The sequence below is a fragment of the Serratia sp. CY43202 genome (assembly GCF_052168755.1).
Classification (GTDB): domain Bacteria; phylum Pseudomonadota; class Gammaproteobacteria; order Enterobacterales; family Enterobacteriaceae; genus Serratia; species Serratia bockelmannii.
This window is the reverse complement of the sequence record NZ_JBJNMB010000003.1, coordinates 458,103-571,340: the sequence shown is the minus strand read 5'-3', so window position 1 is coordinate 571,340 and position 113,238 is coordinate 458,103. Positions and strand designations below refer to the sequence as shown.

Sequence of the window (113,238 nt, the reverse complement as noted above, 5' to 3'; positions counted from 1 at the left end):
TGGCAGCCGCGTTGGGACTTCGAGCTGTTCGGTAACGTTGGCCTGCTGAAAACCAAGATCAAAAAGTTCTCGGGCAGCGGCGTGGAAGGGCATGAATTGGGACGCGCGCCGGCTTACACCGCCAACATGGGCGCCAAATATCAGTTCCTGAAAGGGTGGGAAGTGAGTACTAACGTGGCGTTCTCGGACTCCTATTACTCGGCGTATGACAACGATTCGCGCGGGCGTATAGGTTCTTACTGGTCGGCTAACGCCCAGCTGGCCTACACCTTCGCCTATGGGCGCGCCACGCTGTTTGCGCAAAACCTGTTCGACTCCGAGCGTCGCATCATGGTTGGCGGCAACGATATCTACACCGCGACGCAGCAGCGCCCGCGCATGGTCGGCGCGGCGGTTGAGCTGAATTTCTAACGCTATCGCGATGATGGGGGGACGAATGTCCCCCGTTTTATGCGCTATCCCGGCACGGCCGGGCAAAGGAGATAACGCAGTGATCGGTGATTTTGACAGCATTCTGAGCGATGAAGAGGCCCAGCGGCTGGAGAGCGCGTTTCAGGCGCTGGGCGCGGCGTCGGCGAACGGCGATCGGCCGGTGAGCGAAGCCGAAGAGCGGGCATGGTTTGCCCATCTGCAGCAGGGTGACGCACGCGGGCAGCGGGCGATGGCCTGGCGCCTGACGGGAGAGGTGGATATCGCCCAACTGACGGCGGCGCTGCAAGCGCTGGTGCGGGAAACGCCGGGCGTGAACGTGCGTTACGTTTTTGATGACGAAAACGGTTTGGTTAAACGCGCTGCCGATTCGGCGCCGTTGCCGGTGAGCCTGCGTCAGGTGGCTGATGAACAACACGCCATTTGTCGTCTGCTGCAAGTGCAGGCGGCGCCATTTGAACTGGAAAGCGAAGCGCCGCTGCGCTGCCTGCTGTTGCTCACGCCTGCCGATGACGTGATTTTGGGCGTGGTATTGCATGACATCCTGGCGGAAGCGCTGCCGTGGCGCCATCTGCCGGCGATGCTGTCCGCCCGCTATAACGGAGATGCGATGCCTCTGCCTTTCGCGGCGGCGCCGGTCGAGCTGCCGGAAATCCCTGCGCCACAGCTGCCCTGGGCGCGCCAGGCGGTCTCGCTGCAGGATTACCGCAGCCCGGCGCAGCGTACTGAAGCCTTGCCGCCGGTGGGCGCGCGCGTGGTCACACGCATTGATCGCTCGCTGTTGCCCGCCAACGACACGCCGCGGGCCTTGCTGGCGGCGGTGGCGGCACGGTTTGCCGAGTTCGTCGCCGCGCAGGCCGGCGGCCAAGCGGTGCAGCTGTGCGTGCCGGCCGCAGAAACGGCAGAGTGCGTCGGTCTGGAGCTGGGCCTGACGGCGGCGCCGCTGATGCGCCTGACCGTGCAGCATGGCGAGGGCGACGTCGGGCAGCGGCTGCTGGCGCAGGCCGTGGCTGAACAGCCGGATCCGCAGCGGGCGCAGTTGCTGGTGGCCTGGCGTGACGATCTGGCCGCAGAGTGGCGGCTGGAAGGCGTTCACGCCGAACGCCTGTTGCTGCCGCCGCTGCATACGCCGTTTGAACTGGCGCTGCTATTGGGCTTGCCCGAAGCGGAAGCGTTAACGCTGGAGCTGGTCACCGACCCGCGCCTGTCTCCGCACGCGGCGCCTTTCCTGCTGGAGCAGTTCAGCGCGTTCCTGGCCGGGCAGCGAATTGCCGTCGCATTGCCGGTGGCTGAGGCCGTTTCCCCGGCGATGGCCGCGCCGGCGGCGAACGGCGACGCCGACGAAAGCGTTGCGCCGCTGATTTTGCAGGAGTTCCGTGAGGCGCTGGTGGCGCCGGAAATGACCCTGGATGAAGACTTCTTCGATCGCGGCGGCCATTCGCTGGTCGCTACCCGGGTGATCGGCCGCTTGCTGAGCCTGCATCAGATCGAAATCAACATTAACGATCTGTTCAGTCATCCGACGGCGCGCGGGTTGGCGGGCTACGCCAAACGCCTGAACGTTGCGCAGCCGAATGCCGCGCTAGCGATCGCCGACGATCATGAGGGGGCGCAGGCGCCGCTGTCGCTGGCGCAGGAATCGCTGTGGAAGGTGTATGAAGCCTTCGGCCATGACGAGATTTTCAACCTGCCGTTCTCTCTTCGCTTCTTCGATGCGGTAGACGAAACGGCGCTGCACCAGGCGTTTATCGACGTCATGACTCGCCATACCGTGCTGCGTTCACGCTTCGTCGAGCAGCAGGGGGAGGTGGTGCAGGTGGTGGTGCCGGCCGCAGAATTGCCGGATTATCAGTGGTTCCGCTTCTCTCACGAGACGCCGGCGGGTAATGCCGCCGCCCTGTTGGCCGACGCCGGCCAGCACCGGTTCGATCTGGCCACCGAGCTGCCGCTGCGCGCCACGCTGCTGCGCGATGCGGACAACGGCCAACAGCTGCTGTCGTTGCTGTTCCACCATGTGGTGCTGGATGAATGGTCGCTCAACCTGATGATGGACGAGCTGGGCGTCGCCTATCGCCATCGCGTCGTCGGCCAGGCGCCGCAGTGGAGCGGGCAGCCGCCGCAGTTCCACACTTTCGCCCGGCAGCAGCGGGCCTCCGGGGTGCAGCAGCAACATCTGGACTACTGGCTCGATGCGCTGCGCGGCGCGCCGGTCGGCCAGCCGATCTTCCGGCAAGAAGCATCCACCCATCCGGCGGTGCCGGCACCGGCGGACGTCAACGGCGGCTGGCTGGAGTTCGAGGTCGATCCTGCCGTGGCGGAAGGCCTGTATCAGCTTGCCCGCCGCAACAACGCGTCGCTGTTCAACGTGGTGTATGCCGGGATTACCTCGGCGCTGCGTCTGCTGGGCGGCCCGGCGGATCTGCTGGTGGGCACCTCGACTTCCGGCCGTAACGACGCCGAGTTCTTCGATACCGTCGGCTATTTCACCACCGTGGTGGTGCACCGCGTGCGCTTTGATGAAGGGCTGACGGTGGCCGGGTTGGTCAGCCAGGTGAAAAACACCATCAATGGCTCGCTGCCGTACACCGACATTCCGATCGATCTGGTGGAAGAAGGGCTGTTCGGCGTGGACGCCGACCGCAAGAACCACATGTTCGAAGTGTTCATCCAGATCCACAGCCGCATCAAGCTGAACGGCGAGTTCCGGCTGCAGGACGGCAGCACGATCGCCTACCGTCAGGTGGAGCCGGAGAAAGCCGAATCGTTGCTCGGCCTGCAGTTTGAGGTGATGGAAGACGATCTGGCCGGGAAGAAATCCCTGCGGGTGATGATGACCTACCGTCAGGACCACTACAGCCGGGAGCAGGCCAATCTGATCGCCGATGGCGTTCAGCACGTCTTTACCCAGTTTGCGCAGCACATCGCTGGCGATATCGCTCTGGCGGCGCTGCCGCCCGGGCCGCAGGCATGACGTTGTTTCACTCTAACCGAAAGCATGATTTTCAAGGAGATAAAAGGATGTCTGGAACCCTAGCAACCCCGCGCGCGCTACTGTCGCTGCTGGTGGCGGCCTCTCTGGTGGTCGCCGGCGCCGCGCAGGCGGACGATGTCGGCATCAAACCGCAGGACATCAAGCGCGAGGCGCTATCGTCGACGGTGGTGGAGATGGCCTACAGCACCTCGCAACAGGCGCTGTTCGTCAGCGCGCCGGACTGGAAGGAAGAGGCGCGCTCCCGCGTGCTGCGGCTGGATCCCAACACCCTGGCGATCAAGGCAGAGATCCCACTGCAGGTGAAAGGCTTCGGCGTGGCGCTGAACGACGCGGGCAATCGCCTGTACCTGACGCAGGCCTTCAACGGCGAAGTCGGGGTGGTGGACACCACTACCAACCACGCGCTGGGCAGCATCAAGCTGCTGGACAAAGCGGTGCTGGAGCAGGCTTACAAGCAGGCGGGCATCAGCGGCAAGCGCCTGGACTTCCTGTTGGCGGAGCTGAAGAAATTCAAAATCACCGAGGACTACCTGTACCGCCTCCGCGAGCTCAAGTATGACGCGCAAAGCGGCCGTCTGTTCCTGCCGGGCCTGGGCTTTGGCGTCGACAGCGTGCTGTACGTGGTCGATACCAAAGCCGGCAAGCTGGAGAAAGTGATCCCGGGCTTCGGCTACAACGCGGTGGGCATCACGCTGGATGAGAAGGGCCGTCGGGTATTCGTCTCCAACATGCAGGGGCAGGTGATCACCCTGAACGCCGACACGCTGGCGATCACCGCCACGCACGAAGTGCAGGCCGATCAGCTGCTGAACCTGGTGTATGACCCGGCGAGCAATCGCCTGCTGGGCGTCGATCAGGGTATCGATCGCGACGACTACCGCAACCATCATCTGGGGCACGACTACGTGAAGCGCAGCAGCGGCCACCGGGTGTTTGCGCTGGATGCGGACAGCGGCAAGGTGCTGGCCAGCGAGCTGACGGATGAGGTGCCGATCGGCCTGCTGCTCGACGAACGCAGCCAGCGGCTGTATGTCGCCAACCGCAAAGGCGTGCGCGTGGATCATGGCGCCGGGACGCTGACGGTGTTCGACGCCAAGACGCTCAAGCGCCTGCAAACCGTAGACCTGCCGCCGCACCCTAACAGCCTGGCGTTGGATCCGAAAGGTGACGCGCTGTTTGTGACGGTGAAAAACGACGGCGCTTCCACCAAGGCCGGCAAGCCGGAAAGCGTGGTGCGCATTCAGCTGCACACCAGGTAACGAGAGAGCGAAAGTAAAAAGGGGCGCCGCGGCGCCCCTTTTTCGTTGGGTCATGTCATCAGAAGTGGGTGTTGATGCTCATGTAGTAGGTACGGCCCGGTTCGTTGTAGGTGGCCGCGCCCGCACCGGCGATGTTGATCGCGCCGGTGTTCGGATTGCCCACGTTCTGCGCGTTGCCGGCGCGGAACTGGCGCTTGTCGAACAGGTTATCGATGCCGGCGGTGAGGCTGACGTTTTTGGTCAGATCATAGGTCGCGCTGGCGCCGACAACGGCGTAAGGGCTGACCTCATGGGTTTCGCCGCCGGTGGCCGGTTTACCCTGGTAGTTGTACTTCTTCGGCTTCTGACGGCCGTACCAGGTCAGGGTGGACTGCATCGACAGATCCTGCGTGGCCTGCCAGCTGAGGGTCGAGTTGACGGTGAACTTCGGGATCACCGACAGGTAATCGCCGGTGGTCTTGTTCTTGTTCTCGATCATGTAGGTGGCGTTGTTGCTCCAGGTGACGGTCTCGCTGACCGGCACGTTCAGCGAGCCTTCCAGCCCTTGCACCACCGCTTTCGGTACGTTCTCCCATTGGTAGACGGCTGTACCTTTACTGCTGGTGGCGATGCGAGAAGTGCCCGCTTCAATCTTGTTGTGGTAATCGTTACGGAAGTAGGTCACGCCGGCCAGCCAGCCTTCGTTATGGAACTCCAGCCCGATCTCTTTATTGACGCTGGTCTCCGCCTTCAGATCGTCGTTGCCGAGCAGGTAGCAGCCGTCGAAGGTATCACCGGTCGTACAACCTTGACCCGCGCTGTATAACACGTAGTTGCTGTTGGTCTGGAATAGATTAGGCGCTTTGTACGAACGCGCGATGCCCATCTTCAGCGTGAAGTAATCGCCCAGTTCTTGTGACAGGTTCAGCGCCGGGCTCCAGTTGCTGCCGGACTCTGAATGCAGATCGTAACGCAGGCCCGGCGTCAGCATGGTGGTGTCGGTCAGTTCAATGTTGTCTTCGGCAAACAGCGAGAAGATATGTGCGGAGGAATAAGGGTTGCGATTGCTGCTGGATACGCCTTCAATGGCTCCCCCGGTTTTAGCGCCTTCAAGCGATTGTGCGATAGAAGAGCCGTCCTTCATCCGCTGCTGGCTCCACTCGGTGCCCAGCGTGGCGGTCTGCGAAACGCCCAGCTCAAACGGCACGCTGACTTCGCTGTGCGCCAGGAAGTCGTCCAGCTTGGTGGTGCCGAACCCGGTATTGTTGACATCGAAGATGCCTTCGGTACCGCCGGCTAGCCCTTCGTTTATACGGGTGTTCCGGGTGCGTTCAAACTGAACGTAGTTGTTGGTGCTCACGCCGTTGTCCCAGGCGCCGCGGTGGGTCAGGCCGAAGATCTCTCGGTAGATACGGTTGGTTTCTTTGCCGTAGTTGCTCTGCACCAGGGCATTGGTGTTGGTGTTCTGGGTATCGCCGGCGTACAGGTTGCCCTGACGGCCATAGGCGTACTCGAACTCCAGCGACTGCAGATGGGCGAAGTCCCAGTGCAGCAAGGCGTCGATGTTTTTATCGACTACCCCTTCGCGCCCGGCCGGGACGCTGTTGGCGTAGGTACCCACGCGTTCGGACTTGTGTGATTCGTTAAGGTCCCAGGCGTCGGCCTGCGTTTTGCTGTAGCCGCCGAACAGGCGGAAGCTCAGGGAGTCGCTCAGCGGGCCGGACAGGCTGAAGTCGGTGCGCTTGGTGGCGCCTTCCTGCTTGTGCTGCGGTACGTTGAAATAGCCGTTCAGCGAGCCGTGCAGCGCATCGCCGGCCTTCTTGGTGATGATGTTGACCACGCCGCCCGCGGCGCCGTTGCCGTAGCGCGCGGCGGCAGGGCCGCGCAGCACTTCGATGCGTTCGATCATTTCCGGCGGCACCCAGGCGGTATCGCCGCGCGAGTCGCGCTCACCGCGCCAGCCCTGACGCACCGAGTTACGGCTGGAGGCCGGCTTGCCGTCGATCAGAATCAGGGTGTTTTCCGGGCCCATGCCGCGGATATCGATCTGGCGGTTGTTGCCGCGCTGGCCGCTGGTGGAGTTGCCGGTCAGGTTAACTCCGGGCATGGTGCGGATCAGTTCGCTGATGTCGCGCGCCGGCGGGCGCTTTTTGATCTCGTCGGCGGTGATGGTGGACACCCCCGGCGCCTGCAGGTTCTGCCGGGCGGCGGTCACGACGATGGTGTCTTCGCCGCGCGGCTTTTTATCCGCTGCGCCGCTGTTTTCTTCCGTGGTGGGGGTGTCGGTCTGCTGCGCGGCGTTGGCGAACGCGGACGCGCCCAATCCCAAGCCGATAAGAGTGGCTAAAGAATAACGTGATAGCTTGCTTTTCATTTGAGTGTCCTACCTTGCTGCCATCCCTCGCCGAACGGGGGGAAGGGCGGTTGTAGTTTTTGTGTAGTCGGAAATAGAAAATCGGCTGCGGCAAGGGATGCCATTGATGTATCCCCGATCCCTGTCCGTTGCGCGCAATACCAGCACGATCTCCAAGCCTTACACACTATTGCAAATGCAAATTATTATCAATAGTATTTGGCGTACAGTGCGTTCGGGCGGTGGCCGGCGATAGGGAAAAGTCGACGTTCCCGGTGCCGCCAACTACAAAATGGGTAGGCGTTGTGAATACAGAACTACAGTCAGAAAGCAGCAGATTATTGGCCAGCAGCAATGCGGGCAGTCCAGGGTGGTGGTTGACGGTGGCACGGCGCGGTACGCCATGGGTAGAACCGGCGGGTAACGGCCGCTGGCGAACCACCTTTTTCTGGCGCGATCCTCAGGGATGCGAATTGACCTCCGCCTACCGTCGCGTGTGGATTAACATTAACTGCTTGACCGACCATCACCAGCCGAATCCGCCGCAAAGCCTGCAGCGTTTGGCCGGTACCGACGTGTGGTACTGGCAGACCGAGCTGAGCGGCGCCTGGCGCGGCAGCTACTGCTTTATCCCCTGTTTTGACGAGCGGCCGCCGGCGTTCAGCGGCGACGATGCGCACGCCAACATGCACAACCTGCGCCACTGGTGGCATCAGGTGTTCGCCAGCGCCACCCCCGATCTGCTCAACCCTTATCGCTCCTGGCAAAGCGCCAGCGGCCACAGCGTCTCCGGCCTGCACATGCCGGATGCGCCGCCGCAGCCGGTATGGCGCTCGTTCGACGAGTATGAGATCGCCAGCGGGCGCTGCACGCCGCCGCTGCCGGCGCGTTTGCAGCGCCATACCTGGCGGAGCGAGCGCCTGGGCAACAGCCGCGATGTCTGGATCTACACGACCGGCGACAGTAAGCCGGCCGAGCGCCCGCTCGCGATCCTGCTCGACGGCCAGTTCTGGGCGAAGCAGATGCCGGTTTGGGAGCCGCTGATGCAGCTGACCCGCGAGGGGGCGTTGCCGGAAGCGGTGTATGTGCTGATCGACATCATTGATCTGCCGCACCGGGCGCGAGAATTAACCTGCAAGGACGATTTCTGGCTGGCGGTGCAGGAAGAATTGATGCCGCAGCTGGCCGACTGGGCGCCGCACAGCGACAAACCGGCCGACACGGTGGTGGCGGGGCAAAGCTTTGGCGGCCTGGCTTCCCTGTATGCCGGGCTGCGCTGGCCGCAGCGCTTCGGCGCGGTGATCACCCAGTCCGGTTCCTACTGGTGGCCGCGGCGCGACATGCTGCAGCTGCCGAGCATTCCCGACGATGCCTGCTGGCTGATGCAGCAGGTGGAACGGCACGGTTTGGGCAACCACGGCGCGCTGAAGGTATTTATGGAAGCCGGTTCGCAGGAAAAGCTGGTGCACCGGGTCAGCGGCGAAATGGCGGTGCGCCTGAGTGACGCCGGCCATCGGGTGCACTACCGGGTGGTGGAAGGCGGGCACGACGCGCTGTGTTGGCGCAGTGGCCTGACCGATGGGCTGCAGGCGGTCTGGGCTTCCGCTTTCGCCACCGCTTACCCGGCATCGGCGACGGCACGAGGAACACATGATGGAAAGCCTGAATCCGTTCGATGATCAACAGCAGCGCAGCCTGGTGCTGCGCAACGTACAACAACAATACAGTTTGTGGCCGGATTTCCGCGCCATTCCGTCCGAGTGGACGATCGTCTTTGGCCCGGCGGCGCGCACCGCGTGCGCCGAATGGCTGGAACAGCATTGGCAAGACATTCTGCCGGTCGCAGCACGCGAGGCGTGACCGGCGCCAGGTAATCACGGGAGCAATAAGCAGTGTCACACACCCCTAACTCTCTCAGCGGCCCGGCGCTTGCGGGCGAATGGCCGCTGGTCGCGGCGCAACCCGGCATCTGGGTCGCCGATCAAATCTCCCCGCATCGCAATGCCTACGCGGTCGCTCATGCCATCGAACTCAACGGCCCTGTCGCCGTGGAGCCTCTGCTGCGGGCCATCATCCAGGGCCTGGGCGAGGTGGACATGCTACGCCTGCGTTTTGCGGAACGCGACGGCGTGCCGGTGCAATGGCTGGACGACGCGCTGGCGGTGCACGAGCCGGAACTTGTCGATCTGACGACGTCGCCGGATCCCGACGCCGCCGCGCGCGCGCTGATGGACATCGATCTGGCAAGCGATCTGCGCGCCGGCAGCGGCGCACCGCTGTATCGCCATGTGGTGATGCGTTTGGCGGACGATCGCTGGTTCTGGTATCAGCGTTATCACCATTTGCTGGTGGACGGTTTCAGCTTCACCGCCATCGCTCGCCGCGTGGCGGCGATTTACTCCCATCTCTGCCGCGGCGACGCGCTGGAACCGACGCCTTTCACGGCGTTCAGCGACGTGGTGGCGGAATACCAGGCTTACCGGCAGGCGCCGGCCTGGCAACGCGACGCCGATTTCTGGGGCGAAAAAGCGCGGCAGCTGCCACCGCCGGCCACGCTCTGCCCGCAGCCGCTGGCCGGGCAAACGCCCACGCCGCGTATCCATCGATTGGAACAGCGCTGCGATCCGCAGGCCTTCGCCGAATTGGTGCAGCGTGGCGCGCAGCAGAAGCTGAACGCCGCCGATATGGCGGTGGCGCTGGTGGCGCTGTGGGTATCGCGCCTGAGCGGCCAACCGAGCTTCAGCGCCGGTTTTATCTTCATGCGCCGCACCGGATCGGCCGCCCTGTGCGCCGCCGGCCCGGTGATCAACGTGTTGCCGATGGAGATGCACCTCGAGCCGCAGGCCACGTTGTATGAGGCCGCCACCCGCATCAGCCGCGAGCTGAAAACGGTGCGCCGTCATCAGCGCTACGACGCCGAACAGGTGCAGCGCGATCTGGGACGCATCGGCGACGGCGAACCGCTGTACGGCACGGTCTTCAACTTCAAAATGTTCGATTACCAGCTGGATTTCGCCGGTATCGAAGGCATTACCCACGATCTGGCCTCCGGGCCGGTGCGCGATCTGGAGATTGCGCTGTTTATTGACGAACACCATCAGCTGAAGGTGGAACTGCTGGCCAACGCCGAGCGTTACAGCCGCCAGGAACTGCAGGCGCACCTGCAACGATTGCCGCTGCTGCTGGCGCAGTTCGCCGCGCAGGCAACGTTGCCGATCGGCGAAGCCGATATGCTGACCGCCGACGATCACGCGCTGCTGGCGCGGGTCAACGACACGGCGCACCCGGTGCCGGCGACCACGCTGAGCCAGCTGCTGGCGCAGCAGGCGCAAAACACGCCGGACGCACCGGCGCTGGCGGATGCGCATTTCAATTTCACCTACCGCGAAACGCGGGAGCAGGTTATGGCGCTGACGCGCGAGCTGGTGGCGCAGGGCGTGCGGCCGGGCGACATCGTGGCGGTGGCGCTGCCGCGTTCGGTGTTCCTGTCGCTGGCGTTGATGGCGATCGTGGAAGCGGGCGCCGCCTATCTGCCGCTGGACACCGGTTATCCGGACGAGCGGCTGGCGATGATGCTGGAAGACGCTGCGCCCCGGCTGGTCATCACTAACCCGGCGCAGCAGGCGCGTTTCGCCGACAAGGGCGAAATCTTGCTGTATGACGCGCCGCTGGCGGCCGATCACGCCGCCGGGGTGGCGATCGCGGGCCCGACGCCGGACCATGCGGCCTATATCATCTTTACCTCCGGCTCCACCGGGCGCCCGAAAGGCGTGCTGGTCGGCCATCAGGCGATCGTCAACCGCCTACTGTGGATGCAACACCAGTATCCGCTGGGGGCGGACGACGCGGTGCTGCAGAAAACGCCGTGCAGTTTCGACGTCTCGGTGTGGGAATTCTTCTGGCCGCTGATGGTCGGCGCCCGGCTGGTGATGGCGCCGCCGGAGGCGCATCGCGATCCGCAGCAGCTGCAACAGCTGATCGCACAACACCGCATTACCACGATGCACTTCGTGCCGTCGATGCTGGCGGCTTTCGTGGCCGCACTGGACGACGACGCGGCGGTGGCGAACTGCGCCGCGCTGCGCCAGGTGTTCTGCAGCGGCGAAGCGCTGCCGGCGGAGCTGTGCCGCCTGTGGCAAAGCCGCACGGCGGTGCCGTTGCATAACCTCTACGGCCCGACCGAAGCGGCGGTGGACGTGACCTGGCATCCGGCTTACGGCGACACACTGGCGAAAGTGACCGGCGCCAACGTGCCGATCGGTCTGCCGGTATGGAACACCGGGCTGCGTATTCTTGACGCGCGCCTGCGGCCGGTGCCGCCGGGCGTGGCGGGCGATCTGTATCTGACCGGCGTGCAGCTGGCGCACGGCTACCTTGGCCGGCCGGATCTGACCGCCAGCCGCTTTGTCGCCGATCCGTTCGGCGAGGGCGGGCGCATGTACCGCACCGGCGACGTGGCGCGCTGGCTGCCGGACGGCACGGTGGAATATTTGGGCCGCAGTGATGACCAGCTGAAGATCCGCGGGCAGCGTATCGAGCTGAGCGAAATCGACCACGCCTTGCTGTCGCTGCCGGGCGTGCGCCAGGCGGTGACGCACGCGCTGGTGCTGCAGGGCACGCCGGTGGATGCCGGCGGCGATGCGCGCCAACTGGTGGGTTATCTGGTGATGCAGCCCGGCGCGAGCTGGGATGCGGAAGCCCTGCGTGCGGCGCTGGCCGACCGTCTGCCACCGCACATGGTGCCGGTGGCGCTGGTGGAAATGAGTGATTTGCCGCTGAGTGCCAACGGCAAGCTGGATCGCAAGGCCTTGCCGCAGCCGCAGGGCGGTGAGCGCAAGGCAGGACGGCCGCCGCAGGCCGGGCTGGAAAGCGAGATCGCGGCGGTGTTCGCCCGTTTGCTGCAGCGCGAGCAGGTGTTCGCCGATGACGACTTCTTCGCGCTCGGTGGCCATTCGCTGCTGGCGATGCGGCTGGCGGCGGAGTTGCGCCGCGATCTGGGCAAGGCGGTGTCCGTCGGCCAGGTGATGGTGGCGTCGCGCGTCGAGCAACTGGCTGCCTTGCTGGCGGAAGATCGCACGCAGGAAGAGGCCGATCGCAGCGGCTTCGACAGCGTATTGCCGCTGCGCGTCACCGAGGGGCCGACGCTGTTCTGTCTGCACCCGGCGTCCGGTTTCTCCTGGCAGTTCAGCGTATTGCCACGCTATCTCGATCAGCACTGGTCGCTGGTCGGTATTCAGTCACCGCGGCCGGACGGCCCGCTGGCGCTGAGCGAAGATATGGATCAGGTGGTGGATGCCCACCTGCAGACGGTGTTGCAGGTCCAGCCGCACGGGCCGTACCACTTCATCGGCTACTCGCTGGGCGGCACGCTGGCCCAGGGCATCGCCGCCCGGCTGCAGGCGCGCGGTGAGCAGGTGGCGTTCCTCGGTCTGCTGGATACCTATCCGCCGGAGACCCAAAACTGGGACGTGATGCTGGACGACAACGTGTTGAAGGAAGTGCAGCGCGAGCGCGAGCAGTTCCTGGCGGTGTCGCAGGATACGCTCGATCCGGCGCTGGGCGAGACGCGCACGGCGATGTTCGACAACATCGAAGCCAACTACGCCGATTCGGTGCGGTTGCTGTCGCACACGCGTACCGCCCGTTTCCATGGCCAGGCGACGCTGTTCGTCGCCAAACGTACGCTGCAGGAAGGGATGGACGTGCAGCAGACCTGGTCGCAGTACGTCGATGCGCTGCAGGCGCACGAGCTGGACTGCGCGCATGTCGATATCGTTTCGCCGGCGTCGTTCAAAGTGCTGGGGCCGCTGCTGAACCGGATCTTGCGCACGCTGTAATCGCGCTCGTCATCTCGCCGCCAGGCTCGGGGATTACCCCGCGTGTGGCGGCGTTTCTTGCGGTTGCTCACAATTGAATATCAATGATTTTTATTATCATTATTGATTTTGTCATCTGTGCTAGCATAGCGCCCCGCAACTGCAGAATCCCCGTTTAAAGATGTGGTGAACAACCGATGAGTAGCAAACCCTCCATCCTGCTTGATTTTAGCCTGCTGAAAACCAACCGGGCTTTCCGCGCGGTATTCTGCGCGCGCTTTATCTCCATTGTGGCGCTGGGGCTGATGGCGATCGCCATCCCGGTGCAAATCCAGGCGCTGACCGGTTCCACCCTGCAGGTCGGGCTGGCGGTGACGCTGGCCGGCGGCGGCATGTTCGCCGGGCTGCTGATGGGGGGCGTATTGGCCGATCGCTATGAGCGGCGCCGGCTGATCCTGTTCGCGCGCTCCACCTGCGGCATCGGCTTCGTCGGCCTGTGTCTCAATGCCCTGTTGCCATCGCCTTCGCTGGCGGCCATTTATCTGTTGGCGGTGTGGGACGGTTTCTTCGGTGCGGTGGGGGTGACGGCGCTGCTGGCGGCCACGCCGGCGCTGGTGGGCCGCGAAAACATCGTGCAGGCGGGCGCCATCAGCATGCTGACGGTGCGCTTCGGCTCGATTCTTTCCCCGGCGATTGGCGGCCTGGTGATCGCCCACATGGGCATTGCCTGGAACTACGGCCTGGCGGCGTTTGGCACCCTGCTGACGCTGCTGCCGCTGCTGAGCCTGCCGCAGCTGATGCCGCCGCCGCAGCCGCGTGAACACCCGCTGCGCGCGTTGGCGGGCGGCTTCGCCTTCCTGTTCCAGAACAAGGTGATCGGCATGGTGGCGCTGATCGGCGCGCTGCTGACCATGGCCAGCGCGGTGCGCGTGCTGTACCCGGCGATGGCGGAGAGCTGGCACATCGACGCTGCCCACCTCGGCTATATGTACGCCGCCGTGCCGCTCGGCGCGGCCATCGGTGCGTTCACCAGCGGGCGCGTGGCGCACGTGGCGCGCCCCGGCTGGGTGATGCTGCTGACGGCGATCGCGGCGTTCGCCGCCATTGGCCTGTTCGGCCTGATGCCGTGGTACAGCCTGGCGTTGCTGTGCCTGGTGGCGTTCGGCTACCTGAGCGCGCTGAACTCGCTGCTGCAATACGGCCTGATCCAGAGCCTGACGCCGGACAACTTCCTCGGCCGCATCAACGGCCTGTGGACGGCGCAAAACGTGGTGGGCGATGCGCTGGGCGCGTTGCTGTTGGGGGCGATGGGCGCCTTCATGCTGCCGGCGATGAGCGCCAGCGGTTTCGGCTTCGGCGCCGCGCTGCTCGGCATCCTGTTGCTGTTCGCCATGACCGGTTTGCGCCAGGTGACGTTGCACAAACCGGAGCCGCAGCCCGCCACAGAAAAGTAGTCGAACGCGTTAAGACAACGCTGTGGGATCAAATAGCAATGCTTATCATCGGCATGCGTAAAACCCACAGCGTTTATGTCATGATTTCGAAATGAAAGAAGTGCTTACGTTTATTGACATAGCAAATATCGGCGAGTAATTTAGCGCGGAATTAACTCAAATGATAATCATTATTATATTGGTTATCACTTCAAATCCTTGAGGGCGAAGCGATGGATACTGCCGTGAACGACATCAATCGAAAGGAAATGCAGGAGTGCGAAGAACACCGGTTCGCCGCTGATTTTTCTCCGGCGTCGGGCTTCTTCTTTACCTCTCCTTTCCGCAGCTTGACCACTACCGGTTGTTTCAGCCGCATTCGCCTGCCGGCCGCAGACGGCGCCGACCTGAACGGCGAGTTCCAGCGCAGCGTGCGGCAGGCGTTTGCCGAGGCCCGTCAGGCCGGTATCAAAAAACCGCTGCTGTGCGGTGCCATCCCGTTCGATACCCGGCAGCCTTCGGCGCTGTTTATTCCGCAGCAGAGCCGCTGGTTCGATCGCGCCGCCTTTATGGCCGGCGTTCGGCCGCCGGCGAACGGCCCTGAACTGGCCGGCGTGACGGAGCTGCCGCCGCAGCAGCCGTTTATGAACATGGTCAGCGACGCCGTCGACGCGATGAAGGCCGGTGAGCTGGATAAAGTGGTCTTGTCGCGCCTGCTGGAGATCGAAACGCGCCAGCCGGTGGATCGCCATGCGCTGATGGCGCGCGTGATTGCCCAGAACCCGCACGGTTTCCATTTCCATGTGCCGCTGGAGCAGGGTGCGCTGTTGGGCGCCAGCCCGGAGCTGCTGCTGCGCCAGGACAACGGCCGTTTCTATTCTAACCCGCTGGCCGGTTCCGCCCGGCGCGAGGCCGACCCGCAGCGCGATCGCGAAGTGGGGGAGCGGCTGATGGCCTCGGCGAAAGATCGCTATGAGCATCGCATCGTCACCGAAAGCATGCGTGACGTGCTGGCCGGCCGCTGCCGCTACCTGAACGTGCCGCAAACCCCTGAACTGCTGACCACCACGACGCTGTGGCATCTCTCCACGCCGATCGACGGCGAGGCGGCGTCTCCAGACGAAAATGCCCTGTCGCTGGCCTGCCTGCTGCACCCGACGCCGGCGCTGTGCGGCATGCCGACGGCCGAGGCGCACGCCCTGATCGGCAAGCTGGAGCCGTTCGATCGCGGCCTGTTCGGCGGCATCGTCGGCTGGTGCGACGACGAAGGCAACGGCGAGTGGGTTGTGACTATCCGCTGCGGCACCGTTGACGGCAACCGGGTACGGCTGTTCGCCGGCGCCGGCATCGTGGAAGACTCTTCACCCGAATCTGAATGGCATGAAACAGGCACCAAACTCAGCACTATTCTGCGTGCCTTTGGTATGAATCAAGGATAACGACAAGATGAGCATTGCCTTTACCCCCTGGCCGGCGGAGTTCGCCAGCCGCTATCGCGAACGCGGCTACTGGACTGACAAGCCGCTGACCGAGATCCTCGACCGCCAGGCCAACAACGACGCCCCGGCGATTATCGACGCCCAGGGCAGCCTGACCTACCGCGAGCTGCAGCTGCGTTCCGATCGCCTGGCGGCCGCTCTGCTGCGCCGCGGCGTGAAATCCGGCGACACCGCGTTGGTCCAACTGGGCAACGTGGCGGAGTTCTATATCGTGTTCTTCGCGCTGCTGAAAATTGGCGTGGCGCCGGTCAACGCGCTGTTCAGCCATCAGCGCAGCGAGCTGAATGCCTATGCCGAGCAGATCAAACCGGCGCTGCTGATCGCCGATCGCCAGCACGGGCTGTTTGCCGACGATCAATTCCTGAACGCCTTCCGCGATGCGCATCCTTCGTTGCGGGTTGTGGCACTGCGCAGCCAGCCTGAGGGTGAGCTGGCGCTGGCCGCCTGGCTGGACGAAGCCAGCGACGGTTTCGTCGCGCAGCCTTCTGCGGCCGATCAGGTGGCGTTCTTCCAGCTTTCCGGCGGCAGCACCGGTACGCCGAAGCTGATCCCGCGTACCCACAATGACTACTACTACAGCATTCGCCGCAGCGTGGAGATCTGCCGTTTCGACGCGCAGACCCGCTATCTGTGCGCGCTGCCGGTGGCGCACAACTACCCGATGAGCTCGCCAGGCGTGTTGGGCGTGTTTTATGGCGCGGGGCTGGTGGTGTTCGCCGCCGATCCGGACGCCGGGCAGTGCTTCCGCCTGATCGAACAGCACCAAATCAACGTGACGGCGCTGGTGCCGCCGGCGGTCACGCTGTGGCTGCAGGCGATCGAAGAGTGGGGCGGCAATGCCCAGCTCGCCAGCCTGAAACTGCTGCAGGTGGGCGGCGCCAAGCTGGGCGAAACGCTGGCGGCGCGTATTCAGAACGAAATCGGCTGCCAACTGCAGCAGGTGTTCGGCATGGCGGAAGGGCTGGTGAACTACACCCGGCTGGACGACGACGAGCGCCACATCCTGACGACGCAAGGGCGGCCGATGTCGCCGGATGACGAAGTGTGGGTGGCGGACGACGACGGCAATTCATTGCCGGCGGGCGAGGTCGGTCGGTTGATGACGCGCGGGCCTTATACCTTCCGCGGTTACTACCAGAGCCCGGCGCACAACGCCGATGCCTTCGACGCCGACGGTTTCTACTGCTCCGGCGATCTGATCAGCATCAGCGAAGACGGCTACATCACCGTGCAGGGGCGGCAGAAAGACCAGATCAACCGCGGCGGGGAGAAGATCGCCGCCGAGGAAATCGAGAACCTGCTGCTGCGTCATCCGGACGTGATCAACGCTGCGCTGGTGTCGATGCCGGACGCGCTGATGGGGGAGAAGAGCTGCGCTTATATCATCGCCAACGCGCCGCTGAAGCCGGTGGTGCTGCGCCGCCACCTGCGCGAACAGGGCGTGGCGGACTTCAAACTGCCGGATCGCTTTATTCAGGTGGACAGCCTGCCGCTGACTCCGGTCGGCAAAGTGGACAAAAAACGGCTGCGTCAGCAGCTCGACGAGCAACTACAGACTCAGGCTCAGGGAGATTAATCGATGGCCATTCCAAAACTTAATGACTACGCGCTGCCGACGGCGGACGAACTGCCGCAAAATAAAGTCACCTGGCAGGTAGAACCGCAGCGCGCCGCGCTGCTGATCCACGATATGCAGCAGTATTTCCTCAATTTCTGGGGCGAAGACAGCGCGCTGATCAAACAGGTGGTGGAGAACATCGCCAACCTGCGCCGCTACTGCAAACAGCAGGGCATTCCGGTGTTCTATACCGCGCAGCCGAACCAGCAGAGCGATGAAGACCGTGCGCTGTTGAACGACATGTGGGGGCCGGGCCTGAACAAACACCCCGAGCAGCAGGCGGTGACCGCCGCGCTGGCGCCGGACGAAGACGACACGGTGCTGGTGAAATGGCGCTACAGCGCCTTCCACCGCTCGCCGCTGCAGGAGATCCTGCAGGAGTCCGGCCGCGATCAGCTGATCATCTGCGGCGTGTATGCGCACATCGGCTGCCTGACCACCGCCATCGACGCCTTCATGCGCAACATCCAGCCGTTCATGGTGGCCGACGGCCTGGCGGACTTCTCGCGCGACGAACACCTGATGGCGCTGCGCTATACCGCCGGCCGCTGCGGCCGGGTGGTGACCACCGCGTCTCTGCTGCCGGCGGCCGGCATCGCCAGCATCGACGCGCTGCGTCAGCAGATCCTGCCGCTGCTGGACGAAGACAGCGAAGACATGGGCAACGATGAGAACCTGATCGATTACGGTCTGGATTCGGTGCGCATCATGGAGCTGGCGACCCGCTGGCGCAAGATCCGCGGCGACATCGACTTTATCGCGCTGGCGCGCAACCCGACCATCGACAGCTGGTGGGCGCTGCTTTCCGAAGAGAAAGCCTGATTTTAATAACGATGAGAGGGCGGCCGCTCGGCTGCCCCGTTGGTTCTATAAGGAGATTTCGATGAATGCTTTGATCACCAAGGGAAAACGTGCGGCATTTCCGCTGATGCTGCTGTCCACACTGCTGTTCTCCAACTCGTTGCTGGCGCAGACCGCGCCGGAAGTGCTGCGCAAACCGGTCGGCAAGGGCGCCTATGAAATGGCCTACAGCCCGAGCGAGAACGCGCTCTACCTGGCGACGTCGCAGAGCCGCAAGCTGGACAAGGGTGGCATCGTTTACCGCCTGGACCCGACCACGCTGGACGTGACCCAGATTATTCATAACGACATCAAGCCGTTTGGCGCCGCCGTCAACGCTAAAACCGGCACGCTGTTCTTCGGCAACACGGTCAATAACTCGGTGACCGCCATCGACGCCAAGACCGGCGACGTGAAAGGCCGCCTGGTGCTGGACGCGCGCCAGCGTTCCGAGACCGTCAAGCCGCTGGCGCCGCGCGAGCTGGTGGCGGATGCCGACAGCGATACCCTGTACATTACCGGGCTGGGTGAATCCAGCGTGGTGTGGGTGGTGGACGGCAAGGATCTGACCCTGCGTGCCACCGTGACCGACACCGGCAAATACGGCACCGGCCTGGCGCTGGACGCCGCCGCCAAGCGCCTGTACGTCACTAACGCCGACGGCGAGCTGGTGACCATCGATACCCAGAGCAACAAGGTGCTGTCGCGCAAGAAGCTGGATGAGTCCAAAGAGCACTTCTTCCTGAACATCAGCCTGGATACCGCCACCCATCGCGCGTTCATCACCGATTCCAAGCAGCCACAGGTGCTGGTGGTGGATACCCGCAGCGGCAACATCCTGAGCAAGATCGACGTGCCGGAATCGCTGGCGGTGCTGTTCAACCCGGCGCGCAATGAAGTTTACGTGACCCATCGCCAGGCGGGTGAAGTGAGCGTGATCGACGCCAAGAGCTACAAGGTGCTGAACACCATCAAGACGCCGACCCACCCGAACAGCCTGGCGCTGTCGCCGGACGGCCAGACGCTGTACGTTAGCGTCAAGCAGGCTTCCAGCCGCGAGAAAGAAGCGACCGCGCCGGACGACGTGATCCGCGTAGCGCTGAAATAATCCCGCGCAGGGTAAACCCCCTCGAACAGGCGAAGCGGCGACGCTCCGCCTGTTTTTTTTTTCGCCGTGCGATCTGCGGTATAAAGTGTGGATTGCCTTATTGATCCGAAGGAACGTGGGTTATGCCTGCCTCACGCACACCGTTGTTGTTGTCCGTTATTACCCTGCTGCTGCTGGCCGCGCTGATCCACAGCGGCATCAGCCCCTACGATCGCACCACCTGGTTGATGGAGGTGGCGCCGGTATTGATTGTTTTGCCGTTGCTGTGGCTGACCCATCGCCGTTATCCGCTGACGCCGCTGCTCTACACGCTGATTTTCTTCCATGCGCTGATCCTGATTTTCGGCGGCATGTACAGCTATGCTCGCGTGCCGCTGGGCTTTGAGGTGCAGCAGTGGCTGGATCTTGGCCGCAACCCGTACGACAAACTGGGGCATTTCTTCCAGGGATTGGTGCCGGCGCTGGCGGCGCGCGAGATCCTGCTGCGCGGCGGTTATGTGCAGGGCCGCAAGATGCTGGGCTTCGTGGTGTGCTGCATCGCGCTGGCGATCAGCGCGGTGTATGAGTTGATCGAGTGGTGGGCGGCACTGGCGCTGGGCCAGGGCGCCGACGAGTTTCTCGGCACCCAGGGCGACCCGTGGGACACGCAGTCCGATATGTTCTGCGCGTTGCTCGGCGCGATAGCCGGCCAGTGGCTGTTCGGTGGCTGGCAGGGTAGGCAACTGCGGCGTTTAAAAGAGTAAGCCTTGTTGCGTTAAGCCTAGTGAAAATAGCGACTTCTCGTGCCGCCCAGTATTTTCCGGGCGGCATTTTAATGTCGACATGATAAGAAATAGATAATCATCAGTTAAATGTTTGGCACCCTGTGAGACAGCACAATGTTATTTCTTATATTTATGATTATTTAGCTTTTTATGCGTTTCTCTAGGAATTTTCTTAACTCGCGCCGTGTGCTACTATTCTCATGTTTAACAAGGGCTAATTATTATTAATTAGTTTTTTGAGCGGGGAATAATGAGATACATAATTAATAATAAGATTAAATATCATGAAGATAGATCAGAGTTGGTGGATATCAATGCTGAGCTACCGCCTCAACCGCTCACCGCCACCCTGAACCGCCTGCTGTCCACATTGGTCAGAAACAATAACCTGGTGCTCTCCCGCGATACCCTGCTGACGCAGGTATGGGAAGCGCACGGCCAGGTGGCCTCCGGCAATAACCTCAATAACACCATTTCCATCCTGCGCAAGATGTTCGCCGCCCTGGGCGAGGACGAGATTATCGTCACGCTGCCGCGCCAGGGATTTATGTTTACCGCCACTTCGTTGAAGACGACGGACAGCCTGTCGGAGAGTTCGTCGGAGATGCCGATCCCGGCGGCTGCAGAAAGCGCCTTGCCGACCAAGCCGCTGCGAGCGCAGCGATTTAAGCGCCTCGGGTTGGCCGCGTTGCTGCTGTTGGCGGCGGGGAGCGGTCTGTGGGCCTGGCAGGACGCCGGCTATGCGCCGATCAGCACGGTAAGCGTAGGCAACATCGGCAGCTGTGAGGTGAAGTTCATCGCTTCTTATCATAAGACCGGTTCCGGCAAGGCGGATTTGGCGCACTTGCAAACGTTGCTGGATAAACGAAATCATATTCACTGTAGTGAACCGGCGACGCTGCTTTATTACGACAGCCAGTCGGTGGTACCAGGCAGCGCAGAACGCGTGCGATCTTCTTACTTCTTTTATTGTCCGCAGACGGCGATGGCGGCGGGCAAAGCGCAATGCGAGAACTACTATGAAAGTCTGGAAAAATAACCGGATATGGCATTACCGTTACGCGCTGTTAGTCTTTGCGGCGCTGGCCTGCTGTTGCGTCGCCGCTTATGTGCTGTTCGCTATGCCGCAGGTGCCGGAATGCCGGGCGTCGATGCGGGTGCATAATCAGGATAAAGATGCGGCGATGGAGCGTGTGCTGCTGGTGAGCATCGTGCCTGAGGGCGCGCGACAGCTCACTATGTTGATGAGCGGCAGTTTTTTTGATGGTGATACACGTTATGTGGTCGATCGCTCCGTGGAAATGAGTTACCAGCGTCGCGGCAGCAACTACACCATGTGGGTAACGAAAAATACCCGCAAGCCGCAGGACTCTGTCGTTCGCGAGGATATGAATCGCCGGTTGCCTATCGCCGGGCAGCAGTTGCATATGCGCATCGAGCGTATCGATCGGCATCACTATCTGTTTACTGATAACCATTCGCCGCTTTTTGTCTGCGTGACTGGCGCATAACGGTCCCCCCCAGAATTACCGGGGGGCCGATGTTGTCTCTGACCCTGGGTATCAAGAGCGAAAAGATTAAGGTTGATTGCCGGCTATATAATTATTGATGCAAGGGCTGTTACCGGTACGCGGGCAGTAGGTGACCTGCTGTTCATCCTGGTTAGTGCTCTCATTAAGAATGTTAGCGTAATAATAGACGTCGGCCCGCGTACGGCAATTGAAGCCCGCCTGTTGTATCACCTGCTTGATGTTCTCCAGGCTTCCTCCACCTAAAGTCATACTGTACACCTGGCAGCTTTGGTAATTCCCAAGTGGATAAACGCTGATACGCGTGCTGTTTTGATACAGCACAATGATGGCAAAAGGCACCAGACAGGCAGCGGCAATCATTATTAAGCGTTGTAATGCTCGTCGGATGCTGGGGGGAGAAGTCCCGGGGGGCGGCGTAGACGCTATTTCCGTTTCACGGTGCTTTTCTTCTCTATATATTTCCACCTTATTTTCATTCGCTTCATGAATGTTTCGAGCAATAAATTTAAACCCCTGACGTGGATAGGTGACGATAATCTCCTCGGCGCCAAACTGCGCCAGTGATTTACGTAACCCGGAAACGTAATTGTTTAAGTTATTGTTGGAGGCTTTCAGCCCATAATCGACCCAAACATCATTAAGCAACCTCTCTCGCAACAACAGCTTATTATTATTCTTGATGAACAACGAAAGCAGTCTGCTGGTCGGCTTCAGTAAAGCTATTTTATTGCTGGCATTATCGACATGCATCAATGTGCCTTCCTCCTCGTTATAGAGGATGCTCTCATTTATAATGAAAATCATTTTATTTACCCGTCAACTTTCCTGTCGAGAGATTATTCTGAGACCTCTGTGTACTTTTTTCAATCCCTTGAGTTGCAGGGCAATGGGATTTTTCTCTTTATTCGTGTAATTGAAATGAAATGTTTATCTGCTTACAAGTTTTTTAATATAAATACTGATAATTAAATCCTATTTATCGTGATTTTAATCTATTTAATTATTATTTTATCGATAATAATCCTGTGTTTTTGTATTTTTGCGACATAACGTTTCAAATGGAAGGCGCTAAGTGTAAATTTGTTTCCACTGATACGGGGCGCGGAAACGCAGCGTATTAGCCACGGAGACAATGCTCAGAAATCTCAGGAATAAAACTGCTGCATTGCATGCGTGACTTAAGGATTTAATTCTTCTCCACTACTTACTAAGGAATGTAAGGAATCTCTATGAAACTGAACAAAATTATGATTGCAGCGGTATTGGCCTTCGGCGCTTCTTCTATGATGGCCCAGGCTGCGAATCAGGGTAGCGGTACCGTCACTTTCAACGGTGAAATCATCGATGCACCATGCTCTATCGCTCCGGGCGATATCGATCAAACTGTTGAAATGGGGCAAATCTCCAACCTGAGCCTGAAGGACGGCCGTGAGTCTCAATTAAAACAGCCGGTTACCATTAAGCTGCAAGACTGCACCAGCGCCACACAGAAGACAGTGCAGACCACCTTCACCGGTCAGCCTGGTGGCGCGGCCGGTAACGATAATAAAATGATCGGGTTTGGCAGCGGCAGCACTGCTAAAGGGGCGAGTATCGTTATGACCGATGACGAAAACGGTAATGCCGTGATTGAGTTGGGCAAGGCGACCGCAGGTCAGGGTATTAAAGCGGGCCAGGAAACAGCAGATCTGAAATTCACCGCCTTCCTGAAAGGTAATGGTGGCGCTTTGGATACTATCGTTCCGGGTGCATTCACCAGCGTGGTTAACTTCGCGCTGAACTATCAATAAGCGCTTTATCTGAATAATGCCAGCATGCGGGGTAGCCCGCATGCTTTTCCCCAGAATGGATTCCTGTTTGCAAGGGATAATCTCTATGGCCCTGATTGGCAAAAATGTAGTGGCGCCTTCCCTATTGGTCGCGATTTTTACGGCCCAGGCGATGCCGGCAACGGCTTCGGTTATTGGCTGGGGAAGAGTCAATATGGAAGGCGCTATTGTCAACGCGGCCTGCGCCATTGAGTCGGCCAGCCGTGATCAAACCATCGACATGAAAACTTTGCCGGTGGAACAAATTACCCGCGATGGGCACGGGCTAACCCGTTCCTTTACGCTGAAATTAGTGAACTGTGGGTTGTCGGGTGATAATTCCGCTAATTCTGGGCGCCAGCATTTCCGGATGATATTTGACGGTAATGCGGAAGGAAAAAACTTCGGCGTCATCGGCGATGCCCGTGGCGTGGCGTTACGCATTGCCGACAGTATCGGCACAGATATTTACCCTGGGGTGCCGATGTCAATAGAAAATACCCTGACAAAAGATTATCGCTTGAATTATTCAATGCAGCTGGTAGCTAACAGCCAGGTATTGCGCGCAGGGGATTACCGCTCCGCCATTCGTTTTAAATTGGATTACTACTGATTATAAATAAGTTAAAGGTTGGCGGGATCATGGATGCGAGAAAATTTAAATCGGGGGCACTCCCGTTAAGTTTATTAGGGATATGTATTTCTCTGGCTCTCTGCAGCCTGGCCTTTCAGGGGCGGGCGGATGATGCAATTCAGTTCAACACCGACATCCTGGATATCAACGATCGTAAAAATATCGATCTCGGCCGCTTTTCCAAAGGCGCCTACATTATGCCGGGCAAGTACAGCATGACGGTATTGGTGAACAAGCAGTCATTGGATGAGCAGCCGGTGGCTTTTTATCCGCCGGAAAACGATCCCGATGGCAGTGCGGCCTGCGTCTCGCCGCAGCTGGTTGAAAAACTGGGCCTTAAAACCGAGTTTCTCAAGCAGCTGCGCTGGTGGCATAACGAGCAGTGCCTGGATCTGACCAGCCTCAAGGGCATTGAGGCCAGGGGCGATCTGGCGGTGTCGGCGTTGTATCTGAACATTCCCCAGGCCTATTTAGAGTACTCCACACCGGATTGGGATCCGCCGGCGCGCTGGGATAACGGCATTCCCGGCCTGCTGCTGGACTATAACCTGAACGGCCAGGTGCAGAAGAACCGCAACGGTGGCGGCCAGACGCAGCGCCTGGGCGGCAACGGTGCAGTGGGTGCCAACCTGGGCGCCTGGCGGCTGCGGGCCGACTGGCAGACCAGCCTCAATCACCAGACCGGCTCAGGGGAATCGAGCCAGAGAACGTTTGACTGGAGCCGCTATTACGCTTTCCGCGCGTTGCCGCAGTGGGGCGCGCGCCTGGCGCTGGGGGAGGATTCGCTGCAGAGCAACCTGTTCGACAGCTTCCGCTTTACCGGCTTCAGCCTGATGTCGGACGACAACATGCTGCCGCCTAACCTGCGCGGCTATGCGCCAGAGGTGACCGGCATCGCCAAAACCAACGCCAAAGTCACCATCAGTCAGCAGGGCCGCGTGCTGTATGAGGCGCAGGTCGCCGCCGGGCCGTTCCGCATCCAGGATCTGAGCGATTCGGTGATGGGCAAGCTGGACGTCAAGGTTGAGGAACAAGACGGCAGCGTGCAGCAGTTTCAGGTGGACACCGCCAGCATTCCTTACCTGACGCGCCCCGGCATGGTGCGCTTCAAGTTTGCCGGCGGCCGACCGTCGAACTGGGAGCACCAGGTGCAAGGGCCAACCTTCGCCGCTAGTGAATTCTCCTGGGGGATCAGCAATGGTTGGTCGCTGTTCGGCGGGGCCATCGCCGGTGGCGATTATAACGCGCTGTCGCTGGGGCTGGGGCGCGATCTGTTGGTGCTCGGCGCGCTGTCGTTTGATACCACGTATTCGCGGGCCAGATTGCCGATCGACGACGGCACCAAAAAAGGCGGCTCGTACCGCTTGAGCTATTCGAAAAGCTTTGATGAATACGACAGCCAAATCACCTTCGCCGGTTATCGCTTCTCGGAAGAAAATTTTATGACCATGAGCGAATACCTGGACGCGCGCTATCACGGCCTGCGGAACGGCAAAAGCCGGGAAATGTACACCATTACGTTCAACAAACAGTTCCGCGATCTGGGGATCAGTACCTATCTCAACTACGACCACCAGACTTACTGGGATAAGCCGACCGACGAACGCTACAGCCTGGCGCTGTCGCGCTATTTCAACCTGGGAGCGTGGAAAAATCTGAGCGCCTCACTCTCGGCCTATCGCAATAAGTCCAGAGGGACCAACGACGACGGTATGTATCTGAGCCTGACGGTGCCGTGGGGAGGGGATGCCAACCTCAGCTACAGCAGCTCGTGGAACCGTAACAATAACAACCAGCGGGTGGGTTACTACCAACGGCTGGATGAACACAACAACTACCAGTTGACCGCCGGCACCTCGCGCAGCGGTGAATCCGCCAGCGCGTTTTACAGCCACGACGGCGACGCGGCGCGTATCGATACCAACGTGAGTTATCAGAGCGGCCAGTATTCCTCGTTAGGCATGAGTCTGCAAGGGGGCGCCACGCTGACCGCCCAGGGGGCGGCGCTGCACCGCAGTGGGAACTTTGGTGGCACCCGTCTGCTGTTGGACACCGATGGCGTGGCCGGGGTACCGGTACGCGGCTATGGCGCCACGAGCCGCACCAACATGTTTGGCAAAGCGGTGGTGACGGACGTCGGCAACTTTTACCGCAGCCGGGCGAGCATCGATCTGACCAACTTATCGGACGAGGCTGAAGCGACGCAGTCGGTGGTGCAGGCGACGCTCACCGAAGGGGCGATTGGCTACCGGCGCTTCAACGTGATTTCCGGCCAGAAAGCCATGGCGGTGATCCGCCTGGCGGACGGCAGCACACCGCCGTTTGGCGCCGAGGTGTTCAACCGCCGCAGGCAGCAAACCGGGATTGTGAATGACGGCGGCAGCGTTTACCTCAGCGGTATCCGCGCCGGTGAACAAATGACGGTGCATTGGGAAGGGAAGGCGCAATGTGAAATCGATCTGCCGGCGTTGCGCACGGATGTCGCTCTGAGCGATCTGCTGCTGCCGTGCCGGCGCGTGGCCGCAGGCAGTGAAGGCCAGGCAGATGCCCCGGAAAACCCGTAAATGCAATTTTTGACCAAATGGAAGCTTATTATGCGAAACAACACTGTAAAAACGCTGTCGGTAGCCGGCCTGCTGACCACCACCTTGCTGAGCGGCCAGGCGCAGGCCGCCATCGCGCTGGATCGCACCCGCGTGATTTTAAACGGCGGCGATAACTCGGCCAGCATGAACATCACCAATAAAAACACCCAGCTGCCTTATCTGGCCCAGGGCTGGCTGGAGAATGAGCAGGGTGAAAAAATCAACAGCCCGCTGATCGTGTTGCCGCCGGTGCAGCGGGTGGAGCCGGGCGCACAAAGCCAGGTCAAGGTGCAGGCGCTGCCGGCCACCAAGGCACTGCCGCAGGATCGCGAGAGCCTGTTCTACTTCAACCTGCGCGAGATCCCGCCGAAGAGCACCAAGGCCAACACGCTGCAGATCGCGCTGCAGACCCGCATCAAGCTGTTTTACCGCCCGGCGGCGATCGTGCCGAACAAAAACGCCGCGTACAGCCCGTGGCAAGAACAGCTGACGCTGACCCGCCAGGGTGCGGGCTTTAAGGCCAATAACCCGACCCCGTATTACATCACGCTGGTTGATGCCCGCAGCAGCAAGAGCGGTAAAACCGCCGCCGGTTTTGAACCGCTGATGGTGCCGCCGAAAGGTAGCGTCATGTTAGGCGCCACTGGCCTGGGCAATGCACCGGTGCTGACTTATATCAATGACTACGGCGGCCGCCCGGATCTGACCTTCAAATGTGGCACCGGTGATTGTCAGGTGGTGCCTGAGAAGCAAGGATAATCGGCGCCGGCAGCGGCGCTCCATCAGTTGAAGCGGCAGGGAAACTAATGCAAATAATCGATAGCGGCTGCAACAGCCAGGAGAGAGGCGCTTTAACCCGACGGGCAGGCCAGGCGGCGTTATTGGCGCTGGTTTTGCTGACGAGCCAGGGGAGCCGGGCAGAGCCTGGTAACCACGGCATGTTGTTTGTGCATGGCGCGCTGACTGAAGGTGCCTGCCGGCTGGAGATGTCTTCGGCCCACCAGGATATCTGGCTGGGTGAAACCACCACGAGCAGCCTGGCAGTGCCCGGCAACCGCACGCAGCCGGTGGCCTTCCAACTGCGGTTGCGTGACTGCACGCGCATGGGGGCGGCCATCAGAGACACTCGCCTCGGTTACCGGCTGTGGGATGCCTACCAGCCGGCGGTCACGGTGAGCTTCACCGCCCCGGCCGATGCGGATAACCCGCAGCTGGTGCAGGTGCAGGGCGCCGAAGGCCTGGGGCTGCGGCTGTTGGATGCGGATAACCGCGATGTGCGGCTGGGCAGCCGCAGCCGGCCGCAGCTGCTGGCGCTGGGCGATAACGGGCTGCAGTTTTATGTGATGGCGGAGCGCACGCGTGCGCCGCTGTTGGCGGGCGCCTACCGCGCGGCGATCGATTTCCGGCTGAACTATGACTGAGGTGGACGGTATGGGCGATACAGGGCGACGTACGCTGGCCATTGGCGGTGAATATCTCCTTCTGGGCTGCGCGCTGGCGGCCAGCACCGCTGCCGCTTCGGCGCTCACGCTGCTGGCGGTGCTGAGTTTTGGCCAGCTGGCGCAGGCTGCGACGGTGAATGTCACGGTGAAAGGCGAAGTGCTCGCGAAACCAAAGTGTGAAATCAACGGCGGCAATGACATCGATGTGCCCTTCGGCGAACTGAATATCGCAGACATTGACGGCGTTAACTACGGCAAGAAAAAGATCCCCTATAGCGTGAGCTGCAGCGGCGATACCTCCGGCTCGAACGGAAATATGAAAGTGTCATTGCAGGGCGAGAACTCAAATTTTGGCGTCGGTTTGCTGCGCACCCGCGAGAAGGAAGATTTGGCGATCAAGCTGCTGTTCGAAAATGGCCAGCAGCTGAAGCTGAACGAGTGGCATAACTTTTTTTATCCCAATTATCCACTGCTCTATGCCGTACCGGTCAAGCGCGGCGGCGCCAGGTTGAGTGGCGGGGACTTTTCCAGTTCTGCCACATTATTAGTCGAGGTTCAATAAGGAGATGAAGATGAAATATATTCCAGGGTTGGCCGCCTTGGCCTGCATGGGGTTGCTGGCCAGCGGCGCGGCGCAGGCGATAAATGTGAACTTTACCGGTAAGCTGGTGACGGCGCCAGACTGCGTCCTCAACACGGGTAAAGATATCAGCGTTGATTTTCAGGAAGTAGTGAGCAATAAAGTGGATGGCGTCGGCTACAAAAAAATGGAGATCCCCTACACCATTTCCTGCTCCGGCGGTTCACCAAATAGTGGTCAGCTTAAGGTAATGCTGGAATATACGACCGTACCATGGGGCGACTACAACGCGATCCAGGCCCAACCTACCCCACAATTTAATAATTTCGGGTTACGCATTGTTCAGGGCACCGGAGATACCACCTATGTGCCCAAGACTAAGCTGGTGATCGCCGATATAAATAACCCGACCAAGCTTTATGCCGTGCCGATTGGTAGACCGAGCGCAGGTTTACCTGAGGGGGCTTTCTCCGCGTCGGCTACCATGACCGCTATGTATGAGTAAAGCATTATCCCAGCACCGAAGCTGCACTGCTTCGGTGCTGGGTTGCGGCATCAATTAAAGCCACTGCATTATAAGCGCGGTGGAAAGAGGCGCACCGACGGCACTTAACCGGCGGAATATTTTCGCCATTGGCGAGGTCGGATAATCTATTTTGCCGGCAGGGTAACCAGATGAAAAAGATTTTTTTAGTGTTAATCGTATTTTTCGGCGGCACGAATGTGGCCAGCTCCGCTAATTTTGAGGCTATTCCTCGTATAGAGTATATAACCCCTTACAATGCTTTCCTCTCTTTTACGTTTCTCCGTATTTTACCGGATTCGCAGGAACCCAACCCCTGTTATGGGCAAAGAGACTGCAATTTATCTGTGGTGATGACCTTATCGAGCTCCCCACGTGTAGGTGTGGCATTGGTTGAGACCAACAGCAGCTGCAACACGGCGGATTGCAAGACCAGCACGAAAACGGCCAAAACCATGGGGGAGCTCGCGCCGTTAGTCAGGTATTTAGGGCGCAATGGAACGAACTCGACCAGAGATATAAATCAGATTAACAACTGGCCTCTTAGACTCTGCTTCGGTGTGTCAATTAACGGTAAATGGAGTGGCCCTTTCGGCTGCTCCCCAGAGATACCCAGGACAAACAGCTGCGATATTCTTGACACGAACGCCATCGTTGACTTTGGCTCATTCAGCAGCGACGTTACGGCCCGGCAGGCCACGGGAAGCATCAAGATAAATTGTGCCAGCGAGGCTTACTTACGCGTTAAGTTTAATTCCAATGTCACCAACATGTCGTTAAGCCAGGACGGGCGGATGACCGCCAGCCTGAAGTTTAGAGACCTGATCACCGGCGTGGGCGAGGATTATATAAAAGTGCCAGGCGGCAATAGAGAAATCTTTATCGACGGTGATCTCAGGAATAATAATACGTCACATACCGGCCCGTTTTCTGTGCCTGTGGTAGCGATAATAGAAATCATATAACAGTGACTAAACGGCCCGCCCCCTCTTTTTAATGGGGTGCTGGCGTTATGAATGTGTTACCCCGTTAGGAATGTGATTATCAGCGATACGTTTCATTAGGCGCTGTTACTCTTGGCCCTTCCACTGAAAGTATTTTAAGCGGAAGGCTGCGTAAAATGAATAACGGTGGAGGCAGAATCTACCGGGCTGTTTCTCAGGAATAGTTTCTCGTTTGGCAAACAAGGGAAAATAGGCCTACAGGAGGCTCAGACAATGAAACCAATCAATATTGTGATTGATGACGAAAACCGCTATTTTGCCGCCGGCTTGCGGTTAAGCATTGCGAAATATGCGCAGCAGTATAACAAAGTCGCGCATTTCCTGCCGCCAGGCAGCGATGAGCGGCCTGACATCGTGTTGACTTCGCAGATCCGACGTACCCGATGCTGGGCTGCCTATTCAAGGGCACACGTCGTCACCATTAAAGAAAGGCAGACCCTTGTCGCCAGGCGTACAAGCCGGGTGTTGTACCGCACTGACGATCAGCAATACCTGTTTACGCTGCTGACCGATGCCCTGGCCAATCCCGGCCCGGTATGCCATTTTTCCGGTCAGGCGCTGACCCGCCGTGAGCGGCAGGTTATCGGCTATATGCGGCGTGGGTTGGATCAATCGCAAACCGCCAGAATAATGGGTGTGAGCGTTAAAACGGTGCACAGCCATAAACGTTCGGTAATGGGTAAGCTGATGTTAAACCGCAGCCATGACTTTATGTATTGGTTACTATCTCCAGAGGCAGAGTATTCCTAACCGTGATGGGGAATGATTTTAATTATTCCCATCTGTTATCTTTATATCGCTAAAGGATAGCTTATTTTGATTAACATTTACCGGGAGAATGTTAATTCTTGTTTTATTCATTTGTTAGATAGCAAAAGGGAAAGTTATGAAAAAGACAGCGGCTTTACTTATTGGCGCTTGCATCATGATGGCATCTTATGCACATGCCGGTTTTAACGGCAATCATAACGTGCAGGGCAATAATGGCAACGCCAGCGGCGCCGGCAATAGCGATTTTGGTCAATGCATCAATGGTCAAGGGAAAAATGGTGGGCAATGTGCGGGCAATACCAACACAGGCGTCAAGCCTAAAGAAAAAGATAAAGGCGAAGTCATGAATGCGATTTGTGAATCGCCGTTTATGAAAAAATACTCGCCGCTATGCCAGTAATATTGATTTTTAAATGACAAGCAGGGTTATCCTCCCTGCTTTTTTTGTGGCTATTGATTAAATATCCTGTTGTTCCGACTAAAAATATAAGTTCGGTGAATTATTATCGTTGGCAGTGATGGTAGCTGTACGTAATTTACGTGGGGTATTATCTACACCAAGGGAAAGGTTAAGTGGATTTGTTTTATTTCGCGATATTCTTGTTGTGTTTAAGCATCTATTCATTCTACAAACATGCGCAGCGGATGAAGAAAAGGCAGCTATCTATTCAAGAACTCGGCCATTCTTCCCGTTGGTTGGCATTGCGACGTCATCATTGACGCTGCTACGCATTGTATGACGTAGCGTTTTTTACCAGAGAGTAGTATCCGCCTCAACGAAAGAGGGTGCCCGGACTCGGACAACCGGCGCTGGCGCCGCGTTGAACAGCGCTTCAGCGCTGGCCCGCAGGGTGAGGCCTTTGGCCGAATAATCGAACGCAGTTCGATGGAGAGTCCGTACCCCAGAAAGCGAAAAACCCGCCATAGGCGGGTTCTTCTAAATAGGGCGACCGGACTCGGACAACCGGCGCTGGTGCCGTGTTGAATAGCGCTTTAGCGCTGGCCCGCAGGGTGAGGCCCTTGGCCGAATAATCGAACGCAGTTCGATGGAGAGTCCTGTTCCTGAAAAGCAAAAACCCAGCCATAGGCGGGTTCTTCTGAATAGGGCGACCGGACTCGGACAACCGGCGCTGGCGCCGCGTTGAACAGCGCTTCAGCGCTGGCCCGCAGGGTGAGGTCTTTAGACCGAATAATCGAACGCAGTTCGATGGAGAGTCCGTACCCCAGAAAGCGAAAAACCCGCCATAGGCGGGTTCTTCTGAATATGGTGCCCGGACTCGGAATCGAACCAAGGACACGGGGATTTTCAATCCCCTGCTCTACCGACTGAGCTATCCGGGCAACGCGCAGCATTAAACCGTATTGGCCGAAAGCCGTCAATGGCTTTATGCGTGAAAGACGTTAAAATGCCTCCGGTTGCTGGCTTTTCAGGCAAAGGGCGCAAAAAATGCGCCTGTTCTGGCTATCACCTTGGGTTGGCTGTGCCGCCAACCCTGCCGATTCAGCTTAACGCCCCGTTGCGGCGGCACTGCGCCACCTGCAAGATGTCTTCCGCCAGCCGTTTGGCGACCGATACGTCCTGGAGCTGGCGTTTTACCAGCAGTTTGCTCAGGCAGCCTTCCTGAATCAATTCCATTTGCTGCGCCACCATGTCGGCGTCGTCGGCATCCATGTCGCGCAGCAGTTCGCGGGTCAGCTCCAGCGAGGTCAGCTTTTGCTGCTCCGCCAGTTGGTGGATCGGATGATCCGTTTCCGGGAAGAAGCTGCAGGCGGCGATAAACAGGCAGCCGGGATAGCGGTCTTGCTGCACGTATTCCGCCAGTACGTCATAGCGCGCCAGCAGCTTTTGCTGCGGGCTCAGGTTTTCATCCAGCAGCAGCTGGCGGCGCCAGGTGTCGATCTGCTGGCCGTGGTAGCGCAGGCAGTCGTACAGCAGCGCTTCGCGATCCGGCCAGAACCGTTTGAGATCGCCGGGCTGAACGTCGAGTTTTTCCGCCAGCATCTCTAATGTGGCGGTCGCCAGGCCCTGTTGTTCCAACAGACCCAGCGCAGTATCAAGGACGTGTTCACGTTGCACTTGTGCTTCCTCCCATTCACTTCCGATCTTCAGTGTCAGTTATCGCATCACTTTCTGCAAATGCGCGTTGAAGGCTTCCGCCTTCATAAAACCGGTGACCCGCTCGGCCGTCAGCTCGCGGCCTGCCGGATCGAAGAACAGGATCGTCGGCAGCCCCAGCACCTGCAGGTGCTTCAGCAGCGCCGCTTGTTCCGTGCTGTTAGCGGTGACGTCCGCCTGCAGCAGCACCGCGTTGGCCAGGCTCGCCTGCACCGCTGCATCGCTGAAGGTGTATTTCTCGAACTCTTTGCAGGCTACGCACCAGTCGGCGTACAGGTCCAACATCACCGGTTTGCCCCGCGCCTGTTGCAGCGCGAGATCGAGCTGTTCGACGTTGTTGATGCGGGTAAAGGCCAGATGCGGTTGAGCCGCCTGCTGCGCCTGGTCGGTGCCGAAAGCCCAGTCCTGCAGCGGCCGCGCGGCGATCACCGCCGCCGCCAGCAGCAGCAGTTGCAGAGCGCGCGTCCAGCCACGTGAGCTTCTCAGGCTCAGGGCGAAGGCCCAGCCGAAGAACGCCAGGCCGAGCAGGCTCCACAGGCGCAGGCCCCACAGGTCGCCGATCACCCGCTCCAGCAGGAACACCGGCAGCGCCAGAATGACGAAGCCGAAGGCTTCTTTCACGTACTGCATCCACGGGCCGCTGCGCGGCAGCAGGCGGTTGCCGAACAGGGTGACGATCACCAGCGGAATGCCCATGCCCAGCGCGTACAGGTACAGCGTGCCGCCGCCGGCCCACAGATTACCGCTCTGGGCGATATACAGCAGGATGGCGCTGAGCGGCGCGGTGGTGCAGGGGGAACAGATCAGCCCGGCCAGAGCACCCATCAGGAACACGCCGGTCAGTGAGCCGCCGCGCTGGGTGTTGCTCCAGTTCGCCAGCCGGGTTTGCAGCGCCGAGGGCAGCTGCAGGGAATAGAGGCCGAACATCGACAGCGCCAACGCGATGAACAGCACCGACAGGCCAATCAGGACGTAAGGATGCTGCAGCGCCGCCTGAAACTGCAATCCGGCGGCGGCCACCACCAAGCCCAGCAAGGTGTAGGTGAGCGCCATGCCCTGCACGTAAACCACCGCCAGCGCCAGAATGCGGCCGCTGTTTTGCGGCCGGTCGCGGCCGAGGATGATGCCGGAGATCAGCGGATACATCGGCAGTACGCACGGGGTGAAGGCGATGCCGATGCCGATCAGCAATGCCCACAGCGGCGAGAACGGCAGGCTGGCCGGTGTGGCGGGGGCTTCAACTGGTGCAGCGGCCGAGAGCGGCGCGGCTGCGGTGGCGCTGACCGCATCCAGCGGGATGGTTCGGGTTTCCGGCGGATAGCAGAAGCCGGCCTCGGCACAGCCCTGATAGGTGACGCTGAGGCTGGCGTTGGCCGCCGCCTGTTGCAGCGGCACCTGCAGATTCAGCTGCTGTTTGAAAATCGCCACTTCGCCGAAGAACTCGTCCTTGTGGCTCACCCCTTCGGGCAGGGTAAAGGCGCCGAGCGTCGCCTGCTGCGGCACCAGTTTGATCTGCTGGCGATACAGGTAGTAGCCGGGGCGGATCTGCCAGTTCAGCGTTACCTGGCTGCCCTGCTGTTTGAAATCGAAGGCGAAGGCCTGATCGACAGGCACGAACTGGCTGCCGCCTTTCGGCGCGAACAGCGAAGCCTGCGCCGCCTGTGGCAGGAAGAACAGGCTGCACAGCAGCAAAATCAGTTTAAGGAAGCGTTGATCCATAACAGGTAGTCTTTATCTCCGGCCATCACCGGCAGCACCAGCAACTCGGGCGTCTGGTAGGGGTGATGTTGTTTCAGGGTGTCGAGCAGGGCCTGCTGACGGCGGCGATCGCTTTTGAACAGCATCTGCACTTCGTATTCCTGTTCCAGTTTCCCTTCCCAGTAATACAGCGAGGTGGCGCCGGGCAGCAGTGTGGCGCAGGCCGCCAGCTTATCGCCCAAGACCCGCGCCGCCAGTTCCTGGGCGCTGGCTTCATCGGGTGCGGTACAGAGTATGACGACAGCTTCGCAATCAGACATCTTCAGCCCTCTCATCGATTCGAATGGGCACTATACCCTGAAGGCGGATTGGCTAGAAGGCGAGTTTATCGCCAAAAGGAAAACCGGGGCCGCAGCCCCGGTCGAAGCCTTACAGCATGACGCTGCCGAGCAGGAAGCCGAATACCACCGCGAAGATCACGCCCATGGTGCCGGGAATGAAGAACGGATGGTTGAACACGAAGCGGCCGATGCGCGTGGTGCCGGTGTCGTCCATCTGCACCGCGGCGACCAGCGTCGGGTAGGTCGGCAGGATGAACAGGCCGGAAACGGCGGCGAAGGAGGCGACGGCGGTCAGCGGCGACACGTTCAGCGCCAGCGCCATCGGCATCAGCGCCTTGGCGGTGGCGGCCTGCGAGTACAGCAGCGCCGAGCAGAAGAAGAAGATCACCGCCAGTAGCCACGGGTGCGCCTGAATGACGCTGCCGGCCGTCTCTTTGATCCAGTCGATGTTGGCCTGCACGAAGGTATCGCCCAGCCAGGCGACGCCGAGGATACAGATACAGGCGCTCATGCCGGCCTTGAAGGTGCTGGAGTTCAGCACCATGTCGGTATCGACGCGGCACAGCAGGGTGGTCAGCGTGGCGACGCTCAGCATGATGATCAGGATGGCGTTGGTGGTGTTCATCAGCGGCTTGGCCACCAGGCCCAGGCCCGGGCTGTTGATGATGGCGTAAGCCACTACGCACAGCACGCCCAGCAGGAACAGCAGCACCGAGGTTTTGGCGCGCGGTTTGATCGCCAGCGCGTTGTTGCCGCGCAGGGTGATCAGACCCTCTTCCAGGCGTTTCAGGTACACCGGGTCGTTAGACAGCTTGGAGTCGAACAGCCAGGTCACCAGCAGCGACATCACCAGCACGGCGCAGAAGGTGGACGGGATCACCACCATCAGCAGGTGCAGGTAGCTGACGCCGTGGCCTTCCATCACCGAAGACATGTACACCACCGCGGCGGAGATCGGCGAGGCGGTGATGGCGATCTGGGCGGACACCACGGCGGTCGACAGCGGGCGGCAAGGCTTGATGCCCTGTTCTTTCGCCACTTCGGCGATCACCGGCAGCGCCGAGAGCGAGATGTTGCCGGTGCCGGCGAAGATGGTCAGGAAGTAGGTGACGATAGGGGCGAGAATGGTGATGTGCTTGGGGTTCTTGCGCAGCAGCTTTTCGGTCTGCTGCACCAGATAATCCATCCCCCCGGCGACCTGCATCGCGGAGATCGCTGCGATCACCGCCATAATGATGGAAATCACGTCGAAGGGAATGCTGCCCGGCTTGACGCCGATCAGCGCCAGGACCAGAACGCCCAACCCCCCCGCGAACCCGATACCGATACCGCCCAACCTGGCCCCTAAAAAGATGGCCAGCAGAACGATAACCAATTCTACGGCTAGCATAGTGTTTACTCCTTAAAATGAGAGAAATTGAAAATCAAACGTTAAAATTTTGTGGGCGCCGGAAAGTAAAAAGGCACGCTATCCAGAGGATTTAGCGTGCCTTTCAGGGCTACCGGGTAGGTCTGTTATTGTTCATTTTCATCCGTATAGCGTTTAGCTTTATAAGCCGGGTGCATCAGGTTCTCCACGGAGAAGATGTCATCCAGCTCGGCTTCGGTCAGCAGGCCGCGTTCCAGCACCACTTCGCGCACGCTCTTGCCGGTTTCGGCGCAGATCTTCCCGACGATGTCACCGTTGTGGTGGCCAATGAACGGGTTCAGATAGGTGACGATACCGATCGAGTTGAAGACGTAGTGTTCGCAGACTTCTTTATTCGCGGTGATGCCGTTAATGCATTTTTCCAGCAGGTTGTAGCAGGCGTTGGTCAGGATGTGGATCGACTCGAACATCGCCTGGCCGATCACCGGCTCCATCACGTTCAGCTGCAGCTGGCCCGCTTCGGCCGCCATGGTAACGCAAGTGTCGTTGCCAATCACCTTGAAACACACCTGATTGACCACTTCCGGCACCACCGGGTTCACTTTGGCCGGCATGATGGACGACCCCGCCTGCAGCTCCGGCAGGTTGATTTCGTTCAGGCCGGCGCGCGGGCCGGAGGAGAGCAGGCGCAGGTCGTTACAGATTTTGGACAGTTTCACCGCCAGGCGTTTGAGTGCGCTGTGCACCATCACGTAGGCGCCGCAGTCGGAGGTGGCTTCGATCAGGTCTTCCGCCGGTACCACCGGCAGGCCGCTGACTTCCGCCAGTTTTTGCACCGCCAGCGGCTGATAGCCTTCCGGGGTGTTGAGCGCGGTGCCGATGGCGGTGGCGCCCAGGTTAACTTCCAGCAGCAGCTCCGCGGTGCGGTGCAGGTTGCGGGTCTCTTCGTTCAGCAGCACGCTGAAGGCGTGGAATTCCTGGCCGAGGGTCATCGGCACTGCGTCCTGCAGCTGGGTGCGGCCCATTTTCAGGATGGTTTCGAACTCTTTCGCCTTGCGATCGAAGCCTTCACGCAGCTGGTTGATGGCGTCGATCAGTTTCTGGTTGGAGGCGTACACCGCGATGCGGAACCCGGTCGGGTAGGCGTCGTTGGTGGACTGGCACTTATTGAGGTGATCGTTCGGGTTCAGGTACTGGTATTCGCCTTTTTGATGGCCCATCAGCTCCAGGCCGATGTTCGCCAGCACTTCGTTGGTGTTCATGTTCAGCGAGGTGCCTGCGCCGCCCTGGAACACGTCCACCGGGAACTGATCCATGCACTTGCCTTTATCCAACACCTCGTCGCAGGCCTGGATGATCACGTCGGCGATTTTGCGTGGGATGGTTTTGAGTTCTTTGTTGGCCATCGCCGCGGCCTTTTTCACCATCACCATGCCGCGAACGAACTCGGGGACATCGCTGATTTTGCTGTTGCTGATGTAGAAGTTTTCAATCGCACGCAGAGTGTGAACTCCGTAGTAAGCGTCTGCGGGGACTTCACGTGTTCCTAACAGGTCTTCTTCGATACGAATGTTGTTTGACATGAGAACCTTCTCTATGTGTTGCTGCCGAATTAATAATTTGTCAGGTCAAGGCTAGTAAGGGCACAGCCTAAATTAATGTTGCCGAAGGCTTGGGGCGTGAAACGATTAACCAAATCGCCCGTTGCTGCCCAGATCATATGCTGGTTGGTAAGAAATGACTGAACCCAGATCACCTTATGGTGTTTAAGGATATGCCCTTTTCCGGTTCTGTGACTTCTTTCACGTTTGTGAACTTTAGCAATAAAAACCGGCTCTCGGTTGAAATGGTGGGGGGATGCCCTCATTGTAATGGTGTCGGCCGTTTACGGCCTCTTTTTTCGCGCTGTCGCCCCCATGGCGGCCGTGCTTTACCTACCGATAGGAGAACCAGGTGCGCTGGTTACCGCTACTGCTGATATTTCTGCTGGCTTACATAGAAATATCCATCTTTATCAAAGTCGCCGCCGTGCTCGGCGTGGCTGTCACCCTGCTGCTGGTGGTGTTCAGCTCCTGCGTCGGCATTTCGCTGGTGCGCAATCAGGGCATGAAAACCTTCGTGCAGATGCAGCAAAAACTGGCGGCCGGCGAAAGCCCGGCGGCGGAAATGGTGAAAAGCGTTTCGCTGGTGCTGGCGGGCTTCCTGCTGCTGATACCGGGCTTCTTCACCGACTTCCTCGGCCTGTTGCTGCTGCTGCCGCCGGTGCAAAAATCGCTGACGCTGAAGCTGATGCCGCACCTGTCGGTGTATCGCCCCGGCGGTTGGACGGGCGGCGACGCCGCCAACGGCAATACCTTCGACGGCGAATTCCAGCGCAAGGACGACGAACGCCCGGTGCTGGAACACCGCCCGGACGAGGATCGCAAACCTCACGATCGTTAAGCAAACGCGGCTCAGGCCGCGTTTTTCATCTCTGCGGCACTCGCCGAACCGAAAATGCGAAATTTTTTTTGTTCGCCCCCTTGAAGGGGGCTGGAACGCCCCCATCTCAAATGCCACGAGGCCGGTAATAACAACCATCCGGTGTACAACCCTAAATCTGATAGAGACCTTCTTACAGGAGAGCGTTCAATGAGTATTCGTCCATTGCATGACCGCGTTATCGTCAAGCGCAAAGAAGTTGAATCAAAATCTGCTGGCGGCATCGTCCTGACTGGCTCTGCTGCGGGTAAATCCACTCGCGGTGAAGTGGTTGCAGTGGGTAAAGGGCGTGTGCTGGAAAACGGCAACATCCAACCGCTGGATGTGAAAGTTGGCGATATCGTGATTTTCAACGACGGCTACGGCGTGAAAGCAGAGAAGATCGACAATGAAGAAGTGTTGATCATGTCCGAAAGCGACATTCTGGCAATTGTTGAAGCGTAATTGCGCTTTATCTTCTGAACTGAACGAGTTGAAGGGAAATACCAATGGCAGCTAAAGACGTAAAATTCGGCAATGACGCTCGCGTGAAAATGCTCCGCGGCGTGAATGTTCTCGCTGATGCAGTAAAAGTGACCCTGGGCCCGAAAGGCCGCAACGTAGTGCTGGATAAATCTTTCGGCGCACCGACCATCACCAAAGACGGCGTTTCCGTTGCGCGTGAAATCGAACTGGAAGACAAGTTCGAGAACATGGGCGCACAGATGGTGAAAGAAGTGGCCTCCAAAGCGAACGACGCGGCGGGCGACGGCACCACCACTGCAACCGTACTGGCTCAATCCATCATCACCGAAGGCCTGAAAGCGGTTGCTGCAGGCATGAACCCGATGGATCTGAAGCGCGGCATCGACAAAGCGGTTGTCGCTGCGGTTGAAGAACTGAAAAAACTGTCCGTACCTTGCTCCGATTCCAAAGCTATCGCTCAGGTCGGCACCATCTCCGCCAACTCCGACGAAACCGTGGGTAAACTGATCGCGGAAGCGATGGAGAAAGTGGGCAAAGAAGGCGTTATCACCGTTGAAGAAGGCACCGGCCTGCAAGACGAGCTGGACGTGGTTGAAGGTATGCAGTTCGACCGCGGTTACCTGTCCCCATACTTCATCAACAAGCCGGAAACCGGTTCTGTTGAGCTGGAAAGCCCGTTCATCCTGCTGGCTGACAAGAAGATCTCCAACATCCGCGAAATGCTGCCGGTGCTGGAAGCCGTTGCCAAAGCAGGCAAACCGCTGCTGATCATCGCTGAAGACGTAGAAGGCGAAGCGCTGGCGACTCTGGTGGTCAACACCATGCGCGGCATCGTGAAAGTGGCTGCCGTTAAGGCGCCTGGCTTCGGCGACCGTCGTAAAGCCATGCTGCAGGACATCGCTACCCTGACTGCCGGTACCGTTATCTCTGAAGAGATCGGTCTGGAACTGGAAAAAGCCACCCTGGAAGATCTGGGTCAGGCGAAACGCGTTGTCATCAACAAAGACACCACCATCATCATCGATGGCGTGGGCGACGAAGCGACCATCCAGGGCCGCGTTGCTCAAATTCGTCAGCAGATCGAAGAAGCGACCTCTGACTACGATCGTGAAAAACTGCAGGAGCGCGTAGCGAAACTGGCCGGCGGCGTTGCCGTTATCAAGGTTGGCGCAGCCACTGAAGTTGAAATGAAAGAGAAGAAAGCCCGCGTTGAAGACGCCCTGCACGCAACCCGCGCCGCAGTGGAAGAAGGCGTGGTTGCCGGCGGCGGCGTCGCGCTGATCCGCGTTGCAGGCAAAATCGCCTCGCTGAAAGGCGACAACGAAGACCAGAACGTGGGTATCAAAGTTGCGCTGCGCGCAATGGAAGCCCCTCTGCGTCAGATCGTGGTCAACGCCGGTGAAGAAGCTTCCGTTATCGCCAACCAGGTGAAAGCGGGCGAAGGCAGCTACGGCTACAACGCTTACTCTGAAGAATACGGCGACATGATCGCGATGGGTATCCTGGATCCAACCAAAGTGACCCGTTCTGCTCTGCAGTACGCGGCTTCCGTGGCTGGCCTGATGATCACCACCGAATGCATGGTCACCGACCTGCCGAAGGCTGACGCACCGGATCTGGGCGCAGCAGGCGGCATGGGTGGCATGGGCGGCATGGGCGGCATGATGTAATCATCCCCCACACGCTTGTGTGCTGAGAACCCCGGTCAACTGACCGGGGTTTTTTTTAGCTTAAAAATCAATTAAAAGGATGTTTTGTTAGCTTGTTATTAGTTTGGTGAATGAATAATTGCATTATTTTGTTTTTACCCTAAACCGTTGTCGTTTCGTACCGATATAGCCCCTACCAGGCGGGGAATTTCCCCTCGCCGGTGTGACTGTCAACGGAGACGACTTATGCTGAAAAATATGAAAATAGCCACCTGGCTGATGATGATGCTGTTGCTGCTGGGCTTGATGCCCATGGGAACCGGCGCCATTGCCTTCTATTTCATGCAGCAAAACGGCCACAGTATCGACAGGATGAGCACCTTCTCCGACGAGGAAGCGGCGCTGAACCGCAGTTGGCGTGCTTTGCTGCAAACGCAGACGCTGATCGACAACATGGCGTTCGAGCGCTGGGCGCAGACCAGCAGAGCCGATATTCAGCAGGGTATCGATGAGGCGCGAGGTGAGCTGCGCAGCGCCGACGTCGCGTTCAACCTGTTTTGGGAGACGCCGGGCCTGACGGTATCGCGCCCGGATCTGGGCGAGGCGATGAAAAAGGTTTACCTGGCGCAGCAGGCGGTGCTGAAGCAAGAACTGACGCTGTTGGCCGACACGCCACAGACGGCGCTGATCGAGCGGCTGCACGCCATGGCGGCAGAGAAGCGCCAGGTGCGCCAGCGGTTGGATAACCAGTTTGCCGACTACATGCGGGCCACGGTGGCCGCCCACCGTCTGGCAGTGGAAGAGGCGGAGCAGACCCAAAAAGTCTTCGCCCGCCTGCTGAGTGGCACCCTGGCGGCGATCCTGCTGCTGCTGGTCGCCGTGCAGCGTGATTTCCGCCGGCGCTTGATTCTGCCGCTGCGCCAGATCGCCGAACACTTGCAAAAGGTTGGGCGCGGCGATCTACGCAGCGAGATCGCGGTACGCAACAACGATGAGATCGGCATGTTGTTCGCCAGCCTACGGACGATGCAGCAGGAGCTGAGTGCGACCGTGCAGCAGGTGCGTGACGGCGTGGAGTCGATCAACCACGGTACGCACGAGATCGCCGTCGGCAACGCCGATCTCTCCAGCCGCACCGAAGAACAAGCCAGCGCGCTGACGGAAACCGCCGCCAGCATGGAGCAGATTACCGCCACGGTGCGGCAAAACGCCGATAACGCCACTCAGGCCGCCGGCATGGTCAATCAGACCGCTGCCATTGCCCGCAACGGCGAAACGCTGATGGCCAGCGCGGTCGACAAGATGCGGGCGATCAACGACAGTGCGCGTCAGGTGGGGGATATTACCAGCGTGATCGACGGCATCGCCTTCCAGACCAACATTCTGGCGCTGAACGCCGCCGTCGAGGCCGCACGTGCCGGGGAGCAGGGGCGGGGTTTTGCGGTGGTAGCCGGCGAAGTGCGCAATCTGGCGCAGCGCTGCGCGACTTCGGCCAAGGAGATCAGCGGTCTGGTCGACGGCGTAACCGGCGATATCGCCGCCGGCGTGCGGCTGGTGGAACAGGCGGGCGAGACGATGAATGCCATCGTCGGCTCGGTGAACCAGGTGACGTCGCTGATGGATAACATCTCCTATGCGTCGGAAGAGCAAAGCAAAGGCGTCGAGCAGGTCGGGGTGGCGGTGACCCAGATGGATCAGGTGACCCAGCAGAACGCCGCGCTGGTGGAGGAGGTGGCGACCACCGCCGTCGGCGTGGAGGAACAGGCGGCCCTGCTGGCGCAGGCGGTGGCGGTATTCAAACTGGCGGAGGGGGAATCGCGCCAGGGCGACGTGGAGGCGCAGGCATCGGCGACCGTTGCCGGTTGGGTATAACGCCGCCGCACTGTATTTGATGATATTTTTGCCGCCCGGGGCGATTTAGCTGGTAAACTGGTAAGTCATCAGCTGTCGCTCAAGACGTTGGCCCGCTCGCGCGGCAACGGATGCTTAAGAGATGGCATCGCTTTCTGATATACCCTATGAATTTCAAGTTGTAGCTAGGCGGCCAGCTCGTGAGTCCCCAGGCGCTTACTTGAGTAAGTAACTGGGGTGAGCGAGTGCAGTCAACAACGCTACAGCTTGAAAGGCGACGGGTAGAAGATTTTGCGTAATTCTCAACATCGAATGGGGAACAAGATGCGGATTAAAGCCTTACTGGGTCTTTCGGCAGCGATGCTGCTGGCGGGTTGCAGCACCACTCATGAACTGACCGCTGCGGGTCAGCAGATCAAGTTCACCGACAGCAAGCCGGCGGCGGAATGCCAGCTGCTGGGGGAAGTGACCGGCACCCAGAGCAACTGGCTGTCCGGCAACGGCGGTGAAGGCAGCTCCATGCGCGGTGCGGCCAACGATCTGCGCAACAAGGCGGCGGCGATGGGCGGCAACGTCATTTACGGCGCCAACAGCCCAAGCCAGAACCTGCTCTCCAGCTTCGCGCCGCTGGACAGCAAAATGGTCGGCCAGGTTTACAAGTGCCCGTAAGGCGCTGAGGCCAAACGCCGCACAGAGATAAAAAAAGAGGAATGCCACGGCATTCCTCTTTTCGTTTCGTCGAGCCCTGTGGCGCGTGTCACTCCTGCATCAGGCGCAGGTCGATCGGCGTTTTGCTCGGTTCGCCGCCCACTTCACGCGTCAGGCGCGGCACCAGATAACCGGACACCTTGCTCAGCAGCGCCTGCATGATGGCGCGCGCTTCATCGTCGCTGACCATGAAGTGCGCTGCGCCCTGCACCTTGTCCAGCACGTGGATGTAGTAAGGCAGGATACCGGCGTCGAACAGCGCGTTGCTGAGCGCCGCCAGCGTGTCGGCATCGTCGTTGACGTCGCGCAGCAGCACGCTCTGGTTGAGCAGCGTGACGCCGGCGAGGCGCAGCTGCGCCATGGCGCTTTGCAGGTCGCGGTCAATTTCGTTGGCGTGGTTGATGTGCGTGACCATCAGCACCTGCAGGCGCGAGGCCGACAGCAGGCGGCACAACGCCGGCGTGATGCGCGCCGGGATCACCACCGGCAAACGGGTGTGAATGCGCAGGCGTTTCAGGTGCGGGATGGCCTCCAGTTCGCCAACCAGCCATTCCAGCTCGCTGTCTTTGGCCATCAGCGGATCGCCGCCGGAAAAAATGATCTCGTCCAGTTCCGGGTGTTGGCGGATATAATCCAGTGCCTGCCGCCAGTTGTTCTTATTGCCCTGATTATCCTGATAGGGGAAGTGGCGACGGAAGCAGTAACGGCAGTTGACCGCACAGCCGCCCTTGACCAGCAGCAGTGCGCGATTGCGGTATTTGTGCAGCAGGCCCGGCACCACGCTGCGCTGCTCATCGAGCGGATCGGTGGTGAACCCTGGGGCGTTGATGAACTCCTCTCTGGCGGTCAGCACCTGGCGCAGCAGCGGGTCGTTGGCATCGCCGGGGCGCATGCGCGCAGCGAAGGCGCGCGGCACGCGCAGGGCAAACAGCCGGCGGGCATCGCGCCCCTGCGGCAGTTCCGGGTGCGTATTCAGTGACAAAAGCTGCAGTAATTCATCGGGATCGGTAATAACATCGGCGAGTTGATGCAACCAATCTTCTCTATGTGCCGTACTTTGGGTTATAATGTGTGCCATTTTTTTGGCTAAGCTACCAGTTCAAATATTCAGAGGGCCATCATGGCGACTTATTCTAGCAACGATTTCCGTCCGGGTCTTAAAATCATGTTCGAGGGCGAACCTTACGCCGTCGAAGCCAGTGAGTTCGTTAAGCCGGGCAAAGGCCAGGCGTTCGCGCGCGTGAAAATGCGCCGTCTGCTGACCGGCACCCGCGTGGAAAAAACCTTCAAGTCTACCGATTCTTGCGAAGGCGCAGACGTGATGGACACCAACATGAACTACCTGTACAGCGACGGTGAGTTCTACCACTTCATGCACCCTGAGTCTTTCGAACAGCATCAGGTTGACGGCAAAACCGTCGGCGACGCGGCCAAATGGCTGCAGGATAACGCAGAGTGCATCATCACCCTGTGGGATGGCCGTCCAATCGCCGTTCAGCCGCCGAACTTCATCGAAGCGGAAATCACCGATACCGATCCTGGCCTGAAAGGCGATACCGCAGGGACTGGCGGCAAGCCGGCAACCCTGAGCACCGGCGCCGTGGTGAAAGTGCCGTTGTTCGTCCAGATCGGCGAAGTGATCAAGGTTGACACTCGCTCTGGCGAATACGTCTCTCGCGTTAAATAAGTTTCAAAACAGAGGAACCCACGCGGTTCCTCTGTTTTATCCTATCCCCGTTCGTTGGCAGAAAATCCGCATGTTCAAGAAAACGTTGTTGGCCGTGCTCTCCCTGTTGTTCCTTTTCTCCCTCAGCAGTTGCAATACGTTTCGCGGTTTCGGCGAAGACGTTCAGCATCTCGGCGGCGCCATCTCCCGCACGGCCAGCTGATCCCGCCTTTAACCCGATGTATTTGCGCCACAAAGCCGGTCACGATCCCACACCCTCCGTCAATTTTGACTACGCTTAGAAAGCCGTACTTTTTCATCAACGACAAATAAGGACTTTCTTATGCTGAAGAAAAGTATTATCGCGATCTTCTCTTTGATGATTTTGAGCTCGCTGACCGCCTGCAATACCACCCGCGGTGTGGGTGAAGACATTCAGGCCGGCGGCAAGGCTATTCAGCGCAGCGCGGAATAATCCGCATTCCACCCGGCGGCGTTCCGGCTGCGGAGAGCCGCCACATTTCTATCCCTTGCCTGAGCGTTAACGCTGCTGCTATCCTGCCGCAGTGCGGGTGAGGTTACCCGTCATGCATCACCTCGCTAAACGGGACGACCCGTTTACGCGTCATTTTTTCGGGGACGACCCCAGTGGTAGGGAGGCCGTCTCATGGCCTGGATTATTCTGCTTATCGCCGGTTTGCTCGAAGTGGTTTGGGCTATCGGTCTGAAATACACCCACGGTTTTACCCGGCTGACGCCGAGCATCATCACCATCGCCGCGATGGTGGTCAGCATGTTGCTGTTGGCCAACGCCATGAAAACGCTGCCCGCCGGCACCGCCTATGCGGTGTGGACCGGCATCGGCGCGGTGGGCGCGGCCATCATGGGCATGGTGCTGTTGGGCGAATCGACCAATATCGCGCGCATCATCAGCCTGTGCCTGATCGTGGTCGGCATACTCGGGCTGAAGTTCAGCAGTCACTGATCGGCGGACTGTTGCACCCAGATCAGCTTGTCGGTGGCGAAACCGTAGCCTTTGGCCGTCTGCAATAAGCTGTCGCGTACGCTGGCGTCAAGCGTCGGCGTGCGCGACAGGATCCACAAATAGTCGCGGTTAGGGCCGCAAACCAGCGCGTAGCGATACGCCGGGTCCAGGGCAATCACGTTATAGCCGCCGTAGAAGGGGCCGAAGAACGACACTTTCAGCGCCGCGACCTGCGGTGAACCGATAAAGTAGGCTTTGCCTTCGCTTTCTTGCCATTGCTGTTTTTGCGGATTGAAGCCGCGATTGATGACGTTCAGCCCGCCGTCGGCGCGCGGGCTGTAATGGGCGGTCACCTGCTGCAAACCGCGTTCAAAACGATGATCCAGACGAGCGATCTCATACCAGGTACCGAGATAGCGCTGGCTGTCAAAGGGGGTCACGACCTTGATGTCTTTAGGCGGGGAGACGCTGCAGGCGACGGAGAGCAGGGCGGAAAGCATGACGCTAAGCTTTGACCATAAACGCATCGGTGACTCCTGTTTACCGGGGGCGAGTAGACAGTGTAGCCGATGAGAAAAGGGCGGCCAACGGGCGTTGGCCACCCGAGCGGTTTACAGAGTGACGACGCCGATGACGGTGACGACGCTGAGGATTGCCGCCAGACCGTAGAACACCCACTTGCCGGCCGGCACGTGGATCTTCAGATCGTGCATCGCATGGTGGATGCGGTGCAGGCCGCACCACAGCGGCAGAATGATCATCAGCAGCAGGAACAGGCGGCCGATCAGGCTCTGGCAGAACGCCAGCACGCGCTCGTAACCCAGCGCTTCACCGGGGAACAGCCCCAGCGGCAGCAGAATGCCGACCAGCAGCACGATAGCCGGCGCGACGATCGCGCCCCACATGCCGCCGGCGCCGAACAATCCCCAGAAAACCGGCTCATCGGAGCGTTTAGGTGCTTGATTTATCATGTTTCCTCCGGATTAGAACAGGGCCACGGCCAGGATGACCACGCTGACGACGATCGTGACGGCCCACAGCCCTTTCACGATGGGGCCCGGTCCCATTTTCTCGCTGTTGACCACAATATTGGCGGCCTTCGGCGCCAGATCGAACCAGGTTTTGGTGTGCAGCGCCGCCGCCAGCAATGCGACGACGTTGATTAACAGCACCAGCGGATTCTGCAAGAAACCGACGAAGCCGGCCCAGCTCTCGGCGCCGCCCTTCAGCGCGAACACGCCGTAGAGCAGCACGATGCTGAACCAGACCGCCAGCACCGAGGTGCCTTCGCGCAGCATGTAGAAACGGTAGAAGCCGAGCTTTTGCCACCAGGTGGGCGTCATGGTGCGCACATAGGGCTTACGTTGAGTTGTCATGGCAATTTTCTCCCTTATTGCGGCTTCAGCATGGCGATCATGAAGTCCTTGGCGCTCTCCACCTTGCCTTGCTGGATAGCGGCGGCGGGATCGACGTGTTTCGGACAGACTTCGGAGCAATAGCCGACGAAGGTGCAGCTCCAGACGCCGTTTTGGCCGTTGAGCTGCGGCATGCGCTGTTTCTTGCCGTGGTCGCGGTTGTCCAGGTTATAACGGTGCGCCAGCGTGATCGCCGCCGGGCCGATAAACTCGGGGTTGAGGCCGAACTGCGGGCATGCCGCGTAGCACAGGCCGCAGTTGATGCAGCCGGAGAACTGGTGGTATTTGGCCATCTGCGCCGGCGTCTGCACGTTTGGGCCATCCTCCGGTTTGCGATCGTTGCCGATGATGTACGGTTTGATCGCCTCCAGGCTTTCGATGAAGTGGGTCATGTCGACCACCAGATCGCGCTCGATCGGGAAGTTGCCCAGCGCTTCAATCTTCATGCCGCCGACGTAGTCGCGCAGGAAGGTTTTGCACGCCAACTTCGGCACGCGGTTGACCATCATGCCGCAGGAGCCGCAGATCGCCATGCGGCAAGACCAGCGGTAGGAGAGGTCCGGCGCCAGGTTATCCTTGATGTAGCCCAGTGCATCGAGCAACGAGGTCTGTTCGTCGTAAGGCACGGCGTAAGTGACGAAATGCGGCTCGGCGTCGCTTTCCGGGTTATAGCGCATGACGTCGATCTTCAGGGTTTGCATCTCAGCCATTTGCCTGCTCCTTATTCTTTTTCTCCTGCGCTTCGGCTTCTGCGCCGTAGACGCGTTTGGCCGGCGGCAGCTTGGTGATTTTCACGTCGCTGTATTCGAGACGCGGCGCGCCCTGCGGGTTATGGAACGCCAGCGTATGCTTGAGGAAGTTGACGTCGTCACGCTCGGTGCAGCCTTCGTCCAGGCGCTGGTGGGCGCCGCGCGACTCTTTGCGGTTAAACGCGGAGTGCGCCATGCATTCGGCGACGTCCAGGCCATAGCCCAGCTCGATGGTGTACAGCAGATCGGTATTGAAGACGCTGGTGTTGTCGGTGATGTTGACGCGCTTGAAACGCTCTTTCAGCTCGGCCAGCTTATCGATGGTTTTTTGCATCAGCTCCGGCGTGCGGTAAATGCCGCAGCCTTCTTCCATCGACAGCCCCATTTCGTCGCGGATCTTCGCCCAGTTTTCGTTGCCTTCCTGCTTCATCAGGTTGCTCAGGCGGGTTTCGACGTCGCGGGTTTGCGCATCCAGCGCGCTGCCGTTGGCCGGCGCGGTCTCGAGCGCGCGGCGCGCGGCGTGTTCACCGGCGACGCGGCCGAACACCACCAGTTCCGCCAGCGAGTTGGAGCCGAGGCGGTTGGCGCCGTGCAGGCCGACGGAGGAGCACTCGCCGACCGCGAACAGCCCCTTGATGCGGGTTTCACAGTTCTGGTCGGTTTCAATGCCGCCCATGGTGTAGTGCGCGGTAGGGCGCACCGGGATCGGATCTTTCACCGGATCGACGCCGACGTAGGCCTTGGCCAGTTCGCAGATGAACGGCAGCCGCTCCAGCAGCTTTTTCTCGCCCAGGTGGCGCAGATCGAGGTAGACCACGTCGCCGCGTGGGGTGGCGATGGTGCGGCCGGCGCGCCATTCATGCCAGAAGGCCTGGGACACTTTATCGCGCGGGCCCAGCTCCATGTATTTGTTCTTCGGCTCGCCCAGCGGGGTTTCCGGACCCATGCCGTAGTCTTGCAGGTAACGGTAGCCGTCTTTGTTCACCAGGATGCCACCTTCGCCGCGACAGCCCTCGGTCATCAGGATGCCGGAACCGGGCAGGCCGGTCGGATGATACTGCACGAACTCCATGTCGCGCAGCGGTACGCCGTGGTGGAACGCCATGCCCATGCCGTCGCCGGTAACGATGCCCCCGTTGGTGTTGTAGCGATAAACGCGCCCGGCGCCGCCGGTGGCCATCACCACCGCGTTGGCGCGGATCTGCACGCGGGTGCCTTCCATCATGTTGAGCGCCACCAGGCCGCGCGCCTGGCCGTCATCCACCAGGATATCCAGCACGAAGTGCTCGTCGAAGCGTTGGATCTGCGGGTATTTCAGCGAGGTTTGGAACAGGGTGTGCAGCATGTGGAAGCCGGTCTTGTCGGCGGCGAACCAGGTGCGTTCGATCTTCATGCCGCCGAAGCGCCGCACGTTGACCGACCCGTCCGGTTTGCGGCTCCACGGGCAGCCCCATTGCTCAAGCTGGGTCATCTCGCGCGGGCACTGATGCACGAAGTGATCGACCACGTCCTGTTCGCACAGCCAGTCGCCGCCGGCGACGGTGTCGTGGAAATGGTAGTCGAAGGTATCGTGATCCTGGGTGACGGCGGCGGAGCCCCCCTCGGCGGCGACCGTGTGGCTGCGCATCGGGTAGACCTTAGAGATCAGCGCGATTTTCAGTTGGGGATTGGCTTCCGCTGCGGCTATTGCTGCACGTAAACCAGCGCCCCCGGCCCCAATAATGGCAAGATCGGCGTTAAAGGTTTGCACTGCATTCCTCCAATGTTCTTATTAAGAACGGCAAGTTAAATATCTATGCTTAAAATTTAGCGAACTCTTCGGGTGCTAACTAATTGAACCGATTAATGTTGCTTAAAGGTTAAGGATAGATATCTCCCACCAATAATGGGGAATTAACTATACCTAAAGTTAAGTAGTCGAAATTTGATGTGATCGATTGTTTTGTCGATTAACGCTCGACCAACAGGCTTGCCTGTTTTTTTGCGCGTTTGGCCTGCTTTACCCTTTTTAACGCGCTTTTGCCGCCCATTTATCGGAAATTGGCGTTATGGACGGTTGTGCATCGTGAAGAATTTGTTTGGCTGCAAGGATGCGAGTAGACTGCATCCCCTGTTTGATTTCGGAGTTAATTACCATGAGCGAAACGGCAAGCTGGCAGCCTAGTGCACCCATCGCCAATTTGTTGAAACGCGCAGCGATTCTGGCTGAGATCCGGCGTTTCTTCGCCGATCGTGGCGTGCTGGAAGTTGAGACGCCCACCATGAGCCAGGCGACGGTCACCGACGTTCACCTGTTCCCGTTCGAGACGCGTTTCGTCGGGCCGGGGGCGGCAGAGGGCCTGACGCTATACATGATGACCAGCCCGGAATATCACATGAAGCGCCTGTTGGCGGCGGGCAGCGGCCCGATCTACCAAATGGGGCGCAGCTTCCGCAATGAAGAAGCCGGGCGGCATCACAACCCGGAATTCACCATGCTGGAGTGGTACCGTCCGCACTACGACATGTACCGCCTGATGAACGAGGTGGACGATCTGCTGCAACAGGTGCTGGACTGCGAGAGCGCGGAGACCCTGTCCTATCAGCAGGCGTTCCTGCGCCATCTGGACATCGATCCGCTGTCGGCGGAGAAGGCGCAGCTGCGTGAAGCGGCAGCCAAACTCGATCTGAGCAACATCGCCGATACCGAAGAAGACCGTGATACGTTGTTGCAGCTGCTGTTCACCGTGGGCGTGGAGCCGCATATCGGCCGTGAAAAACCGGCGTTCGTGTACCACTTCCCGGCCAGCCAGGCGGCGCTGGCGGAGATCAGCACCGAAGACCACCGCGTGGCGGAGCGTTTCGAGGTGTATTTCAAGGGCATTGAGCTGGCGAACGGTTTCCGCGAGCTGACCGACGGCCGTGAACAACAGCAGCGCTTCGAGCAGGACAACCGCAAACGTGCGGAGCGCGGCCTGCCGCAGCAGCCGATCGACTACAACCTGTTGGCGGCGTTGCAGCACGGCATGCCTGAATGCTCCGGCGTGGCGCTGGGCGTGGATCGCCTGGTGATGCTGGCGCTGGGCGCCGAGAGCCTGAGCGAAGTATTAGCCTTCCCAGTCGGGATCGCCTGAGTTTCAGGCGGTAAGAAAAGCAAAAAAGGCCGGCATTTGCCGGCCCTTTTTTTATCGCGAGAAACGCTTACAGCCCCCCGGCGTCGCGCTTGGTGTTCGGCGCCGGCGTGGACGGCGGCGTACGGCCGTTGTTGGTCAACCGCGACAGCGTCTCGGTGCGCACCTGGAACGGCGGGTACGGCAGCGTGATGCCGTGCTCGCGGTAGCCCGCCAAGATCAACTGGTGGATCTCGTGACGCAGCGGCATACGGTGGCCCATCTCGGCGGCGTAAATACGCATCTCGAAGATCTGGATGCCCTGTTGCAGATCGACCAGGTAAACCTCCGGCGCCGGGTTATCCAGCACCAGCGAGCAGCGCTCGGCGGCGTTCATCAGGATCTTGGTCACTTCTTCGCTGTTGGCTTCGCCCGGCGCCGGTACGGTCAGCACCACACGGGTCAGGGTGTCGGACAGCGACCAGTTGACGAACTGTTCGGTGATGAAGGCTTTGTTCGGCACGATGATCTCTTTGCGGTCCCAGTCCGAGATGGTGGTGGCGCGGGTGTTGATCTTGGTGACGGTACCGGTCAGGTTGCGGATCGTCACGGTGTCGCCGATGCGGATCGGTTTCTCGAACAGGATGATCAGGCCGGAGATGAAGTTGGAGAAGATCTCCTGCATGCCGAAGCCCAACCCCAGACTGAGCGCGGTAACCACCCACTGCAGTTTCGACCATTCGATGCCGATCCAGGCGAAGCTGAGCACCGCGCCGAACACCAGCAACAGGTACTTGGTGATGGTGGTAATGGCGTAGCCGGTGCCCGGCGTCAGATCCAGGTGCTGCAGCACTGCCAACTCCAGCAGCGCCGGCAGGTTGCGCACCAGCTGCATGGTGATGATCAACACCAGAATGGCGATCAGAACCGCGCCGAGAGTGATTGGATGGGCGGTTTCCACGCCGTTCACCGTCGAGGTCACGTCCCACAGCGAGATGTTTTCCAGGAAGGCGAACGCGGAGTGGATCTCCGACCACAGCACGATCACCGACACCAGCGCGATCAGCGTCAGGATCGAGCGCACCAGCCGCAGCGACTGGGCGCTGATGGTGTCCAGATCGAAGTCCGAATCGTCCGGATCGATGGCGCCTTCAGTGCTGTTCGGGGTGTGCGAGGTTTCGTCTTCGCCGCGGGCGCGCTGGGCCAGGATGTCGGCGCGGCGCTGTTTGGCGCGATCGAAGGCGATGCGCCGCCGTTGGATCAGCATCCAGCGGCGGATGATGTGGTAGATGACCAGCAGCAGGAACCAGATCGCCACCGAGGTTTCCAGGCGCGCCAACAGCGCCTGCGCGGTGGTGAGGTAACCGACGGTCGAGGCCAGTGCCGCCAACAGCGGCGCCGACAGCAGCAGCCCCCAGAAGGCGCTGTTGAGCATGTTGTCGCCGGAGCCGTTTTTATCCAGATACAGCGGGATACCGGCGCGCTTCAGGCTGTGGGTGACCAGCGCCAGCGCCAGACACAGCAGGATGAAGCACAGCCGTCCCAGCGTGTTGGCGAACTCGCGTTCTTTCAGGCTATCGAAAGTGATCAGCGCCATGATCAGCGGCACGATCAGCCAGATCGACATCTTGTAGTAGCGCATGGCGCGCGAAACCTGCTTCGCCGGCCAGCGGAAGTGCACGATGAACAGCCCCTGAGGGTGGGCGAAGGCGGCGCAGATCATGCAGATCCACAGGATCGGCAGCGTGGCGGTCACCCCTTTGCCGATCGCTTCCGCCACCGGGTAGTTCCAGGCGCTCTGCAGGCCGTAACCGAGCGCGGCCCACAGCACTGGCAGCGGCATCGCCACCAGAATCGACCAGAATACGGTGCGCACCGTCAGGAAGAATTCGTCCTGCGTCACCTTGCCGACGCGGCTGCTGGCGCGCTCGAGGAAGGCGTGATAGTGCTTGCGCGAACTGATGCTGAAAATCACCAGCAGCAGGGCGCCGAAGATCGGGATCAGCGTTTCGCGGCTGGTCACCATCATCATGAAGGCGCCGCCGAGCTGCGACAGCGTGTCCAGCGACAGGACGCGGGTCAGATCGTGTGCCACGTTGAGCGGGTAGGAAAAGTTGATCGGATTAACGTCCGGCACCCAGAACAGATAGCGGTGGGTGGCGTCGCGGATCTCGTTCAACGCTTCGATCAGCTGGGTGTTGGCCACCTTCAGCTTGGTCAGCTCGAGGATTTGGGTGTCGCAACCGGACAGCAACGAGTTGAGCAGTTCGCGCTGGGTGCGCAGCTGAGCATCGACGATGCGCTGCTCCTGGTTGGTCAGCGCGCTGCCGTCGTCGCGTTTGAATTCGCGCTGCGACAGTTTTTCCAGTTGATTTTCAAACTGCAGGCGCTGCACGCGCAGCTGGGCCATGTCGCCGTCCAGCTGTTGCGGCTTGGGCATTTCCGGCAGCGTTGCCACCTGGGCGCGCAGGGTTTCCCCTAACGCCGACGACGAGCCGAGCCACTGGGCCTGCTCGATGATGGTGCTCAGCGCCTGGCGCACCTGCAGCGTCTGCGCCGCCGCCTGCCGCTGCTGCGATGAAATCAGATCCATGCGCTGCGCCTGGCTGTTCAGCGCGGCGGACAGTTCGCGGTTGATCTGCAGCTGTTGGCTGAGGCTTTTTGGCAAATCGCCGTTCTGCTCGGCCAGCTGCTCGGTTTTTTCCAGCGCCAGTTCCGCTTCGCGTTGGCGCTGGGCGTTGAGGTTGTTGCGCAGCGCCTGCAGCTGAATGTCTATTTTCTCGTGGCGCTTTTTATAGACCTCGGCGCGCATGCGCGCCAGCTCTTGACGGTTGTTGGCCGACAGCTGCGCCAGCTCCAGCTCGTCCACTTTGGCTTTGCGCGCCGCGGCTTCGGTCTGCAGCAGGGCCAGGGCGGCCTGCGCGTACGGGGTGGTCGGGTTGGCGGGCTGCGCCTGCAGACGGCGCTGCACTTCGGTCAGCGCGCGGCGGGCGTCGGTCTGCTGCTGCGGCAGCTGGCCGAGCGAATCGCTGATTTCCCGCGTGCGATCCTGCTCTTGCTGCAGCAGGCGCGCCTGTTCCAGCAGCAGGCTGCTGGTTTGCAGGATCTGCTGTTCCAGCTCGGCGGCCGGCAGATCGTCGCCGTTCGGCAGGATCTTGTTGCTTTCCAGCACCAGCTGACGGCGCAGCTCCTGCGTCATCTTAGGGAAATCGTCGATCACCCTCTGATACTGCTCGGAGCGAGTCTGCGACTCTTTACGCTCCGTCAGCCAGTTGAGGGCGCTTTGCAGCGCCTCGGTGGTTTCCGCCTGATTCGGCGCGTTTTTGCTGCTTTCCGCCTGCTTCAGCTCCTGTTTGAGCTGGTTCTCGGTCGGCACGGGGGCGGCCAGCGCCGGTTGCCACAGCAGGCAACCGAGCAAAAGCGTGATGATCAGGCGCACGGCGTCGATTCCTTTAGAGCGGGGTCTGTGGTGTTTCAGCGGCGGCCGGGATTTCGGCGAAGGCCTCACCCATGCGGGTGACGGTGCCGTTATGCAGCTGCGGCGCAAACTGCACGCTGCCTGCGGTAAACAGGTTGATCACCGTGGAGCCGAGTTTGAAACGGCCCATCTCGGCGCCTTTTTCCAGCGCGATGGCGCCTTCTTCGCCGGCGGCCGGGTAGGTCCAGCGTTTGATGATGCCTTCGCGCGGCGGCGTGACGGTGCCGGCCCAGATGGTTTCGATGCTGCCGACGATGGTGGCGCCGACCAGGATTTGCACCATCGGCCCGATGTCAGTGTCGAATACGCAGATCACGCGCTCGTTGCGAGCGAACAGGTTAGGCACGTTGGCGGCGGTGAGCGGGTTGACCGAGAACAGATCGCCCGGCACATAGATCATTTCGCGCAGTACGCCGGCGCACGGCATGTGTACGCGGTGATAGTCGCGCGGTGCCAGGTAGGTAGTGGCGAACAGGCCGTTGCGGAACGGCTCGGCCAACAGGTAGTTGCCGGCCAGCAGTGCTTCCAGGCTGTAGTGGTGGCCTTTGGCCTGGAAGATTTGATCCTCGCGGATCGGGCCGAGCTGGCTGATGGCGCCATCGGCAGGCAGCGCCAGCCAGTTGGCGTCGGCGATGATCGGGCGCGCGCCATCGCGCAGCGGGCGCACGAAGAAGTCGTTGAAGGTAGCGTAAGACGTCAGGTCCGGGTTTTGCGCTTCCTGCATGTCCACGCGGTAGTAGCGGGCGAAGGTTTTGACCACCAGTTGGGTCAGCCAGCCTGCCTGTTTGTCGGCGCCCCAGCCCGCCAGGCGGGTCAGCGCCAGCTTCGGTAGCCAATATTGCAGTTTAATCTTGATGCTATCCAGCACGTTAACCTCGTGAATCAGGGTAAAGGGCGCGCATTGTAACGAGGGCCTCGCCGTCGTCAATGCTCGCCCGTCAGTGTCAGTCTGCGGCGTCCGTGAAGTTCTTGCGAACCTTCACCTGAGCCATGCTTTCCAGAATGCGGTGATAGTTGTCGAAACGCTCTTCCGCGATATCGCCTTTCTCCATCGCCGCGCGGATGGCGCAGCCGGGATCGGTATCGTGGCGGCAGTCGCGGAATTTGCAACCGCCTAAATAATCACGGAATTCGACAAAGCCGCGGGTGATTTGTTCCGGCTCCAGGTGCCACAGGCCAAACTCGCGCACCCCCGGGGAGTCGATCACGTCGCCACCGTGCTGGAAATGGTACAGCCGCGCGGCGGTGGTGGTATGTTGCCCGAGGCCCGAGACGTCGGAAACCTGATTTACCAGAATTTGCTCTTCAGACGGCGGCAGCAGCGCGTTCAGCAGGCTGGACTTGCCGACTCCCGACTGGCCGGCGAAGATGCTGATGCGCCCGGCGAGCGCCTGTTCGAATTCCGCCATGCCTTCCCGCGTCTGGCTGGAGACTTCCAGCACCCGGTAGCCAATCTTGCGATAGATATCCATCATGCCGTCGACCAGCTTGCGCGCTTCGGCGTCCAGCAGGTCAATTTTGTTGAGCACGATCAGCGGCTCGACTTCGAGCGTTTCGCAGGCCACCAGATAGCGGTCGATGATGTTCAGCGACAGCTCGGGCAGGATCGCCGACACGATGACGATCTGATTGATATTGGCGGCGATCGGTTTCACGCCGTCGTAGAAGTCCGGGCGCGTCAGCACCGAGGTGCGCTCGTGTACCGCTTCCACAATGCCTTTTACCCCTTCATGGGTGCCCAGGCCGGGGCGCCACACCACGCGATCGCCGGTGACCAGCGAACGCAGCGTGCGGCGGATATTGCAGCGGTGCTGAGTGCCATCCGGCGCCTCAACGTCGGCGTGCATGCCGAAACGGCTGATGACGACGCCTTCCTGCGGCTCGCCCAGTTGGGAATCATCCGGTTCCGGTTTGTTATCAGCGCGTTTCAGACGGCGCTGATGGTTCGCCTGCACGCGGCGTTGCTGACCTTTGGACAGTTTGTTCTTACTCACTGCGCCTCACTTGAATCGATTTTATACCTTTACGTATACGCACAGCTGCGGCGAGGGACTAGCCCCGGGCGCAGCCTTGAACCCGTCAGGGTATATGTCGCCGATGGCGACCAAAAAGACTATGATACACGCTATTTTATATTAAATAACCGTTGTTAGCCGCCGGCTGCGGCGCGTTGCCACCGGCGGCGCCCGTCGTCTCGTCCGCACAGCGTTTTTCTCTCGGCTTTTAGGCAGGAAACATCATGACAGGAAACGAAAATAACCTGATTTGGATCGATTTGGAGATGACCGGGCTGGATCCCGAGCGTGACCGCATTATTGAGATCGCCACGCTGGTCACCGACGCCAACCTGAACATCCTGGCGGAAGGGCCGGTGATCGCCGTGCACCAATCCGACGAGCAGCTGGCCTTGATGGACGAGTGGAACGTGCGCACCCATACCGGCAGCGGGCTGGTGGAGCGGGTGAAAGCCAGCCGCCAGGACGATCGCGCCGCTGAGCTGGAAACGATAGCCTTCCTGCAGCAGTGGGTACCGGCCGGCAAATCGCCGATCTGCGGCAACAGCGTGGGCCAGGATCGCCGTTTCTTGTTCCGTTATATGCCGGAGCTGGAGGCCTACTTCCATTACCGCTATCTGGACGTCAGCACGCTGAAGGAGCTGGCGCGCCGTTGGAAGCCTGAAATTCTCGGCGGCTTTAAGAAGCAGGGCACCCATCAGGCGCTGGATGACATCCGCGAATCGGTGGCCGAACTGGCTTATTACCGCGAACATTTCATTCAGCTTTAAGGCGATGACGGCCCCTGCGGGGAAAAAACGCCGTTTTTAGCCGCTTAATTCGCCAATCTGGCGCTTTAATCGGCAATCAAACAAAAATCGCGTTTTTTTGCTTTCAGGGGCTTGCGACAAAAAGGATTTCTCGTATAATGCGCACCCCGTACCGATGAAGAATTTCGTAACGTTCCACCATCGATACGCCGGGCGGGAATAGCTCAGTTGGTAGAGCACGACCTTGCCAAGGTCGGGGTCGCGAGTTCGAGTCTCGTTTCCCGCTCCAAATTCAACAATGTCGCGATGCGGCATGATGAATAAATAAAGCAGTATCAAGCAGTACCTATGCGACGCGGGAATAGCTCAGTTGGTAGAGCGCAACCTTGCCAAGGTTGAGGTCGCGAGTTCGAGCCTCGTTTCCCGCTCCAAAAATTCAAAGGTCACGCCAGTATTTGGTGGCCGGATGCCAAAAGCATCTCAATGCGGGAATAGCTCAGTTGGTAGAGCACGACCTTGCCAAGGTCGGGGTCGCGAGTTCGAGTCTCGTTTCCCGCTCCAATTTTCTCTTCGTTTCAAACTCAAATCCAACGCCTTATCCGGCGCGGGTTTTTGTCCCGTTTTACACGCCTGGTAAAAATGTTGTAAACAGAGTTATCCACAGCCTCTGTACATAAACTCGCCTGCCTGAAAAATCAACGTCATACAAATTAAATATTTATCTATTTGATTTGTATGCTTATTTATTTATCCCAAAACGTTATGCCGATCACTTGCTCTTTTTGTTGCAGTTGAAAGACAACGTGTTTTTATTTTTATGCACAAATCCACAGAGTGAGTCTTCCGGCGATACGCCTGAATGGCGTACGCCGTCAGGCATCCCTTGGCAAACCTTTTTCCACAGCCCGTATCAGCCGCTTTTTCTGCGCCGTCTGCACCTCGATACCCTGCGCTTCGCGGCGAGCGAGCTGTTGCGCCAGCGCCCAGTGGATATGTTCATCCAGCATGGCGTCTTGGCCCAAACGCGTGCGCAGTGCGAGCACGATGCTGTCTTCGTAGGGCGCATTGCCCAGCGCCACTGCGATATTGCGCAGCCAGCGCAGGTGGCCGATGCGGCGTATCGCCGAGCCTTCGGTGATGCGCAGGAATTTTTCTTCCGTCCAGTTGAACAGATCGAGCAGCTGCGGCGCATGCAGCGCGGCACGGGGGCTGAAATCGTCTTCGTCGGTGAGCTGAGAAAAGCGGTTCCACGGGCAAATCAGCTGGCAGTCGTCGCAGCCGTAGATGCGGTTGCCGAGCAGCGGACGGAATTCTTCCGGGATCGCGCCTTCCAGCTCGATGGTCAGGTAGGAGATGCAGCGCCGGGCATCGACGGTGTAGGGCGCGACGATGGCCCCGGTCGGGCAAGTGGTGATGCAGGCGACGCAGCGGCCGCACTGCTCTTCCTGCGGCTGATCCACCGGCAGCGGCAGGTCGATCAGCAGTTCGCCGAGGAAAAACCAGGATCCTGCTTCGCGGTTAAGAATTAGTGAGTGTTTACCAACCCAGCCGATGCCCGCCTTGGCGGCCAGCGCGCGCTCCATGACCGGCGCCGAGTCGACAAAGGGGCGGAAATTCAGTTCGCCGCAGTAGGCCTGGATCTGATCGCCCAACTTTTTCAGGCGCTGACGCAACAGCTTGTGATAATCGCGCCCCAGCGCATAGCGGCTGACGTAGCCCAATTGTGGGTTCTGCAGGGTGCTGGCGAACGCCGCCTTGGCCGGCAGGTAGTTCATGCGCACGCTGATCACCCGCAGCGTGCCCGGCAACAGCTCGTGAGGGCGTGCGCGCAGCATGCCGTGGCGCGCCATCCACTCCATCTCGCCGTGGTACTGTTTGTCGAGCCAGGCCTGCAGCTTCGGCTCTTCCAGGCTGAGATCGGTATCGCAGATGCCAACCTGCTGGAATCCTAGCGATTGCCCCCATTGCTTGATATGTTGGGCGAGTTGATGGAGATCGAGGGGGTGCGTCATGACGGGCCACAGTGAAAAAGCATACGCTGACAGTTTACCACACTCTGTCTGGCCTGCGGATTGGATCCGTCGTTCGGAACCTGCGGCGGCGGCCTCGCTCGGTCTTTCTCTTTACGATTTAATGCTGCGCGCCGGTCAGGCGGCCTACGTACTGGCGCGCGACACTTATCCCTCCTGCAACCACTGGCTGGTGCTCTGTGGCCACGGCAACAACGGCGGCGACGGCTATGTGGTGGCGCGTTTGGCGAAGGCGGCGGGCGTGCAGGTGGCGCTGATCGCCTGCGAAGGCGCACGCCCTTTGCCGCCGGAGGCCGCAGCGGCCCGCGAGGCCTGGCTGGCTGCCGGCGGCGACATTCTGCCGGCGAACAGCCGCTGGCCGGCGTCTGTTTCGCTCATCATTGATGGCCTGCTAGGCACCGGCCTGGGCAGCGCGCCGCGTGCGCCCTACGACGCGCTGATCGAGGCCGTCAACCGCCATTCGGCGCCGGTGGTGGCGCTCGATATCCCGTCCGGCCTGCTGGCGGAAAGTGGCGCGACGCCGGGTCCGGTCGTGCGTGCCGCGCACACCATCACGTTCATTGGCCTCAAGCCGGGTTTGCTGACCGGGCAGGCGCGCGACTGGGTCGGGCAACTTCATCAGAATACGCTAGGCTTATCGGATTGGCTGGCGAAGCAACCGGAACAGATTCAGCGGCTTACCGCCGAGGCGTTGCCGCGCTGGCTGCATCCGCGGCGCCCCTGCGCCCATAAGGGCGAGCATGGCCGTCTGCTGCTGGTGGGCGGCGACCGCGGATTCGGCGGCGCCATTCGCATGGCGGCGGAAGCGGCGCTGCGCAGCGGGGCTGGATTGGTGCGAGTGCTTACTCACATTGAGCACGTCGCGCCGCTGCTGGCGGCCAGGCCGGAGTTGATGGCGCAGGCGCTGGACGAGACGACCTTGCGGCAGGCGATGCAATGGGCGGATGTGCTGGTGATCGGTCCGGGGCTTGGCCAGGCTGAGTGGGGCAAAAATGCCTTGAACGTGCTGCAAACCAGCGATAAACCGGCCTTGTGGGACGCCGATGCGCTGAACTTGCTGGCATTAAATCCCGAGAAACGGCAGAATCGCGTGATGACTCCGCATCCTGGAGAGGCTGCGCGGCTGTTGAGCTGCAGCACTGTCGACATCGAGAGTGATCGCTTACTTGCCGTGCGCAAGCTGACGGCACGCTACGGCGGCGTGGCGGTGCTAAAAGGCGCCGGTACGCTGATCGCCGATGAGCAGGGGCAGATGGCGATCGCCGACGTCGGCAACGCCGGCATGGCCTCCGGCGGCATGGGCGATGTGCTGTCGGGCATCATCGGCGGTTTGCTGGCGCAAAAGCTCTCGCTGTATGATGCCGCCTGTGCGGGCTGCGTCGTACACGGCGCGGCCGGCGATCGCGTAGCGGAAAGACAAGGAACAAGAGGCATGTTGGCGACCGATTTACTGCCGGACATCCTTCATTTCGTTAACCCTGAGTGGGCAAAATAGACTTTATCGAATGAAAGAACTCGTTTTACCTCTGCCGGACGAGGCAGCGACTGTCGCTTTGGGCACCACTTTGGCCAAGGCCTGCGATCGCGCCAGCGTCATCTATCTCTACGGCGACCTGGGCGCCGGTAAAACCACCTTCAGCCGTGGTTTCCTGCAGGCGTTGGGGCATCAGGGCAACGTCAAAAGCCCAACCTACACGCTGGTGGAACCCTATGCCTTGCAGCCGCTGGCGGTGTATCACTTCGATCTATATCGCCTGGCCGATCCGGAAGAGCTTGAATTTATGGGCATTCGCGATTACTTCGCGCAAGACGCCATCTGCCTGGTCGAATGGCCGCAGCAGGGCACTGGCGTGCTGCCGGAGCCGGATCTGGCGCTGCACCTCAGCTATCAGGGCGAGGGGCGAGAGGCGAAGATCGAGGCGATTTCCGCATACGGCAGCCAGCTGTTAGACCGCATTCATGGATCACAGGGATGATGCTGCAATGACGCATGTGTTGAAAAAATTTGCGGTCATCATGCTGATCGCCGTGCTGGGGCCGCTCGGCGCGTTGAACGCGCTGGCGGCGTCCTCGCTGTCCGATATCAAAGTGTCCAACGCCCAACGCGAAGCGACGGTGTCGGTGAGCTTCAATGGTCCGCCGGACTACGCGTTTTTCCCGCTGCACGGCCCGGAGCGCGTGGTGCTTGACGTCAACCAGAAAGGCAAGGTCGGCGGCCTGCCGCTCAATTTCAGCGGCCAAAACCTGGTGAAGAGCATTCGCTCCAGCGCGCCGAAAGACGCTCAGAGCGTGCGTTTGGTGTTTGATCTGACGCAGCGCGCCAAAACCCGCGTCGCCACCCGCCAGAACGGCGGCGTGCACACCGTAGTGTTCACTATCACGGCCGAAGGCAGTGCCAATACCGTAGTGCGTAAAGCGCCGGTTGCGGTCAATCCAACGCCGCGTCAGGCACCCGTCACGGTCAGCCAGCCACCGCGCCAGGCGCCGGTCGCGGTGCGTGAAGCGCCGGAGCCGCCGCTGCGCAAAGCGCCGACGGGATCGAATCCGTTTACCAATAAACAGACCGTGGTTGCAGGCACCGCCACCGAGGTGACGCCGCGCAGTAGCCGCGTTTCCGCCGGTTCCGGCGATCGGGTGGTGGTAGCGATCGACGCCGGCCACGGTGGCCAGGATCCGGGCGCCATTGGCCCGAGCGGGCTGAAAGAAAAGAATGTCACCATCGCCATCGCGCGCCGCCTGCAGGCGATGCTGGACGCCGATCCGCAGTTCAAACCGGTGCTGACGCGTAACGGCGACTATTTCATCTCGGTGATGGGGCGTTCCGACGTTGCGCGTAAACAGGGTGCCAACGTGCTGGTCTCCATCCACGCCGACGCCGCGCCGAACCGCAGCGCCAGCGGGGCTTCCGTCTGGGTGCTGTCCAATCGCCGCGCCAACAGCGAAATGGCCGGCTGGCTCGAACAGCATGAGAAGCAGTCTGAGTTGCTCGGCGGCGCTGGCGATTTGCTGGCCAACAGCCAGGCCGATCCTTATCTGAGCCAGGCGGTGCTGGACCTGCAGTTCGGCCACTCGCAACGCGTCGGGTACGATGTGGCGGTGAAGGTGCTGCAGCAGCTGCAGAGCGTCGGATCGTTGCATAAACGCCGGCCGGAACACGCCAGCCTGGGTGTATTGCGTTCGCCGGATATTCCCTCGCTGCTGGTGGAAACCGGATTTATCAGTAATAGCACGGAGGAGCGGCTGCTGGGCAGTAGCGCGTATCAGGAGAAGATTGCCAAGGCCATTCATAACGGCCTGCGCAGCTACTTCCTGGCGCATCCGCTGCAAGCCGACCCAAAGGTGGAAAACCGACCGCTGGACGTCGCAGCGGCGGTTAACACCTCAACACCAGACGTGCGCCAGCCGGAGCCTATCGTGAGCTCGGCCGGCGCGAGCCGCAGCGTAAGCGGCAAGACTCAGATCCATGTGGTGAAACGGGCGGAGACGCTGTCCGGCATCGCCGACAGCTACGGCACGACCATGGCGGCGCTGCGGGATCTGAACAAACTGAAAAAAGACGGCGTGTGGGTCGGGCAACGTCTGAAGGTGCCGGCGGGGAAAACCGCCGCCGTCACCGCCGTCGCCAAGGCGAAAACGCCGGCGAAGAAGCCGTCTAAACATAAAGTGGCCCGCGGGGACACGCTGTCCTCTATCGCTTCTCGTTATGGGGTCAGCGTCGGCGATCTGAAACGGGTCAATAATCTGAAGTCGGACGTCGCGCCGCTGGACCGGACGCTGACCATTCCGCAGGCCTAGCGCCACCGCTACAGGAGTCAGCATGCCTATCCAGGTGTTACCGCCACAGCTCGCCAACCAGATCGCCGCCGGAGAGGTGGTTGAACGCCCCGCGTCGGTCGTCAAAGAGCTGGTGGAAAACAGTCTGGACGCCGGTGCGACGCGCATCGATATCGATATCGAACGCGGCGGTGCCAAGCTGATCCGCATTCGCGATAACGGCTGCGGCATCGGCAAGGGCGATTTGGCGCTGGCGCTGGCGCGGCACGCTACCAGTAAAATCAGCACGCTCGATGACCTGGAAGCGATCGTCAGCCTCGGTTTTCGCGGCGAAGCGCTGGCCAGTATCAGCTCGGTTTCCCGTTTGACCCTGACGTCGCGCACCGCCGAACAAAGCGAGGCGTGGCAAGCCTATGCCGAAGGGCGCGAGCAGGCGGTGACGGTCAAACCCGCCGCGCACCCGGTCGGCAGCACGCTGGAAGTGCTGGATCTGTTTTACAACACGCCGGCGCGCCGCAAGTTCATGCGTACCGAGAAAACCGAATTCGGCCATATCGATGAAGTGGTGCGGCGCATCGCGCTGGCGCGTTTCGATGTGGCGATCAACCTCAGCCACAACGGCAAACTGATCCGCCAATACCGGGCGGCGAAAGAAGAGAGCCAGCACGAACGCCGTTTGGGCAGCATCTGCGGCCCGGCGTTTTTACAGCATGCGCTGAACATCGACTGGCAACACGGCGATCTGAGTATCCGCGGCTGGGTGGCGGATCCGGCGGGGGCGCGCCAGCTGGGTGAGATGCAATACTGCTACGTCAATTGCCGCATGATGCGCGATCGCTTGATCAATCACGCGATTCGTCAGGCCTATCAGGATCAGTTAAAAGACGATCAGCAGCCCGCTTACGTGCTGTATCTGGAAGTCGACCCGCACCAGGTGGACGTCAACGTTCATCCCGCCAAGCACGAGGTGCGTTTCCATCAGGCGCGGCTGGTACACGATTTTATCTACCAGGCGGTGACCACCGTGCTGCAACAGGCCAGTCAGACACCGTCGCTGCCGCTGGCGGAAACGCCCGACGAAGCGCCCGCGCCGGTCTGGCAGCAGGAAAACCGCGTCGCCGCCGGCGGCAACCATTTTTCTCAGCCGGCGCCGCGTCGCGAAACGCCGTCATCGGCCGGCGCCGTCCGCGAGCGCGCGCCGCAGCCCGGTTGGCAAACGGCGGGCGGTTACCAGAAACGCGAAGGCGAGCTGTACGGCAAACTGATGCAGCCCGCCACCGAGCCACCGGCCGATGCGGCGCCGGAAGTTTCGAGCAAGCCGCCGCTGTTCCCGCCGGCGAAAGCCGCCGTGGAAACGCCGTTGGCGAGCGGACAACACAGCTTTGGCCGGGTGCTGATGATCCATCCGCCGTGCTACGCGCTGATTGAACAGCGCCAGCAGCCGGCGTTGCTCAATCTGACGGTGGCCGAACGCTGGCTGCGCCAGGCGCAGCTCAATCCGCCGACGGAAGGGCTGCGGCCGCAACCGCTGCTGATACCGATCAAGCTGACGTTGGATAAGAACGAAGCGGCGGCCATTGCACGGCATCAGGCGCTGCTGACGATGATGGGGCTGGATCTGCAGACGGATCACGGCCGTGTGACGCTGCGCGCAGTGCCTTTACCATTACGCCAACAAAATTTACAAAAACTGATACCCGAACTGTTAGGCTATCTGGCCGAACATCAGGAGATGTCGCCCGCGGTGCTGGCCACCTGGCTCGCTCGCCGTCTTGGCAGCGAACATGAACAGTGGAACACCTCGCAAGCGATACAATTGCTGACCGACGTTGAACGACTTTGCCCGCAGCTGGTCAAATCGCCACCGAGCGGACTTTTACAACCCGTTGATTTACAGGCCGCACTGGCGGCCCTCAAGCATGACTAACACTGAAATGACACCACGTCCCCCGGCTATTTTCATCATGGGGCCGACCGCCTCAGGCAAGACCGCGCTGGCGATCGCGCTGCGCGAACGCCTGCCGGTGGAACTGATCAGCGTCGATTCCGCGCTGATTTACCGCGGCATGGATATCGGCACCGCCAAGCCGAGCGCCGAAGAATTGGCGCAGGCGCCGCATCGGCTGATCGATATTCGCGATCCCGCCGAAGCTTACTCGGCCGCGGAGTTCCGCGCCGACGCGCTGAAGGAGATGGCCGATATCACCGCCGCCGGGCGCATTCCGCTGCTGGTCGGCGGCACCATGTTGTATTTCAAGGCGTTGCTGGAAGGATTGTCGCCGCTGCCCTCCGCCGATCCCGCGGTGCGCGAGCGCATCGAACGCCAAGCGGCGGAGCAGGGCTGGGAGGCGCTGCACCGTCAGTTGCAGGCGATCGATCCGGTCGCGGCAGTGAGAATTCATCCGAATGATCCGCAGAGACTGTCCAGAGCACTGGAAGTTTTTTTTATTTCGGGTAAAACTTTAACGGAACTGACTCAAATTTCGGGTGAATCGTTACCGTATCAAGTTCACCAATTTGCGATAGCGCCGACCAGCCGTGAGTTGATCCATCAACGCATCGAGCTGCGGTACCATCAAATGTTGGCGGCGGGTTTTGAGACGGAAGCGCGTGCACTTTTCGCACGGGGTGATTTGCATACGGACTTGCCCTCCATTCGCTGTGTCGGTTACCGCCAGATGTGGTCATACTTGTCTGGTGAAATTAGTTACGATGAGATGGTTTATCGTGGTATTTGCGCAACACGTCAGTTGGCTAAACGTCAGATGACCTGGTTACGGGGTTGGGAGTCGGTCCATTGGTTGGACAGTGAAAAGCCGGGAGAGGCTTTGGACTCGGTGACACAGGTTGTTAGTGCATAGGTTGGGTGATTGTGTACAATTGCTGAGTATTCAGCGCGCAAATTTTTTACGTCGTTTATTTTAGAGCCGACAGGTTCTTAGTTACAAACAACAAGCAAATAAGGAAAAGATAGAATGGCTAAGGGGCAATCTTTGCAAGATCCGTTCCTGAACGCATTGCGTCGTGAACGTGTTCCGGTTTCTATTTATTTGGTGAATGGTATTAAGCTGCAAGGCCAGATTGAGTCTTTTGACCAGTTTGTCATCCTGTTGAAGAACACGGTTAGCCAGATGGTGTACAAGCACGCTATCTCTACCGTCGTCCCGTCACGCCCGGTTTCGCATCACAGCAACAACCCGAGCGGCGGTTCAAGCAACTATCACCATGGCAACAATCCGTCTGCGCAGCAACAGCCGCAGCAGGAAAGCGATGACGCTGAATAAAGCGCGTTGCAAGTCAACCATGACGGGGAGCATAAGCAGCCGCGGGCTGTTTATGTCCCCCAAACTCACGGTGAGTGTCCGTTTGAGAGGTTGCACGCTTGTTTGACCGTTATGAAGCCGGTGAGCAGGCCGTACTGGTTCATATCTATTTCTCGCAAGACAAAGATACGGAAGACCTCAACGAGTTCGAATCGTTGGTTTCCTCAGCCGGTGTCGAAGCTTTGCAAGTGGTGACTGGTAGCCGCAAAGCCCCGCATCCGAAGTACTTTGTCGGCGAAGGAAAGGCCGAAGAAATTGCAGATGCGGTGAAAGCCAGCGGCGCGTCTGTTGTCCTGTTTGATCATTCCCTTTCCCCGGCGCAGGAAAGAAACCTCGAGCGCCTGTGCGAATGCCGGGTGATCGATCGCACCGGGCTGATTTTAGACATCTTCGCCCAGCGTGCCCGCACCCATGAAGGTAAGCTGCAGGTGGAGCTGGCGCAGTTGCGTCACATCGCCACGCGTCTGGTACGCGGTTGGACGCACCTGGAGCGGCAAAAAGGGGGGATTGGCCTGCGCGGGCCGGGGGAAACCCAGCTTGAGACCGACCGTCGCCTGTTGCGCGATCGCATCAGCTTGATTCTGCGCCGCCTGGAGCGGGTAGAAAAGCAGCGTGAACAAGGCCGACGCGCGCGGACCCGTGCCGATGTGCCGACCGTATCGCTGGTGGGCTACACCAACGCCGGCAAATCCACCCTGTTTAACCGAATAACGTCTGCCGAGGTGTATGCGGCGGACCAGCTATTTGCCACCCTGGATCCTACGTTGCGGCGCATTGACGTGCCGGACGTGGGGGATACCGTGTTGGCGGATACCGTAGGCTTTATCCGGCACCTGCCGCACGATCTGGTGGCCGCCTTCAAGGCGACGCTGCAGGAAACGCGCCAGGCGTCTTTGCTACTGCACGTCATCGATGCCGCAGATCCGCGCGTCGATGAGAACATCGAAGCGGTGAACACCGTGCTAGCGGAGATAGACTCGGATGAAATTCCTACACTGTTAGTGATGAACAAAATAGATATGCTGGACGATTTTGTGCCGCGTATCGACCGCAACGACGAAAACCTGCCGATCCGGGTGTGGCTGTCCGCCGCCAGCGGAGAGGGTATTCCGTTGCTGTATCAGGCGTTGACGGAGCGCTTATCGGGGGAGATCGCGCATTACGAATTGCGCTTACCGCCACGGGCAGGCCGTCTTCGCAGCCGTTTTTACCAGCTTCAGGCGATTGAAAAAGAGTGGAACGAAGAGGACGGCAGCATTGGCGTGGTGGTGCGAATGCCGATCGTCGAATGGCGTCGTCTCTGCAAGCAAGAACAGGACCTGATTGACTTTATCGTATGATCATATCCTGTTACATTTATGCTTCGCGAAAGCCTGAAGTACCCAATCACAGAATATGGAGCTAAAACATGGCGTGGAATCAGCCCGGTAATAACGGACAGGACCGCGACCCGTGGGGGAGCAGCAATAATAATGGCGGCAACTCTGGCGGTAACAACAAAGGCGGTCGTGATCAAGGGCCACCTGATTTGGACGATATCTTCCGCAAACTGAGCAAGAAATTGAGCGGTTTCGGCGGGGGCAAAGGCTCCAACAGCAATAGCGGCGGCACCGGTACCTCTGGTCCGGGCTTCAGCGGCCGCATTATCGGTATCGCGGCGGTTGCCGTGGTGGTGATCTGGGCCGCCAGCGGCTTCTACACCATCAAGGAAGCCGAACGCGGCGTTGTGACGCGTTTCGGTAAGTTCAGCCACCTGGTGCAGCCGGGCCTGAACTGGAAGCCGACCTTCATCGATGACGTGCGTCCGGTGAACGTGGAGTCCGTGCGCGAGCTGGCGGCGTCCGGCGTGATGCTGACCTCCGATGAAAACGTGGTGCGCGTGGAAATGAACGTGCAGTACCGCGTGACCAACCCGGAAGCGTACCTGTTCAGCGTCGTCAATGCCGACGACAGCCTGAGCCAGGCGACCGACAGCGCCCTGCGCGGCGTGATCGGCAAATACTCGATGGACCGCATCCTGACCGAAGGCCGTACCGTGGTGCGTAACGATACGCAGCGCATGTTGGAAGAGACTATTCGTCCTTACAACATGGGTATCACGTTGCTGGACGTCAACTTCCAGGCGGCGCGTCCACCGGAAGAGGTGAAGGCGTCGTTCGACGATGCGATCGCTGCGCGTGAGAACGAGCAGCAATACATCCGTGAAGCGGAAGCTTACGCCAACGAAGTTCAGCCGCGTGCGAACGGCCAGGCGCAGCGTCTGCTGGAAGACTCCAAGGCTTATAAAGACCGTACCGTCCTGGAAGCTCAGGGTGAGGTGGCGCGCTTTGCCAAGCTGTTGCCGGAATACAAGTCCGCACCGCAGATTACTCGCGAGCGTCTGTATATCGAAACCATGGAAAAAGTGCTGGGCCATACCCGTAAGGTGTTGGTGAGCGACAAAGGCAACAACCTGATGGTGCTGCCGCTGGATCAGATGCTGCGCGGTCAAGGCGCGGCAACGGAGAGCGGCAACAAGGATACCAGCCTGATTCGCCTCAATCCGAACCCTGCGCCGGCTGCCAACAGCAGCGCTCCGCGTACCAGCGGCGGTTCGATTATGGATCAGCGCCGGGCGAATGCGCAGCGTGACGACACCACTCGCGTAGGGAGAGAGTAATCAATGCGTAAGTCTTTTGTAGTTATTGTCCTCGCGGTGCTGGTGGTGCTGTACGCTTCGCTGTTCGTGGTGCAGGAAGGCCAGCGCGGCATCGTGCTGCGCTTCGGCAAGGTTCTGCGCGACGGCGAAAACAAGCCGCTGGTGTATGCGCCGGGTCTGCACCTCAAGATCCCGTTCATTGAGACCGTGAAGAACCTGGATGCGCGTATTCAGACCATGGACAACCAGGCCGATCGCTTCGTGACCAGCGAGAAGAAAGACCTGATCGTCGATTCCTATCTGAAGTGGCGCATCAGCGACTTCAGCCGCTACTATCTGGCGACCGGCGGCGGCGACGTCTCCCAGGCCGAAGTGCTGCTGAAACGCAAGTTCAGCGACCGTCTGCGTTCCGAAATCGGCCGTCTGGACGTGAAAGACATCGTGACCGACTCGCGCGGCAAGCTGATGTCTGACGTGCGTGACGCGCTGAACACCGGCACCGTGGGTGACGGCGAAGAAGTGGCGACCACCGAAGCCGATGACGCTATCGCCTCTGCGGCGGCGCGCGTTGAACGGGAAACCACCGGCAAACAGCCGCAGGTTAACCCGAACAGCATGGCGGCGTTGGGCATCGAGGTGATCGACGTACGTATCAAGCAGATCAACCTGCCGGCCGAAGTGTCCGACGCCATCTACCAGCGTATGCGCGCCGAGCGTGAAGCGGTAGCCCGTCGTCTGCGCTCGCAGGGCCAGGAAGAAGCTGAGAAACTGCGCGCCAGCGCGGACTACGAAGTGACCCGTACCTTGGCGGAAGCCGAGCGTCAGGCGCGTATCACCCGCGGTGAAGGCGATGCCGAAGCGGCTAAACTGTTCGCCAACGCGTTCAGCCAGGATCCGGACTTCTATGCCTTTATCCGCAGCCTGCGTGCCTATGAAGCCAGCTTCAAGGACAACCAGGACGTGCTGGTACTGAGCCCGGACAGCGATTTCTTCCGCTACATGAAGTCGCCTGATACCCTGCGCAAATAAGCGCGGCAGGCAATCTGACCGAGGGCCCGTTTACGCGGGCCCTTTCTCGTTTTTGGGGGATGCATGAACTCAACGATTTGGCTGGCGCTCGGGCTGGTCCTGGTGCTGGAAGGGTTAGGGCCGATGCTGTTTCCGCAGGCCTGGCGCAAAATGATTGTGGCGATGTCGCAGCTGCCGGACGCGACGCTGCGGCGATTTGGTGGTGGAATAGTGGTTGCGGGCTGCGTGATCTACTACATGTTGAGCGGCCGCACGGGTCTTTAAATTCTAGCCCAAAATTTATGCAATCGTATGCTAAAAGTGCTGAAAATCGAAAATTACGGTGGTAGAATCCATTTTTAAGCAATCGGTGATTTTGAAAAATGGGTAAGAACGTCGTCGTACTGGGCACCCAATGGGGTGACGAAGGTAAAGGCAAGGTTGTAGACCTGCTGACTGAACGGGCTCAATATGTTGTGCGCTACCAAGGTGGCCATAACGCTGGCCACACTCTGGTAATCAACGGTGAAAAAACCGTCCTTCATTTAATTCCTTCAGGTATTCTGCGTGAAAACGTCACCAGCATCATCGGCAACGGTGTTGTTCTGGCGCCGGACGCGTTGATGAAAGAAATGGGTGAACTCGAAGCGCGTGGCATCCCGGTACGCGAACGTCTGTTACTCTCTGAAGCTTGCCCGCTGATCCTGCCTTACCACGTTGCGTTGGACAACGCGCGTGAGAAAGCGCGCGGCGCGAAAGCGATCGGCACCACCGGTCGCGGCATTGGCCCGGCTTACGAAGATAAAGTGGCTCGTCGCGGCCTGCGCGTCAGCGACCTGTTCAATAAAGAAACCTTCGCCGTTAAGCTGAAAGAGATCGTCGATTACCACAACTTCCAGCTGGTCAACTACTACAAAGTTGAAGCCGTCGATTATCAGGCGACGCTGGACTACGTACTGTCTATCGCCGACATCCTGACCGCCATGGTGGTTGACGTTTCCGAACTGCTGGACGGCGCACGCAGGCGTGGCGACCTGATCATGTTCGAAGGCGCTCAGGGCACCCTGCTGGATATCGACCACGGTACTTATCCGTACGTGACCTCTTCCAACACCACTGCCGGCGGCGTGGCTACCGGTTCCGGCATCGGCCCACGTTATGTGGACTACGTGCTGGGCATCGTGAAAGCCTACTCCACTCGCGTGGGTGCAGGCCCGTTCCCAACCGAACTGTTCGATGAAACCGGCGAGTACCTGTGCAAGCAGGGTAACGAGTTCGGCGCCACTACCGGCCGTCGTCGTCGTACCGGCTGGTTGGACGCGGTAGCGGTGCGTCGTGCCGTGCAGATCAACTCCCTGTCCGGCTTCTGCCTGACCAAACTGGACGTCCTGGACGGCCTGAAAGAAGTGAAGATCTGCGTGGGCTACCGCATGCCGGACGGCCGCGAAGTGGACACCACTCCGCTGGCGGCTGAAGGTTGGGAAGGCATCGAGCCTATCTACGAAATCATGCCGGGCTGGAGCGAAACGACCTTTGGCGTGAAAGAGCACAGCAAGTTGCCTCAGGCTGCGCTGAACTACATCAAGCGCATCGAAGAAGTGACCGGCGTACCGGTAGACATCATCTCTACTGGCCCGGACCGCAGCGAAACCATGATCCTGCGCGACCCGTTCGACGCATAATCAGGCTTTGCGGCATTAAACAAACCGGGCGCGTCCCGGTTTGTTTTTATCCTGACTCCCTCCGATTGCGGTTTCACGTCAAAAAATCCTTTCATAAACTCGCCTTAGGGCGCGGGATCCGCTAAATAATTAGCGACGAACTCTCCGGCTGGTTTATTATCCAATGAGTAATCTTTTGAATAGCGCCGAAAAGCGGCGTATCAGACGGGTAAAGTGATACCCAGAGGTAAGATGTGCAGTTAACAAGTTTTACTGATTATGGCCTGCGGGCGTTGATCTACATGGCCTCGTTGCCGCAGGACAAGATGACCAACATCTCGGAAGTGACTGAGGTTTATGGCGTGTCCCGCAACCATATGGTGAAGATCATCAATCAGTTGAGCCGGGTCGGTTTTGTCACGGCGGTGCGCGGCAAGCATGGCGGCATTCGTTTGGGTAAACCGGCCGAGAGCATTCGCCTCGGTGACGTCGTGCGGGCGCTGGAGCCGCTTGCGCTGGTTAACTGCAGCAGTGATTTTTGCCACATCACCCCTGCCTGCCGATTGAAGCAGGTGCTCCAACAGGGCGTACAGAATTTCCTTGAAGAGCTGGATAAGCATACGTTGGCCGACATGGTCGAAGACAATCCGCCGCTCTACAAGCTATTGCTTGTCGAATAAAACGACGTTGAGAAGACAAGGCTCAACGTCATCCTGCTGATGACAACGGAGGAACCGCAATGTCACAAGATCCATTCCTGGAACGAGAAGCAGAAAAATACGAATCCCCTATCCCCAGCCGTGAATATATCCTGGCCCATTTGGCGAAACGAGAAACGCCGGCCAGCCGCGAAGAACTGGGCAACGAACTGGGCCTCAGCGGTGAAGAGCAGCTGGAAGCGCTGCGCCGCCGCCTGCGCGCCATGGAGCGCGATGGCCAGTTAGTGTTTACCCGCCGCCAGTGCTACGCGCTGCCGGAACGTTTGGATCTGCTGCGCGGCACGGTGATCGGCCACCGCGACGGCTACGGCTTCCTGCGCGTTGAAGGCAGCAAAGACGATCTGTACCTGTCTGCCGAACAGATGAAAATGGCGATCCACGGTGATGTGGTGCTGGCGCAGGCGCTGGGTGCGGACCGTAAAGGGCGCCGCGAAGCGCGCATCGTGCGCGTGCTGGTGCCGAAAACCAGCCAGATTGTCGGCCGCTTCTTCATGGACGCCGGTACCGGCTTCGTGGTGCCGGACGACAGCCGTCTGAGCTTCGATATTCTGATCCCAGCCGACAGCGTCAGCGGCGCGCGCATGGGCTTTATGGTGGTGGTGGAGCTGACTCAGCGCCCGACCCGCCGTACTAAGGCGGTCGGCAAGATCGTCGAGATCCTCGGCGACAAAATGGGCACCAGCATGGCGGTGGACATCGCGCTGCGCACCCATGAGATCCCGCATACCTGGCCGCCGCAGGTGGAAAAGCAGGTGGCCGATCTCAGCGAGCAGGTGCCGGAAGCGGCCAAGAAGGGCCGCGTCGATCTGCGCAAACTGCCGTTGGTCACCATCGACGGTGAAGACGCGCGCGACTTCGACGACGCCGTGTACTGCGAGAAAAAACGCGGCGGCGGCTGGCGCCTGTGGGTCGCGATCGCCGACGTCAGCTACTATGTGCGTCCACGCACCGCGCTGGATGACGAAGCGCGCAGCCGTGGCAACTCGGTCTACTTCCCGTCGCAGGTGATCCCGATGCTGCCGGAAGTGCTGTCCAACGGACTGTGCTCCCTGAACCCACAGGTCGATCGCCTGTGCATGGTATGCGAGATGACCATCTCTGCCCAGGGGCGCCTGTCCACGGCCAAATTCTACGAGGCGGTGATGAGCTCGCACGCCCGCCTGACCTACAACAAGGTGTGGCACATTCTGCAGGGCGATCAGGAGCTGCGCGAGCATTACCACCCGCTGGTCAAGCACCTGGAAGAGCTGCACGCGATGTATAAGGTGCTGGATAAGGCGCGCGCCGAGCGCGGCGGCATCGCGTTTGAAACCGAAGAAGCCAAGTTCATCTTCAACGCCGAACGCCGTATCGAACGCGTGGAGCCGACGGTGCGCAACGACGCCCACAAGCTGATCGAAGAGTGCATGATCATGGCCAACGTGGCGGCCGCGCGCTTTGTCGAGAAACGCAACGAGCCGGCGCTGTACCGCGTGCACGATCGTCCGAGCGATGACCACATCTCCGCGCTGCGTAGCGTGCTGAGCGAACTGGGGCTGACGCTGGGCGGCGGCAACAAGCCGCAGCCGAAGGACTATGCGGTGCTGATGGATGAAGTGTCCGAGCGCCCTGACCACGAAATGCTGCAAACCATGTTGCTGCGTTCGATGAAGCAGGCGATTTACGATCCGGAAAACCGCGGCCACTTCGGTCTGGCGCTGGCGTCTTACGGCCACTTCACCTCGCCTATCCGTCGTTATCCGGATCTGGCGCTGCACCGCGCGATCAAATACCAGCTGGCCAAAGAACACGGCGAGCCGAAAGAGCGCTGGACGCCGACCGGCGGCTGGCACAGCGAATTCGAAGAGATGCTGCAGCTGGGCGAGCACTGTTCGATGACCGAGCGCCGTGCGGATGAAGCGACGCGCAACGTCGCCGACTGGCTGAAGTGCGACTTCATGCAGGATCACGTCGGTGAAGTGTTCAGCGGCATCATCTCCAGCGTGACCGGCTTCGGCTTCTTCGTACGCCTGAACGATCTGTTTATCGACGGGCTGGTGCACGTATCAACGCTGGATAATGATTACTATCGCTACGATAATATCGGCCAGCGCCTGATCGGCGAATCTTCTGGCACGGTCTATCGCCTGGGGGATACGGTGGAGATCCGCGTGGATGCGGTGCATATGGACGAGCGCAAGATCGACTTCGCGCTGGTATCCAGCACCCGTAAAGCGCGCGGTGAAGGCAAAACCGAGCGCGATCGCGCCAAGAAGGGCGGCCAGCGCACGCTGCGCGACAACGGTAGCGCGGGGCGCGGCAAGCGCCGCGGCGGCAAACCGCCGGCCAACTTCGAACCGGACAGCGCCTTTCGCAAGCAGGATGACACCAAGCCTGCGGACAACGTGAAGAAGGCGAAAAAGAAAGCCAAGAAAGCGTCCGACAAAACGCGGAAAATCGCGGCGGCGACCAAAGCCAAACGCGCAGCCAAGAAGAAAGGTGCCGAGCAGGCTTAACCTGCCGCACATCGTTATCATCGGCCGGTTATCGCCGGCCGCACGAATTTAAAAGAGCATCATGAGCGAAATTATTTACGGCATCCACGCCGTCAAAGCCCTGTTAGAGCGCGATCCGCAACGCTTCCTGGAAGTGTTTATCCTGAAAGGCCGCGAAGATCGCCGTCTGCAACCGCTGATCGCCGAGCTGGAAGCGACCGGCATCGTGATCCAGGTGGCGAACCGCCAATGGCTGGATGACAAGGTTGAAGGCGCGGTGCACCAGGGGATCATCGCCCGGGTGCGCGAAGGGCGTCAGTATCAGGAGAACGATCTGCCGGGCCTGCTGGAAAGCGTGGCGACCCCGTTCCTGCTGGTGCTGGACGGCGTGACCGACCCGCACAATCTCGGTGCCTGCCTGCGCAGCGCCGACGCAGCCGGCGTGCACGCGGTGATCGTGCCGCGCGACCGTTCCGCCCAGCTGAACGCCACCGCCAAGAAAGTGGCCTGTGGTGCCGCCGAAAACGTGCCGTTGATCCGCGTGACCAACCTGGCGCGTACGCTGCGTCTGCTGCAAGAGATGAATGTCTGGGTGGTGGGCACCGCCGGCGAAGCCGACCATACGCTGTATCAGAGCAAAATGACCGGCCCGATGGCGCTGGTGATGGGCGCGGAAGGCGAAGGCATGCGTCGCCTGACTCGCGAACACTGCGACGAGCTGATCAGCATCCCGATGGCCGGCACCGTCTCTTCGCTGAACGTGTCGGTCGCCACCGGCATCTGCCTGTTCGAAGCGGTGCGTCAGCGCGGCTGATTCTTCTGACGGGGGCCCCGTGCCCCCGTTAATTCCCCCTCTTGTGATCCCGCCTGCGGCAGAAATCTCTGCGCCGACCATACTTATTCCTGACGCTTTTTTCAGGGAGCACTCTCATGGTCTGGACTACGCACACCGTTTTTAACCAACCCAAGCCGCTGGGCAACAGCAACCTGTTTCTCTCCGATACGCCGCTGCGCGAAGCGTTGCAGCGTGAACAAGGCGGTTGGGACGCCGAGGTATTGGCCTCGCTGGGCCAGCAGCTCGGTACCCAGGAGTCGCTGGAGCTGGGGCGGCTGGCTAACGCCAACCCGCCGGAACTGTTGCGCTACGACGCCACTGGCCAGCGGCTGGACGACGTTCGCTTTCACCCCGCCTGGCATATTCTGATGCAGGGCCTGATCGCCAATCGGGTGCACAACCTGCCCTGGCAGGAGGATGCGCGCATCGGTTCCTTCGTGGCGCGCGCCGCGCGCTTTATGCTGCATGCGCAGGTCGAGGCCGGCACGCTGTGCCCGGTGACCATGACCTTCGGCGCCACGCCGCTGTTGCTGCAGGCGTTACCGGCCGAGTTTCGCTCCTGGCTGACGCCGCTGCTGTCGGACCGTTATGACGCTCACCTGCTGCCGGGCGGGCAAAAGCGCGGCCTGCTGATCGGCATGGGCATGACGGAGAAACAGGGCGGCTCCGATGTCTTGAGCAATACCACCACCGCCACGCCGCTCGGCGCGCGCGGGCCGGGCGAAGCCTACCGGCTGGTGGGGCACAAGTGGTTCTTCTCGGTGCCGCAGAGCGATGCGCACCTGGTGCTGGCGCAGGCCGAAGGCGGGCTGTCCTGCTTCTTCCTGCCGCGCATTTTGCCGGACGGCAGCCGCAACGCCATTCGCCTTGAGCGGTTGAAAGACAAGCTGGGCAACCGCTCCAACGCCAGCAGCGAGGTGGAGTTTCAGGACGCCACGGCCTGGCTGCTGGGCGATGAGGGCGACGGCGTGCGGCATATCCTGAAGATGGGCGGCCTGACTCGTTTCGACTGTTCGCTGGGCAGCCACGGCCTGATGCGCCGCGGGCTGTCGGTGGCGCTGTATCATGCTCTGCAGCGGCAGGCGTTCGGCAAGCTGTTGATAGAACAACCGCTGATGCGCCAGGTCTTGGCGCGCATGGCGCTGCGGCTGGAAGGGCATACCGCGTTGCTGTTCCGGCTGGCTCGTGCCTGGGAAAGCCGCAGCAATGAAGGCGAACTGATCTACAGCCGTCTGCTGACGCCGGCGGCCAAATACAGCATTTGCCGCCAGGGCATGCCGTTCATCGCCGAGGCGATGGAGGTGCTGGGCGGCATCGGTTACTGCGAGGAGAGTGAACTGCCGCGCCTGTACCGTGAAATGCCGGTGAACAGCATCTGGGAGGGCTCTGGCAACATCATGTGTCTGGACGTGTTGCGCAGCCTGCACAAACTGCCGGGCGCGCTCGAGATGTTGCAGTTCGAGCTGCAGCCGGTGCGCGGCCAGAATCGGTTGTTCGATCGCGCCTGGCGGCAGTGGCAGCAGCGTGCCCGGCAACCGCGTGAAGAGATGGGGCGGCTGCTGACCCAGCAGCTGTTCGACCTGTGCTGCGCCGCGCAGCTGCTGCAGCACGCCAGCCCGCAGATCGCCGACGCCTGGTGTCATCTGACGCTGGATCACCGTGGCGAGAGCCTGCTGTCGGCCGAGGTGTGCGAACTGCTGCTGAGTCGCGCCATCGGCGGTTAGGGAAAAGGGTGGCGCCCGGCGGCGAAAACCTTTTTAATTCAGCCTCACTCTGACAGGAAAATGCACATGGATATTCTCAGCGCGTTGGCGGCGTTTGCCTCTTACTTCTTCAGCGGCTTCGCCATGATTTTGGTGTTTCTGTTCGTCTATACCCGTATCACCCCGCACGATGAATGGGCGCTGATCAAGGCCGATAATCAATCCGCCGCCTTTGCTTTCATCGGCGCCTGCCTGGGGTATGTGATCCCGTTGGCCAGCGCGGCGATCAACTCGATCAGCCTGCTGGATTACCTGCTGTGGGGCGTGGTGGCGCTGGTGGTGCAACTGCTGCTGTTCGCCGCCGTGAAGATCTACATGCCGCGCATCAGCGACAAGATAGAAGCGAATCACCTGGCCGCCGGGATTTTCCTGGGGGGCGTCTCCGTCAGCGGCGGCGTGTTGAATGCGGCTTGCATGAGCTATTAAAGGTATAAGATGGCGGAGGCGCGCCAGCCAAGCGGGTGCGCCTGTTCTTCCATCCGCAGGATGCGGTAATAGCTGGCGCCGTGTTGGTCGGCGGTGCGGGCAATGGCCAGTTCCGCTTCCTGCGGCGAACCGGGCAGATCGTTGAAAGTGATCTCGGCGATTTCACTGAGCGGCGTCACACGATCGGCGGGCGCCAGCTCGGCGGACTGTGCGCCGGTGCTGAGCAATCCCATGGAAAGCAAGAGGGAGGTGAGTGCGGTGGAGCGTTTCATGGCGTTCCCCTTCGTCAGATCCTGAATCGACACCCGCAACATGCGGCATGCTGTCCCTCAGTGTGCAACACCCTTCTTCAGCCAGTGCAAAGCCAGTGTAAATCTGCTTAAAAAATCCCCGCCTTAACGATACAGGATCGCCTGGGAATACCATTGGCCCGGCACGACGGTTTCGCTGTTCATGATGATCACGTAATAACGGGCGCCGGCGGCGGTGGCCTTGCGTTGGATCTCCGCTTCCACGTCCATCGGACTGCCGCGCACCACGGCGGTGATGGTGCCCATTTTCGCCAGTGCGGCGGTCTGCGCGCGGACGATCTCCTGCGCCTGTGCGGTGGGGGGCGGCGGCGGTTTCGGCGTGGTGGTCATGATGCCGCAGGCGGAAAGCTGTGCGGCCAGCGTCAGGGCGATGAGTGTGCGGACTAGCGTCATGGTGACCTCGAAAGAGCCGGTGCGATGGCTTCAGTGTAACGCAATATAAGCTGTAACAGATTGAGCTAACGCTGCTTCGCGCAAGTTTGTCATGATTAAGGCCAACAGGTGGAGTGAGGATGAACGGATGATCGAAATTCATGACGAGCGAGTGGGCGATATCGCGGTGATTCATGCGGTGCCGGCGGGGCAGTATCATCGGCCGCTGCCGACGGTGTTCTTCTGCCATGGTTATACCTCGTCGAAAGAGGTGTACGCCTACTTCGCCTATGCGCTGGCGCGTGCCGGTTTTCGGGCGGTGTTGCCGGATGCCGATCGGCACGGCGAGCGATTCGATGGCGATGAGGCGCAGCGCCTGGCGTCATTCTGGGAGATCCTGCGCAGCAATATCGACGAACTGCCGCAGATCAAGGCGCATTTCGAGCGGCTTGGCCTGATCGTCGACGGCCGCATCGGCGTCGCCGGCGCCTCAATGGGCGGCATGACCGCGCTGGGCGCCTTCGCGCGCTTTCCGTGGATCCGCGCGGCCGCCAGCCTGATGGGCTCAGGCTATTACCGTGCGCTGGCGCAAACGCTGTATCCGCCGTTGGGCGAAGAGGGCGAGGCACTCTCGCCGGCGGCGTTTGCGGCGCGCACCGCCGTGTTGGCGGAGTATGAGCTGGAAGGGCGTTTGGAGACGATCGCCGGGCGGCCGCTGCTGCTGTGGCACGGCGAGACGGACGACGTGGTGCCGGCGGCGGACAGCCTGCGTTTGGCGGCTGAACTGCGGCAGCAAGGCGCAGATGGCCGCTTGACGTCGCTCGTCGAGCCGGGCGTGAAGCACCGCATCACGCCGCTGGCGCTGTCCGCTACCACCGATTTCTTCCTCCGCGAGCTGTAATACGCATCCGGGCGCGATGCGTGGAATTGCGCCGCTCTCTGCGGGCTGTTTCGGTCATTGTTTGACGCATGGCGGAGGAGAATGTCAGCGTGAATTCTTTCAGGGCAGCAAGGAGCGGAGAGCATGATAAAGGGTATCAGCAATACGGCCGAGACAGCGCGCGGGCTGGTGGGAACGATGAAAGTGCGCGCCGATCTTAACTCAGCGGCCTTCAGCGAGATGTTGGGGGCAGCCGACGGCAAGGTGCGGCAAAACAAGGCGGATCCGCTGTCGCGCATCACCGCGCAGACGGTGCAAAACATGACGGCGCTGTTTGCCTCCGCGCCGAAAGCGGCGGCCACTCACACCGCGGCGGCCGGTACGCTCTCCTTCGAGCAGCGGGTGACGCTGACGCAAAGCGCCGAGCTGCTGCAAACGCGGACAAACTATCTGCGGATGGCGCTGCAATTGCACAATCCGGGCAAAGCGTTCAGCGCGCCGGCGTTGCTCAAGCTGTGACAGGTGAGAAAGTGGAGCGCCCGACAAGCGGCGCTCCGGCGAAGATTGAGCGGGCTTTCTGATGAAGCCCTGGGGATTTCCCTGGCGTGGCGCGTCTTTTTAGCGGTACAGCTCGGCGCTGACGTGCATCGTGCTGTTGTCGCCCGGTTCGTGCAGGGCGATAATGCGATAAGAGGTCGCGCCGCGTTGATCGGCGATTTTACTGACCTGGCTGCTGGCGTCATCCGGCGAAACCACGTTCTGGTTCAGGGTGACGAAGCCAACGCTCTGGCGTTGATCGGCCTGGTGCGAGCTAATCTCCGTCGCGGCCATCACGTTGGCGGAGAACAGGGCGGCCAGCGCCGTCGCGAGAATAATGCGTTTCATAGTGCCTCTCTTAACCCTTTGCCGTTACGGCCTGACAGCGAGTGTCGCTGCGGCAAAAAGTCATTTATCTGTATTGAATAACCTGAAATCTTTTTCGTCGCGCTGTCTGCGGCGGATATGGTTAATTTTAGTCCGTTACTGCGGATTAAAAAGTGGGGTGTTTTGATGACCTCTTTCAAAAAAAATGAAATAGATTTGTGACTCAGCGCTGATTTCATTGAAAGATTTTTGAAACCCATGGATCGGCGTACATAGGTTCACCCACGAGCAAATCGTGCTATTTCCCATAGCGCCTCGCATTAACGCGAATAAAACCCACGCAGTCCTTGAGTTTCCCGCCCTGCGTCAGTATGATTACGCGTCATTTTTCAGCCGCACACTAAACACGTTCCTTGCTTCCATGGGCCGCGGTTGACCCTGACAGGAGGCTGAATAATCCGTAAGGAGCAATTCGATGCGTCATTACGAAATCGTTTTTATGGTCCATCCTGACCAAAGCGAACAGGTTCCGGGCATGATCGAGCGTTACAGTGCTACCATCACTAACGCGCAAGGTCAGATTCACCGTCTGGAAGACTGGGGCCGCCGTCAGCTGGCTTATCCGATCAACAAACTGCACAAAGCTCACTACGTTCTGCTGAACGTTGAAGCGCCGCAGGAAGCGATCGATGAGCTGGAAACTAACTTCCGCTTCAACGACGCCGTTATCCGCAGCATGGTTATGCGCGTTAAGCACGCGGTAACTGAAGCATCTCCGATGGTTAAAGCGAAAGACGAACGTCGTGGCGATCGCCGCGAAGACTTCGCTAACGAAACCGCAGATGATGCAGATGCTGGGGATTCTGAAGAGTAATTGCCGTCGTGACGGCTAATCGTCTGGTCTTGTCGGGCACTGTGTGCAAGGCGCCGGTTCGAAAAGTGAGTCCTTCCGGGATACCGCACTGCCAATTTGTGCTAGAGCACCGTTCGCAGCAGATGGAAGCCGGATTCAGCAGACAAGCATGGTGCCGAATGCCCGTGGTTGTCAGCGGACAACAGTCACAAGCACTAACTCAAAGATTAACGGTCGGCAGTCAGATTACCGTGCAAGGCTTTGTAAGCTGCCATCAAGGGCGCAACGGGCTGAGCAAATTGGTTCTGCATGCCGAGCAGATTGAATTGATAGATTCTGGAGACTAGCCAAATGGCACGTTATTTCCGTCGTCGCAAGTTCTGCCGTTTCACCGCGGAAGGCGTTCAAGAGATTGACTATAAAGACATCGCTACGCTGAAAAACTACATCACCGAAAGTGGTAAAATTGTACCGAGCCGTATCACCGGTACTCGTGCAAAATATCAGCGCCAGCTGGCCCGTGCTATCAAGCGCGCGCGCTACCTGTCTTTGTTGCCGTACACTGATCGTCATCAGTAATCGGCCACTGTCCATTAACGACTTTGAGAGGATAAGGTAATGCAAGTTATTCTGCTTGATAAAGTAGCAAACCTGGGCAGCCTGGGTGATCAAGTTAACGTTAAAGCGGGCTACGCTCGTAACTTCCTGGTACCACAGGGCAAAGCTGTTCCTGCTACCAAGAAAAACGTTGAGTTCTTCGAAGCACGCCGTGCTGAACTGGAAGCCAAACTGGCTGACGTTCTGGCTGCTGCTGAAGCTCGCGCAACCAAGATCAACGAACTGGGTTCAGTGACCATCGCTTCCAAATCTGGCGACGAAGGTAAACTGTTCGGCTCTATCGGCACCCGCGACATCGCTGACGCAGTGACTGCGGCAGGCGTTGAAGTTGCCAAGAGCGAAGTTCGTCTGCCGAACGGCGTTCTGCGTACCACTGGTGAGCACGAAGTGCACTTCCAGGTACACAGCGACGTGTTCGCACAGCTGAATGTAGTTGTGGTTGCAGAAGCGTAATTTACGCTGCTGTTAACCCGGTTAAAACGCCAGCCTCGCGCTGGCGTTTTGCTTTTCTGCGCCCGGCAAAACGCGCTACGCTTGAAGACGAGATAAAAAGGAGAGCGAGCGATGGCAAAGATTACGCTACAGCGGGTTTATGACTTCAGCGCGCCGGCGCCGGAACATTGTTATCTGATAGACCGGCTATGGCCGCGCGGCATCAGCAAGGAGCGGCTAGCGGGCGTCCAGTGGCTGAAACAGGTGGCGCCGGATGACGAACTGCGCAAGTGGTTCCATCAGCATACCGACCAGTGGACAGTCTTCGAAGAGCGTTACCGCCAACAGCTGGCTACCAACGACGCCTGGCAGCCGCTGGTGGCGCTCTTACGGCAGGGGAAAACGCTGACGCTGCTGTATGGCAGCAAGGACACCGAGCACAACCAGGGCGTGGTGCTGCGCGAGTTTTTGCTGGCGCAGCTGTAGGGATTAGCGTTCCCGGCGGTAGCTGCCGTCGGCCTGGCGGCGGAACAGCGCCTGGCTGTTGTCCACGGTGGTGACTGACAGCGCGTTAATCACGCCGTTAGCGTCGCGTTCGATACGCACTTCCTGGCCGGCTTTCATGTTGCTCAGCGGCTTGTCGCCGCCTTCCACCTGCGCCATGGCAAACACTTCATTTACCGGCAGATTGTTATCGCGAAACAGCTGGGCCAGGGTCTGGCCTGGCTGGATTTGGTAACGCTGCCAGTTGCCTGCCGGCGTCGGTTCGTTGGCTGAAGTGGTACCGCCGTCGTTTTGCAGATCGGCCTGCAGTGGCACGCTGGTTTCTTGGTGGGAGACCGGGAACGGCTGTCTTTCGGGCGAATAGGGCCACAGCAACGCCAACAGTAGGATGATGCCGAAGATCAGCACCCAGCGGCGGTGAAAGTAGGGCAGCGGCTCCATCCAATGGAAACCGTCCGGCAGATGCCAGACTTTGGCCAGCAGCGCTTTGACCTGCTGCATTTTGTCGTTGGCCGGCGGTGGCTCCGATGGCGGTTCCGCGCCTTCAGACGTGGGTGCGGCGCCCGGTTTCAGGCGCTGGCTGACGTTCAGCCAGGTGCGCAGCAGCGGCTGGTAGATGCGGGTGGTTTTCCTTCTCCTGGGCGCGATTCTGCCCATGGTGACCTCTCTTCGACGGCGTAATAATGAGCGCGGCGCGGCAAGCGCGTTGCCTGCCCGATATCCTGCTTTCAGTATAGTCCGCTAACTGATTGAAGTGAAAGGCGGCTGAGCGGCAGGGCCGGCGTTTGCGGCTGCGGGCGTTAACAGAAGGTTATTGTTTCTTTTTCTACGACAAAAGTCATCATTCTCCACACAAGATTTTACCCGGCATTGACGCGCTGTTATGCTGCGCTTTCGACTTTTTACAGACTTAAGGAAAACCCCATGACAACCCCTTCTTTTGACAGCGTTGAAGCGCAAGCAAGTTACGGGATTGGTTTACAGGTCGGCCAGCAGCTGCAAGAGTCCGGGCTGGAAGGTTTGCAACCGGAAGCTTTGCTGGCGGGTCTGCGCGACGCGCTGGAAGGGAATGCCCCGGCGGTTCCGGTAGACGTGGTGCACCGTGCGCTGCGTGAAATCCACGAGCGTGCGGATGCGGTGCGCCGCGAGCGCCAGCAGGCGATGGCCGTTGAAGGCCAGAAATTCCTGGACGACAACGCCAAGCGCGACGACGTGACGCTGACCGAGTCTGGCCTGCAGTTCTCCGTACTGGAGCAGGGCAACGGCCCAATCCCGTCCCGTCAGGATCGCGTGCGTGTGCACTACACCGGTCGTCTGATCAACGGCGACGTGTTCGACAGCTCGGTCGAGCGTGGCCAGCCGGCAGAATTCCCGGTCAGCGGCGTGATCCCAGGCTGGATTGAAGCGCTGACCCTGATGCCGGTCGGTTCCAAATGGCAGCTGTATATCCCGCACAACCTGGCCTACGGCGAACGTGGCGCAGGCGCGTCCATCCCGCCGTTCAGCGCGCTGGTGTTCGACGTCGAGCTGCTGGAAATCCTGTAATCCTACCGAAGATTGCTCTGGGCGCCTTTATGGCGCCCTTGTTTTATGCGCCGCTCAGCGCACGCGGGAACAGCAGGTTGTTTTCCAGGCTGATGTGCTCCATCAGATCGCCGATGAACTCGTCGATGCCGTTGTACAGCGCCCGCCAGGTGGTGCAGGCGCCCTCCGGCGGCGTCACGTTATCGGTGAGGAACTTCACCACCTCCAATTGCTCACCCGCCTCGTCATGCTCATGTTCCATCACTGAGATCGGTCCGGCGGCCTGCGGCCCCATGCCTTGTTTGATCAGCGGGAACAGGATCTGTTCCTCTTTCATCATGTGATTCTCCAGATCCAGGCGGATCAGGTTCAGCTGCTTCGCCAGTCCGCGCGGGCAGGTGGGTTTGTCGCCATGCACGCGTTCGACTTTTTCCGCCATCAGCACCAGTTCGGCCAGCTGCTCGCGGTGCCGCTGATGAAAGCGCGGCAGAATGTAATCAATTACTTCACCGAGCGGCGCCGTGCGCCAGTCCCGACTCTGCTCCGGTGTGGCGGCCAGGGCGGCCAGTTCGTTTTCCAGTCTGTCGATATCCAGCCCTTTGCGCTCGGCGGCGCGTGCCAGCGATTGCCGGCCGCCGCAGCAGAAATCCAGCTGATGCTGGCGAAACAGGCGGGATGCCCGGGGAATGGCGATAGCGAGCGCGCCAAGGGATTGATTGCGGTAATCCATGGTAGTGCCTCTTTAAACGAAGGAATTTTATAACATGTATTTTAAATGCAATTTAAAGGGCGCGCCAGCGGGAAAATAGAGGTGATGGCCGGGGGAGTGCCCCGGCCTGGTGATTATTTCGCGCTTAAATCGATGCGATAGACCGCGAAACCGGTACGGTCATTGCCTTCGGCGGTCATCGGGTATTGGGCGTGCTCTTTGATAAACGCCGTCGCGTTGTCCGAAGGCGAGGTCTCGAAGCGAATATCCAGCGGCTGCTTGCTGCTGAAGTTAGCCAAACGCCAATTGTTGTCCGCCTGCGGACGCACCGCGCCATGCCGCTGGGTTTCGGCGCTGATGTAGGTCGCCAGCACCGAGCGGTTTTCATCCGGCGAAGCGAAGGCGATATGTTTGTCGCCGGTGCCGGCAAACTTGCCGCCGTAGGCGCGATAGTTGTTGGTGGCAACCAGGAAGGTGGCGTTCGGATCGATAGGCTTGCCGTTAAAGGTCAGCTGTTTGATACGCTCCGCCTTCTCGTTGATCAGCTGGCATTCGCCGTCGTAACGCGCCGGCTGGCTGACGTCGATCTGGTAGTTGACGCCGTCGATCACGTCGAAGTTATAGGTGCGGAAGCCGTCCCAGTTGATCAAGCCCTGCGGCTTGGCGCTGTTGACGTCGATCTGGTTGAACTGGCCGGCGGAGCACTCCAGCCACTCTTTCACCTCTTTGCCGCTGGCCTTCACCACCACCAGCGTATTGGGGTAGAGATAGAGATCGGCGGCGTTGCGGAAGGTGAGCTGGCCTTTTTCCACTTCGACGAAGCTGGCGGGATCGTTCTTGCGGCCGCCGACCTTGAACGGCGCCGCCGCCGACAGCACCGGCAGATCGGCCAGGTCCGGATCGCCCTGGATGTAATGTTCGACGTAGGCCTTCTGCGCATTGTTGACGATCTGCACCGTCGGATCGTCCTGCACCAGCGCCAGGTAGCTGTACATGTTGCCGTCGGATTTACCGATCGGCTGGCTGACGAACTCGCGCGTGCCTTTGTGATCGTCCGCCAACACCTTCACCAGCGCGGCATCTTCCGCCGCCAGCGATGTCTTGTTCTCTTTATCGTAGATCGGCCGTGCTTCCGCTTTGGCGGCGGTCACTTTCCAACTGCCGTTATCGTTGTTGAGCTGCAGATCGACCACGCCGAGATGATCGCCCCATTGGCCCGGCATCACCGCCGGTACGCCGTTCAGCAGGCCTTTGTCGATATCCGCGCCTTTGATGTTGGCGAAGTCTTTGCTCGGGAACACCGCATGGGCGTGACCGAACATGATGGCGTCGATGCCCGGCACCTGGCTGAGGTAGTAGACTGAGTTCTCCGCCATTGCCTTGTAAGGCTCGCTGGACAGCCCGGAATGCGGGATCGCCACCACCAGATCGGCGCCCTGTTTACGCATTTGCGGCACGTAGCGCTTGGCGGTGGCGGTGATGTCGTCCACTGTCACTTTGCCCTGCAGGTTGGCTTTGTCCCACACCAGGATCTGCGGCGGCACGAAGCCGATGTAGCCGATGCGCAGCGTATGCGCCTTGCCGTCGCGGTCTTTCACCGGCGTATCGACGATGATGTACGGCGTGAACAGCGGTTTTTGCGTTTTGGCGTCGATGACGTTGGCGTTGATGTACGGGAATTTGGCGCCGGCGATGGCGTTCTTCAGATAGTCCAGCCCGTAGTTGAACTCATGGTTGCCGATGTTGCCGACGACGTAGTCCAGCGTGTTCATCGCCTTATAGACCGGGTGCACGTCACCCGGTTTCAGCCCCTTGGCTGCCATGTAGTCGCCGAGCGGGCTGCCCTGAATGATGTCGCCGTTGTCCACCAACACCGCGTTGGCGGCCTGCTGGCGCGCCTGTTGGATCAGGCTGGCGGTGCGCACCAGGCCGAATTTGTCGGTCGGCGTGTCCTTGTAGTAATCGAAGTCCATCATGTTGCTGTGCAGATCGGTGGTTTCCAGCACGCGCAGATCGACGGTCGCCGCCTGCGCCGAGGCGCACACCAGCAGCGCAAGCGCGGACAGCGTCAGTGGATGCTTCATCATTTGGGGTTCTCTCCATTCCATTATTCGAGTGTTATCGCAGAGGGAAATGTAATTAACACTGCTTGCCACAGTAAACTGTGAAGTGTGGCAGAAAACGGGAGCAGGTAACGCGGGGAAGTTCACAGTTGTGCCCAACAAGATCTGAGGATTTCCCGTGGCTTAGCCGGTTGAGATGGATATTCGGCGTAAAAAAAACTAGTCTGCTAGCAGAGACAGAGGGAAATTTCCCACGGAGATGCAGAGTTGAGGTGCATGATGTTAGAGCGAATTTGCCAACTGTCCCGCGAGGCGGGGGCGGCGATCATGGCGGTGTACGACGGTGAACAACCGCTTGATGTCGCACAGAAAAAAGATGACTCACCGGTGACGGCGGCCGATCTGGCGGCGCATCACATCATCAAGCGCGGCCTGGCGGCCCTGACGCCGGAGGTGCCGCTGCTGTCGGAAGAGGATCCGCCGGCGTGGGAAGAGCGCCGCAGCTGGACGCGCTACTGGTTGGTCGATCCGTTGGACGGCACCAAAGAGTTTTTGCACCGCAACGGCGAGTTCACGGTCAATATCGCCCTGATTGAAGACGGGCAGGCGGTGATGGGCGTGGTGTATGCCCCGGCGATCGACGTGTTGTATCTGGCGGAGCGCGGCAAGGCCTGGAAAGAAGAGAAGGGCGTGCGGCAGGCGATCGGCGTCAGCAACGCGCATCCGCCGCTGGTGGTGGTGAGCCGCTCGCATATCGACGACGAGCTGAAAGATTACCTTCAGCAACTGGGCGAGCACCAGACCGTGTCCGTCGGTTCCTCGCTGAAGTTTTGCCTGGTGGCGGAAGGCAAGGCGCAGCTTTATCCGCGCTTTGGGCCGACCAACATTTGGGATACCGCCGCAGGGCATGCGGTGGCGGTGGCTGCCGGGGCGCAAATTCACGATTGGCAGGGCAAGCCGTTGCTCTATACCCCGCGTGAATCTTTCCTCAACCCCGGCTTCCGGGTGTCGCTGTTCTGAGTTAGTTCGCCAACAGCTGGTGCAGTTTGGATATCACCTGCTGCACCTCTTCCGGCGTCAGCGCGCCGTCTTTAGCAAACTGAATGCGCCCTTGCTTATCCAGCACCACGATGGCTGAGCCTTTCGGCTGCAAATCCCAGGCCTTGCGCACGTTACCGTCGCTGTCGACGATAAACTGCGACCACGGGAACTCCTTCTTGCTGTCTTCAATGCTGCTGCGCACGAACATCGCGGTGCCCATCAGGGCATCGTCGGTGTTGACGATTGTCGTCGTTTGGTAACGATCGTGTGGTAGCTTCGCTTTCTTGATCGCTTCAATCAGTGGGTCGTTCATGTCTTTGGCGGAGCTGCGGCCGGCAATATGTTGTATCACTCGCACTTTTCCACTGAGCTGCGCGCTGTTCCAGTTTTGGTAGCTAAAATTACCGTCAGCGTAGTTGAGCTCTCCTTTGTCGCTGACGCCAACCGGCGCTACGCGCTGCTGGAGCTGGAAGTTGTGCGCGGAAGCGAAAAGTGGGGCGAGCAGCAGGGATACCATCAGCATGCGACTTGTTTTCATGCTTTCTCCTTGTAATGGGGGGAATTTGTGCGACAGCACTTCGACAGCCTAAAGCATAGGATGTGATAAGAGGTCTGTCCTGTTAACCGGATCGCAGATTTTCCCTTGGTTCGCTAATCATCAGATTTTGAAGGGATATCCTGAAAACGTTATAAATTATCATATACAATTCTGTCAAAAAGTGTAAATCCAGCGTAGATATCCGGGCAGAAGTGAACGTTCTGGTCTTTACTGGGTCTACTACATGCAATCAAGTTGCGTTCTGAATTTCGAGGCTGCCACCTTTGGCGGCTCGCTGAGCGCATGGATCAACGGGAGGAGCGTAAAAGAATGAGAATCTTCCAGCGTTATAACCCTTTGAAAGTGGCAAAGTACGTTAAGACCCTGTTTCGCGGAAGGCTGTATATCAAGGACGTGGGCGCATTTGAATTCGACGAGGGGAAAATCCTGCCGCCGAAGATTCGCGACAAGCGCCATTTCAGCGTGATGTCTGAAGTAAACCGCCAGGTGCTGCTGTTGCAGGCCGAGTTTGGCTGAACACTGCGCTGACAGCGATAAAAAAAATGCGGCCCCGATGGGGCCGCTGATGTTTTTGCCGGCTGGCGTCAAGCCGCCGGGGTGTCTTCCGGGGCTTTCGGCAGCACCGCCGCCGGTTTGTCGCTCAGCCGGGTGACCAGCAGCTGGTCTATCTTGTAGCTGTCGATATCCACCACTTCGAACTTGTAGCCGGCGTATTTGACGAAGTCGGTGCGTTTCGGGATCTTGCGCAGCATATACATCATAAAGCCGCCGATGGTCTCGTAGTTGCCCGCCTGCGGGAATTCGTCGATGTCCAGCACGCGCATCACGTCGTCGATCGGCGTGCCGCCCTCAATCAGCCATGAGCTTTCGTCGCGCGCCACGATCTGCTCTTCCTGGCCTTGGCCAACCAGATCGCCCATCAGCGTGGTCATCACGTCGTTAAGGGTGATGATGCCCACCACCAACGCATATTCATTGAGGATCACCGCGAAGTCTTCGCCGGCGGTCTTGAAGCTTTCCAGCGCTTCGGACAGCGTCAGCGTATCCGGCACGATCAGCGCCGAACGGATCTGCACGCCGCTGCTCAGCACCAGGCTCTGGTTGCCCAGCACGCGGTTCAGCAGGTCTTTGGAATCGACGTAGCCGACCACCTGATCGATATGGCCGTCGCACACCAGGAACTTGGAGTGCGGATGGGTCGAGACCTTCTCCTTGATGCTCTCTTCGCTTTCGCGCAGATCGAAGTACACCACGCTTTCGCGTGAGGTCATCGAAGACGGCACGGTGCGCGATTCCAGTTCGAACACGTTTTCAATCAGTTCGTGCTCCTGCTTGCGCAGCACGCCCGCCAGGGCGCCGGCTTCCACCACCGCGTAGATGTCATCGGAGGTGATGTCGTCCTTACGCACCATCGGCAGCTTGAACATGCGGAAAATCAGGTTGGCCATGCCGTTGAAGAACCACACCAGCGGGCGGAAGATCATGATGGAGAAACGCATCGGGTTGATGATCCGGACGGCGACCGTCTCTGGTGCAATCATACCGATGCGCTTCGGGGTCAAATCGGCGAACAGGATAAACAGGCTGGTCACCAGCACGAAGGAGCAGATAAAGCTGACCTGTTCCGCCAGTTCGGGCGACAGGAAGCGATCGAACAACACCTTGAAGGTGGGGGAGAAAGCCGCGTCGCCGACGATACCGCCGAGGATGGCCACGGCGTTCAGGCCGATCTGCACCACGGTGAAGAAGATGCCTGGGGTTTCTTGCAGTTTAAGCACTCTGGCGGCGTTGACGTTACCTTCGTCGGCCATCAGCTTCAGTTTGATCTTGCGCGAGGCGGCCAGAGAGATTTCCGACAGTGAGAAAAACGCACTCACCGCGATCAGAAAAAGAATCAGTAAAATACTGTTTAACATAATCTATCCATACGTGCCGACGGGATGCCGGCGCTCTTGAGGAAGGGTAGTACATAGTAAAAAAAGCAGCGATAACAACCAGAAGGGAAGCTATCGGGCCGCAGAAGCGGCCCGCATAGTATAGCAGTTGCCCCACAGGGGCCGCCAGCGGTTAAAAAAGTGCCGCCGGCCGGCATCGGATCAGCCCTGCGGTGGCAGGCAAACGCCGATGCCGCCCAGCCCGCAGTAGCCTTCCGGGTTTTTGAACAGGTACTGCTGATGATCGTCTTCCGCATAATAGAACGGCAGCGCCGGCGCGATTTCGGTGGTGATGACGCGCTTGTCGCCCGCCGCGTCCATCGCCTGCTGGAAGCGCTGCAGGCTGCTCTCCGCCTCGGCCTGCTGCTCTGGGCTCAGCGCATAAATCGCCGAGCGGTACTGCGTGCCGACGTCGCCGCCCTGGCGCATGCCCTGCGCCGGATCGTGATTTTCCCAGAACACCTGCAGCAGCTGTTTGTAGCTGACGACCTGCGGATCGAACACCACGCGCACCACTTCGGCGTGGCCGGTCTGGCCGCTGCACACTTCGCGGTAGGTCGGGTTCGGCGTATAGCCGCCGCTGTAGCCGGCGGCGGTGCTGTAGACGCCCGGCTGCTGCCAGAACAGACGCTCAACGCCCCAGAAACAGCCCATGGCGAAGATCGCCACCTCCATGCCTGCCGGCACCTGGGTCATCGAGTGTTCGGTGACCACGTTGAGCGTTGCGACAGGCATTGGCGTGGTGCGGCCAGGCAGCGCGCTTGCCTTATCGACGGTTTGTGATTTATCAAAAAATGGCACCACGGTTGACTCCTGTTGTCACAGTAAGAATTGACCCTACATGGCGGCGGTTCGGTTGTATCTCACCGCGTCTTTGCCCACAATAAGTGGCAAGTTGGATTTTGTATAAGCTTAACGCAGTATTTTGAGCGCCAAAAGTGAAGAATTCGCCTGTTGCGCGGCGGTGGCAAAGCGCGGCGGGCGGCGTCCGGAATAAGGTTGAAGAGGGCTGCCGTCATGATAGCGCGGAGTCTGCCCTGGCCCCGGAGCAAACACCATAACAGGAAAGTAAAATCAATAAGGAGAACACGTGCCAAAGTACCCGGTCATGTGCTTGATATCTGTGTTGCTTGCGGCACCTGCGGCCTATGCGGCGAACGTGCGGCTGCAGGTGGAGGGGTTAAGCGGAGAGTTGGAAAAAAACGTCCGGGTGCGCCTGTCGTCGATCACGCCTGAAGAGGTCGGCACCGACGGCCGCTTCCGCGCGCGGGTGGATGAGGCGGTGCGCCAGGGGCTGCGCGCGCTCGGCTATTACCAGCCGACCATCGAGTTTACGCTGGACGACCGACCGGGAATGTCGCGCCCGGTGCTGCATGCCAAGGTCAATCCGGGCGAGCCGGTGCGTATCGCCGGCGCCAATATCGTGCTGGAGGGCGGCGCGAAGACCGATGAAGACTACCTGACGCTGGTAAAGAAGGGGCGGCCGACCATCGGCGAGATCCTCAACCACGGCAAGTATGACAGTTTCAAAGGCTCGCTCACCGGCCTGGCGCTGCGCAAAGGCTATTTCGACGCCGACATGACCAAAAGCCAGCTCGGCGTGGCCGAAGATCTGCACAAGGCGTTTTGGGACATCGATTTCAACAGCGGCGAACGTTACCGCTTCGGCAAGGTGAAATTCACCGGTTCGCAAATCCGCGAAGACTATCTGCAAAATCTGGTGCCCTTTCATCAGGGGGATTACTACAGTTCGGAGGATTTGGCCGAGCTGAACCGCCGTTTGTCCGCTACCAACTGGTTCAACTCGGTGGTGGTGTCCCCTGATTTCAACGATGCCAAAGAGAACAAGATTTTGCCGTTGGACGCGCTGGTAACGCCGCGTACGCGCAATACCATCGAAACCGGTATCGGTTACTCCACCGACGTCGGCCCGCGGGTGAAAGGCACCTGGAAAAAGCCCTGGCTCAACGATCGCGGCCACAGCCTGGAAACCAGCGCCAGCGTGTCGGCGCCGGAGCAGCAGCTGGATCTGACCTATAAGATCCCGCTGCTGAAGAATCCGCTGGAGCAGTATTACCTGCTGCAGGGCGGGCTCAAGAACGTCGATCTTAACGACACCAAATCCGTGACCTCCAAAGTGGTGGCCTCGCGCAACTGGGATCTCTCCAGCGGCTGGCAGCGGGCGATCAACCTGACCTGGCGCTGGGATAACTTTACCCAGGGCAACGTCAGCAACACTACCATGCTGTTGTACCCCGGCGTCAGCTTCAACCGCACCCGCTCACGCGGTGGCCTGATGCCGACCTGGGGCGACAGCCAACGCTACTCCATCGACGTGTCCGACACCACCTGGGGCTCCGGCGTGGACTTCGCGCTGATGCAGGCGCAAAACGTCTGGATCCGCACGCTCGCCGACAAGCATCGTTTCGTGGCGCGCGGGCAGGTGGGATGGATAGAAACCAACGACTTCGACAAGGTGCCGCCGGATTTGCGCTTCTTCGCCGGCGGTGACCGCAGCATTCGCGGCTACAAGTACAAAGACATTTCGCCGCGCGGCGACGATGGCAAGCTGACCGGCGCCTCCAAGATGCTGACCGGCTCGCTGGAGTATCAATACAACGTGACCGGCAAATGGTGGGGGGCGATGTTCGTCGATTCCGGTGAAGCGGTGAACGATATCAAGAAAAGCAACTTCAAGACCGGCGCCGGTGTCGGCGTGCGCTGGCAGTCGCCGGTGGGGCCGGTGAAGTTGGATATCGCCGCGCCCGTGGGAGACAAGGACACTCACGGGATGCAGTTCTACATCGGTTTGGGGCCTGAACTATGAGCCTGGTTAAAAAGATTTGTCTCGGATTTCTGGTCGTCCTGCTGTTGCTGATCGGCGGGCTGGCCTTTCTGGTGGGCACTACCACCGGTTTGCATATGGTCATCAACGGCGCGGCGCGCTGGGTGCCGGGGCTGGAGATCGCCGGCGTCAGCGGCGGCTGGCGCGATCTGACGCTGAAGGGCGTGAAGTATCAGATGCCGGGCGTGACGGTCAACGCTGGGCAATTCCATCTGTCCCTCGATCTCTCCTGCTTTAAACGCAGCTCGCTGTGCGTCAACGCCTTGACCGCTCAGGACGTGGACGTGGCGGTGAACACCAAAGAGATGGCGCCCTCCACGCCGGTGGAGGAGAGCAGTGAGCCGACCACCAATCTCAGCACCCCTTATCCGATCACCCTGCGCCTGTTGGCGCTGAACAACATCAAGGTCACCGTCGACGACACCGCCATTTCTCTGGCCGAGTTCCGCACCGGCGCACAGTGGCAAGAGCGCGCGCTGACGCTGATGCCAACCAAGATCGGCTCGTTGCTGATCGCCTTGCCGAAAACGCCGCAAAATCCGTTGCCGGAAGCGGTGCAACCGGCGGTTGAGGTAGCGAAAAAGGTCGGTGAACAGGTTACCGACGCGGCGAAACCGGCGCCGCAGCCGGAAGAGAAGCCGCTCGGCGAAACGCTGAAGGAACTGTTCGCCAAACCGCTGTTGCCGGATCTGCCGGACATCCGCCTGCCGCTGGATATCACCGTCAAAGAGATCAGCGGCGAACAGCTGCGCTTGACCGGCGATACCGACGTGCTGATCACGAGTCTGTTGCTGCAGGCCAGCACGCAGGATCAGCATATCCAACTGGACAACTTCGACGTGAAGTCGCCGCAGGGCACGCTGTCGGTGCAGGGGCTGGCGACCCTGACCGGCGACTGGCCGGTGGCCCTGACCGCCAACAGCGCGCTGAACATCGAACCGCTGAAGGGCGAGAAGGTGAAGCTGAACATCGGTGGCGGGCTGCGTGATGAGCTGAAGGTCGCGCTGAACCTGTCCGGCCCGGTCGGCGCCCAGCTCGATGTGCAAACCCGGCTGGCCGAAGCCGGCCTGCCGCTGGCGCTGACGTTGCAGAGCAAACAGCTGAAATGGCCGCTGAGCGGCGAGGCGCAGTACCAGGTCAACGATTTTCGCCTGCGCTTTAACGGCAAGGCGACCGACTATGCGCTGTCGACACGCGCCAATCTGAAAGGCCAGGATCTGCCGCCGGCGGTGCTGACGCTGGACGGCAAAGGCAACGTTGAGCAGTTCAAGCTGGAGCGCCTGCGGCTGGCGGCGCTGCAGGGCAATACCGATCTCACTGCGCTGGTGGACTGGAGCAAGGCCATCAGCTGGAACTCGCAATTGACGCTGAGCGGCATCAATACCGCCAAGCAGTGGCCGGAATGGCCGGCGAAGCTGGATGGCAAGATCACCACGCGCGGCAGCCTGCACGGCGGCAGCTGGCAGCTGCAGGTGCCGGTGCTGCAGCTGGACGGCAACGTGAAGCAGAACAAGGTCACGGCGCGCGGTACGCTGAGCGGCAACGCCGCCGGGCAGTGGAAAATCCCCGGCATCGATCTGACGCTGGGGCGCAACCAGCTGAACGTCAAAGGGCAGCTGGATGAGAAAAGCTGGAACCTGGACGCCAACATCGACGCGCCGCGTCTGGACGGCGCGCTGCCGGGCCTGGGCGGCACCGCCAAAGGGCTGTTGAAACTGCGCGGCAATCTGCAGGCGCCGCAGCTGCTGGCGGATTTGACCGCCTCCGGCTTGCAGTGGCAGGCGCTGCGTATCAACCGCGTGAAAATAGACGGCGACGTGCGCTCCACGGATCAGATCCAGGGGCAGTTGGCGGTACGCGTCGAGCAGCTGAAGCAGGACGCGCTGGAAGTCAGCCTGCTGACCCTCGACGCCAAAGGCAGCGAGAAGCAGCATCAGCTGCAGTTGAAGATCGACGGCAAACCGGTCTCCGGCCAGCTGGCGCTGCAGGGCAGCTTCGATCGTCAGCAGCAGCGCTGGCGCGGCAATTTGAACAATACCCGCTTCGATACGCCGGTAGGGGAGTGGCGCCTGACGCGCGCCATCGCGCTGGATTACCTGAACACCGCGCAGAAAATCAGCATCGGGCCGCACTGTTGGCAGAACCCGAACGCCGAGCTGTGCGTGCCGAAGACCATTGAAGCCGGCCAGAGCGGCCAGGCTAGCGTGGTGCTCAATCGGTTCGACCTGGCGATGATCAAGCCGTTTCTCGGCCCGGAAACCGCCCTGAGCGGCGTGTTCACCGGCCGGGCCGACGTCAGCTGGAAACCAGGCGGCGCGCTGCCGGAGGCGAAAGTCACGCTGGCCGGCAACGGCGTCAAGGTGGTACAGCAGGTGCAGGGCAACGCGCTGCCTATCGCTTTCGATACGCTGACCCTCAACGCCGGCCTGAACAACGGCCGCGCGCAGGCCGACTGGCGGATCAAACTGACCAACAACGGCCAGTTTGACGGCAATATCCAGGTGGTGGATCCGCAGGTGCGGCGCACCATCAGCGGCAACGTCAATATCACCAACATCTCGCTGGCGCTGATCAACCCGGCGCTGATGAAGGGCGAAAGTGCAGCGGGCATGCTGAATGCCAACCTGCGTCTGGGCGGCAGCGCGCAGAAGCCGCTGGTGTTCGGGCGTCTGGCGTTGGATCGGGCGAAGGTGCAGGGGCACTGGATGCCGTTCGATATGACCGACGCGCGGCTGGCGGTGAATTTCAACGGCATGACCTCGACGCTGGAGGGGCTGCTCAGCACCACCCGCGGCCAGCTGAATCTGGCGGGCGATGCAGACTGGCGTGACATCAACGCCTGGCGTGCGCGCATTGCCGCCAAGGGCGACAAGCTGCGGGTGACGGTGCCGCCGATGATCCGCATCGACGTGTCGCCGGATCTGGTGTTCGAAGCCACGCCGCAGCTGTTCTCGCTCAACGGCAAGGTCGATATCCCTTGGGCGCGCATTACGGTGCAGGAGCTGCCGGAAAGCGCGGTGGGCGTCTCTTCCGACGAGGTGATGCTGGACGATCAGCTGAAGCCGATTCAGCCGAAGACCGCTTCGATCCCGATCAACAGCAACCTGATGATCCACGTCGGCAATGACGTGCGGCTGGACGCCTTCGGCCTGAAAGCCCGCTTGAAGGGCGATTTGAAAGTGGTACAGGACAAGAAAGGGCTGGGCCTCAACGGCCAGATTGACATCCCTTCCGGTCGCTTCCATGCTTATGGTCAGGATTTGATCGTGCGTAAAGGGCTGCTGATGTTCTCCGGCCCGCCGGATCAGCCGCTGCTCAATATTGAAGCGATCCGCAACCCGGAATCCACCGAGGACGACGTGACTGCCGGCGTGCGCGTGACCGGCCTGGCGGATGCACCGAAGCTGGAAGTGTTCTCCGATCCGGCCAAATCGCAACAGGAAGCCTTGTCTTATCTGCTGCGCGGCCAGGGCTTGAGCAGCTCCGGCGCCGACGGCAACGCCATGACGTCGATGTTAATCGGCATGGGGGTTGCACAAAGTGGTCAACTTGTGGGTAAAATCGGCGAGGCATTCGGCGTGAGTAATTTGGCTCTGGACACTCAAGGGGTTGGCGACAATTCCCAGGTTGTCGTGAGCGGCTATGTCCTCCCAGGCTTACAAGTAAAATATGGGGTGGGCATTTTCGACTCGCTGGCCACGCTGACGTTGCGTTATCGCCTGATGCCTAAGTTGTATCTTGAAGCGGTGTCTGGTCTCGACCAGGCATTAGATTTGCTCTATCAGTTTGAGTTTTAGCGATGCGAATAATTGTCTACGGCAGTTTACGGCGCAAACAGGGAAACAGCCATTGGATGACCAACGCCCAATGGCTCGGCGAGCACGAGCTCGAAGGCTATCAGATTTATAATCTGGGCCATTACCCGGCGGCGATCCCTGGAGAGGGCACGATACATTGCGAGGTGTATCGTATTAACTCATCGATTCTGGCAGAGCTGGACGAACTGAAAAGCAACACCAAGGACTATAAGCGCGAGCTGATTCAGACGCCTTATGGGAGTGCGTGGATCTACCTGTACAAACACAGCGTGGACGGTTACCCGCGGATTACCAGCGGTGACTGGCTGAAGCGTCTCGAAGAACAGTAAGAAAAAAAACACCGCTCAATGAGCGGTGTTTTTTCATCGGACGGCGGCTGGAATTACTTCTTGGCAGCGCGTTCGAAGGAGGCGATGATTTCCGCTTTAGCCGCGGCAGCGTCTGCCCAGCCTTCCACTTTCACCCATTTGCCTTTTTCCAGATCTTTGTAGTGCTCGAAGAAGTGAGCGATCTGGGCTTTCAGCAGTTCCGGCAGGTCGTTCACGTCTTTCACGTGATCGTACTCTTTGGTCAGCTTGCTGTGTGGTACCGCAACCAGCTTGGCGTCTTCACCGGCTTCGTCGGTCATCTTCAGTACGCCAACCGGACGGCAGCGGATCACGGAGCCCGGCTGCAGCGGGTATGGGGTTGGGACCAGCACGTCAACCGGGTCACCGTCCAGAGACAGGGTGTGGTTGATGTAGCCGTAGTTGCACGGGTAGAACATCGCGGTGGACATGAAACGGTCAACGAACAGCGCGCCGGTTTCTTTGTCGATTTCGTATTTGATTGGATCGGCGTTGGCCGGGATTTCGATTACTACGTAGATGTCTTCCGGCAGGTCTTTGCCAGCAGGGACCAGATTCAAGCTCATGTCGGTTTCCTTTAATCATCAAACCAGAAATGGAGTGGCGGCTATTATAGCGGACTCTTTTGCGATTTCCTGCCCTTTTCATCGTCGAAAACCCAGTGTGCCGGCGCAGGGATAATTTCCAGATTAATCCCGCCGCGGCATGAAGTTTTGCCTTCGCCTGCCGATAACTTCAACAAACAATAATGAGCTAGCAAAGCTGGCTCCGCGTTTTGCCACCCCTACTACGTCTGATCTCACAATTTCTGAAGCCGGGAAGAACTCATGCTAAAAAAGATTACGGTGAAGGCTGGGCTGATCGCCCTGCTGAGCCTGATGACCATGTTGCTGATCATGGTCAGCGTTATTGGCGTCAACGCGATTAACGAAGGATCGCGATCGATCCATACCTTGAATCAGATCCTCGGTGAAGAGCTGGGCTCGCTGGCCAACAGCTCCAACCTGACGCTGCGCGCCCGAACCGCCGCTTCGTTGGCGGTGCGCCAACGGGAGATCGGCCAGATCGATGTGTCCGACGCCACCGTGGGCCGCATCTACGGTTACCTCGATCAGTCAAACAAGGAAATGGCGCGCTTTGTCGGCGTCGGCACCGTGACCGATCGCGGCCGCGAACTCTCCAATCGTCTGCAAAACAGCTATCGCGCCTACCTCGAGCAGGGCGTGAAGCCGATGGCTGCCGCCATCAAGGCCGGCAAAATCGATGAGTATTACCATATTCAGGAGACCCGCATCTCTGCGCTGAGCATCGCGTTTGAAAAGGATCTCAGCGATTTCCGCAGCTTTGCCATGAAGCTCGGCGAAAAGCAGGTGTATGACGCGGAAAACAACGCCAGCACCAAGATCTCGTTGATCGTGGTGGCGGGCCTGCTCAGCGTGCTGCTGGCGGTGCTGGCCTGGTTCGCGCTGCGCGTGATCATTTTGCGCCCGTTGGACGAGTCCATCGCGCAGTTGGAACACATCGCCGGCGGCGATCTGACCCATGAGATCCGCGGTGAGGGTGATACCGAGATGGGCCGCTTGGTGCGGGCGATGCAGCGTATGCAGCAGGCGTTGGCCAGTTCGGTCAGCAAAGTGCGCGATGCCAGCAGCCAGATCGACACCGGTTCACGCGAACTGGCGGCCGGTAACCTGCATCTGGCGCAGCGTACCGAAGAGTCGGCCGCTTCGCTGGAAGAGACCGCCGCCAGCATGGAACAGCTGACTTCGACGGTGAAAATGAACGCCGAGAACTGCGAGCAGGCCAACCAACTGGCGCTGAGCGTGTCCGATATCGCCAACCAGGGCAGTGACGTGGTCAGCCAGGTGATGAGCAAGATGCAGGCGATCACCGACAGTTCGCGCCGCATCGCCGACATCATCAGCGTGATGGACGGCATCGCCTTCCAGACCAATATCCTGGCGCTGAACGCGGCGGTGGAAGCGGCGCGTGCCGGCGAGCAAGGCCGCGGTTTCGCGGTGGTGGCCGGTGAAGTGCGCAGTCTGGCGCAGCGTAGCGCCCAGTCGGCGAAAGAGATTAAAGGGCTGATTGAAGCGTCGCAGAACCGGGTGCAGGAAGGCGAACAGATGGTGGAGTCGGCCGCGCAGACCATGAGCGGCATCACCGGTGAAGTGGGCCGGGTGACGGCGTTGATGCGTGAGATCTCGGCGGCGACGCGCGAACAAAGCAGCGGTATCGAACAGGTAAACCTGGCGGTGGCGCAGATGGATCAGGTGGCGCAGCAGAATGCGGCGCTGGTGGAAGAGTCTGCGGCGGCAACGCGCTCGCTGGAAGATCAGGCTCAGCTGCTGGCGCAGAGCATGGCGGCGTTCAAGCTGTAAGGCGATAAGGGTTCGGCGCGGTGCCGAACCCTTGCCAGAAACGCGTTACTCGTCCGGGTTTTCGGCGATGAAGCGTTCTGCGTCTTCTACCATCGACTTGGTGCCGACGAAGAATGGCGCGCGCTGGTGCAGTTTCACCGGCGTGATGTCCAGAATGCGGTTTTTGCCGTCGCTGGCTTTACCGCCGGCCTGTTCGGCCAGAAACGCCATCGGGTTGCATTCGTACAGCAGGCGCAGCTTGCCTTGCGGATGGCTGGCGGTGCTTGGGTAGATGTAGATGCCGCCTTTCAGCAGGTTGCGGTGGAAGTCCGCCACCAGAGAACCGATGTAGCGCGAGGTGTAAGGGCGCTGCGTCGCTTCATCCTGCTCTTGGCAGTACTTGATGTATTTCTTCACGCCGAGAGGGAACTTGATGTAGTTGCCTTCGTTGATGGAATACATGTTGCCGCTCGCCGGGAAGCGTACTTTCTCGTGGGAGAGGCAGAACACGCCCAGAGACGGGTCGTAAGTAAAGGCGTGGACACCGTAACCAGTGGTGTACACCAGCATGGTGGACGAACCGTAAACCACGTAACCCGCTGCGACCTGGGCGCTGCCCGGCTGCAGGAAGTCTTCTTCGGTCACCGGTGTGCCGACCGGCGTGATGCGACGGTAGATAGAGAAAATCGTACCGACCGAGACGTTGACATCGATGTTGGACGAACCGTCCAACGGATCCATCAATACGACATACTTGGCATTTTCAGCACGCTCGCCGTCGAATATCACGATTTCATCTTCTTCTTCGGAAGCGATACCCGCAACTTCACCACGCGCTTTCAACGCCGCTTTCAGTTTTTCGTTCGCGTACAGGTCCAGTTTCATCTGAACTTCGCCCTGTACGTTGGACACCCCGCTGGTCCCCAGAATATCAACCAGGCCAGCCTTGTTGATGTCGCGGTGGATGATTTTGGCGCCCAGTTTAATGGCAGAAAGTAACGCGGTCAGCTCGCCGGTGGCGTGCGAGAAGTCGTGCTGTTTCTCGACGATAAATTCGCCTAACGTTTTCATGACACAATCCCTGAATCTACGGATGGATAGCGGCCTGTTAACAAACCGCCAACGTTTTCGCGAGCAGTGTAGCCCAAAGATGCGCGCCATTCATAGGCAAATCCATTTCTTCTGGACGATTCTGAGCGTTAGAATATGCCGACATTCGATGCACTCACATGAGAAACCTATGCGCATTCACATTCTTGGGATCTGTGGCACCTTTATGGGCGGGCTGGCGATGCTGGCGCGTTCACTGGGGCATGACGTCACCGGTTCGGACGCCAACGTCTATCCGCCGATGAGCACGCTGCTGGAGAACCAGGGGATCGATCTTATTCAGGGTTATGATCCAGCCCAGTTGGATCCGGCGCCGGATCTGGTGATCATCGGCAACGCCATGACGCGCGGCAACCCGTGCGTGGAGGCGGTGCTGGAGCGTGGCATCCCTTACGTTTCCGGCCCGCAGTGGCTGCACGACGCCGTGTTGCGCGATCGCTGGGTACTGGCGGTCGCCGGTACCCACGGTAAAACTACCACCGCCGGCATGGCGACCTGGATCCTCGAAGCCTGCGGCTACCAGCCGGGCTTCGTCATCGGCGGCGTGCCGGGCAACTTCGACGTCTCGGCGCGCCTCGGCGGCAGCCCGTTCTTCGTGATCGAGGCCGACGAGTATGACTGCGCGTTCTTCGACAAGCGCTCCAAGTTCGTGCACTACAGCCCGCGCACGCTGATCATGAACAACCTGGAGTTCGACCACGCCGATATCTTCGACGATCTGAAAGCCATCCAGAAACAGTTCCACCACTTGGTGCGCCTGGTGCCGGGCAAAGGCAAGATCATCCTGCCGGACAACGACAGCCACCTGAAGCAGGTGATGGCGATGGGCTGCTGGAGCGAACAGGAGCTGGTGGGCGAAGAGGGTACCTGGCGCGCGCAGAAGCTGACGCCGGACGCCAGTCATTACGCGGTGTTCCTCGACGGCGAGCAGGTTGGCGAAGTGAACTGGGCGCTGGTGGGCGAGCACAACATGCATAACGGCCTGATGGCCATCGCCGCGACTCGCCACGTTGGCGTGCAGCCGGCGGACGCCTGCCGCGCGTTGGGCGATTTCATCAACGCCCGCCGCCGCCTGGAGCTGCGTGGCGAAGCCAACGGCGTCACGGTTTACGACGACTTCGCGCACCACCCGACCGCGATCCTGGCCACCCTGGCCGCGTTGCGCGGCAAGGTCGGCGGCACGGCGCGCATTCTGGCGGTGCTGGAACCGCGATCCAACACCATGAAAATGGGCATCAGCAAAAACGATCTGGCGCCTTCGCTCGGCCGCGCCGACGAAGTGTTCCTGTTCCAGCCGCATCACATTCCATGGCAGGTAGCGGAAGTGGCTGATGCCTGTGTGCAGCCGGCGCACTGGAGCGCGGATCTCGACACGCTGGTGGACATGGTGGTGAAAACCGCACAGCCGGGCGACCACATTCTGGTGATGAGCAACGGCGGTTTTGGCGGCATTCACGATCGCCTGCTGGACGCGCTGGCGAAAAAGCAGGAACCGAAGGTGACCTACTGATTGTTCAGTAGCATAAGCCACTCTAAGGGCCGCATTTGCGGCCTTTTTTACGCCCATAAAAAAGCCCTCGCGAGCGAGGGCAACGGGGTTCGTCGGATAGGACGACGAGAGGGGCTCTGGGAAATCGGCGTTTGCGTCAGAACTCGGCAGTGGCAGTGACGAGGGTAATCAGCTCTGCAAAGCCGTTCCCAGAGTTGTTATTTGTAAATCTCGGCGGTGGCGTGGTAGTTGCCTTCGTTACGCGCTTCGATCACGCGGTAGGCGGTCGCGCCTTTAGCGTCGGCTTTCTCCGACAGCGCCTGGCGAATGTCGGTCGGTGCGCCGTCGATACCGCTGACGGTAATGGTGCCGATAGATTGCAGATTGGCGGTCTGATCGTTAGTCACCAACTGGGCGGCAGATGCGCCGAAGGAGATGACGGACAGCAGACCGAGTGCAGCAAGAGTAGTTTTCATGTTCATGATAGCGATCCTTGGTCATAACAGCCTGGAAGGGCTTGGCAGCGATTTTTATTCTTGAAGGCCGTTATGACAGCGTTTGATTCCAGAGATGTATTGCCCGTTGCCGGGTAATGTCGTTACTTATTTGTAGATTTCAGCGGTCGCGTGGAAGTTGCCGTCGTTACGCGCTTCGATCACGCGGTAAGCGGTCGCCCCTTTGGCGTCAGCTTTGTCAGACAGTGCCTGGCGGATGTCGGAAGGCGCAGCGGCGACGCCACTCACGGTGATCACACCGGCGGGTTGCAGTTGTGCGGCCTGGGTTGCATCAACAGATTGTGCTGCGAATGCACCAAATGAAAGCATGGACAGAACGCTCAGGGTTGCAACGGTAGCTTTAATTTTCATTATCTCACCTCATCGTATTCTTTTATCAGTTCCAACGAACTGTGATTCAGTTCACGAAAATGAGTATACAGCTAGTAACGCGAAAAATTAATAGTTCGCTAACAGTTGCTAGTGAAACTTTAACCTTATGATCCTTATTTTTTATAACTGTAAGGAATAAAAAACGCTCATAAAACGATCTTTTGATGTTAAATTTATGTAATTTCAATAAGGTAAGTGCTTTTAACCAAAAGTGCGGAAGATCACAGTGGGTACTGCTGGTTACATGGCGATGTCATGGAAATGTGTTGTTGCGGGATAAAAAAGCAGTGTTAAACGCGGTTAAAGGCCGGGGAGGTAACGCGGGGGTTAAAGAAGCGCTAACAAAATGCGGAAGGTAGCCGCACTTTGTTAGCGCCAGGTTTCACAGCTCTTGCTCAAACACGCCCAGGATCGCTTCATGCAGCTTCTGAGCGGTAAAGCCGCTGGACGGGGTGACGAAAATGGTATCGTCGCCGGCAATCGTGCCGAGGATGCCCTGGGATTTACCCAGTGAGTCGAGCAGGCGGGCGATCAGCTGCGCGGCGCCCGGGCTGGTATGGATCACCACGACGGCGTCGTTATGGTCGACGTCCAGCACCAGATTCTTCAACGGGCTGGTGGTGGTCGGCACGCCGAGTTCGGCAGGAAGGCAATACACCATTTCCATTTTGGCATTGCGCGTACGTACCGCGCCGAACTTGGTCAGCATGCGCGATACTTTGGATTGGTTAATGTTTTCGAAGCCTTCTTCTTGCAGCGCCAAAACGATCTCGCCTTGAGAACTGAATTTTTCTTCTTTCAATAACGCTTTGAACGTCTTGATCAGATCTTCCTGTTTTGCGGGATTACGCATTTTGCACCGTGGAATGTTGATAGTGGAAGTCATGATTATGCATATAGATGAATTTTTATGCAACAAAGGCCGCCCCAAAGAAAATAAAAAAGACCGGGCGGCGAGGAAAGGGCGGCATTTTAACAAAATCCGGCCGCGATGAATATGCCCTTTTGACGACGGAAAATCGGCCTACGGTGGTAAATAAAATGTTATTAAAATGATGTTGTTCTGATGTTGCGTAAGGGTGTAATGTAACGGCCGGTTAACTTGCTCGTGAATAACCTCGCACTATTTTTGATTAGTGTGCGCTATGCCCTTCATGCGCAAGCGATTTAATCTAAAATGGGCGCGACAGCGGCCGTTTTATTACACCTGCAGGCAAGAGTTGGCTAATTTATTGTTTTAAAAGGTGTAATGACTCAAGGTCCGTAACCAACACATTCACGGCGCTTTATATATTTAAGATAATAAAGGAGTATAGGATGAAAGTTGCAGTTCTCGGTGCTGCTGGCGGTATCGGCCAGGCCCTCGCCCTTCTACTCAAAACCCAGCTTCCTTCAGGTTCTGAACTCTCTCTCTACGACATTGCCCCCGTAACCCCAGGCGTTGCCGTCGACTTAAGCCACATCCCAACCGCAGTTAAAATTAAAGGCTTCAGCGGCGAAGACGCGACCCCGGCTCTGCACGGTGCGGACGTGGTGCTGATTTCCGCCGGCGTGGCCCGTAAGCCAGGCATGGATCGCTCTGATCTGTTCAACGTTAACGCCGGCATCGTGCGTAACCTGATTGAGCAAGTGGCGAAAACCTGCCCGAAAGCCTGCATCGGCATCATCACCAACCCGGTTAACACCACGGTCGCCATCGCGGCGGAAGTGCTGAAAAAAGCCGGCGTTTACGACAAGAACAAACTGTTCGGCGTGACTTCGCTGGATATCATCCGTTCCAACACCTTCGTGGCCGAGCTGAAAGGCAAGCAGCCGGAAGAGCTGAACGTGCCGGTTATCGGCGGCCACTCTGGCGTGACCATTCTGCCTCTGCTGTCGCAGATCCCTGGTGTGAGCTTCACCGATCAGGAAGTGGCGGATCTGACCAAACGCATTCAGAACGCCGGTACCGAAGTGGTAGAAGCCAAAGCCGGCGGCGGGTCTGCAACGCTGTCCATGGGCCAGGCGGCCGCACGTTTCGGTCTGTCTCTGGTGCGTGCGCTGCAGGGCGAAAAAGGCGTTGTGGAATGCGCTTACGTTGAAGGCGACGGCAAATACGCTCGCTTCTTCGCGCAGCCGCTGGTGCTGGGCAAGAACGGCGTTGAAGAGCGTAAAGATATCGGCACCCTGAGCGCCTTCGAGCAGAAAGCGCTGAACGAGATGCTGGACGTGCTGCACAAAGATATCGAACTGGGCGAGAAGTTCATCAATAACTGATCGATACCGAGAGTCAGCCGATAAACGCCGCCGGACGCTGTTCCGGCGGTTTTTTTTGTTCCGCGTTCACGACTTGATGCGTGCTTTGCGATCCAGCAGGCAATCGCTGTGCGGATCGTAATAACGGCTTGGCCAGATCTCCGATGGGTGAATGCCTATCGCTTCGGCGATCAGCCATTCCCCCTTCGGCCACGGGCGCGACAGCGCATTGGCCAGCGTCGATGAGCTCAATCCGGCCTTGCGCGATACCGCCGCCAGCGTGGTGCCCTGCTTGCGTAGCGCCGCGATGATATCTGCTGGGTGCCAATCTGGGTTCCTTGAATTCATGTTTACATTCCTTTTCTGATTAGCCAAAGTTGCGTTAGTGGTATAACTAACGAGTCAAAGTTAAGCGTTTGAACAACGTGAAACGTTTATTCGGAAACCAGAATACCATTAAATTTCCTAAAAAATACCCAGGTAATTTCCAAAATGACGTTGCCCACTATTGCCCAGAGATGATGGCCATGAAAAACGAGTGGTTTGCCGCCAAGGAACTGACAGGCATCGCAGGATTACCCTCCTCACCACAGGGAATCAATTTGATGGCCCGGCGCGAAGGCTGGATCAGCCGCAGGCGTAAAGGCGTGCAGGGAAAAGCGTTGGAATACCATATCGATAGCCTGCCTTCAGGTGTGCGTAACCTGCTGGTGCTGAAGGAAGACGGGGCGGCCTATGACGTAGAACGCCAGGATCCGTTGGCGGTCTGGATCGAGTATTACTACCATTTGACGGAGAGCGAGCGCGAGAAAATGGTGGCTTTCCTGATGCGGGAAGGGATTGGCGGCCTGCTGGCGCGTATCGACGAAGAGAGCAATACCTAAGCAGGCCCGCGTACGCGGGCCTGATGAGTGTATTGCGAAATCACGATTTCTTAAAAATCGCGTTGCACCGCTAAATGGGCCAGGCCTTCCAGCGCCGTGCGGTGCTCCGATGCCGGCAACACCTGCAGCGCGGCGATCGCCTTGTCGGCCTCTTCCTCGGCGCGTTGGCGGGTGTATTCCAGCGAACCGCATTGCTGCATCGCCTGCAGTACCGGCTCCAACAAATGACGGCCGTTGCCTTGCTCAATTGCGCCACGGATCATGTCACGCTGGGCGTCGTCGCCGTTGTGCATCGCGTGCAGCAGCGGCAGGGTCGGTTTCCCTTCGTTCAGATCGTCGCCGGTGTTTTTGCCCAGGGTGCTGCCGTCGGCGCTGTAGTCGAGCAGATCGTCGATCAGCTGGAAAGCGGTGCCGAGGTAGCGGCCATAATCTTGCAGCGCCTTCTCTTGTTCGGCGCTGGCGCCGGACAGGATCGCCGACGATTGCGCCGCCGCCTCAAACAGACGGGCGGTTTTGCTGTAGATCACCCGCATATAGCTTTCTTCGCTGATGTCGGGATCGTGCACATTCATCAACTGCAGCACTTCGCCTTCGGCGATGACGTTGACCGCCTCCGACATCAGCGCCAGCACGCGCAGGGATTCCAGGCTGGTCATCATCTGGAAGGCGCGGGTATAGATAAAGTCGCCGACCAGCACGCTGGCGGCGTTGCCGAACGCCGCGTTGGCGGTGGCTTTGCCGCGGCGCATGTCCGATTCGTCGACGACGTCGTCATGCAGCAACGTGGCGGTATGAATGAATTCGATCAGGGCGGCGACGGTGACGTGCTTGTTGCCTTCATAGCCCAACGCCCGCGCCGCCAGGACGGCGATCATCGGCCGGATGCGCTTACCGCCACCGCTGATAATGTAATAGCCAAGCTGATTGATGAGCGTGACATCGGAATTCAGCTGTTCGAGAATTGTTGCGTTCACGGCCGCCATATCTTGCGCGGTTAACTCGGTAATTTGCTCTAGGTTCATTGTGTTTTTTTCAGCTGTGTTTCTCTTCACCGCGTTGAGATCGCTGCTCACATCGGTACATGGCGGTAACTGTCCCTATGATTGTACTTGAAAAACGGTTCAGATAAACGCCACGAAAGAAACTGCGCTTTTTTTCTTCTTTTTTCTTGTTCTGGTCTTATTCTGCTCTTGTCATACGCTGCTTTTTTGCGTAGAATTCGCGCCCTATTGTGAATATTTATAGCGCGCTCTGAACTAACACAGTCGGGCACGCGGAAAGCGGAGTTTTATATGTACGCGGTTTTCCAAAGTGGTGGTAAACAACACCGAGTAAGCGAAGGTCAGACCGTTCGCTTGGAAAAGCTGGACATCGCAACTGGTGAAGCGGTTGAGTTTGACCAGATTCTGATGATCGCTAATGGCGAAGATATCAAAATCGGCGTTCCTTTCGTCGATGGCGGCAAGATCAAAGCTGAAGTTGTTGCTCACGGTCGTGGCGAGAAAATTAAAATTGTTAAGTTTCGTCGTCGTAAACACCACCGTAAGCAGCAGGGCCACCGTCAGTGGTTCACTGACGTTAAAATCACCGGCATCAGCGCTTAAGTTAGGAGAGCGGATTAATGGCACACAAAAAGGCTGGCGGCTCGACTCGTAACGGTCGCGATTCAGAAGCTAAACGTCTGGGCGTAAAACGCTTTGGCGGCGAAGCAGTACTGGCAGGCAGCATCATCGTTCGTCAGCGCGGCACCAAATTCCACGCTGGTACCAACGTGGGTTGCGGCAAAGACCACACTCTGTTTGCTTTGAAAGACGGTAAAGTCAAATTCGAAGTTAAAGGCCCGAGCAATCGTAAATTCATCAGCATCGAAGCTGAATAATTTTTCGAGCCTTACGAAATAGATGTAAGCCCCGCAATTCGTTGCGGGGCTTTTTACATTTATGGGTTGCCTGAGGGCAGGCCCGTCAGCGTTGGCGAAGGTGATATGGATACGAAGCAGCAGGTCGGCGTTGGCATTTCTCTGGCGTTAACCACGGCGGTTTGCTGGGGCGCGTTGCCGATCGCGATGAAAGAAGTGTTGGTCGTGATGGAGCCGTTTACCGTTGTCTGGTATCGCTTTACCATGGCCGCCATCGGTTTGGGCGTGATCCTCGCGGTACGCGGCAAGCTGCCGCGGCTGACGATGTTCCGCCAGCCGCGTTGGCTGCTGCTGTTGGCGATCGCGACGGCGGGGCTGCTAGGCAACTTTGTGTTCTTCAGCTCCTCGCTGCAATACCTGAGCCCGACGGCGTCGCAGGTGATTGGCCAGCTGTCGCCGGTGGGCATGATGTTCGCCAGCGTGCTGATTTTAAAAGAACGTATGCGCATCACCCAGGTTATTGGCGCCCTGATGCTGATTTGCGGACTGATGCTGTTTTTCAACGTCAGTTTGATAGAGATCTTCACCCGGCTGACGGACTACACGCTGGGCGTTATGCTGGGCGTGTGCGCGGCGATGGTTTGGGTGAGCTACGGCGTGGCGCAGAAGGTGTTGCTGCGCCGACTGGCTTCGCCGCAGATCCTGGTTATGTTGTACACTTTATGTGCGATAGCGTTGTTCCCTCTGGCCAAACCCGAGGTGATTTTCCAGCTGAGCGGCTGGCAATTGGCGTGTCTGCTATTTTGTGGCGCCAACACGTTGATCGGTTACGGCGCGTTGGCGGAAGCGATGGCGCGCTGGCAGGCGGCGCAGGTGAGCGCGTTGGTGACGCTGACCCCGCTGTTTACCCTGCTGTTTTCAGATTTATTGGCGCTGGCCTGGCCCCAGGCATTCGCTGCGCCGACGCTGAACATCGTCGGCTATGTGGGTGCGTTTGTGGTTGTGGCGGGCGCCATGTTTTCCGCAATTGGTCACCGGTGGTGGCCGCGACGGGCAGAACCCCCCCTGGTTGCTCCTTTGAAGCAGCCCGGTGAATGATTTACGGAGACGGTAAATGAAGTTTGTAGATGAAGCAGCGATTCTGGTCGTTGCAGGCGACGGCGGCAACGGGTGCGTCAGCTTCCGCCGCGAAAAATATATCCCGAACGGTGGGCCTGACGGCGGTGACGGCGGTGACGGCGGCGACGTTTACCTGCTGGCGGATGAGAACCTCAACACCCTGATCGACTACCGCTTTGAGAAGTCTTTCCGCGCCGAGCGCGGCCAGAATGGCCAGAGCCGCGACTGTACCGGCAAACGCGGTAAAGACGTCATCATCAAGGTGCCGGTCGGCACGCGCGTGAAGGATCAGGGCACCGGCGAGATCCTCGGCGACATGACGCGTCACGAGCAGAAGCTGATGGTCGCCAAAGGCGGCTGGCACGGTCTGGGCAACACCCGTTTCAAATCTTCGGTCAACCGCGCGCCGCGTCAGAAGACGCTGGGTACCGCGGGCGAAGCGCGTGACCTGTTGCTGGAGCTGTTGCTGCTGGCCGATGTGGGCATGCTGGGGCTGCCGAACGCCGGTAAATCGACCTTCATCCGCGCGGTGTCTGCTGCCAAACCTAAGGTGGCCGATTATCCGTTCACCACGCTGGTACCGAGCCTGGGCGTGGTGCGTATGGACCACGAGCAGAGCTTTGTGGTTGCCGACATTCCGGGGTTGATCGAGGGGGCCTCCGAAGGGGCGGGCCTGGGTATTCGCTTCCTGAAACACCTGGAGCGTTGCCGCGTGCTGCTGCACCTGGTGGATATCGCGCCGATCGACGAAACCGATCCGGTGGAAAACGCCAAAGTGATCATCAACGAGTTGAACCAATACAGCGAAAATCTGGCGCAGAAGCCACGGTGGCTGGTGTTCAACAAAATTGATGTGATTGGTGAGGAAGAAGCCGCCGAACGCGCCAAAGCGATTGTGGAAGGCATGGGTTGGGAAGGGAAGTACTACATGATCTCCGCCGCCAACCGCGAAGGCGTCAACGCGCTGTGCTGGGACGTGATGAACTTCATCAACACTCAGCCGAAAGCGATGGCGATTGAAGAAAGCGCGCCGGAAAAAGTCGAATTCATGTGGGATGACTACCACCGCGAGCAAATCGCGGAGGTGGAAGCCGAAGCGGAAGATGACTGGGATGACGACTGGGACGAAGACGACGACGAAGGCGTCGAAATCATTTACCAGAAGTAATTCGGTGATAAAGGGCTCAGCAACGCTGGGCCCTTGTTATTTGAGCGCCTTTTCCGGCAACCAGCACTGGGCGTTCAGGCCGCGCGCATCGCGGCGGTTTTCCAGCGTCAATCGCCCCTGGTGCAGTTGCGCGATGCGGATCACGATATTCAGGCCCAGTCCGCTGCCGCCGTAGCGTTGATCCATGCGGCGAAACGCCTGCGTCAGCTCCCCAACCATCTCTTCCTTGATACCCGGGCCATCGTCGATGACCTGCAGCAGATAGCCGCTGTCTTGCGGCGTTAATCGCACCTGTATCGCGCCGCCTTCCGGGCCGTAACGGTGGGCATTTTCGACCAGGTTGCGCAGCAGCAACCGCAGCAGCACCGGATCGCCGTTCACCGCGGCGACGGCCGGCAATTGCCAATCCAGCGTCTGCCCGCGTTGGGCGGTCATTTCGTCGAGTTCTTCGCGCAGCGGTTGGATCACATCGGCCACCCAATCGAAATGCTGATAATGGCCGCTGGCGAAGTCTTGCCCGGCGCGCGACAGCATCAGCAACTGCTCGACGGTGTGCATCAGTTGATCGATTCGGGCGATCAGCGCCTGGCTGCCCTTGACGCCCTGCTTTTCCATCAGTTCCAGGTGCAGGCGGATGCCGGCCAGCGGCGTGCGCAGCTCGTGGGCGGCGTCGGCAGTGAACAGGCGTTCCTGTTGAATGGTGTTATCCAGCCGTGAGAACAGCTGATTGAGTGCATTGGTGACCGCTACCATTTCCTGGCTGTCGCTGGTGATTGGCAGCGGCGTCAGGTTATCGGCAGAGCGCTTTTCCAGCCGCTGCTGCAATTGGTTTAGCGGGCGGATGATCCAGCTGATGGCCCAAAACGACGCCAGCAGCGTGACGACCATCATGATCAGCGAAGGCGCCAGCAGCGACGCTATGGCCTCGGCGATCTCGGTATCGACGCGCTCGGTACGCACTTTGGCGGACAGGGTTTCATCCACCAGGAAACTGATCTGCTCCTGGCTTTCGTGCCACAGCCAGAAGGCGCTGATGAGTTGCGTGACCAGCAGGATCAGCGCCAGCATCAGCAGCAGGCGGCGGCGCATGCTGATCATGACGAGGGTTCCAGGCGATAGCCGATGCCGCGCACGGTGCGGATGCGATCCTTGCCCAGTTTGCGGCGCAGGTTGTGGATGTGCACTTCCAGCGTGTTGGAACCCAGGTCGTCCTGCCAGGTGTAGAGATCCTGCTGCAGGAGTTCACGATTGACCGTCTGCCCGGCACGCATAATCAGGCGCGCCAGAATGGCGAACTCTTTCGGCGTAACCTCCACCGGCTGTTGCTGCAGGTAGACCTGCTGGCTCGAGAGGTTCAACTGCAGGTCATCCACCTGCATCAGATTGTCGCTGTGGCCCTGGTAGCGCCGCAGAAGGGCGCGCACGCGCGCCTGCAGCTCAACCAGCGCGAAGGGTTTGACCAGGTAGTCGTCGGCGCCGGCATCCAGCCCGTCGACGCGATCTTCCAGGGCATCACGGGCGGTCAGGATCAGCACCGGCAGATCGATCTGCTGGCGGCGCCACTGCCGCAGCAGTGCGGCGCCGTCCATGTCCGGCAGACCGAGATCCAGGATCACCATGCTGTATTGGCTGGTGATGAGCAGGCTGTTGGCCTCCGCCGCCGTGGCGGCGCAGTCGCAGACGTAACCTTCGCCGGTCAGCGCCAGTGCCAGCCCCTGTTGCAACAGTTCATCATCCTCAACGACCAGCAGCTTCATGACGATCCTCAGTTGTTTTGGTAAATGTCCCGATACAGGCGGCTTTCGAAGCGCACCAGCGGCGCGCGGCGCTGTTTCTGATCTTCTGGCGGCACGGCGTAGCCGGAGAGATACTGCACGAAGGCCATGCGCTGGCCGCTGGCGGTCGTGATGAAGCCCGCCAGGTTGTAGACGCCCTGCAGTGCACCGGTCTTGGCCGACACTTTGCCGTCGACGCCGGCTTCGTGCAGGCCGCCGCGGTAGCGCAGGGTGC

General features: G+C 59.6%; 108 protein-coding genes and 4 tRNA genes (2 of these 112 running past the window's edge). 75 read left to right on the top strand and 37 right to left on the bottom strand.

Annotation, left to right across the window (positions count from 1 at the left end; genetic code table 11):
- The 3 genes from ACJ8J5_RS09175 to ACJ8J5_RS09165 all read left to right on the top strand — a co-directional run.
- Positions 1–411: the final stretch of a TonB-dependent receptor gene (locus ACJ8J5_RS09175; RefSeq protein ID WP_033638948.1), read on the top strand. 1,683 nt of this gene lie to the left of the window's left edge; 411 of the gene's 2,094 nt are visible here — the last part of the coding sequence; its start codon lies beyond the left edge, outside the window; its stop codon occupies positions 409–411.
- A 79-nt stretch (positions 412–490) separates the two neighbouring features.
- The gene (locus tag ACJ8J5_RS09170; RefSeq protein ID WP_334274226.1) at positions 491–3,400 is read left to right on the top strand and encodes a condensation domain-containing protein; all 2,910 of its coding nucleotides are present in this window, start codon (positions 491–493) and stop codon (positions 3,398–3,400) included.
- Between the two features lie 47 nt (positions 3,401–3,447).
- Positions 3,448–4,680, top strand: a complete 1,233-nt coding sequence (locus ACJ8J5_RS09165) for a YncE family protein (protein WP_025304962.1) — start codon at positions 3,448–3,450, stop codon at positions 4,678–4,680.
- Between the two features lie 58 nt (positions 4,681–4,738).
- Here ACJ8J5_RS09165 and ACJ8J5_RS09160 read toward each other — a convergent pair whose 3' ends face one another.
- On the bottom strand, positions 4,739–7,033 hold the full coding sequence (locus ACJ8J5_RS09160; protein ID WP_334274225.1) for a TonB-dependent siderophore receptor: 2,295 nt from the start codon (positions 7,031–7,033) through the stop codon (positions 4,739–4,741).
- Positions 7,034–7,317: 284 nt separating this feature from the next.
- On the opposite strand from ACJ8J5_RS09160, the gene fes reads away from it, so the two are divergent.
- From fes to ACJ8J5_RS09105, 11 genes are all read left to right on the top strand, one after another.
- The gene (fes, locus tag ACJ8J5_RS09155) at positions 7,318–8,691 is read left to right on the top strand and encodes an enterochelin esterase (protein WP_164100208.1); all 1,374 of its coding nucleotides are present in this window, start codon (positions 7,318–7,320) and stop codon (positions 8,689–8,691) included.
- Positions 8,666–8,872, top strand: a complete 207-nt coding sequence (locus ACJ8J5_RS09150; RefSeq protein ID WP_048325765.1) for an MbtH family protein — start codon at positions 8,666–8,668, stop codon at positions 8,870–8,872. The genes fes and ACJ8J5_RS09150 overlap by 26 nt, the downstream gene beginning before the upstream one ends.
- 32 nt (positions 8,873–8,904) lie before the next feature.
- On the top strand, positions 8,905–12,849 hold the full coding sequence (locus tag ACJ8J5_RS09145; RefSeq protein ID WP_334274224.1) for an enterobactin synthase subunit F: 3,945 nt from the start codon (positions 8,905–8,907) through the stop codon (positions 12,847–12,849).
- Positions 12,850–13,025: 176 nt separating this feature from the next.
- Positions 13,026–14,282: an enterobactin transporter EntS gene (gene entS, locus ACJ8J5_RS09140; protein ID WP_033649954.1), complete on the top strand. Its 1,257-nt coding sequence runs from the start codon at positions 13,026–13,028 to the stop codon at positions 14,280–14,282.
- A gap of 212 nt (positions 14,283–14,494) precedes the next feature.
- Positions 14,495–15,700, top strand: coding sequence for an isochorismate synthase (locus tag ACJ8J5_RS09135; RefSeq protein ID WP_147823591.1), 1,206 nt, complete (start codon positions 14,495–14,497; stop codon positions 15,698–15,700).
- 7 nt (positions 15,701–15,707) lie between these two features.
- Complete coding sequence (locus tag ACJ8J5_RS09130) at positions 15,708–17,336, top strand: (2,3-dihydroxybenzoyl)adenylate synthase (protein WP_060433935.1); 1,629 nt, start codon at positions 15,708–15,710, stop codon at positions 17,334–17,336.
- Between the two features lie 3 nt (positions 17,337–17,339).
- Entirely contained in the window at positions 17,340–18,200 is an 861-nt protein-coding gene (locus ACJ8J5_RS09125; protein ID WP_004930014.1) for an isochorismatase, read from the top strand.
- Between the two features lie 61 nt (positions 18,201–18,261).
- A complete protein-coding gene (gene yncE / locus ACJ8J5_RS09120; protein WP_060433936.1) occupies positions 18,262–19,326 on the top strand; it encodes a 7-bladed beta-propeller protein YncE in 1,065 nt (354 codons plus the stop codon).
- Between the two features lie 122 nt (positions 19,327–19,448).
- The gene (locus ACJ8J5_RS09115; RefSeq protein WP_049204134.1) at positions 19,449–20,069 is read left to right on the top strand and encodes a DUF2238 domain-containing protein; all 621 of its coding nucleotides are present in this window, start codon (positions 19,449–19,451) and stop codon (positions 20,067–20,069) included.
- A 325-nt stretch (positions 20,070–20,394) separates the two neighbouring features.
- The gene (locus ACJ8J5_RS09110) at positions 20,395–21,129 is read left to right on the top strand and encodes a winged helix-turn-helix domain-containing protein (RefSeq protein ID WP_230201419.1); all 735 of its coding nucleotides are present in this window, start codon (positions 20,395–20,397) and stop codon (positions 21,127–21,129) included.
- Entirely contained in the window at positions 21,110–21,601 is a 492-nt protein-coding gene (locus ACJ8J5_RS09105; RefSeq protein ID WP_197781681.1) for a hypothetical protein, read from the top strand. Before ACJ8J5_RS09110 ends, ACJ8J5_RS09105 begins: the two co-directional genes overlap by 20 nt.
- A gap of 66 nt (positions 21,602–21,667) precedes the next feature.
- Here the strand turns inward: ACJ8J5_RS09105 and ACJ8J5_RS09100 are convergent, their stop codons facing one another.
- A complete protein-coding gene (locus ACJ8J5_RS09100) occupies positions 21,668–22,372 on the bottom strand; it encodes a winged helix-turn-helix domain-containing protein (protein ID WP_442516873.1) in 705 nt (234 codons plus the stop codon).
- A 479-nt stretch (positions 22,373–22,851) separates the two neighbouring features.
- Between ACJ8J5_RS09100 and ACJ8J5_RS09095 the strand changes: the two genes are divergently transcribed.
- The 10 genes from ACJ8J5_RS09095 (at position 22,852) to ACJ8J5_RS09050 (ending at position 31,369) form a co-directional block, all read left to right on the top strand.
- The gene (locus tag ACJ8J5_RS09095) at positions 22,852–23,412 is read left to right on the top strand and encodes a fimbrial protein (protein WP_147823588.1); all 561 of its coding nucleotides are present in this window, start codon (positions 22,852–22,854) and stop codon (positions 23,410–23,412) included.
- An 85-nt stretch (positions 23,413–23,497) separates the two neighbouring features.
- Positions 23,498–24,043 (top strand): fimbrial protein, encoded by a 546-nt coding sequence (locus tag ACJ8J5_RS09090; RefSeq protein WP_147823587.1) that lies wholly within the window; start codon positions 23,498–23,500, stop codon positions 24,041–24,043.
- 29 nt (positions 24,044–24,072) lie between these two features.
- Entirely contained in the window at positions 24,073–26,628 is a 2,556-nt protein-coding gene (locus tag ACJ8J5_RS09085; protein WP_197770568.1) for an outer membrane usher protein, read from the top strand.
- Positions 26,629–26,658: 30 nt separating this feature from the next.
- Positions 26,659–27,408 (top strand): fimbria/pilus periplasmic chaperone, encoded by a 750-nt coding sequence (locus ACJ8J5_RS09080; protein ID WP_197781680.1) that lies wholly within the window; start codon positions 26,659–26,661, stop codon positions 27,406–27,408.
- A gap of 47 nt (positions 27,409–27,455) precedes the next feature.
- On the top strand, positions 27,456–28,070 hold the full coding sequence (locus ACJ8J5_RS09075) for a fimbrial protein (protein WP_197781679.1): 615 nt from the start codon (positions 27,456–27,458) through the stop codon (positions 28,068–28,070).
- 10 nt (positions 28,071–28,080) lie between these two features.
- Entirely contained in the window at positions 28,081–28,653 is a 573-nt protein-coding gene (locus ACJ8J5_RS09070; RefSeq protein ID WP_197811764.1) for a fimbrial protein, read from the top strand.
- Between the two features lie 10 nt (positions 28,654–28,663).
- Complete coding sequence (locus ACJ8J5_RS09065; protein ID WP_334274222.1) at positions 28,664–29,176, top strand: fimbrial protein; 513 nt, start codon at positions 28,664–28,666, stop codon at positions 29,174–29,176.
- Between the two features lie 170 nt (positions 29,177–29,346).
- Complete coding sequence (locus tag ACJ8J5_RS09060) at positions 29,347–30,159, top strand: hypothetical protein (protein ID WP_164068724.1); 813 nt, start codon at positions 29,347–29,349, stop codon at positions 30,157–30,159.
- A gap of 252 nt (positions 30,160–30,411) precedes the next feature.
- A complete protein-coding gene (locus ACJ8J5_RS09055; RefSeq protein WP_060433953.1) occupies positions 30,412–30,948 on the top strand; it encodes a helix-turn-helix transcriptional regulator in 537 nt (178 codons plus the stop codon).
- A 136-nt stretch (positions 30,949–31,084) separates the two neighbouring features.
- Entirely contained in the window at positions 31,085–31,369 is a 285-nt protein-coding gene (locus ACJ8J5_RS09050) for a hypothetical protein (RefSeq protein ID WP_043143788.1), read from the top strand.
- 865 nt (positions 31,370–32,234) lie between these two features.
- On the opposite strand, the gene ACJ8J5_RS09045 is transcribed toward ACJ8J5_RS09050, so the two are convergent.
- The 6 genes from ACJ8J5_RS09045 to aspA form a co-directional block, all read right to left on the bottom strand.
- Positions 32,235–32,310 (bottom strand) — tRNA-Phe (locus ACJ8J5_RS09045).
- Between the two features lie 160 nt (positions 32,311–32,470).
- The gene (gene dicD, locus ACJ8J5_RS09040; protein ID WP_015376374.1) at positions 32,471–33,046 is read right to left on the bottom strand and encodes a division control transcriptional repressor DicD; all 576 of its coding nucleotides are present in this window, start codon (positions 33,044–33,046) and stop codon (positions 32,471–32,473) included.
- Between the two features lie 39 nt (positions 33,047–33,085).
- Positions 33,086–34,804, bottom strand: a complete 1,719-nt coding sequence (locus ACJ8J5_RS09035) for a protein-disulfide reductase DsbD (RefSeq protein ID WP_308343530.1) — start codon at positions 34,802–34,804, stop codon at positions 33,086–33,088.
- Entirely contained in the window at positions 34,780–35,103 is a 324-nt protein-coding gene (gene cutA, locus ACJ8J5_RS09030; protein WP_004929657.1) for a divalent cation tolerance protein CutA, read from the bottom strand. Before cutA ends, ACJ8J5_RS09035 begins: the two co-directional genes overlap by 25 nt.
- Before the next feature lie 109 nt (positions 35,104–35,212).
- Entirely contained in the window at positions 35,213–36,514 is a 1,302-nt protein-coding gene (locus ACJ8J5_RS09025) for an anaerobic C4-dicarboxylate transporter (RefSeq protein WP_016929379.1), read from the bottom strand.
- A 125-nt stretch (positions 36,515–36,639) separates the two neighbouring features.
- Complete coding sequence (aspA, locus tag ACJ8J5_RS09020) at positions 36,640–38,076, bottom strand: aspartate ammonia-lyase (protein ID WP_004929659.1); 1,437 nt, start codon at positions 38,074–38,076, stop codon at positions 36,640–36,642.
- 370 nt (positions 38,077–38,446) lie between these two features.
- Between aspA and ACJ8J5_RS09015 the strand changes: the two genes are divergently transcribed.
- The 5 genes from ACJ8J5_RS09015 to ACJ8J5_RS08995 all read left to right on the top strand — a co-directional run bounded on the left by ACJ8J5_RS09015 (position 38,447) and on the right by ACJ8J5_RS08995 (position 43,608).
- Positions 38,447–38,935 (top strand): FxsA family protein, encoded by a 489-nt coding sequence (locus ACJ8J5_RS09015; protein ID WP_004929660.1) that lies wholly within the window; start codon positions 38,447–38,449, stop codon positions 38,933–38,935.
- Between the two features lie 189 nt (positions 38,936–39,124).
- Positions 39,125–39,418 carry a co-chaperone GroES gene (locus ACJ8J5_RS09010; RefSeq protein WP_004929661.1) on the top strand — a complete coding sequence of 98 codons (294 nt, stop codon included), beginning with the start codon at positions 39,125–39,127 and terminating at the stop codon, positions 39,416–39,418.
- A 44-nt stretch (positions 39,419–39,462) separates the two neighbouring features.
- Complete coding sequence (gene groL, locus ACJ8J5_RS09005; protein ID WP_025305005.1) at positions 39,463–41,109, top strand: chaperonin GroEL; 1,647 nt, start codon at positions 39,463–39,465, stop codon at positions 41,107–41,109.
- A gap of 225 nt (positions 41,110–41,334) precedes the next feature.
- Positions 41,335–42,960, top strand: coding sequence for a methyl-accepting chemotaxis protein (locus tag ACJ8J5_RS09000; RefSeq protein ID WP_334274107.1), 1,626 nt, complete (start codon positions 41,335–41,337; stop codon positions 42,958–42,960).
- 303 nt (positions 42,961–43,263) lie between these two features.
- Positions 43,264–43,608: a DUF4156 domain-containing protein gene (locus tag ACJ8J5_RS08995; RefSeq protein ID WP_025305007.1), complete on the top strand. Its 345-nt coding sequence runs from the start codon at positions 43,264–43,266 to the stop codon at positions 43,606–43,608.
- A gap of 88 nt (positions 43,609–43,696) precedes the next feature.
- Here the strand turns inward: ACJ8J5_RS08995 and epmB are convergent, their stop codons facing one another.
- The gene (gene epmB / locus ACJ8J5_RS08990) at positions 43,697–44,725 is read right to left on the bottom strand and encodes an EF-P beta-lysylation protein EpmB (protein WP_033636765.1); all 1,029 of its coding nucleotides are present in this window, start codon (positions 44,723–44,725) and stop codon (positions 43,697–43,699) included.
- Between the two features lie 42 nt (positions 44,726–44,767).
- On the opposite strand from epmB, the gene efp reads away from it, so the two are divergent.
- The 4 genes from efp to sugE all read left to right on the top strand — a co-directional run bounded on the left by efp (position 44,768) and on the right by sugE (position 46,298).
- On the top strand, positions 44,768–45,334 hold the full coding sequence (gene efp / locus ACJ8J5_RS08985; protein WP_004929666.1) for an elongation factor P: 567 nt from the start codon (positions 44,768–44,770) through the stop codon (positions 45,332–45,334).
- Positions 45,335–45,404: 70 nt separating this feature from the next.
- On the top strand, positions 45,405–45,536 hold the full coding sequence (locus tag ACJ8J5_RS08980) for an entericidin A/B family lipoprotein (protein WP_004929667.1): 132 nt from the start codon (positions 45,405–45,407) through the stop codon (positions 45,534–45,536).
- Between the two features lie 120 nt (positions 45,537–45,656).
- A complete protein-coding gene (locus tag ACJ8J5_RS08975; protein WP_004929668.1) occupies positions 45,657–45,788 on the top strand; it encodes an entericidin A/B family lipoprotein in 132 nt (43 codons plus the stop codon).
- A gap of 192 nt (positions 45,789–45,980) precedes the next feature.
- Positions 45,981–46,298, top strand: a complete 318-nt coding sequence (sugE, locus tag ACJ8J5_RS08970; protein ID WP_004929669.1) for a quaternary ammonium compound efflux SMR transporter SugE — start codon at positions 45,981–45,983, stop codon at positions 46,296–46,298.
- On the opposite strand, the gene blc is transcribed toward sugE, so the two are convergent.
- The 5 genes from blc to frdA form a co-directional block, all read right to left on the bottom strand.
- The gene (gene blc / locus ACJ8J5_RS08965; RefSeq protein WP_099817068.1) at positions 46,292–46,825 is read right to left on the bottom strand and encodes an outer membrane lipoprotein Blc; all 534 of its coding nucleotides are present in this window, start codon (positions 46,823–46,825) and stop codon (positions 46,292–46,294) included. The two genes, sugE and blc, sit on opposite strands and share 7 nt — an antisense overlap.
- Positions 46,826–46,909: 84 nt before the next feature.
- Complete coding sequence (gene frdD, locus ACJ8J5_RS08960; protein WP_004929672.1) at positions 46,910–47,269, bottom strand: fumarate reductase subunit FrdD; 360 nt, start codon at positions 47,267–47,269, stop codon at positions 46,910–46,912.
- Between the two features lie 12 nt (positions 47,270–47,281).
- Positions 47,282–47,674, bottom strand: a complete 393-nt coding sequence (gene frdC / locus ACJ8J5_RS08955; protein ID WP_025305010.1) for a fumarate reductase subunit FrdC — start codon at positions 47,672–47,674, stop codon at positions 47,282–47,284.
- 14 nt (positions 47,675–47,688) lie between these two features.
- Complete coding sequence (locus ACJ8J5_RS08950) at positions 47,689–48,423, bottom strand: succinate dehydrogenase/fumarate reductase iron-sulfur subunit (protein ID WP_197769213.1); 735 nt, start codon at positions 48,421–48,423, stop codon at positions 47,689–47,691.
- Positions 48,416–50,212, bottom strand: a complete 1,797-nt coding sequence (gene frdA / locus ACJ8J5_RS08945) for a fumarate reductase (quinol) flavoprotein subunit (RefSeq protein WP_167324740.1) — start codon at positions 50,210–50,212, stop codon at positions 48,416–48,418. The genes ACJ8J5_RS08950 and frdA overlap by 8 nt, the downstream gene beginning before the upstream one ends.
- A gap of 385 nt (positions 50,213–50,597) precedes the next feature.
- On the opposite strand from frdA, the gene epmA reads away from it, so the two are divergent.
- Positions 50,598–51,575 (top strand): elongation factor P--(R)-beta-lysine ligase, encoded by a 978-nt coding sequence (gene epmA, locus ACJ8J5_RS08940; protein ID WP_025305012.1) that lies wholly within the window; start codon positions 50,598–50,600, stop codon positions 51,573–51,575.
- Positions 51,576–51,642: 67 nt separating this feature from the next.
- On the opposite strand, the gene mscM is transcribed toward epmA, so the two are convergent.
- From mscM to rsgA, 3 genes are all read right to left on the bottom strand, one after another.
- Positions 51,643–54,990, bottom strand: coding sequence for a miniconductance mechanosensitive channel MscM (gene mscM / locus ACJ8J5_RS08935; RefSeq protein WP_089181562.1), 3,348 nt, complete (start codon positions 54,988–54,990; stop codon positions 51,643–51,645).
- A gap of 13 nt (positions 54,991–55,003) precedes the next feature.
- Positions 55,004–55,897 (bottom strand): archaetidylserine decarboxylase, encoded by an 894-nt coding sequence (gene asd, locus ACJ8J5_RS08930; RefSeq protein WP_025305014.1) that lies wholly within the window; start codon positions 55,895–55,897, stop codon positions 55,004–55,006.
- Between the two features lie 76 nt (positions 55,898–55,973).
- The gene (gene rsgA, locus ACJ8J5_RS08925; RefSeq protein ID WP_004929686.1) at positions 55,974–57,023 is read right to left on the bottom strand and encodes a small ribosomal subunit biogenesis GTPase RsgA; all 1,050 of its coding nucleotides are present in this window, start codon (positions 57,021–57,023) and stop codon (positions 55,974–55,976) included.
- Positions 57,024–57,268: 245 nt separating this feature from the next.
- On the opposite strand from rsgA, the gene orn reads away from it, so the two are divergent.
- From orn to ACJ8J5_RS08905, 4 genes are all read left to right on the top strand, one after another.
- Positions 57,269–57,814 carry an oligoribonuclease gene (gene orn, locus ACJ8J5_RS08920; RefSeq protein WP_004929689.1) on the top strand — a complete coding sequence of 182 codons (546 nt, stop codon included), beginning with the start codon at positions 57,269–57,271 and terminating at the stop codon, positions 57,812–57,814.
- A 192-nt stretch (positions 57,815–58,006) separates the two neighbouring features.
- Positions 58,007–58,082, top strand: a tRNA-Gly gene (locus ACJ8J5_RS08915).
- A gap of 66 nt (positions 58,083–58,148) precedes the next feature.
- A tRNA-Gly gene (locus tag ACJ8J5_RS08910) sits at positions 58,149–58,224 on the top strand.
- A gap of 54 nt (positions 58,225–58,278) precedes the next feature.
- Positions 58,279–58,354, top strand: a tRNA-Gly gene (locus ACJ8J5_RS08905).
- Between the two features lie 311 nt (positions 58,355–58,665).
- On the opposite strand, the gene queG is transcribed toward ACJ8J5_RS08905, so the two are convergent.
- Entirely contained in the window at positions 58,666–59,805 is a 1,140-nt protein-coding gene (gene queG, locus ACJ8J5_RS08900; RefSeq protein WP_060433966.1) for a tRNA epoxyqueuosine(34) reductase QueG, read from the bottom strand.
- Here queG and nnr point away from each other — a divergent pair.
- From nnr to ACJ8J5_RS08820, 16 genes are all read left to right on the top strand, one after another.
- Complete coding sequence (gene nnr, locus ACJ8J5_RS08895) at positions 59,804–61,318, top strand: bifunctional ADP-dependent NAD(P)H-hydrate dehydratase/NAD(P)H-hydrate epimerase (RefSeq protein ID WP_147823158.1); 1,515 nt, start codon at positions 59,804–59,806, stop codon at positions 61,316–61,318. The two genes, queG and nnr, sit on opposite strands and share 2 nt — an antisense overlap.
- Before the next feature lie 10 nt (positions 61,319–61,328).
- Entirely contained in the window at positions 61,329–61,799 is a 471-nt protein-coding gene (gene tsaE, locus ACJ8J5_RS08890) for a tRNA (adenosine(37)-N6)-threonylcarbamoyltransferase complex ATPase subunit type 1 TsaE (protein WP_025305017.1), read from the top strand.
- A gap of 7 nt (positions 61,800–61,806) precedes the next feature.
- Complete coding sequence (gene amiB, locus ACJ8J5_RS08885) at positions 61,807–63,618, top strand: N-acetylmuramoyl-L-alanine amidase AmiB (RefSeq protein WP_342122297.1); 1,812 nt, start codon at positions 61,807–61,809, stop codon at positions 63,616–63,618.
- 22 nt (positions 63,619–63,640) lie between these two features.
- Positions 63,641–65,524, top strand: coding sequence for a DNA mismatch repair endonuclease MutL (gene mutL, locus ACJ8J5_RS08880; protein ID WP_265536381.1), 1,884 nt, complete (start codon positions 63,641–63,643; stop codon positions 65,522–65,524).
- On the top strand, positions 65,517–66,458 hold the full coding sequence (miaA, locus tag ACJ8J5_RS08875; protein ID WP_025305020.1) for a tRNA (adenosine(37)-N6)-dimethylallyltransferase MiaA: 942 nt from the start codon (positions 65,517–65,519) through the stop codon (positions 66,456–66,458). Before mutL ends, miaA begins: the two co-directional genes overlap by 8 nt.
- 114 nt (positions 66,459–66,572) lie before the next feature.
- Positions 66,573–66,881: an RNA chaperone Hfq gene (hfq, locus tag ACJ8J5_RS08870; protein ID WP_004933678.1), complete on the top strand. Its 309-nt coding sequence runs from the start codon at positions 66,573–66,575 to the stop codon at positions 66,879–66,881.
- Between the two features lie 98 nt (positions 66,882–66,979).
- Positions 66,980–68,260 (top strand): ribosome rescue GTPase HflX, encoded by a 1,281-nt coding sequence (hflX, locus tag ACJ8J5_RS08865; RefSeq protein ID WP_004933675.1) that lies wholly within the window; start codon positions 66,980–66,982, stop codon positions 68,258–68,260.
- Positions 68,261–68,328: 68 nt separating this feature from the next.
- A complete protein-coding gene (hflK, locus tag ACJ8J5_RS08860; protein ID WP_025305021.1) occupies positions 68,329–69,579 on the top strand; it encodes an FtsH protease activity modulator HflK in 1,251 nt (416 codons plus the stop codon).
- A gap of 3 nt (positions 69,580–69,582) precedes the next feature.
- Entirely contained in the window at positions 69,583–70,587 is a 1,005-nt protein-coding gene (gene hflC / locus ACJ8J5_RS08855) for a protease modulator HflC (protein WP_004933669.1), read from the top strand.
- 63 nt (positions 70,588–70,650) lie between these two features.
- A complete protein-coding gene (locus ACJ8J5_RS08850) occupies positions 70,651–70,851 on the top strand; it encodes a DUF2065 domain-containing protein (protein WP_004933666.1) in 201 nt (66 codons plus the stop codon).
- Positions 70,852–70,949: 98 nt separating this feature from the next.
- Positions 70,950–72,248, top strand: a complete 1,299-nt coding sequence (locus ACJ8J5_RS08845; protein ID WP_265536382.1) for an adenylosuccinate synthase — start codon at positions 70,950–70,952, stop codon at positions 72,246–72,248.
- Positions 72,249–72,481: 233 nt separating this feature from the next.
- Positions 72,482–72,907 carry a nitric oxide-sensing transcriptional repressor NsrR gene (gene nsrR / locus ACJ8J5_RS08840; protein ID WP_025305023.1) on the top strand — a complete coding sequence of 142 codons (426 nt, stop codon included), beginning with the start codon at positions 72,482–72,484 and terminating at the stop codon, positions 72,905–72,907.
- Between the two features lie 59 nt (positions 72,908–72,966).
- Positions 72,967–75,441: a ribonuclease R gene (gene rnr / locus ACJ8J5_RS08835; protein WP_049208605.1), complete on the top strand. Its 2,475-nt coding sequence runs from the start codon at positions 72,967–72,969 to the stop codon at positions 75,439–75,441.
- A 61-nt stretch (positions 75,442–75,502) separates the two neighbouring features.
- Positions 75,503–76,234 (top strand): 23S rRNA (guanosine(2251)-2'-O)-methyltransferase RlmB, encoded by a 732-nt coding sequence (gene rlmB / locus ACJ8J5_RS08830; protein WP_025305025.1) that lies wholly within the window; start codon positions 75,503–75,505, stop codon positions 76,232–76,234.
- A 116-nt stretch (positions 76,235–76,350) separates the two neighbouring features.
- Positions 76,351–77,979 (top strand): isovaleryl-CoA dehydrogenase, encoded by a 1,629-nt coding sequence (locus ACJ8J5_RS08825; RefSeq protein ID WP_060433975.1) that lies wholly within the window; start codon positions 76,351–76,353, stop codon positions 77,977–77,979.
- Positions 77,980–78,045: 66 nt separating this feature from the next.
- Complete coding sequence (locus ACJ8J5_RS08820) at positions 78,046–78,444, top strand: DUF350 domain-containing protein (protein WP_015376394.1); 399 nt, start codon at positions 78,046–78,048, stop codon at positions 78,442–78,444.
- On the opposite strand, the gene ACJ8J5_RS08815 is transcribed toward ACJ8J5_RS08820, so the two are convergent.
- Both ACJ8J5_RS08815 and bsmA read right to left on the bottom strand, forming a co-directional pair.
- Positions 78,441–78,716, bottom strand: coding sequence for a DUF1471 domain-containing protein (locus ACJ8J5_RS08815; protein WP_025305027.1), 276 nt, complete (start codon positions 78,714–78,716; stop codon positions 78,441–78,443). The genes ACJ8J5_RS08820 and ACJ8J5_RS08815 overlap by 4 nt on opposite strands.
- A 123-nt stretch (positions 78,717–78,839) precedes the next feature.
- Positions 78,840–79,148 carry a biofilm peroxide resistance protein BsmA gene (gene bsmA / locus ACJ8J5_RS08810; protein WP_025305028.1) on the bottom strand — a complete coding sequence of 103 codons (309 nt, stop codon included), beginning with the start codon at positions 79,146–79,148 and terminating at the stop codon, positions 78,840–78,842.
- 127 nt (positions 79,149–79,275) lie between these two features.
- On the opposite strand from bsmA, the gene yjfP reads away from it, so the two are divergent.
- Together yjfP and ACJ8J5_RS08800 are read left to right on the top strand one after the other, a co-directional pair.
- Entirely contained in the window at positions 79,276–80,028 is a 753-nt protein-coding gene (gene yjfP / locus ACJ8J5_RS08805; protein WP_025305029.1) for an esterase, read from the top strand.
- A 123-nt stretch (positions 80,029–80,151) separates the two neighbouring features.
- Positions 80,152–80,526 (top strand): hypothetical protein, encoded by a 375-nt coding sequence (locus tag ACJ8J5_RS08800; protein ID WP_197769220.1) that lies wholly within the window; start codon positions 80,152–80,154, stop codon positions 80,524–80,526.
- Positions 80,527–80,625: 99 nt separating this feature from the next.
- Here ACJ8J5_RS08800 and ACJ8J5_RS08795 read toward each other — a convergent pair whose 3' ends face one another.
- Complete coding sequence (locus ACJ8J5_RS08795) at positions 80,626–80,892, bottom strand: DUF1471 domain-containing protein (RefSeq protein WP_043139300.1); 267 nt, start codon at positions 80,890–80,892, stop codon at positions 80,626–80,628.
- Between the two features lie 454 nt (positions 80,893–81,346).
- Between ACJ8J5_RS08795 and rpsF the strand changes: the two genes are divergently transcribed.
- From rpsF to ACJ8J5_RS08770, 5 genes are all read left to right on the top strand, one after another.
- The gene (rpsF, locus tag ACJ8J5_RS08790) at positions 81,347–81,745 is read left to right on the top strand and encodes a 30S ribosomal protein S6 (RefSeq protein WP_004933634.1); all 399 of its coding nucleotides are present in this window, start codon (positions 81,347–81,349) and stop codon (positions 81,743–81,745) included.
- 8 nt (positions 81,746–81,753) lie between these two features.
- Complete coding sequence (gene priB, locus ACJ8J5_RS08785; protein WP_049233092.1) at positions 81,754–82,071, top strand: primosomal replication protein N; 318 nt, start codon at positions 81,754–81,756, stop codon at positions 82,069–82,071.
- A 4-nt stretch (positions 82,072–82,075) separates the two neighbouring features.
- Positions 82,076–82,303: a 30S ribosomal protein S18 gene (rpsR, locus tag ACJ8J5_RS08780; protein WP_000135199.1), complete on the top strand. Its 228-nt coding sequence runs from the start codon at positions 82,076–82,078 to the stop codon at positions 82,301–82,303.
- Positions 82,304–82,342: 39 nt separating this feature from the next.
- Entirely contained in the window at positions 82,343–82,795 is a 453-nt protein-coding gene (gene rplI / locus ACJ8J5_RS08775; RefSeq protein WP_004933629.1) for a 50S ribosomal protein L9, read from the top strand.
- Positions 82,796–82,906: 111 nt separating this feature from the next.
- Positions 82,907–83,260 carry a DUF488 domain-containing protein gene (locus tag ACJ8J5_RS08770; RefSeq protein WP_060433979.1) on the top strand — a complete coding sequence of 118 codons (354 nt, stop codon included), beginning with the start codon at positions 82,907–82,909 and terminating at the stop codon, positions 83,258–83,260.
- Between the two features lie 3 nt (positions 83,261–83,263).
- On the opposite strand, the gene ACJ8J5_RS08765 is transcribed toward ACJ8J5_RS08770, so the two are convergent.
- Positions 83,264–83,935 (bottom strand): OapA family protein, encoded by a 672-nt coding sequence (locus ACJ8J5_RS08765; RefSeq protein ID WP_060433981.1) that lies wholly within the window; start codon positions 83,933–83,935, stop codon positions 83,264–83,266.
- A gap of 267 nt (positions 83,936–84,202) precedes the next feature.
- Between ACJ8J5_RS08765 and fklB the strand changes: the two genes are divergently transcribed.
- Entirely contained in the window at positions 84,203–84,823 is a 621-nt protein-coding gene (gene fklB / locus ACJ8J5_RS08760; RefSeq protein ID WP_004933618.1) for an FKBP-type peptidyl-prolyl cis-trans isomerase, read from the top strand.
- Positions 84,824–84,866: 43 nt separating this feature from the next.
- Here the strand turns inward: fklB and ytfE are convergent, their stop codons facing one another.
- Positions 84,867–85,532: an iron-sulfur cluster repair protein YtfE gene (ytfE, locus tag ACJ8J5_RS08755; protein ID WP_060433984.1), complete on the bottom strand. Its 666-nt coding sequence runs from the start codon at positions 85,530–85,532 to the stop codon at positions 84,867–84,869.
- A gap of 113 nt (positions 85,533–85,645) precedes the next feature.
- Positions 85,646–87,598, bottom strand: a complete 1,953-nt coding sequence (locus ACJ8J5_RS08750; RefSeq protein ID WP_414104949.1) for a bifunctional 2',3'-cyclic-nucleotide 2'-phosphodiesterase/3'-nucleotidase — start codon at positions 87,596–87,598, stop codon at positions 85,646–85,648.
- Between the two features lie 255 nt (positions 87,599–87,853).
- Here ACJ8J5_RS08750 and cysQ point away from each other — a divergent pair, with 255 nt between their 5' ends.
- Entirely contained in the window at positions 87,854–88,594 is a 741-nt protein-coding gene (gene cysQ / locus ACJ8J5_RS08745; protein ID WP_004933611.1) for a 3'(2'),5'-bisphosphate nucleotidase CysQ, read from the top strand.
- 1 nt (position 88,595) lies between these two features.
- Here cysQ and ACJ8J5_RS08740 read toward each other — a convergent pair whose 3' ends face one another.
- On the bottom strand, positions 88,596–89,153 hold the full coding sequence (locus ACJ8J5_RS08740) for a YtfJ family protein (RefSeq protein WP_025305036.1): 558 nt from the start codon (positions 89,151–89,153) through the stop codon (positions 88,596–88,598).
- A 330-nt stretch (positions 89,154–89,483) separates the two neighbouring features.
- On the opposite strand from ACJ8J5_RS08740, the gene ACJ8J5_RS08735 reads away from it, so the two are divergent.
- Positions 89,484–89,690 (top strand): DUF1107 domain-containing protein, encoded by a 207-nt coding sequence (locus ACJ8J5_RS08735; protein ID WP_019453363.1) that lies wholly within the window; start codon positions 89,484–89,486, stop codon positions 89,688–89,690.
- Between the two features lie 68 nt (positions 89,691–89,758).
- On the opposite strand, the gene ACJ8J5_RS08730 is transcribed toward ACJ8J5_RS08735, so the two are convergent.
- The gene (locus ACJ8J5_RS08730; protein WP_049201431.1) at positions 89,759–91,090 is read right to left on the bottom strand and encodes a hemolysin family protein; all 1,332 of its coding nucleotides are present in this window, start codon (positions 91,088–91,090) and stop codon (positions 89,759–89,761) included.
- Between the two features lie 180 nt (positions 91,091–91,270).
- The gene (gene msrA / locus ACJ8J5_RS08725; protein ID WP_164063737.1) at positions 91,271–91,912 is read right to left on the bottom strand and encodes a peptide-methionine (S)-S-oxide reductase MsrA; all 642 of its coding nucleotides are present in this window, start codon (positions 91,910–91,912) and stop codon (positions 91,271–91,273) included.
- 304 nt (positions 91,913–92,216) lie between these two features.
- Between msrA and tamA the strand changes: the two genes are divergently transcribed.
- From tamA to ACJ8J5_RS08710, 3 genes are read left to right on the top strand one after another with little or no spacing between them, the layout of a single operon-like run.
- Positions 92,217–93,935, top strand: a complete 1,719-nt coding sequence (gene tamA, locus ACJ8J5_RS08720) for an autotransporter assembly complex protein TamA (protein ID WP_169540592.1) — start codon at positions 92,217–92,219, stop codon at positions 93,933–93,935.
- Positions 93,932–97,750 (top strand): autotransporter assembly complex protein TamB, encoded by a 3,819-nt coding sequence (gene tamB / locus ACJ8J5_RS08715; protein WP_414104951.1) that lies wholly within the window; start codon positions 93,932–93,934, stop codon positions 97,748–97,750. The genes tamA and tamB overlap by 4 nt, the downstream gene beginning before the upstream one ends.
- Positions 97,751–97,752: 2 nt before the next feature.
- Positions 97,753–98,100, top strand: a complete 348-nt coding sequence (locus tag ACJ8J5_RS08710) for a gamma-glutamylcyclotransferase family protein (protein ID WP_025159589.1) — start codon at positions 97,753–97,755, stop codon at positions 98,098–98,100.
- Positions 98,101–98,153: 53 nt separating this feature from the next.
- On the opposite strand, the gene ppa is transcribed toward ACJ8J5_RS08710, so the two are convergent.
- A complete protein-coding gene (gene ppa, locus ACJ8J5_RS08705; protein WP_004933594.1) occupies positions 98,154–98,684 on the bottom strand; it encodes an inorganic diphosphatase in 531 nt (176 codons plus the stop codon).
- 261 nt (positions 98,685–98,945) lie between these two features.
- Between ppa and ACJ8J5_RS08700 the strand changes: the two genes are divergently transcribed.
- Entirely contained in the window at positions 98,946–100,499 is a 1,554-nt protein-coding gene (locus ACJ8J5_RS08700; RefSeq protein WP_025305040.1) for a methyl-accepting chemotaxis protein, read from the top strand.
- A gap of 45 nt (positions 100,500–100,544) precedes the next feature.
- On the opposite strand, the gene fbp is transcribed toward ACJ8J5_RS08700, so the two are convergent.
- On the bottom strand, positions 100,545–101,549 hold the full coding sequence (gene fbp / locus ACJ8J5_RS08695; protein WP_004933587.1) for a class 1 fructose-bisphosphatase: 1,005 nt from the start codon (positions 101,547–101,549) through the stop codon (positions 100,545–100,547).
- Between the two features lie 169 nt (positions 101,550–101,718).
- Between fbp and mpl the strand changes: the two genes are divergently transcribed.
- Positions 101,719–103,098 (top strand): UDP-N-acetylmuramate:L-alanyl-gamma-D-glutamyl-meso-diaminopimelate ligase, encoded by a 1,380-nt coding sequence (mpl, locus tag ACJ8J5_RS08690; protein ID WP_033636810.1) that lies wholly within the window; start codon positions 101,719–101,721, stop codon positions 103,096–103,098.
- 197 nt (positions 103,099–103,295) lie between these two features.
- Here the strand turns inward: mpl and yhcN (ACJ8J5_RS08685) are convergent, their stop codons facing one another.
- The 3 genes from yhcN (ACJ8J5_RS08685) to argR form a co-directional block, all read right to left on the bottom strand.
- Positions 103,296–103,559: a peroxide/acid stress response protein YhcN gene (yhcN, locus tag ACJ8J5_RS08685; RefSeq protein ID WP_025305042.1), complete on the bottom strand. Its 264-nt coding sequence runs from the start codon at positions 103,557–103,559 to the stop codon at positions 103,296–103,298.
- Between the two features lie 120 nt (positions 103,560–103,679).
- Positions 103,680–103,943 carry a peroxide/acid stress response protein YhcN gene (gene yhcN, locus ACJ8J5_RS08680; RefSeq protein WP_025305043.1) on the bottom strand — a complete coding sequence of 88 codons (264 nt, stop codon included), beginning with the start codon at positions 103,941–103,943 and terminating at the stop codon, positions 103,680–103,682.
- A 403-nt stretch (positions 103,944–104,346) separates the two neighbouring features.
- Positions 104,347–104,817, bottom strand: a complete 471-nt coding sequence (gene argR, locus ACJ8J5_RS08675; protein WP_016929335.1) for a transcriptional regulator ArgR — start codon at positions 104,815–104,817, stop codon at positions 104,347–104,349.
- Between the two features lie 464 nt (positions 104,818–105,281).
- On the opposite strand from argR, the gene mdh reads away from it, so the two are divergent.
- The gene (gene mdh, locus ACJ8J5_RS08670) at positions 105,282–106,220 is read left to right on the top strand and encodes a malate dehydrogenase (RefSeq protein ID WP_004933569.1); all 939 of its coding nucleotides are present in this window, start codon (positions 105,282–105,284) and stop codon (positions 106,218–106,220) included.
- 66 nt (positions 106,221–106,286) lie between these two features.
- On the opposite strand, the gene ACJ8J5_RS08665 is transcribed toward mdh, so the two are convergent.
- The gene (locus tag ACJ8J5_RS08665) at positions 106,287–106,547 is read right to left on the bottom strand and encodes a helix-turn-helix domain-containing protein (RefSeq protein WP_004933567.1); all 261 of its coding nucleotides are present in this window, start codon (positions 106,545–106,547) and stop codon (positions 106,287–106,289) included.
- Between the two features lie 179 nt (positions 106,548–106,726).
- Between ACJ8J5_RS08665 and ACJ8J5_RS08660 the strand changes: the two genes are divergently transcribed.
- The gene (locus ACJ8J5_RS08660; RefSeq protein WP_025305044.1) at positions 106,727–107,083 is read left to right on the top strand and encodes a DNA-binding protein; all 357 of its coding nucleotides are present in this window, start codon (positions 106,727–106,729) and stop codon (positions 107,081–107,083) included.
- Between the two features lie 50 nt (positions 107,084–107,133).
- On the opposite strand, the gene ispB is transcribed toward ACJ8J5_RS08660, so the two are convergent.
- Positions 107,134–108,105 carry an octaprenyl diphosphate synthase gene (gene ispB / locus ACJ8J5_RS08655; protein ID WP_025305045.1) on the bottom strand — a complete coding sequence of 324 codons (972 nt, stop codon included), beginning with the start codon at positions 108,103–108,105 and terminating at the stop codon, positions 107,134–107,136.
- Between the two features lie 270 nt (positions 108,106–108,375).
- Between ispB and rplU the strand changes: the two genes are divergently transcribed.
- The 4 genes from rplU to cgtA all read left to right on the top strand — a co-directional run bounded on the left by rplU (position 108,376) and on the right by cgtA (position 111,228).
- On the top strand, positions 108,376–108,687 hold the full coding sequence (gene rplU / locus ACJ8J5_RS08650; RefSeq protein ID WP_004933561.1) for a 50S ribosomal protein L21: 312 nt from the start codon (positions 108,376–108,378) through the stop codon (positions 108,685–108,687).
- Positions 108,688–108,704: 17 nt separating this feature from the next.
- Positions 108,705–108,962, top strand: a complete 258-nt coding sequence (gene rpmA, locus ACJ8J5_RS08645) for a 50S ribosomal protein L27 (RefSeq protein WP_004933559.1) — start codon at positions 108,705–108,707, stop codon at positions 108,960–108,962.
- Between the two features lie 105 nt (positions 108,963–109,067).
- The gene (locus ACJ8J5_RS08640; RefSeq protein ID WP_043139276.1) at positions 109,068–110,039 is read left to right on the top strand and encodes a DMT family transporter; all 972 of its coding nucleotides are present in this window, start codon (positions 109,068–109,070) and stop codon (positions 110,037–110,039) included.
- A gap of 16 nt (positions 110,040–110,055) precedes the next feature.
- Positions 110,056–111,228: an Obg family GTPase CgtA gene (cgtA, locus tag ACJ8J5_RS08635; protein ID WP_025305047.1), complete on the top strand. Its 1,173-nt coding sequence runs from the start codon at positions 110,056–110,058 to the stop codon at positions 111,226–111,228.
- 36 nt (positions 111,229–111,264) lie between these two features.
- Here the strand turns inward: cgtA and pmrB are convergent, their stop codons facing one another.
- The 3 genes in view from pmrB to dacB are tightly spaced (at most 8 nt apart) and all read right to left on the bottom strand, a layout consistent with a single transcriptional unit that may run on beyond the window.
- Entirely contained in the window at positions 111,265–112,326 is a 1,062-nt protein-coding gene (gene pmrB / locus ACJ8J5_RS08630) for a two-component system sensor histidine kinase PmrB (RefSeq protein ID WP_025305048.1), read from the bottom strand.
- Complete coding sequence (pmrA, locus tag ACJ8J5_RS08625; protein WP_019453348.1) at positions 112,323–112,985, bottom strand: two-component system response regulator PmrA; 663 nt, start codon at positions 112,983–112,985, stop codon at positions 112,323–112,325. The genes pmrB and pmrA overlap by 4 nt, the downstream gene beginning before the upstream one ends.
- 8 nt (positions 112,986–112,993) lie before the next feature.
- A protein-coding gene (dacB, locus tag ACJ8J5_RS08620; RefSeq protein ID WP_025305050.1) for a serine-type D-Ala-D-Ala carboxypeptidase crosses the window boundary here: on the bottom strand, positions 112,994–113,238 show its 3' end. Its footprint extends 1,189 nt past the window's final position; only the last 245 of its 1,434 coding nucleotides appear in the window; its start codon lies off the right edge, out of view; its stop codon occupies positions 112,994–112,996.

Bases quoted from the DNA above. Each gene is read 5' to 3' on its own strand.
- ACJ8J5_RS09165 (WP_025304962.1), top strand. From the start codon at position 3,448: ATGTCTGGAACCCTAGCAACCCCGCGCGCGCTACTGTCGCTGCTGGTG.
- ACJ8J5_RS09160 (WP_334274225.1), bottom strand. From the start codon at position 7,033: ATGAAAAGCAAGCTATCACGTTATTCTTTAGCCACTCTTATCGGCTTG.
- ACJ8J5_RS09150 (WP_048325765.1), top strand. From the start codon at position 8,666: ATGGAAAGCCTGAATCCGTTCGATGATCAACAGCAGCGCAGCCTGGTG.
- entS (WP_033649954.1), top strand. From the start codon at position 13,026: ATGAGTAGCAAACCCTCCATCCTGCTTGATTTTAGCCTGCTGAAAACC.
- ACJ8J5_RS09135 (WP_147823591.1), top strand. From the start codon at position 14,495: ATGGATACTGCCGTGAACGACATCAATCGAAAGGAAATGCAGGAGTGC.
- ACJ8J5_RS09130 (WP_060433935.1), top strand. From the start codon at position 15,708: ATGAGCATTGCCTTTACCCCCTGGCCGGCGGAGTTCGCCAGCCGCTAT.
- ACJ8J5_RS09125 (WP_004930014.1), top strand. From the start codon at position 17,340: ATGGCCATTCCAAAACTTAATGACTACGCGCTGCCGACGGCGGACGAA.
- yncE (WP_060433936.1), top strand. From the start codon at position 18,262: ATGAATGCTTTGATCACCAAGGGAAAACGTGCGGCATTTCCGCTGATG.
- ACJ8J5_RS09115 (WP_049204134.1), top strand. From the start codon at position 19,449: ATGCCTGCCTCACGCACACCGTTGTTGTTGTCCGTTATTACCCTGCTG.
- ACJ8J5_RS09105 (WP_197781681.1), top strand. From the start codon at position 21,110: ATGAAAGTCTGGAAAAATAACCGGATATGGCATTACCGTTACGCGCTG.
- ACJ8J5_RS09100 (WP_442516873.1), bottom strand. From the start codon at position 22,372: ATGCATGTCGATAATGCCAGCAATAAAATAGCTTTACTGAAGCCGACC.
- ACJ8J5_RS09095 (WP_147823588.1), top strand. From the start codon at position 22,852: ATGAAACTGAACAAAATTATGATTGCAGCGGTATTGGCCTTCGGCGCT.
- ACJ8J5_RS09090 (WP_147823587.1), top strand. From the start codon at position 23,498: ATGGCCCTGATTGGCAAAAATGTAGTGGCGCCTTCCCTATTGGTCGCG.
- ACJ8J5_RS09085 (WP_197770568.1), top strand. From the start codon at position 24,073: ATGGATGCGAGAAAATTTAAATCGGGGGCACTCCCGTTAAGTTTATTA.
- ACJ8J5_RS09080 (WP_197781680.1), top strand. From the start codon at position 26,659: ATGCGAAACAACACTGTAAAAACGCTGTCGGTAGCCGGCCTGCTGACC.
- ACJ8J5_RS09075 (WP_197781679.1), top strand. From the start codon at position 27,456: ATGCAAATAATCGATAGCGGCTGCAACAGCCAGGAGAGAGGCGCTTTA.
- ACJ8J5_RS09070 (WP_197811764.1), top strand. From the start codon at position 28,081: ATGGGCGATACAGGGCGACGTACGCTGGCCATTGGCGGTGAATATCTC.
- ACJ8J5_RS09065 (WP_334274222.1), top strand. From the start codon at position 28,664: ATGAAATATATTCCAGGGTTGGCCGCCTTGGCCTGCATGGGGTTGCTG.
- ACJ8J5_RS09060 (WP_164068724.1), top strand. From the start codon at position 29,347: ATGAAAAAGATTTTTTTAGTGTTAATCGTATTTTTCGGCGGCACGAAT.
- ACJ8J5_RS09055 (WP_060433953.1), top strand. From the start codon at position 30,412: ATGAAACCAATCAATATTGTGATTGATGACGAAAACCGCTATTTTGCC.
- ACJ8J5_RS09050 (WP_043143788.1), top strand. From the start codon at position 31,085: ATGAAAAAGACAGCGGCTTTACTTATTGGCGCTTGCATCATGATGGCA.
- ACJ8J5_RS09035 (WP_308343530.1), bottom strand. From the start codon at position 34,804: ATGGATCAACGCTTCCTTAAACTGATTTTGCTGCTGTGCAGCCTGTTC.
- cutA (WP_004929657.1), bottom strand. From the start codon at position 35,103: ATGTCTGATTGCGAAGCTGTCGTCATACTCTGTACCGCACCCGATGAA.
- ACJ8J5_RS09025 (WP_016929379.1), bottom strand. From the start codon at position 36,514: ATGCTAGCCGTAGAATTGGTTATCGTTCTGCTGGCCATCTTTTTAGGG.
- aspA (WP_004929659.1), bottom strand. From the start codon at position 38,076: ATGTCAAACAACATTCGTATCGAAGAAGACCTGTTAGGAACACGTGAA.
- ACJ8J5_RS09010 (WP_004929661.1), top strand. From the start codon at position 39,125: ATGAGTATTCGTCCATTGCATGACCGCGTTATCGTCAAGCGCAAAGAA.
- groL (WP_025305005.1), top strand. From the start codon at position 39,463: ATGGCAGCTAAAGACGTAAAATTCGGCAATGACGCTCGCGTGAAAATG.
- ACJ8J5_RS09000 (WP_334274107.1), top strand. From the start codon at position 41,335: ATGCTGAAAAATATGAAAATAGCCACCTGGCTGATGATGATGCTGTTG.
- ACJ8J5_RS08995 (WP_025305007.1), top strand. From the start codon at position 43,264: ATGCGGATTAAAGCCTTACTGGGTCTTTCGGCAGCGATGCTGCTGGCG.
- epmB (WP_033636765.1), bottom strand. From the start codon at position 44,725: ATGGCACACATTATAACCCAAAGTACGGCACATAGAGAAGATTGGTTG.
- efp (WP_004929666.1), top strand. From the start codon at position 44,768: ATGGCGACTTATTCTAGCAACGATTTCCGTCCGGGTCTTAAAATCATG.
- ACJ8J5_RS08980 (WP_004929667.1), top strand. From the start codon at position 45,405: ATGTTCAAGAAAACGTTGTTGGCCGTGCTCTCCCTGTTGTTCCTTTTC.
- ACJ8J5_RS08975 (WP_004929668.1), top strand. From the start codon at position 45,657: ATGCTGAAGAAAAGTATTATCGCGATCTTCTCTTTGATGATTTTGAGC.
- sugE (WP_004929669.1), top strand. From the start codon at position 45,981: ATGGCCTGGATTATTCTGCTTATCGCCGGTTTGCTCGAAGTGGTTTGG.
- blc (WP_099817068.1), bottom strand. From the start codon at position 46,825: ATGCGTTTATGGTCAAAGCTTAGCGTCATGCTTTCCGCCCTGCTCTCC.
- frdD (WP_004929672.1), bottom strand. From the start codon at position 47,269: ATGATAAATCAAGCACCTAAACGCTCCGATGAGCCGGTTTTCTGGGGA.
- frdC (WP_025305010.1), bottom strand. From the start codon at position 47,674: ATGACAACTCAACGTAAGCCCTATGTGCGCACCATGACGCCCACCTGG.
- ACJ8J5_RS08950 (WP_197769213.1), bottom strand. From the start codon at position 48,423: ATGGCTGAGATGCAAACCCTGAAGATCGACGTCATGCGCTATAACCCG.
- epmA (WP_025305012.1), top strand. From the start codon at position 50,598: ATGAGCGAAACGGCAAGCTGGCAGCCTAGTGCACCCATCGCCAATTTG.
- orn (WP_004929689.1), top strand. From the start codon at position 57,269: ATGACAGGAAACGAAAATAACCTGATTTGGATCGATTTGGAGATGACC.
- nnr (WP_147823158.1), top strand. From the start codon at position 59,804: ATGACGGGCCACAGTGAAAAAGCATACGCTGACAGTTTACCACACTCT.
- queG (WP_060433966.1), bottom strand. From the start codon at position 59,805: ATGACGCACCCCCTCGATCTCCATCAACTCGCCCAACATATCAAGCAA.
- tsaE (WP_025305017.1), top strand. From the start codon at position 61,329: ATGAAAGAACTCGTTTTACCTCTGCCGGACGAGGCAGCGACTGTCGCT.
- amiB (WP_342122297.1), top strand. From the start codon at position 61,807: ATGACGCATGTGTTGAAAAAATTTGCGGTCATCATGCTGATCGCCGTG.
- mutL (WP_265536381.1), top strand. From the start codon at position 63,641: ATGCCTATCCAGGTGTTACCGCCACAGCTCGCCAACCAGATCGCCGCC.
- miaA (WP_025305020.1), top strand. From the start codon at position 65,517: ATGACTAACACTGAAATGACACCACGTCCCCCGGCTATTTTCATCATG.
- hfq (WP_004933678.1), top strand. From the start codon at position 66,573: ATGGCTAAGGGGCAATCTTTGCAAGATCCGTTCCTGAACGCATTGCGT.
- hflK (WP_025305021.1), top strand. From the start codon at position 68,329: ATGGCGTGGAATCAGCCCGGTAATAACGGACAGGACCGCGACCCGTGG.
- hflC (WP_004933669.1), top strand. From the start codon at position 69,583: ATGCGTAAGTCTTTTGTAGTTATTGTCCTCGCGGTGCTGGTGGTGCTG.
- ACJ8J5_RS08850 (WP_004933666.1), top strand. From the start codon at position 70,651: ATGAACTCAACGATTTGGCTGGCGCTCGGGCTGGTCCTGGTGCTGGAA.
- ACJ8J5_RS08845 (WP_265536382.1), top strand. From the start codon at position 70,950: ATGGGTAAGAACGTCGTCGTACTGGGCACCCAATGGGGTGACGAAGGT.
- rnr (WP_049208605.1), top strand. From the start codon at position 72,967: ATGTCACAAGATCCATTCCTGGAACGAGAAGCAGAAAAATACGAATCC.
- rlmB (WP_025305025.1), top strand. From the start codon at position 75,503: ATGAGCGAAATTATTTACGGCATCCACGCCGTCAAAGCCCTGTTAGAG.
- ACJ8J5_RS08825 (WP_060433975.1), top strand. From the start codon at position 76,351: ATGGTCTGGACTACGCACACCGTTTTTAACCAACCCAAGCCGCTGGGC.
- ACJ8J5_RS08820 (WP_015376394.1), top strand. From the start codon at position 78,046: ATGGATATTCTCAGCGCGTTGGCGGCGTTTGCCTCTTACTTCTTCAGC.
- ACJ8J5_RS08815 (WP_025305027.1), bottom strand. From the start codon at position 78,716: ATGAAACGCTCCACCGCACTCACCTCCCTCTTGCTTTCCATGGGATTG.
- bsmA (WP_025305028.1), bottom strand. From the start codon at position 79,148: ATGACGCTAGTCCGCACACTCATCGCCCTGACGCTGGCCGCACAGCTT.
- yjfP (WP_025305029.1), top strand. From the start codon at position 79,276: ATGATCGAAATTCATGACGAGCGAGTGGGCGATATCGCGGTGATTCAT.
- ACJ8J5_RS08800 (WP_197769220.1), top strand. From the start codon at position 80,152: ATGATAAAGGGTATCAGCAATACGGCCGAGACAGCGCGCGGGCTGGTG.
- ACJ8J5_RS08795 (WP_043139300.1), bottom strand. From the start codon at position 80,892: ATGAAACGCATTATTCTCGCGACGGCGCTGGCCGCCCTGTTCTCCGCC.
- rpsF (WP_004933634.1), top strand. From the start codon at position 81,347: ATGCGTCATTACGAAATCGTTTTTATGGTCCATCCTGACCAAAGCGAA.
- rpsR (WP_000135199.1), top strand. From the start codon at position 82,076: ATGGCACGTTATTTCCGTCGTCGCAAGTTCTGCCGTTTCACCGCGGAA.
- rplI (WP_004933629.1), top strand. From the start codon at position 82,343: ATGCAAGTTATTCTGCTTGATAAAGTAGCAAACCTGGGCAGCCTGGGT.
- ACJ8J5_RS08770 (WP_060433979.1), top strand. From the start codon at position 82,907: ATGGCAAAGATTACGCTACAGCGGGTTTATGACTTCAGCGCGCCGGCG.
- ACJ8J5_RS08765 (WP_060433981.1), bottom strand. From the start codon at position 83,935: ATGGGCAGAATCGCGCCCAGGAGAAGGAAAACCACCCGCATCTACCAG.
- fklB (WP_004933618.1), top strand. From the start codon at position 84,203: ATGACAACCCCTTCTTTTGACAGCGTTGAAGCGCAAGCAAGTTACGGG.
- ytfE (WP_060433984.1), bottom strand. From the start codon at position 85,532: ATGGATTACCGCAATCAATCCCTTGGCGCGCTCGCTATCGCCATTCCC.
- ACJ8J5_RS08750 (WP_414104949.1), bottom strand. From the start codon at position 87,598: ATGATGAAGCATCCACTGACGCTGTCCGCGCTTGCGCTGCTGGTGTGC.
- cysQ (WP_004933611.1), top strand. From the start codon at position 87,854: ATGTTAGAGCGAATTTGCCAACTGTCCCGCGAGGCGGGGGCGGCGATC.
- ACJ8J5_RS08740 (WP_025305036.1), bottom strand. From the start codon at position 89,153: ATGAAAACAAGTCGCATGCTGATGGTATCCCTGCTGCTCGCCCCACTT.
- ACJ8J5_RS08735 (WP_019453363.1), top strand. From the start codon at position 89,484: ATGAGAATCTTCCAGCGTTATAACCCTTTGAAAGTGGCAAAGTACGTT.
- ACJ8J5_RS08730 (WP_049201431.1), bottom strand. From the start codon at position 91,090: ATGTTAAACAGTATTTTACTGATTCTTTTTCTGATCGCGGTGAGTGCG.
- tamA (WP_169540592.1), top strand. From the start codon at position 92,217: ATGTGCTTGATATCTGTGTTGCTTGCGGCACCTGCGGCCTATGCGGCG.
- tamB (WP_414104951.1), top strand. From the start codon at position 93,932: ATGAGCCTGGTTAAAAAGATTTGTCTCGGATTTCTGGTCGTCCTGCTG.
- ACJ8J5_RS08710 (WP_025159589.1), top strand. From the start codon at position 97,753: ATGCGAATAATTGTCTACGGCAGTTTACGGCGCAAACAGGGAAACAGC.
- ppa (WP_004933594.1), bottom strand. From the start codon at position 98,684: ATGAGCTTGAATCTGGTCCCTGCTGGCAAAGACCTGCCGGAAGACATC.
- ACJ8J5_RS08700 (WP_025305040.1), top strand. From the start codon at position 98,946: ATGCTAAAAAAGATTACGGTGAAGGCTGGGCTGATCGCCCTGCTGAGC.
- fbp (WP_004933587.1), bottom strand. From the start codon at position 101,549: ATGAAAACGTTAGGCGAATTTATCGTCGAGAAACAGCACGACTTCTCG.
- mpl (WP_033636810.1), top strand. From the start codon at position 101,719: ATGCGCATTCACATTCTTGGGATCTGTGGCACCTTTATGGGCGGGCTG.
- yhcN (WP_025305042.1), bottom strand. From the start codon at position 103,559: ATGAACATGAAAACTACTCTTGCTGCACTCGGTCTGCTGTCCGTCATC.
- yhcN (WP_025305043.1), bottom strand. From the start codon at position 103,943: ATGAAAATTAAAGCTACCGTTGCAACCCTGAGCGTTCTGTCCATGCTT.
- argR (WP_016929335.1), bottom strand. From the start codon at position 104,817: ATGCGTAATCCCGCAAAACAGGAAGATCTGATCAAGACGTTCAAAGCG.
- mdh (WP_004933569.1), top strand. From the start codon at position 105,282: ATGAAAGTTGCAGTTCTCGGTGCTGCTGGCGGTATCGGCCAGGCCCTC.
- ACJ8J5_RS08665 (WP_004933567.1), bottom strand. From the start codon at position 106,547: ATGAATTCAAGGAACCCAGATTGGCACCCAGCAGATATCATCGCGGCG.
- ACJ8J5_RS08660 (WP_025305044.1), top strand. From the start codon at position 106,727: ATGAAAAACGAGTGGTTTGCCGCCAAGGAACTGACAGGCATCGCAGGA.
- ispB (WP_025305045.1), bottom strand. From the start codon at position 108,105: ATGAACCTAGAGCAAATTACCGAGTTAACCGCGCAAGATATGGCGGCC.
- rplU (WP_004933561.1), top strand. From the start codon at position 108,376: ATGTACGCGGTTTTCCAAAGTGGTGGTAAACAACACCGAGTAAGCGAA.
- rpmA (WP_004933559.1), top strand. From the start codon at position 108,705: ATGGCACACAAAAAGGCTGGCGGCTCGACTCGTAACGGTCGCGATTCA.
- ACJ8J5_RS08640 (WP_043139276.1), top strand. From the start codon at position 109,068: ATGGATACGAAGCAGCAGGTCGGCGTTGGCATTTCTCTGGCGTTAACC.
- cgtA (WP_025305047.1), top strand. From the start codon at position 110,056: ATGAAGTTTGTAGATGAAGCAGCGATTCTGGTCGTTGCAGGCGACGGC.
- pmrB (WP_025305048.1), bottom strand. From the start codon at position 112,326: ATGATCAGCATGCGCCGCCGCCTGCTGCTGATGCTGGCGCTGATCCTG.
- pmrA (WP_019453348.1), bottom strand. From the start codon at position 112,985: ATGAAGCTGCTGGTCGTTGAGGATGATGAACTGTTGCAACAGGGGCTG.